Below are 115,343 nucleotides of genomic sequence, written 5' to 3'. Positions count from 1 at the left end.
GAAAGCGGGGCAGGCCCGCATTTTTGTGGGGGAGCGCTCGCACTGGCGGGATCGAGTCTGTATTATCCCGTTATTCAGAATGTTAGCTAGGAAGTGTGTGCCGAATGCGTCTTGAAGTCAGCTGTGAAGACCGTCTGGGCCTGACCCGGGAATTGCTCGACCGACTGGTGGAGCACAACATCGATCTGCGCGGCATCGAAATCGATACCTCAGGCATCATCTATCTCAATTTCCCCGAGCTGGAGTTCCGTGACTTTCAGCATCTGATGCCGGAAATTCGCCGCATTCCCGGCGTCTATGACGTCAAGACGATCCCCTACATGCCCTCCGAGCGGGAACACCACGAGATAGAGGCCCTGCTCAAGGCCCTGCCGGACCTGGTCTTCTCCCTCGACAGCAAGGGGCGGGTGACCCAGGCCAACCAGGCCGCCCTCACCACCCTGGCGTTGCCACCGGACGAGGTGCGCGGCGTGGCGATCGCCTCCCTGGTCAAAGGCTTCTCGTTTGGCCGCTGGCTGGAGTCGGGGGAGATCAAGCCCCAGACCTGCAAGCTGAGCCTCGGTGGCGAAGAGTACCTGGGCGATCTGATGCCGCTGTTCGTGGCCGAAGAGAAGGGCAAGCAGGCTCTGGCCGGCGCCGTGGTGGTGCTCAAATCCGCCCGCCGGGTCGGCATGCACTTCAGTGCCCTGCACGCGGTGGAAGTGGGGGGCTTTGAGCACCTCCAGGCCGAGAGCCAGAAGATGAAAGAGGTGCTGGCCCAGGCAGCCAAGCTCGCGATGCAGGACGCCCCCTTGCTCATCGTGGGGGAGACCGGCACTGGCAAGGAGTTGCTGGCCCGGGCCTGCCACGGCGCCAGCCTGCGCTCCAGCCACCCCTTCATGGCGCTCAACTGTGCGGCCATGCCGGACAACGTGGCCGAGAGCGAGCTGTTCGGCTATGCCCCCGGCGCCTTTGGCAACAACACCGAGGGCAAGCGCGGGGTGCTGGAGCTGGCCAGCGGCGGCACCCTGATGCTGGACGAGATCGGCGACATGTCCCCCCATCTGCAGACCAAGTTCCTGCGGGTGCTGCAAGACGGCGTGTTTCGCCGGGTCGGTGACGAGCAGGAGGTGAGGGTCAACGTGCGCTTCATCTGCACCACCCAGAAGCAGTTGCTGGATCTGGTCCATGAAGGGAAGTTTCGTGAAGATCTCTACTACCGCCTCAATGTGCTTAGCCTCAATCTGCCGCCGCTGCGCGAGCGCAAGGCGGACATCATGGCCCTGGCCCAGCAGTTCGTGTCGCGCTTTGCCAGCGAACTGCAGCGTCCGCGCCCGCGCTTTACCCGCAACATGGCCGAGTACCTCACCGCCTACCGCTGGCCCGGCAACGTGCGCCAGCTGCGCAACTGCCTCTATAGGGCCATGACCCTGCTGGAAGGGGACGAGATTGGACCCGAGCACGTGGACTTGCCGGTGGCGGCCGATGCCATGCCGCTCATCGACGAGTGGTTCGAAGGGGGGCTCGACGAGGCGGTGAAGCGTTTCGAGAGCCGCCTGCTGGAGCGGCTCTACCCGGCGTTCCCCTCCACCCGCCAACTGGCCAAGCGGCTCGGTGTCTCCCATACCGCCATCGCCAACAAGCTGCGCGAATATGGGATTGGCAAGAAGTAGTGTCGATGGACGGTGTCTGCCAGGGGCATTGAGCGCCTTGCAGGCACGGCTGCGACATCCGGTGACGCAACCGTGCCACTTGCCTCTGGGGGCTGGCCACCCGGCTGGTAAGCTCGGTGCGGTGTCATGCAGGCACTCTCATCATGGGCGTCGGGTGACCCCGGCGCCGACCTGGACACTCTCGCGGGCACCATGCAGATGTTTTGTTACCTCCGGTTACTGATGTGGCTGGCGCCACTGTGCTGCATGCTGATGCTGGCAAACCAGACCATGGCGGCAACCTCCGCCGAGGCGCGCAGCGAAATGGTGCGCCAGACCGTGCTCGATATCCTCAGTTACACCCGCTGGCCCAGCGAGCCCGCCAGACTTCGGCTCTGCATCACGGCGCCGACGGAATATGCGTCATCCCTTCTGACCATCGAACGGCAGGCCAATGGCCGACCGGTGGAGGTCCATCACTACGACATGGACGACGAGTCGCTGATCCAGCGCTGCGATGTCATCTATCTGGGGGTGCTGGCACCGGCGCAGCGCCTCTCCCTGTTCGAGCGCCTGCGCGGTCACGCCATCCTCAGCATCAGCGAGCAGAGCCGCGAGTGCATCGCCGATGCGGTCTTCTGTCTACAGGCCGGGGAGGAGAGGGTGCGTTTTCGGGTCAATCTGGATGCGCTGGCCCGCAGCGGCGTGCGAGCACACCCGGCCGTGCTCAAGCTGGCGCGAGCCGATGAGGAGGTGCGATGACGGTCCATCACGCCACTCCCAGGCTTACCCTGCGACAGAGTCTGGGGCGCACCCACATGATGATCTCCCTGACTGCCGTCTGCATGGCCGGGCTGTTTCTGACCGTCACGGCGCTGCTGGCGCTGCGCCTTTATGCGGATCACAACCTCAAGCTGGTGGCGCGGGCCATCAGCTACACCACTGAGGCGGCCGTGGTCTTCCATGACAAGGAGGCGGCACTGGATGCCCTGGAGACCATCACCTCCCGGGAAGACATAGCCAGCGCCAGCATAGTGCTGCCGGACGGCCAGGTACTGGCGAGCTGGCGCCGGGACATCACTACCCCCTGGACCACCCTGGAGCAGCACCTGGCCCGCCTGATCCTGCCGGGGCCCGTGGCGCTCCCCATGGTGCGCGAGCACAAGGAGATAGCCAGGGTGCATCTGGTCGGTCACGGCCAGTACCTGCTGCGATTTCTGTTGCAGACCCTGCTGGCTACCCTGGTGTGCCTGCTCATCAGTATTCTCGGGGCACTCCATGTGGCGCGCCGGATGCAGCGCTCCATCACGGCCCCCCTCAAGGCCCTGACCGAGGTGGCTTACAACGTCAGCCGCCAGCGGGCCCTCAAGGAGCGGGTGCCGGCGGCCAATATAGCCGAGCTGCACGAGCTGGGGGAGGATTTCAATTCGCTGCTCGACGAGCTGGAAGCCTGGCAGGCCCACCAGAAGCGGGAGAACGCCAGCCTGCTGCATCAGGCAACCCATGATCCCCTGACCGGTCTGCCCAACCGCGCTCTGTTCGAGGCTCGCATGGGGCAGGCCATTCTGGCAGGCAACAAAGGGCATGAAGGTTTTGCCCTGCTCTATCTGGATTGCGATCGTTTCAAGCAGATCAATGACAACCTGGGCCACGGCATCGGCGACGAAGTGCTGATCGCAGTGGCGCGGCGGGTGCAGCATCAGCTCAGACCCCTGGATCTGGTCTGCCGGCTGGGGGGAGATGAGTTCGTCATCCTCCTGACCCCGATCCAGGGGGAGGACGAGGTACGCGAGGTAATAGGGCGAGTGCAGCAGGCCATGAACACCCCCGTGGTATTGAGTGACGGTCGCCATCTCGGGGTGGGGATCAGCATCGGCTCTGCTCGCTATCCCGAGCAGGGGAGGACGGCGGATGCCCTGCTGCAATGGGCAGACGACGCCATGTATCAAGCCAAACGACAACGCAGGGAGGAGAGAGAAACACGAAAAACGAGCACGTGAAGTTGAACCGGAAATAGTGAAAGGATGATAAGAATGCGCATGTTGAACCCGATCAAAGCGGGCCTGGTGGCACTGTTGCTGAGTGTGCTGGCGGCGTGCCAGAGCCCTCCCCAGGGGCTCACGGCGGAGCAGATCGCCGCCTTGAAGGAGCAGGGCTTTCACCTGACCGACGAGGGATGGACCCTGGATATCTCCAACAAGGTGCTGTTCGCCAACAATGTGGGGGCCCTCAACCCCGAGACCCGCCAGGTGGTGGAGAAACTCGGCAAGGCCCTGATTGAGGTAGGACTGAACCGGGCCCGGGTGGACGGTCATACCGACTCCAACGGTGATGAGGCCTACAACCAGCAACTCTCCCTCAAGCGGGCACGGTCGGTGGCCGATGTCCTGGTGTCGGTGGGTATGCCCCAGGGGAACCTGGATATCCGCGGCCGCGGAGAAGAGGCGCCCATCGCCGACAACGCGACCGCTGCCGGACGAGCGGAAAATCGCCGGGTTGCCATCATCATCGGCAATGGCTGACCCCCGTCAGCCGGTATCCGCGCGGCGCTCCCGTCGGGAGCCTTGAATCAACCGCCTGATCCCGTGTGTGCCACCACTCTCCAGTGGGAGAGTGGCTCTCTTCCCTTGTTGTTTCACGCCTTCCTTGCCTGACGCGCTGCTGCCCTGATGGGGACAGAGTGTAGGCTCAATCCTTCCCGACTTGATCCAGCACAAATACCTGCAACTGATATTCGTTATCATTTGTGTTATTTACGCAGGGTAACCCCAGTGACGACTCTCCAGCTTTCTTCGACCATGACGGGGCTTTGTACCCCGGATCCCCTCAAATTCGCCTTCACCGCCAAGACGTCGGCCCATGCCAGCCGGGGAGGGGCCGCCCCCCTGATGCTGGACGATGCCGGCTGGCAAGCCTGGTGGCAGCAGGAGAGCGAGGCCAAGGCCCGAGCGCTCTATATCCATATCCCGTTTTGCCGCAAGCGCTGCAGTTTTTGCAACTTCTTCGAAAACGGCGCCAATCCGGCGCGCATGAGCCGCTACATGGAGGCACTCTGCGGGTCGCTGCACCAGGCAGCCGAGACGCCGCTCGTCCAGAGCCGGCCTTTCTCGGCGGTCTATGTGGGGGGAGGCACGCCGACCGACATGGAGGCGGGCGATCTCGCCCGCCTGGCCAGCGCCATCCGCCGTTTTCCCCTGACCGTGGATGCGGAGCTGACCCTGGAGGGGCGGCTCAACGGCTTTGATGACGAGAAGTGGCAGACGGCCCTGGCGGGTGGCTTCAATCGTTTCTCGTTCGGCGTACAGAGTTTTGATACCCGCGTGCGCCAGCAGGCGGCCCGCTTCGATGACAGGGAGACCTTGCTGGCCCGGCTGGCGGCGCTGACCCGCCACAACGAGGCGGTGATCGTGGCGGATCTCATCTTCGGTCTGCCGGGTCAGGATGAGGCCGTGTGGCGCCAGGATATTGCGGATGTGATGGCGAGCGGGGTGCACGGGGTGGATCTCTATCAACTCATCTCCATGGCGGGCACCAATCTGGCGCGCGCCGACGAGAAAGGCACCCTGGGCTGGGCCGCCGATGGCCAGCAGCGGGCAGTCATGTATGCCGACGGGGCCCGGACACTGGAGGCGGGGGGTTGGGAGCGGCTCTCCTGCAGCCACTGGCGGCGCATCGATGCCGAGCAGAGCCGCTACAACCAGATGGCCAAGTGGGGCGCCGAGATCCTGCCCTTCGGCGCAGGGGCGGGGGGCAACATTCACGGCCACGGCCTCATGTATGGCCGGGAGCTGGCGCCCTGGCATGAGGCGCAGGCGAAGGGCGTGCGTGCTCCCGGCATGGTGATGAGGCCCAATCCTGATGCCCGTCTCGACGGGTTGCTGAGAGGGGGGCTCGACACCGGATGGCTGGCGTTGTCGCAATTGCCACAGGGGCTGGTCTCCCACCTGATGCCGCTCTTTGAGGCCTGGCAGCGACACGGGTTGGCACGGCTCTCGGCCGAGCGTCTCGCCCTCACCCTGGCGGGGCGTTTCTGGAACGTGAATTTGCAGGCCGGGTTGTTCGAGTATCTGAGGTGCAATCCACCGGGGGGGATCAAGGGGGGCGAGAAACCATCCGGCCACCCGGGCAAGATGGCCGGTCATGCCCTGGTATAACGGGCTATCGGAGCACAGAAAGGTGGCGGGGGCCTGGTGCAAGCCCCCACTTTTTGTCAGCAGTTGTCGACCTCGTCCACCCGTACCCGCAGCGCTCCCTCTGCGAGGGTGGTGATCAGGGTCTGGCCTGCATTGACCTGGGATGCGCGGCGGATCACCTCCCCGGAGGGGGTGCGCACGATGGCGTAACCGCGCCCCAGGGTGGCCAGCGGGCTGATGCCGTCGAGGCGGGCTCCCAGCATGGCGAGGCGGTGGCGGGCGAGATCCTGGCGTTTTGCGATGAGGGCATGGAGGCGCTCCTCGGCCAGCTGGTGACGACGTTTGCCGATGGCCAGCAGCTTTTCGGGGCTTCTGGCCTGCAGGCGCATGGCGAGGCCCGCGAGGCGCCGCTCCCCCTGGTGCAGGCGATCACGCAGGTGCTGCTGCAAGCGGCGGTCGAGCTCGTCGAGGCGCTGGGACTGCTGCTCCAGCCGTCGCTTGGGATCCTGATGATCGAGCCGCTTCTGCAGCAGGACGAAGCCATGGCGGGCGGCGACCTGGTGACGGCTCATGGCCTGGGTGAGCCGCTGGCGCAGGTGCACGAGGCGCTGGGCGCGGGTGCGCCTGTCCGGCGCCACCAGCTCGGCGGCGGCAGAGGGGGTGGGGGCACGAAGGTCGGCGGCAAAGTCGCTGATGGTGACGTCCACCTCGTGTCCTACGGCGCTCACCACGGGGATGGCGGAGCCTGCGATGGCCCGTGCCACCGCCTCTTCGTTGAAGCACCAGAGATCTTCAAGGGAGCCGCCGCCGCGTCCGACGATGAGCACATCCACCTCGGCGCGGCGGTTGGCAAGCATGATGGCCGAGACGATCTGGGCGGTGGCGGCGCTCCCCTGCACCTGGGTCGGGTAGATGAAAACGGGCAAGTCCGGGGCGCGGCGGCGCAAGACGGTCAGCATGTCGTGCAGGGCGGCGCCGGTGGCGGAGGTGACCAGCCCCACGGCGCGGGGTTCCCGGGGCAAGGGGCGCTTGCGCCCTTCGTCAAAGAGCCCTTCGGCCCCGAGGCGGCGCTTGAGCTCCTCGAAGCGCAGGGCCAGCATGCCATCCCCGGCGGGCTGCATGGACTCGATGATGAGCTGGTAGTCGCCCCGGGGTTCATAGAGGGAGACTCGCGCCTGCACCAGTACCTGCATGCCATCCTGGGGACGGAACGGCACCCGGCGGTTGTTGCCCTTGAACATGGCGCAGCGCACCTGGGCCGACATGTCCTTCAAGGAGAAGTACCAGTGGCCGGAACTTGGCATCGCCAGGTTGGAAAGCTCGCCGGTGAGCCACACCAGCCCCAGATCCTGCTCCAGGATCATGCGCACGGCGCTGTTGAGGCGGGTGACGGTGAAGATCTGCTGTTGTCTGCTTTGACTGGCGGGTTCGAGGTGATTCAAGGCTGGCCCTGCTGTGGTGTCCGCCGGGGCGGGAGAAACGATGGGGGTCATCTTACCCCAGTTGCGCCCATCTGCCGAGCCATGGGTCCGGCAGATGACGCGGAGCCTAGGCTTGTGCCTTGGCCGGCTTGACGGCTCTGGCGGGGCTGGTGACCAGCCAGACCGCGAGGCAGACCACGGCGCCGCCGAACACGAAGCCGCCGGTGAGGGTTTCCCCCAGCACCAGATAGCCCCACAGGATGCCGAAGGGCGGAATGAGGAAGGTGACAGTGAGGCTTCGCAGGGGGCCGATGTCGGCGATCAGCCTGAAATAGAGCAGATAGGCGAAGGCGGTGCAGAGGAAGCCGACCGCCAGCACGCTGGCCCAGACCCCAGGCTGGGCCCAGTCGACGGCGGGGCCGGTCGCCAGGGTGTAGCCGAAGAACGGAAGCAGGAAGAGGACGGCCCCTATCTGGCTGCCAAAGGCCACCAGTTTGGCGTCCAGGCCTCCCCGCTCGGTGACCCAGCGCCTCGTCAGAAAGCCGGCGCAGCCATAGCAGGCGGTGGCGATGAGGCAGGCCAGCACCCCGATGGCCAGTTGGCCGCTCAGGTCGACCTCCCCGGTGGTGGTGATGAGCCCGATGCCCACCAGCCCCAGCATCACCCCGGCCCACTTGCGCAAGGTCAGCGCCTCGTGAAAGAAGGAGAAGCCGATGAGGGCTCCCATCAGGGGCGTGGTGGCGTTGAGGATGGCGGAATACCCCGCGGGCAGCCAGAGGGCCGCCACGGCATACATCAGGAAGGGGACGCCGGAGTTGATGATGCCAAGCACCATGATGGATTTGAGCTTGCCCTGAAACTGCATGGGGGTGCGCAGCAGCAGGAGCATGGCGGCGAGCCCGACGAGGGCGAAGAAGACCCGCAAGAAGGTGGTGTTGACCGAGCCGAACGCCGGCGCCGCGATGCGCATGAACAAGAAGCTGGCACCCCAGATGGCGGCCAGCGCCAGCAGTCTCACGTAATCCGATGTTCTCATCTTCTCTCCTTGAAATGGCGGGGCGGCCTTGCATCATGCAGGGCAGTCCCGCCGCTGGCAACCGGGTATAGGGGCGGCCAATAAACAAGGCACCACCTGGCTGATGCCTTGTTACACGAGTTGCTCTCTTCCTGGCCATCACTCGCTTTCAGGCTGGCTGACGAACGCTATCTTGTGTAACCCGTGCTGGGAGGCCTGTGCCATCACCTTGGCGATGGCGCTGTACTCCACGCGCTTGTCGATGCGCAGCTGGATCTCGGGGATCTCCGGCTTGGCCTCGCTGGCCTTGACCATCTCGGCGAGCAGCGCCGTCTCATCGACCTGCTTGTCGTTCCAGTAGATCTTGCCGGCACCGTCGATGGAGAGGATCACATCCTCCTGCTTGGGCTGATTGACCTGGCTGCTGGCCTCGGGCAACTCGAGCTTGACCGCGTTGGTGAGCAGGGGGGCGGTGATCATGAAGACGATGAGCAGCACCAGCATGACGTCGATCATCGGGATCATGTTGATCTCACAGAGGGGCTGCTCGTCCGATTCCCCGGGAAGTTTGCCGAAAGCCATTACATCTGCCCCTGCTTGGCGCTGTCGACGGCGGCCAGTGGCGTCACCCTGGAGGCGCTCTGCTCCACGCCGGTCACCAGCAGGGTGAACAGGTCGTAGGCAAACTCGTCCAGCGCCGCGAGTTTGAGGCGGTTGCGGCGCACGAAGAAGTTGTAGATCAGCACAGCAGGCAGGGCGACGGCGAGACCGAAGCCGGTCATGATGAGGGCCTCACCGACCGGGCCTGCGACCTTGTCCAGGCTGCTCTGGCCCGCGGCCCCTATGGCCAGCAGGGCGTGATAGATGCCCCAGACGGTGCCAAAGAGCCCGATGAAGGGGGCCGCGGAGCCGACGGAGGCGAGGAAGGCCAAGCCGTGCTCGAGGCGGATCCGCTCCGCGCTGATGGTCTGGCGCAGGGCGCGCAGCAAGAAGTCGTCGGGGGAACCCAGCTTGAGGGAGGCGGCCCGTCCCTGGGATCGCTCAATCTGGGCAACCGCCGTCAGTGCCGCACTCGTTATCCTGCCGCAGGCTTCTTCAGGGGGCGTCTGGGCGAGCTGGTTCGCCATCGCCTGCACGCTCTCATGGTGCCAGAAGGCCCCCAGGAAACGGGCGTTCAGGCGCTGCTCGCGATGGTCAAGCCAGAGCTTGAGCAACCCGTAGTAGCAGGTGCCGAGCGACATCAGTACCAGCAGGATCAGCGGGATCAGGCCCACCCCGGTGTTTTGGCTGAGCAGATGCGTTATGCCCATCCCGCTTGTTTCGATTTCCGGATTCATGGTTAGTTTCCTAGCTTGAAAATAATGGTAACCCCTGTCCAGGCTGGGACGGCGGTATTGTTCTGTTTGGCTGGAATGAAGCGCCAACGGCTGACGGTCTTGCGGGCGACCATGTCCAGGCGTCGATGACCACTGCTCTGCTCCACGTCGACCGACTCGGCGGTGCCCTCCTTGCTGACTCGGACCTTCAATACCACGCGCCCCTCTTCTCCCCGTCGGCGTGACTCCGGAGGGTAGGGAGGCTCGGGGTTGTTCAGCCTGGCATCCCGAGCGATGGGCGCACTGCTGCCGGCCCCGGCCCCAGTCTGGCGGGACTTGGTCGGCGGCGCACTGGCGCCACTCGCGCTCTGGGTATTGACCGCCGCCTGCGGGGTAGCAGGCGCAGAGGGCGCGACCACCGGCTCGGCCTTGGCCACTGGCGCTGGTTTGGTCATCGGTACTGGCTTGGGCTTTGGCGGAGTGGGCGCCGGTTTGGGAGCCGGTTTCTTGACGACCGGCTTGACCACTTTCGGCGGCACAGGTGCCGGTTTCTTCACCTCCCGAGGGGGAGCCGGAGTGGCCGCTGGCGCCGCCGGCTTGGCCGGTGCGTCATCTTTGTCCGACTCGCCGGCCCAGCGGGCAGACAAGGTGATGGGCTCGGGGGGCGTGACGGGGGCGGGGCGGCTGCCTTGCATCAGCCAGAGGAGGGCGAGATGCAGGGCAAGGGCGACGGCCAGGCAGGCAAGGTGAACCGGGCCAAATGCCGGCTTGTCGCGGCCAAAGGTCGGCCTCATTGCGCAGGCGTCCATCAGCCTGCCTTCTCGCTGGTCGTCATATTCGTACTCGAATGTCGATGGGATTGGCCCCGAAATCGGGCCTCGGCGCCCAGCATGCGCCATCGGATAGCCTGCAAACAAGAAACATTATCAATCGCGTTTTAATCAGGTGCGTCAGCGCCAGGGCCGCCCCGAGCCATGATTGGAGGCGAGAAAGGGAGCGCCTTCGGGGCAGACACGCCCAAGGACTGTCCATGTCAGGGGGGCGCCACAGCGGGTCGCGCCGCTCTCTCCCTCGCTCAAGCAGAAATGAAAGCGCTATCAATCACATCTGCATTATCCACGGGGCGATTTCGGTCACATTTCATACGCATTGGCCATGAATCGACCAGTGCACGCCCTAGACTGGCGTGACTCATTCGAAGGCGGGACATCGCGGATGAGGAATGCCGGGACACACCGGCATCACACACAAACAATGAAAATAAAGGACTATCAATGGCTAGATGGATACTCGCGGCCGGATTGTTGGGAACCCTGATCACGGCGCCGAGCACGGCGGCGGAGTGGTTCTTCCGGGGCACCGCGAATGGATGGGCGGCGACCGCCATGACGTCGACGGACGGCGTCAATTTTGATACTTGCCAGCGCTTCGTGAGCGGGGATGCCAGCGGCGGCCCGCGCTTCAAGATAGACAGATACGGCAACTGGCAGCAGAGCTACCCGGCGGCCGACTACGGGGTCAATGCCAACACGGCGTACCAGATCCGCATCAACGCGAGCACCCAGGCGGTGAGCGCGACGGCGGTGGCCAGTTGCGAGGCCTCGGGGTTTGCCAGCACCTTGCCGCAGCTCAACGTGCGCGGCACCTTCAACGGCTGGGCCAGCCTCCCCATGACCCTGGTAGGGGATCACCTGTGGCAGGTGGAAGCCTACCTGGATGGCAAGGCGAGCCAGCGCCTCAAGTTTGATCAGGCTGGCGACTGGGCCGTCAACTTTGGCGACAGCAACGGCGACGGCGTGCTGGAGAAAAGTGGCGGCGACATCTTCTGGAGCGCCGTGGGCACGGTGCGCATCCAGGTCAACGATCAGACCCTGGCCTACAGCATCACCCCCATTGGGGATGACAACCAGCCGCCGCTCGCGGTCATCACCCCGGGGGGGACGGTGAACGTGACCCAGGGGGCGTCGCTCACCTTGAGCGGCAGCGACTCCACGGATCCCGACGGCCAGATCGCGAGCTATCTGTGGAGCAGCGGCGAGACCACGGAGAGCATCGTCGTCAACACCACCCAGACCGGCACCTTCACCTATGGCCTCACGGTCACCGACGATCAGGGCGCCAAGGGCAGCAGCAGCGTGAGCGTGGTGGTCGGGGCAGGACAGAGCAGCGACAGCTGGTACTTCCGGGGCACGGCCAACAACTGGGGGCTCACCCCCATGACCAGCGAGGATGGCACCATCTTCTGCACCGAGCAGGCCTTTGGCAGCAACAACCCCCGCTTCAAGATTGACCACAAGGGGGACTGGACCGAGGCGTATCCGGCCCAGGATTACCTGGTCAGCGCCAACACCAGTTATCGCATCTGCTTTGACAGCCTGCGCAAGGCCATCGAGGTGGAGACGCTGGCCGGGGCCGATCTGCAGGCCCCCACGGTGACGGCTACCCCGTCTCCGGGGAGTTATGTGGACAGTCAATCCATCACCCTGGGAGTGAGCGACGATCAGGACAGCGCCCCCGCCGTGCATTTCACCACGGACGGCAGCCAGCCCACCACGGCATCGGCCCGCTATGCAGGCCAGCCCCTGCTGGCGAGTGACAAGGGGAGTGGCACCGATCTGGTGATCCGCACCCTTGCCATCGACGCCAGCGGCAATCAGCGCGAGCAGCGCTTCGAGTACCGTATCGGCGAGCAGGGGGTGGCGAGCGGCGATTTTCGTGCCGAGAGCATCTACTTCCTGCTGACTGCCCGCTTCTATGATGGCGATGCCAGCAACAACTACTACAACCGGGATCGCTACAAGGCGGGGGATCCCCAGTGGCGTGGCGACTTCAAGGGGTTGATCGCCAAGCTCGACTACATCAAGGATCTCGGCTTCACCGCCATCTGGGTGACGCCGCCGGTGGAGAACCGCTCCGGCCTCGACTACCACGGCTACCATGCCTACGACTTCTACAGGGTCGATCCCCGTCTGGAGTCGCCGGGGGCGGGTTACCGGGAGTTCATCCAGGCGGCCCACGCCAAGGGGCTCAAGGTGATCCAGGATGTGGTGCTCAACCACTCGAGCCAGTACGGTCTGCGCGGCAAGACCTGGATCGATCGCCTGCCCGTCAAATACTACGTACCGGCGGGGTCGAGCCAGGGGCTCATCAACAATGGTCCCTATCAGGGCAATCTCGGGGACTACGCCAGTGCCAACCGCTGTGACGACGACAACCCGGCGGCTCCCGACTGGTACAAGGCTCGCTGCCAGTCCGATCCGGCGGGCACCCAGCCCCTGGTAGACCCCAAGACCGGCGCCACCGTGCCGAGCGCAGGCTACAACCCCAACCGCTTCTTCGGCATCGACGCCCAGACCCTGGATCCCGCCTGGTATCACCTGGACGGTTTCATGTCCGGCGGTGACTGGGAGAGCCCGCTCGCCCTGCAGCGCAAGCACATGGCGGGGGACTGCATCGATCTCGCCACCGGCAACCAGAACGTCAAGGACTACCTCAACGGCGCCATTCGTCAGTACCTCGACATGGGGGTGGATGCGATTCGCATCGATACCTTGAAACACATCGAGCGGGACGAACTGCTGACCTATGTCCATGACTGGCAGGCCCACAAGCCGGGGCTGTTCGTCTTTGGCGAAAACCTGGTCAAGGGCACCGGCTGGGGCTCTGAGCTCGCCAACGACAATGCCTCGGCGGTGATCCGCCCCTGGTGGTATACCCGCACCACGCCGAACCCGGCCGATCCCCGTGCAGGGGGCGATTCCGGCCTCTCTGTGCTGGACTTCTCGCTGTTCTCCACCTTCCGTGACAACGTCACCCGGGGGAACTTTGGCGGGGTAGGGGGGATTTTCGCCATGGACTGGGTCTATGGGGATGCCACCAAGCTCATCACCTTCTTCCAGAACCACGACGTGGGGCCGGACAACGACTTCAAGTACCGCTACGGCGGGGAAGAGGGGAATGCGGCCATGACCTACAACCTGCTCTGGACGGCGCGGGGGATCCCGACCCTCTACTACGGGGAGGAGGTGATGTTCCAGGCGGGCAAGCCCCAGGACATCGACGGGGCCACAATGACGGTGGATCAGACCGGTCGTGCCTACTACGGAGATGTGCTGGACAACCCCGCCACCCCGAGCCACCCGCTCTATCAGCACATCAAGCGCCTGAACCAGATCCGCAAGGCGGTGCCCGCCCTGCAAAAAGCGCCCATGAGCCAGGTGAACGAATGGGGGAGCGGCATCAGCTTCGTGCGTGATCTGAGCGCCCAAGGGAGCTACGCCGCCGTGGGCCTTGCGGCCAACTCGGCCCAGCAGATAAACCTGAGTGGCCTGAAGAACGGCACCTACACGGACGCGGTAACCGGTGCGAGCCAGAGCGTCAGCAACGGCAGCCTGAGCTTTGCGGTGCCCGCCTATTCGGCGCGGGTCTGGGTACTGAACGGCCCGGGCAAGGTGGGCGCAGACGGCAAATACCTCAAGTAAGGAAGCCCTGTCACAAGGTGCAGCGAGTCGGCCTTCGGGCCGACTTTTTTATTCTGCCTTCTGCCTCTGCCTGAATGGATGCCCCATCCTGATGGGACTCTGGCTGCGGAGGGGCTGGTGGATGGGCAGACCTGTGGACTCGCGACCAGCACGCTCATGGGAAGGGGGCTAGAGGGAAGGGAAGTAGTGCATCCGCCGCCCGAGTCACTTCATGCTCTGCATATTGCAGTGCTCATTGCAGTGCTCATTGCAGTGCTCATGGCAGTGAGCAAAGCGGTGCCCATGTCGCCTCTGCGCCGCGGTGCAAGGCAAACCGTGCCACTCGGTTGCTCCATATTGGTGCGACTGCACTTGATTGGTGCGCAATGTCCACATCCGCCCCTGGAGCCCGCCCCGAAGAAACACGCCGTATCGCCCTCGGGCTTACCCCATGACAGGCATCATCCATGCTGAAAAGCGGCATCGTATCGACATGATCTGCCGAAAAACCGGGCTGTGAAGGGGATACCACGAGGCCTTTCTCGGTGACTCGGGTAAACATGCTGCGCCACTGTGATGGCCGATCACTGAATTGGTGCATTCGACCTGCATATTGCGCATTTGTCGGAATTTAAATCCGATTATTTATGGTATCGCGGACTCTTGTTTTGATTGGCGCTCTTTTTGCTGTGCCTTGTCATCCCCATGATGGCGACATTAGGGGGCGGGGGAGCGCAAGATTGGGGGGGTGAGGACGGCAAGGTGATCGGGTCGCCGCCATCAGCCCCAATGCGGCCTGGTTGTCGGGCAACGGATGCCACCATCACATCGGATATAAGGAGTCATATGGAAGGTGAAATGACCATGCAGCCAGCGGCTGCGGGCAGGGGGCTGGCCCATACCCTCAAGGACGATGTCTACGGCATGGTGCTCGGGGTCATGTTTATCGCCGTGGGGCTCAATCTGCTCAAGTGTTCCGGCATGATCACCGGTGGCATCGCGGGCATCGCCCTGCTGATCGCCCATGTCAGTACCCTGCCCATCGGCGTGCTCTTCTTTCTGGTGAACCTGCCCTTCATGGTGTTCTGCTACGTCACCATGGGGCGCGCCTTCACCCTCAAGACGCTGATCGTCAACGTCGCCCTCTCGGCGGCCACCCAGGCGGTGCCGCTGCTGCTGACGGTGAGCTATGTCCACCCCCTGTTTGCCGCCCTGGTGGGGGGAACCTTCCTCGGCATGGGGGTCTTGTCTCTGGCGCGCCACAATGCCTCCGTGGGGGGCACCGGCGTGGTGACGCTCTGGCTGCAACGGCGCACCGGCATCAATGCGGGAAAGAGCCAGATGGTGCTGGATGTGCTGGTGTTTGCGCTCTCTCTGCTCACCCTGCCGCTTCCCCTGCTGCTCTGGTCAACCCTGAGTGCGCTGGCCATGAACGCCATGCTGATGAACTGGCACAAGCCGGGCCGCTATCAGGGGAACTGAACCCCGGTCTGGCTGACGGCTGTGAGTGGAAAAAAGGCCGTTCCGGGAGACTGGCGGCAGAAAGGGGCTCAACGGCAAAAAAGATCATCTTGTCGGGAAAAACGGCATGGTTACGGCTGAATTTATTGGTTTTTTGCCCTGTTGGTGGCGTTAAATCGGGCTACGCCATAAAAAATTCAAAAAACTTCTTTACCACTGCCCAATGCATGAGTAAAATTTGTCGGCAATATTTTACACCCCCACTCCTCAACGGTGAGATATTGCCATGCTCAGGATTGCCAAAGAAGCGCTGACCTTCGACGATGTACTGTTGGTTCCAGCCCACTCCACTGTTCTCCCCAATACCGCCGACCTGCGTACCAAGCTCACGTCTGCGATCACGCTGAATATCCCGATGATCTCCGCTGCCATGGACACAGTGACCGAAGCCCGTCTGGCTATCGCACTGGCCCAGGAAGGCGGTATCGGCTTCATTCACAAGAACATGTCCATCGAGCAGCAGGCTGCCGAAGTGCGCAAGGTCAAGAAGTACGAGAGCGGCGTGGTCAGCGACCCCGTTACCGTGCGCCCTGACATGACCATCGCCCAAATCAAGGAGCTGAGCCACAAGAACGGTTTCGCCGGTTACCCCGTGGTGACTGACGGCAACCAGCTGGTGGGCATCATCACCGGCCGTGACGTGCGCTTCGTCATCGATCTCTCCCAGACCGTCGAACAGATCATGACCCAGAAAGATCGTCTGGTGACCGTGCGTGAAGGGGCCCCTCGTGAAGAGGTGGTGGCCCTGATGCAAAAACACCGCATCGAGAAGGTGCTGGTGGTCAACGGCGACTTCAAGCTCAAGGGCATGATCACCGTGAAGGACTTCCAGAAAGCCGAGCGCAAGCCCAACGCCTGTAAAGACGAGCGTGGCCGTCTGCGGGTCGGTGCCGCCGTCGGTGCCGGTGCAGGCAACGAAGAGCGCGTCGCCGCCCTGGTGGAAGCCGGTGTGGACGTGCTGCTGATTGACTCCTCCCACGGCCACTCCCAGGGCGTGCTGGATCGCATCAAGGCGACCCGTGAAGCCTATCCTGACCTGCAAATCATCGGCGGCAACGTCGCCACTGCCGCTGGCGCCAAGGCGCTGGTGGAAGCGGGTGTCAACGCCGTCAAGGTCGGTATCGGCCCGGGCTCCATCTGTACTACCCGTATCGTGACCGGCGTGGGCGTGCCCCAGATCACCGCCATCTCCGACGCCGTTGACGCCCTGGAAGGCACCGGCGTGCCGGTGATTGCCGATGGTGGCATCCGCTTCTCCGGCGACGTGGCCAAGGCCATCGCCGCGGGCGCAAGCTGCGTCATGGTGGGCTCCATGTTTGCCGGTACCGAAGAGGCGCCGGGCGAGATCGAGCTCTATCAGGGCCGCTCCTTCAAGTCCTACCGCGGCATGGGCTCTCTGGGTGCCATGTCCAAGGGCTCCAGCGACCGTTACTTCCAGACCGACAACGCCGCCGACAAGCTGGTGCCGGAAGGGATCGAAGGGCGCGTGCCGTACAAGGGCCGCCTCAAAGAGATCATCCACCAGCAGATGGGCGGCCTGCGCTCCTCCATGGGTCTGACCGGCAGCGCGACCATCGACGACATGCGCACCAAGGCCGAGTTCGTGCGCATCTCGGGCGCCGGGATGAAAGAGTCCCACGTTCACGACGTGACCATTACCAAAGAAGCCCCCAACTACCGGATGGGCTGATGAAACGGGGCTCTGCGCCCCGTTTTTCCACCCTTTTTTTATCCCGTGCTTTTTGTGACAACATCAGCCTGATGCAGGAATAAAATGACTAAAGACATTCACGCCCACCGTATCCTTATCCTGGATTTCGGTTCCCAGTACACCCAGCTCATCGCCCGTCGCGTCCGTGAAATCGGCGTCTACTGCGAGCTGTGGGCCTGGGACGTAACCGAAGAGCAGATCCGCGAGTTCAACCCGAGCGGCATCATCCTCTCCGGCGGCCCGGAATCCGTGACCGAGGCGGGCAGCCCGCGCGCCCCCGAGTACGTGTTCAACGCCGGTGTGCCGGTGTTCGGCATCTGCTACGGCATGCAGACCATGTCCGAGCAGCTCGGCGGCAAGGTGCAGTCCTCCAACCTGCGTGAATTCGGCTATGCCCAGGTCGAAGTGCTGGGCCAGTCCGGCAAGACCAGCGCTCTCTTGCGCAACATCGAAGACGCCATTGCCGACAACGGCAATGCCCTGCTGGATGTCTGGATGAGCCACGGCGACAAGGTCACCGAGATCCCCGCCGGCTTCACCACCATCGCCCAGACCGCGACCTGCCCCCATGCCGCCATGGCCGACGAAGCCAAGCGCTTCTACGGCGTGCAGTTCCACCCGGAAGTGACCCACACCCGTCAGGGTGCCCGCATGCTGGAGCACTTCGTCAAGGACATCTGCGGCTGCGAGTGCCTCTGGACCCCGGCCACCATCATCGACGACGCCGTTGCCCGCATCCGCGAGCAGGTGGGTGACGACGAGGTGATCCTGGGCCTCTCCGGCGGCGTGGACTCCTCCGTGGTCGCCATGCTGGTGCACCGCGCCATCGGCGATCGCCTCACCTGCGTCTTCGTTGACAACGGCTTGCTGCGCCTGAACGAAGGCCAGCAGGTGATGGACATGTTCGGCGATCACTTCGGCCTGAACATCATCAAGGTCGACGCCGAAGAGCGCTTCCTCTCCGCTCTCGCGGGGATCGACGAGCCGGAAGCCAAGCGCAAGACCATCGGCCGCGTCTTCGTCGACGTGTTCGACGACGAGTCCAAGAAGCTCAAGAACGCCAAGTGGCTGGCCCAGGGCACCATCTACCCGGACGTCATCGAATCCGCTGCCAGCAAGACCGGCAAGGCCCACGTCATCAAGTCCCACCACAACGTCGGCGGCCTGCCGGAAGAGATGAAGATGGGTCTGGTGGAGCCGCTGCGCGAGCTGTTCAAAGACGAAGTGCGCCGTGTCGGCCTCGAACTCGGCCTGCCCTACGACATGCTCTACCGTCACCCCTTCCCGGGTCCGGGTCTGGGCGTGCGCGTGCTTGGCGAAGTGAAGAAAGAGTACTGCGACCTGCTGCGCAAGGCTGACGCCATCTTCATCGAAGAGCTGCGCAAGGCCGACCTCTACAACCAGGTCAGCCAGGCGTTCGCCGTCTTCCTGCCGGTGCGCTCCGTCGGCGTCATGGGCGATGGCCGCAAGTACGACTGGGTTATTGCGCTGCGTGCCGTCGAGACCATCGACTTCATGACCGCCCACTGGGCTCACCTGCCGTACGACTTCCTCGGCCACGTGTCGAATCGCATCATCAACGAGATCAACGGCATCTCCCGCGTGGTGTACGACGTCTCCGGCAAGCCGCCCGCAACCATCGAATGGGAATAAGGGTTAATCCCTCTCCCTGCGATCACGCAAAACTGTCAAAAAGGCGCCCTTGAGGCGCCTTTTCTTTTTCCAATCGTTTGCGAGAAAATTTTGCTCCTGGCGAAGGGGGTGAGACTCTGTTGCCAACGTTGTCGTGGTGAGTGCCCGAGTCGATCGGAAGAGCATCATCCATCGCGTCCACACAAGGCGGCAGGCTGTGGTTTCTCCGGGCAGGGGAGGGGGAGTAATCCTTGTCCGCCAGGTGCCATGCGGACAATAGAGCCGGATCTCCGCTGCTTGGATGCCCCATCTTGATGCGCGGTGGTGATGCGACCTGCTGATGCGCCCCCAAGATGGGGTAATTTCTTGATCTGGCTTGAGAAACGCCCATCTTCCGCTTTTTCTTGTCGCTCTCGCTCGCTAGGATAGTCGTCTGGGTATGGCCTCTTTGGAGTCGCCGATGAGTCAGGCCAGAGACACCGTGTGGGTCAAAGGTTGCAAACGGAAGACTGCCGGGCGGCAGCTTTGGTGTAATTCGGAAATGGGGCGAGCCCCCCGAACGGCAGTGGGTGCGGCAGTTGATGGAAGCGTATGTTGTCAAATACCAGCGATAACTTGGTAATGTGATAATTTAAAATGAGTTTTTAGGTGATTATGAAGATGAAACGGAATTATACGGAAGGCTCTGATATTGGATTAGTACCGCCTTCCATTTAATCACTCTTATGCCTGAAAGGAGTCAAAATTGAATTTCTTAAAATATGATCTCGGCAATCTCAAGAGAGGTGAAGTGGTTGAGGTTACGTTGTCTAGTGGCGCGAATGTTCGTCTGATGGATAGCTCTAATTTCAACAGCTATAAGAATGGTATGAAACATAGGTTCTATGGTGGGTTAGCGAAGAGATCACCAGCACGAATAGCAGTTCCGAACTCGGGGCATTGGTATGTTGCCATTGATATGCAAGGACTTCGAGGCAGCACAAATGCTTCTGCGGGAATTCAGATAATAAGTGCGACACTCATGGATGAATGGCGAGAGGTGGCCAACTGCTGATTGGTGGTACCCTTCTGCTCGCCAAAGTAAAAGCAGTATCACCATGAGCTATCAGCAGTTGACCGAGGGGCAACGATACCAGTTATCGGTGCTTCGCGCACAGGGGATGTCCATCCTTGCCACCGCACGCGCCATTGGCGTTCATCGCTCCACCCTCTACCGGGAGCTGCGTCGTAACGCCGGGCCGCAGGGCTACCAGCCAGACAATGCGCATCAGCACGCCACCCACCGACGGGCCAGTGCGGCCAAATCTCGGCTATCTGCCGATGTCATCCAGTTTGTCGAGCTGACACTCGCCTGGTGGTGGAGCCCGGAGCAGATAAGCGCGGTGGGCAAGCAGATAGGCCTCATGGTGAGTCACGAGTGGATATACCGCCATGTGGCCGCCGACAAAGCCCGGGGTGGCCAGTTGTACCGCCATCTGCGCCAGGGCCACAAGCGCTACCGCAAGGGGGCGAGCAGCCTGCGTTCTCCCATCAAGGAAGCCCGCTCTATTGATGAACGGCCGGCTATCGTCGATAGCCGGGAGCGGCTCGGTGATTGGGAGGCGGACACGGTGCTGGGCAAGCAAGGCACAGGTGCACTGGTCACCCTGGTGGAGCGCAAGAGCCGGCTCTATCTGGTCAAGCGGGTCGCGAGCAAACAGGCTGGGGTGGTGCGGGATGCGATAATCGAGATGTTAACGCCCTACATCGAGCAGGTGCATACCATCACCTTTGACAACGGCGGCGAGTTTGCCGAACACAAGGCGATAGAGGAAGCGCTGGGTGCCGAGACTTACTTTGCGCACCCTTACTCTTCGTGGGAGCGCGGTCTGAACGAGAACAGCAATGGGCTGTTGAGGCAGTTTATCCCAAAGGGAACAGACCTGAGAGAGGTCACGGACGAGGATGTCAGGAGAGCGGAGCAGTGGCTCAACCTACGACCTCGGAAATGTCTCGGATTCAGGCAGCCTGTCAAGGTATTCGAAGAGTACCGTCAGGCGGCATAGGCGAGTGTCGCACTTCGAAGTTGAATTCGCGGATCACCAGGGCAGCGAATCCCTCGACCTGCCGCTCACCGTCACCCTGACCGACAAGGATGGTGACAGGGTCTCCACCGATTTGCCGCTCACCATCAAGGATGGCCATGCGCCGCACTTCGTGGCGGGCAGCGGGGTGAGCCTGGATGAGCGCGGGTTCGACGGCAGCAATACTCTGACCGGCACCGGCTACTTCCAGGTCAATGCGGGCTCGGATCGGGTGAGCGAGGTGTCGTTTGCCGACATCAGCGAGCAACCGGCCCTGACCGCCCTGGGCCAGAGCGTCAAATACGAGCTGGTCGACGGCGATGCCAGCATCCCGGGCAATCAGGTGCTGAAAGGCTATGTGGAAGTCAATGGCCAGCGCGTCGAGGTGCTTCAGGTCGAACTGGTGGGCAAGCTGGACAACGCCGCCAGCAACGGTTTTGACTACAAGGTGACCCTGTTTGAGGGGGTTCACCAGAGCGGCAACACCGCGACCGACCTGCCGTTCAAGCTCAACATCGTCGACAGCGACAAGGGCAGCGGCAACAACGACAGCACCACGGGTACCCTCAACATCCGCATTTCGGAAGGGGACAAACCGACCCTCAGCCTGACCGGCGTGACGGTGAGTGAAGGGCGCTTCGATGGCGCCGGCAACAACCAGACCGGCGATGACCAGCAGGCCGGCGGCACCCTCACCATCACCGCGGATTCCGATCCCGTGGTGGATGTGCGGCTGACCCTCTCGGGCCAAGTCGTGGATGGGAGTGGCAAGGCCATCACCCACAACGGTGAGACCCTCACCTGGCAAGAGGTGGCGGGCAGCAACGGCCACAGCTTCCAGGCAGTGACTGCGAGCGGCACCCTGGTGCTGACGGTGACCCTGCCCAATGTGCCGGGGCGCATCGAAGCCCACACCCAGGCAACCCTCGATTACCAGGTGACGGTACACACCAACCTGGATCACGGTGCCGACGACAAGCTCAACCTGAGCCTGCCGGTGAAGGTGACTGACAGCGACGGCAGTGTGATCACCGGCAGCACCACGGCGGTGATCACCGATGCGGCGGATCCCGTGATCACAGCCATCGAGGGGGTGACCGTCAAGGAGTCGGACCTCAACGGGGGCAGTGGCCAGCATGGGGGCACCAGCCCGTCAGGCACGGGAGAGGTTGCCATCGGCCAGGTGACGATCGCCGCCGGGAGTGACCGGGTGGTTTCCCTGCAACTGGATGTGGCCCGCTTCAACGCCCTCAATACCCTGACGTCGGGGGGCAAGGCGGTCACCATTGGGGCAGACAGCCAGCCGGGTGTCTACCTTGGCAAGGACAGCGCAGGCAAGCTCATCTTCAAGCTGACCCTGGATGTGTCCGGCCGCTACACCTTCGAGCTGACCGGCAACCTGGATCACAGCGTCCAGGGTAAGGATCTGCTGGATATCCAGCTGCCATTGCAGGCACGGGACAGTGACGGGGATCTGAGCGCCGAAGTGATCGGTCATGTGAGCGTGCAGGACGACGTGCCGGTGGCCGTGGACGCGAGCAAGACCCTGAATGAAGGGGCGAAAGTGACCGGCGATCTGCTGGCCACTGCCAGCGAGGGGGCGGATGATGCGGTGGTGAGAGCGGTGACCATCAATGGTACCGAGCACCCCATCGCCGCCACGGGCAACACCACCATCTCGGTGACAGACGGCACGGGGCAGATCATCGGCACCCTGGTGATCAATGCCGAGGGTGACTACAGCTTCACCGCCAAATCGGGCATCGATCACAGCAATAGCACCCTGGTACAGCAGATAGGCTTCCACCTGGTGGATGGCGACGGAGATACCGACGACGGTCTTCTGACCCTGACCATCCGGGACGAGGCGGGCAAGCTCACCGTGAGCGCAGTCACTGGCCAGGAGGATGCGGGGGCGAGCGATCCGGGCCAGGGGATCCCCATCACCATGAACCTGGATGTGGGGGATTTCGATCGGGGCGAGCATGTGGAGCAGTTGCTTATCCAGGCGCCAGCCAACGCCCAGGGCACCTTCTATTTCAACGGCGTCGCACTGACCACCATCACCCAGGGGGGCAAGACCTGGTATGAGGTGCCGCCCGCGGCCATGGTGGCGGTGGCCAACACCGATGACAAGTTCCAGCTCACCGGTGTCACTTTTGTGCCGAACCACGACTACTCGAGCTACAACAACGGAGGTGCTGCGCTGCGCTTCCCGGTGCAGTTGCAGGTGGGGGTCACCGAGGGGAGCAAGCCCCCGGTGCTGACCGGCAATCTGGACATCACGGTGCAGGGCATTGCCGACAAACCCCTGTGGGATGCGGGCAGCACGCACCAGCACTACACCACGGACGAGGACAGCAGCGGCATCGCCCTCAACGTCAAGGCGGGCCTCACCGATACGGACGGCTCCGAGACCCTGAGCTACCAGATAGAGTGGGCCTCCGGCCAGGGCACGCTGACCCTGAATGGCAAGGTGCTCACCCCGGGGGCGAACGGCCTCTATACGGTGGCCGGTGGCGACATCAACAAGGTGACCGTGGTGCCCGGCAAGGACTACAGCGGTGACATCAAGCTCATTGTGACCCCGGTGAGCACGGAGAAGACCCCGGTGGTGACCGGCAAGGAGACGGCCCTCGGCGATCCGCTGGAGGTGATTGTCAACGTAAACCCGCTGGCGGACGACGCCAAGCTGACGGTGCGCGAGATCCAGGGCAAGGAAGATACCCTGATCGATCTGGGCAGCAAGATTGGGCTCGCCCATCTGGGAGACACCACGGATGGCTCCGAGCAGCTGTTCGTGCGCATCAGCGGCCTGCCCGCCGGTGCCACCCTGCTGCTTGGCGGGGTGGCGGTCACTCTGGATGCCAACGGCTACTACGAGGTGCCCTATGACCGCATCAATGACCTCAAGCTGCTGCCGCCCAAAAACAGCAACGTCGATTTCGATCTCACCATCAAGGGGGTGGTGAAGGACACCGCCATCCTGACCGATGCCAGCGGCCAGACCCACACTGTGGTGAACGAGAAGGAGACCGGCAGCCAGAGCCTGCACGTGGATCTGGTGGGGGTAGTGGATGAACCTCATTTCGATCTCAATACCACCGACTGGACCCAGGATGGCAACGGCTACAGCATCACCATCCAGGAGGATGGCCGGGCACCGCTGGACTTCAAGCTCACCTCGGGGGAGTGGACGGATACCCCGCTCGATCACTCGGAAACCCTCAACCTGGTGCTGGAAGGGCTGCCGGAAGGGGCCAGGGTATTCGACGGCAGTGGCAAGGAGCTGACCCTGACCTTCGCCGGGCTCGATGGCAAGGGCAATCCTCTCTATCAGGTGGATGTGACCAGCCTTGGCAACCTGCAGATCCAGCCGCCCCCCAACAGCACTGCCGATCTGCACCTGGTCGGCCACGTGGTGGTGACCGAGAACGACGGCGATCACAAGAGCTTCGACGTGCCCCTCACCATCAAGGTGGAGCCGGCCATCGACGCCACCGACTATGCCAAGACCAGCCATGGCCTGGAGGATCAGTTCACCGTCCTCGACTGGCAACCTGATCTGACCGATGGCGCCGAGAAGGTGACCCACCTCAGCCTCTCCGGTATCGAACCTGGGTATGAAGTCTGGATCCGCGTGGGTGGGGTCGAGACCCAGCTGACCGTGAGCGGCGGCGCCGTGGAGTTGAGCGACGCCGAGCTGCAAAGCCTGCTCGGCGGTGGCCAGCTGCTGGTGAAAGGGCCCGAAGACAGCGACAGGGACACCACCCTCCAGAGCCATGTCACGGTGACACAAGTGGATGTGGACTCCAGTGCCACTGCCCAGAAGGTGATCGACGGCACCCTGCATGTGGATATCCAGGCGGTGGTGGAGCCCGATGGCAACCTGGTGCAGACCGGTCAGCTGGAGAGCCCGGACGGGCACGACATCCCGCTGGACGGCGTCTTCGTGTTCGAGGATCTGGACCCCAGCAGCGATGAGGTCATCGACTACCTGGTGATCAGCGCTCTGCCCCCCGGCTTCGTGGTGGTGGGCGGCATCAACGATGGCAAGGGCAACTGGACGGTGCCCCACGACGCCCTCGGCAGTTATACCTTGCGCTCGCCGGATGGCTTCACCGGCACCGTCACCTTCAAGGTGAGCGCCAGGGTGGTCGACCTTGGTGACAACAACGAGGGGGATGTGAGCGCCCCGGCCTATCGGGAGATCACCGCCAGCGCCGACTTCCATGGCGCGACCCACTCGGGTCAGGTGGCCGCCGATGTCGATTTTGACAACAGTACCCCCATCACCGGGGTGGAGGATCACGGCGTCAACTTCGGCAGCCAGCTCAAGCAGATGGTGACCCTGGGCACGGCGGACATCGGGGATGACGAGCTCAGCATCGTCATCACAGGTCTCCCCCCGGGCGTCAACGTACAGGGGCTCACCTATGACTTCGTCAACGGCGAGTACCTCATCAAGTTGCCGGGCGGCCTCGATGATCTCGACCGCCTGACCCTGACCCTGCCGCAAGACTATGCCGGTGACGGCCTGCACTTCAATGTGCGCCTGGTCAACACCGACACCGTGAGCGGTGACACCAAGATGGTGGAGAAGGACGTCACCCTCTCCATCACCCCGGAGGTGGACATCAACGGCGGGGCGGACGGCCTGCCGGAGCTGCAACTGAACGTGAAGGACGTAAACGGCGACGGCCAGCCTGACAACCTGGAAGACACCGACATTCATCTCGATCTCTCGGTCAAGCTCGCCGACATCAGCCCCTCGGTGGCCGATGGCGGTCTCGAGACCGTGGAGCAGGTGGTCGTGACCGTGGATCCCCAATATGGTCACTTCCTCGACAAGAACGGCCAGCCGGTCTCCACCCTCACGGTGAACAACCCGGCGGATCTCAAGGATCTGGTGTTCGTGCCCAAAGAACACTTCAGCGGCAAGGTGCCGCTGGCGGTGACGGTGGATATTCTCGATACCGCCACCACGGGCACGGATCGGGGGAGCTGGAGCGGCAACGTGAGCTTCGAGGTGCTGCCGGTGAACGATCCGGCCAACCTCACGGTCCAGAACGTCACGGGCCTGGAAGATGGCAGCGTGAGCCTGGGGGGGCTGGGGGCCAGCCTCATCGACAACGATGGCTCCGAGCAGATCGTCGGGCTGCAGATCAAGGGGGTACCGGATGGCTTCACCCTGTCCGCCCCGGCGGTCAACAACGGCGGCGGGGTGTGGCAGGTGCCTGTGGGCACCGACTTCTCCAAGCTGACCCTGATCCCGCCTGCGGACTTCAGCGGCACCGTGGATCTGACCCTGAGCGCCTTCACCCTGGACAAGGGGCTGACCCTGCCCCTTGAAACCAGTGCGGGCTTCACCGTCACCGTCAATCCGGTGGGGGATGCGGTCATCACCGACATGCAGGAGCAGGCGAGCGGCACCGAAGGGGATGTGATCACCCTGAACCTGGGGGTGGAGACCCGGGATACCCAGGCCACCGGCGGCAATGCCGGCAATGTGCACGAGAACGGGCCCGAGCAGGTGCGGGTCACCCTGGAAGGGGTGCCGGACGGGGCAGAAATCCGCCTGCCGAGCGGGGTGAGCGGCACCGTAGTGGATCTCGGCGGTGGCCGCTGGCAGGTCACCACGGATGGGGGCAAGCTCGACGCGGTGGAGCTCGTGACCCATGACGCCAACGGCGCCATGGCGATCAAGGTGACGGCCCAGAGCCTGGACAACGGCGCCCTCGGCCCCGAAGTGAACGGCACCATCCATCTCGATGTGAGCCCGGTCAACGACGCCCCCGTCAACGTGCTGCCCGATGATCCCCAGGTGGCACAGGAGGACGAGCCGTTCGTCATCCAGGGTCTGCAGGTCAAGGACGTGGATGCGGGCAACGGCATCATGGAAGTGCGCCTCTCGGTGGAGCACGGCACCCTGACCCTGACGGCCGGGAGCGGTGTGACCCTGACCGGCAATGGCACCGGCGATGTGGTGCTGACCGGCACTCTGGCGGATCTCAATGCCCTGCTCTCGGGCGGCGTCACCTATCAGGGCGACCCGGACTTCCATGGCAATGACGCCTTGACCATGGTGACGGACGATCGGGGCAATACCGGCAGCGGTGGCGCCCTGAGTGACACCGATGTGCTGCCCATCCTGGTACAACCGGTCAACGATGCTCCCGTCAACCAGCTGCCGACGACGCCCCAGGTGGCGCAGGAAGATCAGCCCTTCACCATTCACGGGCTGCAGGTGAGCGATGTGGATGCGGGCAACAGCCCCCTCTCTGTCACCCTCTCCGTGCCGCACGGTACCCTGGAACTGGCGGCGGGCAGTGGCGTGACGGTGAGCGGCAGCGGCAGCAACACCCTGGTGCTGAGCGGTTCCCAGGATGCCATCAATGCCTTGCTCGCAGGGGGCGTGGCCTATCAGGGCGAGCAGGACTTCAATGGCCAGGATGCCCTGACCATGGTGACCAATGATCTTGGCAACACCGGCAGCGGTGGCCCCCTGAGCGACACCGATGTGCTGCCCATCGAGGTCGAGCCGGTCAATGATGCCCCTGTCACCCAGGTGCCGGGCTCATTGCAGGTGAAAGAGGATGGCTCCCTGTCGCTCACCGGGATCAGCGTGAAGGATGTGGATGCGGGCAGTGCGCCCATCTCCATGGTGCTGCGGGTGGAGCACGGTGTGCTGACCCTGCTGGGGGCGGCAGGCGCCGTCTCGGTGCAGGGGGCGGGTACCAGCGTGGTGACCCTGGTCGGGTCGCTCGATGATCTCAACGGCCTGCTGGCAGGCAACCTGCACTACGAGCCGGCCAGGGACTTCTGGGGTCAGGACAACCTGAGCATCACCACCTCGGATGAGGGCAACACCGGCGCCGGTGGTGTCCTGACCGACAGCGCCCAGATTGCCATCCAGGTGACGGCCGAGCCGGACGATCCCCAACTGGGGGTCGGCACCCACGATATCCTTGCGCTGCAAGGGGCCTGGGTGCCGCTCAACCTGAGCGCCAGCGTGGTCAATCCGGCCCCGGGTGAGCTGTCGGTGCGGATCCAGAACCTCGGCAGCGCCCAGGTGGTGGACGAGCACGGCCAGAGCGTCGGCCACGCGGATGGCAACGACTGGTTGCTGCCGATGGACCAGTCCGTGCCCATCTACCTCAAGGATCTGCCGGCGGGGGATCATGCCCTCACCCTGACTGCCGAATCCAGCCTGGGTGGCGGCACCCTGAGCTCGGCCACGGAGACCATCACCATCCACAGCCAGAGCGGCCACGATCTGCTGGGCTCGGATCAGGGGGACTGGCTGTTTGGCTCCTCCGGCAATGATCGCCTCCTGGGCGGCATGGGAGATGATGTGCTGCGGGGCGGTCAGGGCAACGACATCCTGACCGGTGGCGCCGGCAGCGATCTCTTCGTGTGGGGCAGTGGTGACGAGGGGACGACGGCCTCTCCGGCGATAGACACCATCACCGACTTCCGTCCCCAGGAGGGGGACAGGATCGATCTGGCGGACCTGCTCAAGGGGGTGACCGACAACAGCGTGGATGGCCTGCTGGGTCATCTCCAGGCATCGGTGACCAGCACTGGCAACGGCTTGAGTGACGTGAGCCTGTCGGTCTCCCCGGCGGGGGATGGCAATGTCACCCAGCAGATCACCCTGAAGGATGTGGATCTGAGTGGCTGGAACCTGAGCGGCTCCTCCTCTCACGACATCCTGCAATCCATGCTGGATCAGCACAGCCTGATCATCCAGCACCCCTGATGGGGTGAGATGATACAAAGAGCCGGCGAATGCCGGCTCTTTTTTTGGCTGAATATGCTGGCTTGATGTTTCCTGGTGGTGGTAATGGGAGATGGATTTTAACGGGGTGGGTGTTGTTGCTGCTTTTCACTGTGTGGGTGGTTCAAACAACCAAAGGAATTCGCCGCCCGGACCTCCCATCGGGCTGCCCGGGCGGCGTCAGGGCCTTGCCGCGCCGATCCCGGTCAATGCCGGCCAGAGGGGGCGCTGACATTGACCGGGGCGTGTCTCTTCCAAGCCGGTGCCCGTGATGATGGGCGGACCGGGGGGATGGCGGTCAGGCCAGCGCCCGTGCCAGCAGGTGCACCGGGTGTTCGCAGCGAAACGCCGTGCTCATCTCGATCTGCCACTTGCAGGTCTCGCAGTCGGTGATGACCAGATCGGGTTTGAGCCGGTTTATCTGATCGAACAGCCCCTGGCCGATGGCCTGGCTGGTGTCGTAGTTCTCCGACTTGAAACCGTAGGTGCCGGCGATGCCGCAGCACTGGGAGTCCAGCACCGTCACCTTGACCCCGGGGATGGCCCGCAGCAGTTCGAGGGTGTAGATGACGCCCCCCATCTTCTCCAGGTGGCAGGGGGTGTGGTAGGCGATGTGCAGATTGAGGGGCTTCATGGCCGGTTTGTTGCCCCGATCGAACTCGTTCCACAGGAAGCGGGTCACCAGGGAGATGCGATCGCGCACCTTGTGGTTGTCCTGCTCCAGCAGGTGGGGATATTCGTCCCGCAGGGTGAAGCCGCAGGTGGAAGAGGTGGCCAAGAGCGGCATCTCGTTGCCGAGCAGGGTGTTCTCCAGCTGCTGGATATTGAAGGCCGCCTGCTGCCTGGCCTTGTCCATGAAGCCGTTGGCAATCAGCGGCACGCCGCAGCACTTCTCCCGCGCAAGCAGCTGGACACCGATGTTCATGGCGTTGAGCACCTGCACCAGCTCCTTGCCGAGCTGAGGGTGGTTGTAGTTCACATAACAGCCGTGGAAGTAGGCGATCTGGCGCGCAAAGCGGGCCTGAGTCGTTTTCTGCTTCTTGTACCAGCCGCGGAAGGTGCCCTGGGAGTATTTGGGCAGGTCCCGGTGGGAGGAGACCCCCAGCGCCTTGTCCAGCACCTGCTTCATCGGCTTGAGGCCGGTGGTGAAGTTGACCACCGGGGCCATCAGGGTGGACATGCTGCCCATGAGATCCGTGTGGGAGAGCACGAACTCGCGGATCCCCGGTTTGAAGCCGCTGTACTGGTGCTTGGCCTTGGCGATGATGTCGCCGATGCGCACCCCGCTCGGGCAAGCCACTTCGCAGCGCTTGCAGTTGGTGCAGTACTTGAGGGCGCTGTCAAAGAGCTCCGGGCTCTTGATGCGCAGCCGCTCCCCATCCGGGCCCGCCTGCTTGGGGCCGGGGTAGGCCGGGTTGGCCTTGGCCACCGGGCAGTAGGCGGTACAGACGGTGCATTTGATGCACTGATCGAAAGTCTGGTTGGCATGATCCAGTAGCATGTCAGTTCTCCTCCCGTTGGGTGTGAAGGCACGGGATATGGGGCGAAATCATCATTGGGCTGAACTCAAAATGTGACCGGCGGCCTGCCAGCCGGTGGCGACCGCGACACCTGAGCCAGAGCCCTCCTTGGATTGGGCATCGTCGTGGGCCAGCACGCCGTGTCGTTGGAGTGGGAATATGTGATTCATCTCAGCCCTCCGCCAGAATATGGCCAGCGGCTTGCCAGCCGGTGGCAACGGCCACGCCGGAGCCGGAACCTTCTTTAATGGGGTCATAGTGCGCGAGCACGCTGCCGGCGCCGTAGAGGTTGGTGAGGGGTCTGCCGCCGCGCAGCACCCGCAGCCGCTCGTCGGTCTTGACCCCGAAGCCCATGAAGGGGTGGTGGTCGAACAGGCGGCGACCGGCCCAGGCGTCGCGCTCGGCAAGGCTCAGTACGTCGGCATCGAAGATGGGTTCACGAATGCCCCCGAGGCGCGACTCCAGCCCGCGGCTGAAGAAGCTGCCGGAGGCGAGCACGAAGTGGTCCGCCTCGAACAGCTGATCCTCCCCGTGCTGGCTGTGCACCCCGATCACCTTGTCGCCGTCATAGCGAGCGCCCAGCACCCGCTCGCTGGTGAGGAAGGTGCCGCCAAGGGCCATGAAGCGGCGCTTGAGGGCCTCCTGCATCCGCATGCCGATGAGGGACGGCGGCATGGTAGCCACCTCCTTGATGGTGCAGCCGGTGCGCCGTTCCAGCTCGCTCAGACGCGGGCCGACCAGCCCCAGCGACAGGCAGGCGGGCAGCACGATATGGCGACAGCCGGGCACGCCGCATCCCTGCACCATGCGGCTGATCTCGCGGGCCAGATCCGCCAGCAGGTCCTGCTGGCCAGGCCCCTGCTTGTCGAACAGGCGGGCGATGTCGGCGGAGCGAAACTCGTGGGGATTGCGGCTGAACTGGGCGAGCTGGGGCAGGCGAATTTCCCCGGTCAGGATGCGGCTGTGGGCAAAGCGGGCGTGGGTCGCGAGATTCGCCGCCGCGAGCGCCGGGTGAAAATCGCGAAACCCTTCCAGGGTGGCGAGCAGGATAGCGTCGGGAGCGGGGGCATCAGTCACGCAGGCACAAGTGTCGGGGGAGAGCCAGGTGGATTTCAGGGTGCCGATGGGGGTCAGGCGATGGTGGTTGTGCTCCTGGCGCATCAGGGGCAGCCCCTCTTCTGCGCAGTGGCGTTGCAGGTCGGCCAGACTCCCCTCGATATTCTGCATCCCCACCTTGCTGTAAGGGTGATCCGGATGGGCCGCCATGAAGGCGGGCAGGGCGGCGCGGGGATCCCCCTCGCTCTCCAGCAGATCCACCGAGCCGGAGGAGAAGTGCAGGGCGCTTTGGCCGGAAGCCATCAGCAGGGTCTTCTGGCCCGCCTCGGCGAGGCGTAGGGCTGCGGAGAGGCCCGCCATGCCGCCGCCGATCACGATGCTGTCAAATTTCATGGCTGCGCTCCTTGGTGGAATTGGCGGTGCTGGCATCGAGCGGGAAGGGGGGCTCGCTCACCAGGTGGGGGGCCGTCCACTCGCCAAGGCCGAACAGCCCCTCGTAGATCCAGTAGGTAAATTCCGCTTCCCGCAGGGCATCGCCCCAGAGCACGGGCCGGGTGCCCTTGTAGCGCTCCTCCAGGAACTGGCGCAGCATGACGCATGCCTGACGACCGTCCGCCTTGCCGTACTCTTGCATCAGGCCGGCGGCGCGATAGGCGCACAGCTCCCCCTGACAGGGGCCCATACCCAGGCGGGTGCGGCGGCGCAAGTCCACCAGGTTGTCCACGTCGAGCTCCCGCAGGGCGTATTCAATCTCGCCCGCGGTCACCATCTCGCACTCGCAGATGAGGGCGTTGGCCTTGGGGTTGTCGCGGAAAAAGGCGATGACCCGCTCGCCGTGGCGGTACTGGGCCGAGCCTTCGGCGGGTACCGAGAGGCCGGGGGCGGAGACCTTCTCCGGATCCCGCGAGCCGGGCAGGCTCAGCTCGGCGGTGCGGCAGGGCTTGCTGTTGCCAAGCTTTTTGGCCAGCAGATCGGTGGCCCATTCGGCCATCAGCCGGTAGGTCATCAGTTTGCCGCCTGTGATGGTGTTGAACCCCTTGAGGCCATCGCGCTCGGCGTGATCCAGCAGCACGATGCCGCGGCTGATGTTGCGGCCGGACTCGTCGCCATCCACCGCCACCAGGGGGCGCACGCCGGCGTAGGCCCGCAGAAGACGGGTGCGGGCCATGATGGGTGCGAGCTTGATCCCCTCGCGCAGCAGCACCTCCACCTCCTCGGGCTCGACGGTGAGCTGGTCAATCTTGTGGTAATCGATGCGACTCGACGTGGTGCCGATGAGAGAGATGGTATCGCCCGGCACCAGAATGTCCGCGTCCGCCGGTTTGCGGCAGCGGTTGAGCACCAGCTGGTTGAGGCGGTAATCCATGATGAGCAGGGAACCCTTGGCGGGGAACATGCGGATGCCGAGGTCGGCATACTCGCAGATCTGCTGGCCCCAGATGCCGGCGGCGTTGATCACCTCCTGGCACTCCACCTCGAACGCTTCGCCGGTGCGGGTGTTGATGGCCTTGACCCCGTGCACCCTATCCTGGGTGCGCAGAAGCCCCAGCACCTTGCTGTGGGTGAAGATGCGGGCGCCGTGCTCTTTCGCGTCCAGCACGTTGGCAGCGGCCAGGCGGAAGGGGTCGACCGTGCCGTCCGGCACCTGGATGGCACCGATCAGCGCCGGGTTGACGTTGGGTTCGAGGCGCAGCGCCTCGGCGGGATCCAGCTGGCGGGCGTCGATGCCTGCCAGGGCGCAGGCGTCCATGAAGGTATTTTGAAAATGGATGTCATCTTCCGGCAGGGTGATGAAGAGGCCGCCGGTGTCCTCGACGCAGTGGCTGGCGATCCGCTTGAGGATGCGGTTCTCCTGAATGCATTCGCGGGCGGACTCCTGATCCGTCACCGCGTAGCGGGCGCCGGAGTGGAGCAGGCCATGGTTGCGGCCCGTGGTGCCGGCGGCGATGTCGTCCCGCTCAAGTAGGATGCAGTCGATGCCGCGCAGCGCGCAATCGCGCATGATGCCGGCGCCGGTGGCGCCCCCCCCTATGATGACGACTTGTGTGGTGATTCTTTTCATTCTTGCCCGTCTCATCTCTTCCAGATGAGGCCAGTGTGGCGCCTTCACGACGTAAAATGTTTGATATGGGCCAAATTAATGTTCGTAAACGCTCATTAAATGTGGGGCGATGAGCGAAATGTGATGAACCTCACGTCACCGTCGAGGCGGGCAGGGGGAAGCATGGCGGGGAAAAGAAGGCCAGCCCGGGGGCTGGCCAGAGGGCGGCGTAGGGGAAACTTCAGCCGCAGCACTTCTTGAACTTCTTGCCGCTGCCACAGGGGCAGGGGTCGTTTCGCCCGACCCGCAGCGGCGCCGGATCCTGCTCGCCGTCGGTGTAGACCCAGCGCCCCTGATGGCGCACGAAGCGGGAGCGCTCATGGAGGCAGTGACGTTCGTCCCCCTCCAGGAACCAGGCCTTGAATTCCACCATGCCGTGGGTGTCATCGGGGCCGCCCTGGCTGGCGAGGATTTCGAGGCCATCCCAGCGGGTGTCGGTCGATGAGAGGTCGGCCGCAGTCAGCCCGTTCAGATAGTCCGGGTGCCAGCTGTGTACCAGATATTCTCCCAATCCCAGTACGAAGGCGCTGTAGCGGGATCGCATCAGCTGCTCCGGGGTGGCGGCGGGCTGACCTGCGTGGAGTACACCGCAGCACTTGGCAAGAAAAAGAGAGGAACCGCAAGGACATAGGTTCATGAGTCAGCTCATCTGGTCGATAATGAAAGGTGGCGGGATTGTAGCGAACGCACTTCCCTTTCGGCCAGCTTCCCATGCCGTTTAGGCAGACATCATGCAGCAATGAACACAGCACAAAGGGTGACACAATGACACTTAAGCAGAAGATCCTGTTACTGGGGGCCATCCCCGTGCTGCTGATGGCCCTGGTGGTCAATCTCAGCAACTACCTGGTGGCCAGGAGCGATCTGGAGTCGGATCTGGTGGTGGCGCGGGAGAGGGCAATCAAGGAGCGCAAGGCGCTGCTCAGCAGTTATCTGATGCTGGCCAAGACGGCCATCGAGGGCAGCTACGGCAAGCCTGACAGTCCCGAAGTGCGCCAGCAGGTGAAGGAGATATTGCGGCCGCTGCGCTATGGCAGCGACGGCTACTTCTTCGTCTATGACTATCAGGGCAATACCGTGCTGCTGCCGACCCGGCCCGAGATGGAGGGGAAGAACCGCTGGCAGGACAAGGATACCAAGGGTGCCTTCCTCATTCAGGGGATCATCAAGTCGGCGCGGGAAGGAGATGGCTTCTCGGAGTACTGGACCAACAAGCCCTCTATCGGGCGGGATGCCCCCAAGCTCTCTTTCAACCTGGTGCTCGACAAATATCAGTGGGTCGTGGGCACGGGCTTCTACATCGACGACATCGACAATGAGCTGGCCACCCTGCGCAGCGAGCGGGAGGAGACCATGTATGGCTCCCTGAAAACCGGGGTGCTGTTCATCCTGGTGATCCTGGGGGTGACCCTGGCGGCCACCGTGGTGATCGGCAACCGGGTCACCCGCCCGCTGGCGGATGCGGTTGCCGCACTCAACGACATCGCCGACGGGGACGGGGATCTGACCCAGCGCCTCAAGGTGCAGAGCAAGGATGAGGTGGGGCAGCTGGCCGCCGCCTTCAACCGCTTCGTCGAGCGGATCCAGTCGGTGGTGAGCCAGGTGGGGGAGACCAGTCACCAGTTGCTGGGGGCCGTGGATCGGCTGCATAGCCTGAGCGAGCATGCGGACAGGCAGATGCAGGGCCACGGCAAGGAGACGGATCAGGTGGTGACCGCGGTGACCGAGATGAGCTCCACCGCCCAGGAGGTGGCGGCTAGCGCCTCCAACGCAGCCAGCGCCACCAGCGATGCGGCCCGCGAGTCCGATGCGGCCCGGGGGGTGGTGAACAGCGCCATCGGCAGCATCAACCGGCTGGTGGACGAAGTGCATGTGGCGGCCGGGGTCATCGAACAGCTCGCCCACGAGACCGGCAAGATAGGCTCCGTGGTGGAGGTCATTCGCGGCATCGCCGATCAGACCAACCTGCTGGCCCTCAACGCCGCCATCGAGGCGGCCCGGGCGGGCGAGCAGGGGCGCGGCTTTGCGGTGGTGGCGGACGAGGTGCGATCCCTCGCGGGCCGTACCCAGCAGAGCACCAAGGAGATCAACGAGATGCTCCAGCGCCTGCAGGGCGGAGTTAAACAGGCGGTGGAGGTGATGCAGGCCAGCGAGGCACGCAGCCAGGAGACGGTGCAGGAGGCGAGCCACATCGCCAGCTCCCTGGACAGCATGGTGGCGGCGGTCGGCACCATCAACGACATGAACATCCAGATCGCCACGGCCGCCGAGGAGCAGCACGCGGTCTCCGAGGAGATCAACAAGAACCTGGTGGCCATCCAGCAGATCGTCAGCGAGCTGACCGAGGCGTCCGGGGAGTCCAGCACCACCACCCGCGCCCTGGCAGGCACGGGTGACAAATTGCGCCAACTCGTCTCCCGCTTCCGTTACTAATCACATTTTTGCCGTCTGGACAGGATTTCCAGACGGCAAATTTGGGGATCGGCGCAGAATGTGTGAAAATCGCGCCATTCGTTCCTTTCGTTAGCCCCAACCCTATGAATGAGATCGTGAAAGGCAGTATCGATTTGATCCGTCAGCTCAACTACGGCCTGGTCTATGCCAGCCTGGAGGAGCACAAGGAGCTGTCCCGTACCGATCTGTCCCGTCTGACCGGCCTGTCGCCTGCCAGCATCACCAAGATCACCCGCGAGCTGCTGGACGGCGGCCTGGTGGTCACCTGCGGCGAGAGCTCGGTGGGGCGTGGCCGTCGCCAGACCCTGCTGCGCATCAACGAGCGCCGCTTCCAGTTTCTCTCCATGCGCCTGGGGCGCGGCTATGTGGACATGGCCCTGTTCGATCTCGCGGGTCACTCCCTGGCGCGCCATCGCCATGTCTTCAACGAGACTGAGCGTGCCGAGCTGCTGGCCAGCCTGGTGCGGGCCATCGAGGGCTTTTTGCCCAAGAAGGCGCTGCGTCTGGCCTGCATCGCCCTCTGCCTGCCCGGCCAGGTGGAGCGCCACTCCGGCATGGTCAAGCATTTTCCCTATTACGATCTGCGCAACTGGCCCCTCGGTCCCACCCTGCAGGAGGCCTTCTCGGTACCCGTGCTGGTGAGCGGCGACGTGCGCACCTGGATCCAGGCCGAGCGGGAGTGGGGCGCCGCCAGGAACTGCTCGGATGCGGTGCTGGTGTTTGTGCACAACGACATCGGGGTCGGCATGGTGGTCAATGGCCAGCTCATCGAGAGCGAGTCGGCTCTGCTCGGGGATCTCAGCCACCTGCAGCTCGAACCTTATGGCCAGCGCTGCTACTGCGGTGGCTTCGGTTGCGCCTGCACCCTGGTGACCAATCAGGCGCTGGAGGCGCAATATCGGGAGCTGCGCGAACGGATGCAGGAGTTCGATCTGCCCGAAAGCGTCACCATCCGCGAGCTGTGCGAGCTGGCGTTGGCGGGCAACAGCCTGTGTCAGGACATCCTGCACCAGGCGGCGGGCCGCCTCTCCCGGGTACTGGCGAACCTCATCTGCTTGCTCAACCCGGGCAAGCTGCTGCTCGGGGGGGAGATCACCCGGGCCGATCGACTGCTCTTCCCCATGCTGCACCAGTCCCTGGCAAGCCAGTTGCCCGCCGAGTACCTGGTACGCCTGCAGATCGAATCCACCCACTTTTACGAAGATCCCACCAAACCCACCTCGGTGCAGGTGCACAAGGCCTTGCGCGATGGCAGTCTGCTGCTCGACTTGTTGCGAGGCGACAAGGAGGCATGAGGCTCGGGTTGCAAGGACGCTTCCTGCTCATTCTCTGTCTGGTCAGTCTGTTGCAACTGGTGTTGCTGAGCGGGGCCAGCTACTACTACGTCGCCGAGCAGCGCTACCGGGAGGTGGGGGATCAGGCCCTGGACGTGGCGCGGCTGGTGGCCCGTGAGCCCGGCGTCATCGCCGGGGTGAAGCGAGCCGATAGCACCCGCCTCAACGTGCTTGTGGAGCGGATGCGGGCCGAGGTCGGTGCCAGCTACATCGTCATCGGGGACAGGCAGGCCACCCGCCTGGTGCACCCCAATGCGGACAGGATAGGCAAACCCATGATGGGGGACGATCCCGGACGCGCCCTACGGGGGGAGTTCTACATCTCCCGCGCTCAAGGGTCCCTCGGGGTCTCGGTGCGTGGCAAGGGGCCCATCCGGGATGAGATGGGCAGGGTCATCGGCGTGGTCTCTGTCGGTTATCTGGTGCGGGACATAGAGGCGGACCTGCAGGGCTTCCTGCGCTTTGGCCTCGCAATGACACTGCTCATAGTGCTGCTCAACAGCGTCGCCGCGGCCTGGCTGGCCAAACGCTACAAGCGGGCCCTGCTGGGGTTTGAGCCCGAGCAGATCGGCCGCCTCTATGCGGAGCTCGACTGCACCCTGCGCACGGTGCGCGAGGGGATACTCACCATCGACGAGCAAGGCAGGCTCACCTCCCTCAACCCCAACGGCATCCGGCTGCTGCGCCTCGATGAGCGGGCCGCGCAGGCCGCCATAGGCCAGCCCGTCACCCGCTTGCTGCCCGGCAGCCGCATGCTCTCCCTCATTCAGGATCCCCGGCCCCAGTATGACGAGGAGATAGTGCTCAACGGTCAGTCCCTCATCGTCAACCGGCTGCCTCTGGTGCAGGAGGGTCGGCTGATCGGCGCCGTGTCGAGCTTTCGGCGCAAGGACGAGTTGGCCGAGCTCAGTGCCCAGCTCTCCCAGGTGCAGGCCTACAGCGATCTGCTGCGGGTGCAGACCCACGAACACAACAACCAGCTCGGCACCATCGCTGGTCTCATCGAGCTGGGGGCCACCCGGGAGGCGCTCGCCTTCATCGGCCGGGAGGCGGCCACCGAGCAGACCCTCCTGAGCTTTTTGATGGGGGCCATCGCCAAGCCCAAGGTGGCGGGCCTGCTGCTTGGCAAGTACCACAGAGCCCATGAGCTGGGACTGGTGCTGGAGGTGGATCCGGATTCCCGCCTGCACGACATCCCCGCCCGGGTCAGCGGCTCCCAGCTGGTGACCCTGCTTGGCAACCTCATCGACAACGCCTTCGAGGCGACCCGCGGCCATGGCGCCCCCTACCAGCCGATCCGGGTCTCTTTGAGCGATCTCGGCCAGGATCTCATTCTGGAGGTGGAGGACGGGGCCGGCGGCGTCGATCCCGCTTTGGCGGACACCTTGTTCGAGCGCGGGGTCAGCAGCAAGGCCGAACCCGACCACGGCATAGGTCTGGCCCTGGTGCGCAAGACACTGGATGCCCTGCAGGGGACCATCACCATCGAAGCCACGGCGCAGGGAAGTTGTGTCGTCTGTTACATACCCAAGGAGGTATGAGTGATCAAGATCCTGATCGTCGAGGATGATCCGGCCATTGCCGAGATCCACCGTCGCTTCGTGCAGCGCCTCGCCGGTTTCGAGGTGCTGGGGGTGGCGCTCACCCTGTTCGATGCCAGAGAGCAGATAGAGATCCTCAAACCCGATCTGGTGTTGCTGGATGTCTGGCTGCCGGACGGGGAGGGCTTCTCCCTGCTGCGGGAGTTGCGCCAGCGCGGGGCCCACCTCGACGTCATCCTGCTCACCGCCGCCCGTGAGGCCGCGGCACTGCAGGAGGCGATGCGCCTCGGGGTGGTGGATTTCATCTTGAAACCCGTGGTGTTCGAGCGGCTGCGCGACACCCTGGAGAAGTACCGTCAGAGCATCGCCGCCCTGGCGGCGTTGGCCGACATCGACCAGCAGGCGGTGGACACCCTGTTCGGTACGCCGTTGCAGCAGGTGGCGGCAGAGGGACTGCCCAAGGGCATCGATGCTCTCACCCTGCAGCGGGTGCTGGCGGCACTGACTCCGGAGGCCGCCAGTGCCGAGGAGATAGGCAGCCGGATAGGGGTGAGCCGGACCACGGCGCGCCGCTATCTGGAATTTCTGGTGGGGCAGCAACTGGCGAGCCCAGAGCTCGAATATGGCACCGTCGGGCGGCCGGAGCGGCGTTACCGCAAGCCGTGATCCGGTCGCCCGGAACCTGCTGTCCAGACAAGAAAAGAGCGCCTTTCGGCGCTCTTTTTATCAGGGTTTGCTTCCCGTGGGCATCAAGGTCTCTGCGCGTTATGGGCAGGGTTCAGAGGTGGCAGAGGCTCATCGATTCAGTGGCTGGTGGCAGGCTCCCCCTTGGGGGCCCGGCGAGCCTGCCACCACTGCCAGACGGGCAGCAGCAACATGGTCAGGGTGATCACCGTGAAGGCGAGGGTGATGGGGCGCTCCCACAGGAAGCTCAGGCTGCCGTCGTTGATCACCAGGGCCCGGCGCAGGTTGTCCTCCAGCATGCCCCCCAGGATGAAGCCGAGCAGCATGGGGGCCATGGGGAAGGTGAGCAGGCGCAGGCCGATGGCGATCAGTGCAACGATGGCCATCACATGGATGTCCATGGTGTTGAAGGAGACCAGATAGACCCCGGTCAGGGAGAACAGCAGCACCATGGGGATGAGCACGGGGCGCGGCACCGCCAGTACCCGGGCCAGGTAGGGGATGAGGGGAAGGTTCAGGATCAACAGCACCACGTTGCCCAGATACATGGAGATGATCACCGACCAGAAGACATCCGGATGCTCCATGAACAGACGCGGGCCCGGCTGGATGCCGTAGGCCACCAGGGCGCCCAGGATGAGGGCCGTGGTGCCGGAGCCCGGGATCCCCAGGGTCAGCAGGGGCACGAAGGAGCCGGTGGAGGCGGCGTTGTTGGCCGCTTCCGGGGCGGCCAGGCCGCGCAGGCTGCCCTTGCCGAACTGCTCCTGGCGCTGCTTGCCGGCGATGTTGCGCTCGGCCCCATAGGCCATGAAGGCGGCGATGGTGGCACCGGCTCCCGGCAACACGCCGATGAGAAAGCCCAGCACCGAGGAGCGGGCGATGGGAGGCGCGATTTCCCTGACCTCTTCCTTGCTGAGCTTGAGGCTGCCGAGCTGCTGCATCTGCCTTGCCTCTTCCTCGCTGTTGTCCTTGCCGGGGCGCAGCACCGCCATCAGGATCTCCGCGAGGGCAAAGGTGGCCATGGCCAGCAGCAGGAAGGAGAAGCCGTCACGCAGGTCCGGCAGCCCGAAGGTGAACCTGTCCACCCCGACGCTGCGGTCGATGCCGATGGTGGAGATCATGATGCCGAACAGCGCCATGATCAGCGCCTTGAGCACCTGCCCCTTGCCGGCAAAGGCTGCCACGGCGGAGAGGCCCAGCACCATGAGGGCGAAGTAGTCCGCCGACTGGAAGGAGAGGGAGACCTTGGCGAGCAGGGGCGCCGCCACCATCAGCATGATGGCGGAGAGGGTGCCGCCGGTGAAGGAGGCGTAGGCGGCGATGGCCAGCGCCTTGCCCGCCTGTCCCTTGCAGGCCAGGGGATAGCCGTCGAAGGCGGTGACCACGGTGGCGGAGCAGCCGGGGGCGTTGATCAGGATGGAGGAGGTGGAGCCCCCGAAGATGGCGCCGTAATAGACCCCCGCCATCAAGATGATGCCGGAGGCCGGATCCAGGCCATAGGTGATGGGGATCATCAGGGCGATGGCAGTGACCGGGCCAAGGCCCGGCAACATGCCGATAAAGGTGCCGATGAAGCAGCCAAGCACCACCATCATCAGGTTGACCGGCAGCAGTGCGGTGCCGAGTCCTTGCAAGATTCCGTCTAACATGGTGACTCCTTAGAAACCGAGCAGGGTGAACAGGCGACCCGGCTCCAGATAGACGTTGAGCCCCTTGGTGAGCAGGGCCCAGAAGCCGATGGAGAAGGGGACGCTGATCATCAGGCCGTAGCGCAGGCTGGGCTCACCGAGCACCCGGATGCCCACGCTCAGGAAGGCGATGGTCGAGAGCACGAAGCCAAACCAGGTGAGCCCCAGTCCGTAGATGACCATGAGCCCGAGCAGGATGAAGACCCGGCGCCAGTCCCCCTCTTCCCGGCGCAGGGGCTCGCCCCCGGGGAAGAGCACCAGCAGCAGGGAGAGCAGCGCCCCGATCCCGGCCAGGGCATAGGGCAGGGTGCTGGCGGTGAAGGGTTCGTATTCGTCGCCGGGGTAGCCCGGTATCTCGGTGGCGTAGTAGCCATAGGCGAGGGAGAGCAGCAGAAACAGCAGACCCCCCAGTCGCTCCTTGGTAATGTTCATCTTTTGACTCCAACATGAGCGGCGGGCCTGCGCCCGCCTGCGATGGGACAGCGAGGGTTATTTGATGAAGCCGAGCTCGCGCATCAGGCCGCCGATCTGCTGCTCCTGGCCGTCAAGGAAGGCGGTGAACTCGGGACCGGACTGGTAGAGGTTGGTCCAGCTGTTGCGGCTGCGGACCACTTCCCATTCCGGCTTGTCGTACATCTGCTTGAGCAGGGCGGCAAACTCGGCGGATTTCTCCGGGCTGATGGTGGGGGAGGCGAAGTAACCGCGCCAGTTGGCGAAGACGGTGGGGTTGTTCTGCTCGCTGAAGGTGGGGATCTGCTCCGCCCCCGGCAGGCGTTTGTCGGAAGTGACCCCGAGGATCCGCATCTGGCCTGACTTGACCGCTTCCATTGCCTCGCCAAAGCCGGTGGAGATGGCCTGGGTCTCTCCGGCCAGCACGGCGGCCATGGCGCTGCCACCGGCATCGTAGGCGACGTAGCGCAGCTTGCTGGCGTCAGCCCCGGCGTTCTTGAAGGTCAGGGCGGCGACCAGGTGATCCAGGCTGCCACGGGCGGAGCCCCCGGCGATCTTCACCTTGGCCGGGTTCTCCTCGTAGGCTGCCAGCAGCTGGGCCCAGTTCTGATAGGGGGAGTCCGCTTTCACCGCCAGTGCCTGGTAGTCGGCGATGATGGCGGCCACTGGCGTCAGGTCACGGAAGGACTGGGGCAGCTCCTTGGAGAGGGATTTGACGATGATGGGGGTGGAGTTGACCATCAGGGTCTTGTCGGACTGGGCCGAGGTCTCGATGAGGTGGGCGATGGCCTTGGCGCCGCCACCGGCGGACATGTTCTGGTAGGAGACGGTCTTGACCAGACCGGACTTGGCCAGCACTTCACCGGTGCCGCGGGCCGTGGTATCCCAGCCGCCGCCAGCGCCGCCCGGGATCAGGAAGTGGACTTCGTTGATCTGGGCGTGGGCGCCGACGCTCAGTGCGAGCAGGCTACCGATCAGGGTGCGTTTGAGGGTTCCTTGCAACATGGTGCTCTCCTTGTGATTGTTGCAAGAAGGTTAATTAATCATGTCTGGCTGGAAAACAATCTGACCGTAATGGCTATTAAGGCTGTTGTGACCATTGTGTTCATTCTGGTCATGGGCCGAAGAGGGGCGCGCGCATAGAAACGAGGCGCTCGTGAGCGCCTCGTCCGGCAAGGCTCACTGGGTCGGTTTCGCCGCCGATGTGCTGACGTCCTCCTTCGCCTCCTGTTTCAGGGCATCGCTCGCCTGCTGGCGCAGGGCCACCTGCTCCATCACCAGCTTGTAGGCGATGTAGTACTTGTAGATGTTGCCCACATAGGTGACCGTCTCGGGGCCAATCTTCTCCGCCGCTACGTACTCGACATTGTGGAACCAGACGTTGGGATCCAGCCCCCGTTTTCTGGCCTCGGCGCGGAGCCGCGCCACCCGGGCGGGGCCGGCATTGTAGGAGGCGAACGAGAAGAGGGCCTTGTCGAGGGCGGTCATGGGCTCGTCCGCATAGTAGTGATCGATCATCCAGCGCATGTATTTGACGCCGCCGTGAATATTGGGCTCGAGCTTGCGGATGTCGCCGACCTTCAGCCCCTTGCCGGTGGCGGGCATGATCTGCATGATGCCGATGGCGCCCACATGGCTGCGGGCCTGGTGGTTGAGGGCGGACTCCTGGTAGCCCTGGGCCGCCATCAGCAGCCAGTCCATGTCATAGCGTTCGCCATATTCACGGAACAGCTCGACCACCTGCAGGAATTTCTTGCGCTCCGCCTCGGCGGCGGCGCTTTTGACGAACTTGTTCTGCTTGAGATAACGGGCCAGGATCTCGTCCCCCGTCGCCTTGCCGCGCAGCGCCTTTATCTGCTCGTTGAGCATGGCGAGCAATTGGGGGCTCTCCTTGCGCACCGCCCAGGCGATGACGCCCCCCTCCCGGAACACGGGGGTGTCGTGAATGGTGATCCCGGGGAAAATCTTTTTCCAGAAGCGGGCCTTGTGCTCGTCCATGACGATGAAGGGGAGCAGGCCTGCGTTCACCATCTCCACCAGATCTTCATCTTCGAGCACCTCCGAGGCGGGTTGGAGGTCGATGAGGGGCTCTCCCGCCGACTTGCGGGCCTGGTTGTAGGCGAGCAGGCTCTCGTAGTAGCTGGAGGAGGGGCGTACGAAGACGCGCTGGCCCCCGAGATCGGCGGCGCTTTCCACCTTGGGGGAGAGGGGTCCGGAGACGAGCAGCTCCCGCACGTTTTCAAGCAGGGGATCGGTGAAGGCGATACCCTGTTGCCTGCGTTTGTCCGTGATGGTGAGGTTGGCGGCGGCGATGTCGCCTTTGCCTTCGATGAGGGAGGCCAGCAGGGCTTCCCGGGCCACGGGAATGAAGACGAAGTGCACCTTGAGGTGGCGTTTGATCGCCTTTTGCTTGCGCAACTGTTCGTTGAGGCGCTTTTCCACCTGCATGAAGGCATCGTAGGTGGCCCCCCGTTGCACGCCCTTGGTGATGAAAAATCCTGTCTTGTTGTAGGTGGTGAGCACCCGGATGGTGCGCTGCTCCAGCATGACGTCGAGATCTCCCAGCCTGGGTTTGGCAAGCTCGTCGTTTGCAAAGCTCAGGGCGCTTTTCTCCGTCTCTGCCTCGGGGGCCACCTGCTTGCCGGATTCGGCCCCCCAGGCTGGCGTCAGGGAGCAGAACCACCAGATCACAATCATCCATGCGCGTTTCATCACTTACACCTCGCTCGTTTTATTGAGTGTAAGTGGCACCTTGTAGAGGATTTAGCTTATTGGGTTTGATAGACCCGTCCCCATAGCACGATTTTCACTATTCCATCCAGGAGTGCCCGCCCATGAAAAAAGGAGCCTCGAGGCTCCCTTTTTTCATGGGCGGGCAGGTACTCGGCGGCTAGAACCAGAAGCCGATGATGAAGGAGCCCGCCAGGGTCAGCATGACGTTGGCCACCGCATAGGTGCCGGCGTAGCCGAGCGCCGGGATGGAGCTGTTGGCCGCCTCGTTCACCACGTCCATGGCCGGGGCGCAGGTACGGGCCCCGGTGATGGCACCAAGCAGCAGGGCCGGGTTCATTTTCAGCACCCAGACACCGAACAGGTAGCCTACCAGCACTGGCAAGGTGGTCACCAGCATGCCGGAGAAGAGTACCACCATCCCCACTTCGCTCAGGTGATCAAGGATGCCGCCCCCCGCCTTGAGGCCGGTACTCACCATGAAGACGGCGAGTCCGAGATCCTTGGCAAGGCGCAGGGCGCCTGGTGGCACATAGCCCACCGTGGGGTGGTTGGCACGCAGGTAGCCCATCAGGATCCCCGCCAGCAGCAGGCCGACGGCATTGCCGAGGCCGAACTCTATCTGGCCGAACACCAGGGAGACGGAGCCGATGAGCAGGCCCAGCACGAAGAAGGTGGCGAAGGCCACCAGATCCGTGGTCTGGCTGTGGATGCTGATGAAGCCTATCTTGTTGGCCAGCAGCTTGACCCGCTGCTTCTCGCCGCTGATCTGCAGCACGTCGCCCTTTTGCAGCATGATGTTGCGATCAAAGGGCATCTCTATCTGGGAGCGCACCACCCGGTTGAGGAAGCATCCCTTCTCGGTGAGGTTGAGCTCCACCAGATGGCGACCCACCACGGCGTCATTCTTCACCACGATCTCTTCGGTGACGATCTGCAGGTCAAGCAGGTTGCGATCGAACACCTCCTTGCCGTTGCGGTAGTTGACGTCGAGCTTCTCGTGGCTCTCGGGGTAGCCCACCAGGGCGATCTCGTCCCCTTCCTGAATGACGGCGTCACCATCGGGGCTGGCCAGAATGCCGTTGCGGCGAATGCGCTCCACATAGCAGCCTGTGTGGGGATAAATGCCGGTTTCGCGCAGGGTGCGACCGCCGATCCAGGCGGCGAGCTCCGGGCCGACCCGATAGGCGCGGATGATGGGCAGATAGGTCTTGCGGCTCTCGCTGTCGGAGAGCCCCCGCTCGCGGGCGATCTTCTGGGCCTCGGTGTTGAGATCCAGCCTGGCCAGGGAAGGAAGGTAGCGTACCACCAGCATCAGGCCCACCAGTCCCACCAGGTAGGTCAGGGCATAGCCTATCCCCATGTTGTCGAGCACCGACTGCATGTCGGTCTGGTGGGGCAGGTTGAGCAATCCGCTTCGCAGGGCGTCCTGGGCCCCCACCAGGGCCGGCGTGGAGGTGAGGGAACCTGCCAGAATGCCGGCGGCCATGCCGGGCCCCAGATTGAAGAACTTGGCGAGCCCCACGGTCAGCAGCAGGGCCGACAACAGGATCACCAGGGTCAGGGTGATGTAGTGGATGCCGTCGCGAAGGAAGACGCTGAAAAAGTGCGGCCCCGCTTCAATCCCCACGCAGAAGATGAACAGCATGAAGCCGACGTTTTCAGTGGAGGTGGAAAACTGGAATCCCATCTGGCCAAACAGCAGGGCGGTGAAGAGCACGCCTATGGTGTTGCCTATCTGGAAGTTGCCGATGCGTACCTTGCCCAGCAGCAGCCCGAAGGCCAGTACCACGAACAGCAGCAGGGAGTCGCTTTGATGTAGCAGTGTCACGAAATCTATGGTCATGCCCGGAAAAACCGAGGAAAAAAGTGGGGCCGATATTGTGCCGGATCCTGTATCAAGAAAGAAGCGCCAAAGCGGATTAACAGCCAGTTAAGTGCTGGTCTCTTCGGTGAAGATAGGGATGCGAGGGGGGGCTGGGGAAAACACCTCTATTTTACGCTGCAAGGCCCGCTGTCAATGAGTGAAATATGCTGTCGAGCAGGGAGGGGATGACACTCCTGTGGACAATTTATTACCTGCTGCATGGGGAGCAAACGGGCACGTTTTTCAGCATTTTCCACTGAGGAAATTGAAGGGTAACAAAAGAGACTCATGACTCATCCGGCGAGGGCTGACCCGCAGGACGCGGCATAGCGAAAAAAAATCACCCACAGGCAGCACCGCGAGTCGATTCATCCCATTTAGGGGGGAAGGGAAAAACAGCAGAAAATGGGGAAGAGCGGGGGCAGCCATCGCAAACCGGGGACAATGGCTGCCAGCCCAGATGAACCGTGGCTTTGGTCAAGTTACCCACAGAAACTGTGGATAACCCTGTTCATGAAACTTGGCGAACAGGCTGAAAGCCGCGCCAATACTGGGCTGCAAGGACTGTTCAAAAAATACCTGCAATAAATTGTTTCTATAAAAATCAAATAGTTATGCGCAGCAGAACAAAACGCTGCTGGTCAGTATCGGGAGATCAAAAGGGAGTCAGGCCGCAGGGAAGGGCTTGTGCATTAAAATTGGAAGAGGAAAGCACTAAAGTGGATAACTTGCACCGAGATGGTGAGGAATTGGCTCCCCCGACTGGACTTGAACCAGTGACATACGGATTAACAGTCCGCCGTTCTACCGACTGAACTACGGGGGAACATCAGGCAAGGAGGTGCATCATACAGAGGTCGTATTTCGGGGTCAATAGCCATCAGGGAGGGTGAGCGGATACCCAGCTCCTTCAACTCGGGGTACACTGCTCCCTTGCCGTTTTTTGCCGGGAGTCGTCATGAGCAAGTTATTCCAGTTGGCCAGCCAGTTTCAACCCGCCGGGGATCAGCCGAGGGCCATCGCCCAGCTGCTCGATGGCATCGAGTCAGGACTGGCCCATCAGACCCTGCTCGGGGTGACCGGTTCGGGCAAGACCTTTACCATGGCCAACGTCATCGCGACCCTCAATCGTCCCACCATGATCCTGGCCCCCAACAAGACCCTGGCGGCCCAGCTTTACGGGGAGATGAAGGAGTTCTTCCCCGACAACGCGGTGGAGTATTTCGTCTCTTATTACGACTACTACCAGCCCGAAGCCTATGTGCCGACCACGGACACCTTCATCGAGAAGGATGCTTCCATCAACGATCACATCGAGCAGATGCGGCTGTCAGCCACCAAGGCGCTGCTGGAGCGGCGCGACGTGGTGATCGTCGCCTCGGTATCGGCCATCTATGGTCTGGGGGATCCCCAGGCCTACCTCAGCATGATGCTGCACCTCAAAGTGGGGGACGTGATCAATCAGCGGGATATCCTGCGCCGCCTCGCCGAACTGCAGTACACCCGCAACGACATGGCCTTCCAGCGCGGCACCTTCCGGGTGCGGGGGGAGGTGATCGACATCTACCCCGCCGAATCGGACAAGCTGGCCCTGCGGGTGGAGCTGTTTGATGAAGAGGTAGAAAGCCTCTCCCTGTTCGATCCCCTGACCGGCGCCATCGAGCAGACGGTGGTGCGCTACACCATCTACCCCAAGACCCACTACGCCACCCCGCGGGAGACCATCCTGGGTGCCATCGAGCACATCAAGGAGGAGCTCAAGGGGCGGCGCGAGCAGTTGATGAGCCTCAACAAGCTGGTGGAGGAGCAGCGCATCAGCCAGCGCACCCAGTTCGACATGGAGATGATGCAGGAGCTGGGTTACTGCTCCGGTATCGAGAACTACAGCCGCTACCTCTCCGGTCGCGCGCCGGGTGAGCCGCCACCCACCCTGTTTGACTACCTGCCGGGGGACGGCCTGCTCATCATCGACGAATCCCACGTCACGGTGCCGCAGATCGGCGCCATGTTCAAAGGGGACAGATCCCGCAAGGAGACCCTGGTGGAGTACGGCTTCCGCCTTCCCTCGGCGCTGGACAACCGGCCCCTCAAGTTCGACGAGTTCGAGGCGCTGATGCCGCAGACGGTGTTCGTCTCGGCGACCCCGGGCCCCTACGAGCTGGAGAAGTCCGGCGGTGACGTGGTGCAGCAGGTGGTGCGTCCCACCGGCCTGCTCGATCCCGAGGTGGAAGTGCGACTGGTCACCACCCAGGTGGACGATCTGCTCTCCGAGATCCGCAAGCGGGTCGCCGTGGAGGAGCGGGTGCTGGTCACGACACTGACCAAGCGGATGGCGGAGGACTTGACCGAATACCTGGCGGATCACGAGGTACGGGTGCGCTATCTGCACTCGGACATCGATACCGTGGAGCGGGTGGAGATCATCCGCGACCTGCGCCTTGGCAAGTTCGATGTGCTGGTGGGCATCAACCTGCTGCGCGAAGGCCTCGACATGCCGGAAGTCTCCCTGGTGGCCATTCTGGATGCGGATAAAGAGGGCTTCCTGCGCTCCACCCGCTCCCTCATTCAGACCATCGGCCGGGCGGCACGCAACCTCAACGGCAAGGTGATCCTCTACGGGGATACCATCACCAACTCCATGAAGGTCGCGATTGAAGAGACCGAGCGGCGCCGCGCCCTGCAACACGCCCACAACCTGGAACACGGCATCGTGCCGAAGGGGCTCAACAAGGCCATCGGCGATGTGATGGACATGGGGGGCAGCCGCACGGCGGGCAAGGCCGGCAAGGGGAGTCGCAAGGCTGCCGAACCGCAAGGGGAGTACCATGCCCGCTCTGCCAGCGAGATCAGCAAGGAGATCAAGCGGATGGAAGAGCAGATGTTCCAGCATGCGCGGGATCTGGAGTTCGAACAGGCGGCGGCGCTGCGGGATCAGATCCAGCGGCTGCGCGGCGAGCTGATCGCGTCATGAGCACCAGACGCTGGCTCATCTGGCGGCGTTTGCGCCGCCTCTATCAGGGCTTTCGCCACCCAGGCACGCCCTGGTGGGTGAAGGGGCTGGTGATCCTTATCCTGCTCTATGGCATCAGCCCGGTGGACGTTGTCCCCGATGTGGTGCCTCTCCTTGGCTGGCTCGACGACGCGACCCTGTTGCTGCTCCTCTTGTGGGGCTGGGAGAAATGCCTGCCCGGCGAGGTGCTGGCCGCTCTGGACAAGGCCGAGTGAGCAGAACCCTACGTTCAGGGAAAGGGAAAAAGAAGGGGGATTGAATGACTCCCTTCATGGAGTTCGAAAAAGGGGACCATGGGGAGATTGTGAGCCAGGTCTCATTGGCGTAGACTCCACGCCGTTCACTTCATGGGTACCAAAAAATGGATCTGATCCTCTTTGCCATCGACTTTATTCTGCACGTTGACGTACATCTGAAAGAGCTGTTTGAAAACTATGGGATCTGGGTTTACGCCATCCTGTTTCTCATCATCTTCTGCGAGACCGGGCTGGTGGTGACTCCCTTCCTGCCGGGGGACTCCCTGCTGTTTGCGGCAGGAGCCCTCACCGTGGGCAGCGTGCTGGACGTGCACACCCTGGCCGCCGTGCTGATCATCGCCGCGGTGCTCGGCAACGTGGTGAACTACACCATAGGCCACTTCTTCGGTGAGCAGCTGTTTCGCAACCCCGATTCCAAAATCTTTCGTCGGGACTATCTGGTCAAGACCCATGCCTTCTATGCCAAGCATGGCGGCAAGACCATCATCATCACCCGTTTCCTGCCCATAGTGCGGACCTTCGCCCCCTTCGTGGCGGGCATGGGGGCCATGACCTATCCCCGCTTCCTGGCGTTCAACCTGGTGGGGGGGCTCTTGTGGGTGCTCTCCTTCGTCTATGCCGGCCACTTCTTTGGCAATCTGCCGGTAGTGCGCCACAACTTTACCCTGCTCATCTTCGGCATCATCGCGGTTTCCTTGTTGCCCATGGTGATCGGCATGGTGAAGGCCAGGAGAAGTGCCAGCAAGGCCACCTCCGAAGGCGCGTGACATCGCCGTGCACGACATGAAACAAGGGAGCCTATGGCTCCCTTGTTGTTGGTAGGCTGAGTGGCAGGTCGCCGCTGCGCCCTTTGACCCGCTTGTGGCCTGTTACGATGATGCACACCCGCAGGCAGCCACTTCATTGGCAGAACAGGGAGAAGGAGATCCGGCCCTCTGGGCATGGGGCCGTGAGGTGATAAAAGAGGAGATGAAAAGGGAGCCATGGGCTCCCTTTTATGGTCGAGTGAACGACTAGTTGCAGCAGCGCCCTTTTATCAGGTTGCCAGCAGCCACGATGACGAACACCAGCAGGTAGGCGGCAAAGATGACCACGAGCCACTGCGGCATGGAGAAACCGAGGAACTGCCAGCTGATCTCGCTGCAGTCGCCGTCCGGGTAGAACATCCAGGGAACCCACTTATCCAGTGGTGCCCAGGCAGGGAAGTCAACAAACCCTTCGCATACGTTGAAGGGGGAGGGGTTCATCTGGTAATCCACGTGCTTGAGCGCCAGTTTCAGGCCCCAGAAGGCGCTGTAACCCCACAGGAGCATGGCACTCCAGCGCAGGTACCAGCGCTCTGGCGCGACCATGCCGAGGAGGCCGGCCGTGAGCACGCCGAGGAGGGCGATACGTTCATAGATGCACATCACGCAAGGGTGCAAACCCAGCACGTGCTGGAAGAAGAGGGCGCAGAGTTCCAGCGCGAAAGCGGAGGCTGCCAGCAATCCCCAGGCCAGACGATGACTGGCAATGCGGCGAAGATACTCGATCATCTGATTGATCTCTCAGAGAAAAATAGTGGCTGAATTAGAGCAGAGCCCCATCTGAAAAGAAAGGGGCCGAACAGCCCCTTTCATGATCAGTGTGTGGCCGGGGTGGGCAGTGGCACTGCCCCATGATCCAGCAACCACCCTGCCTGATAGAACCATTCGGTTGCAGGACCGAGGAGCAGTTCCACGGAGAAAAAGCCGACAAGCCCCAGCACCAGGGTATAGGGCAGCGCCATCCAGACCATGCGGCCATAAGAGAGGCGCAGCAGGGGAGCGAGGGCCGAGGTGAGCATGAACAGGAATGCGGCCTGGCCATTGGGGGTGGCGACCGACGGCAGGTTGGTGCCGGTGTTGATGGCCACGGCCAGCAGATCAAAATGCTCGCGGCTGATGGCGCCGTTGATCAGGGCGGTCTTCACCTCGTTGATGTAGACGGTGCCGACGAAGACGTTGTCACTGACCATGGAGAGCAGACCGTTTGCCAGGTAGAAGAGGGCAAGCTGATCCTCCGGCTTGGCCGCCAGTACCCACTGGATCACCGGCTTGAACAGCTGTTGATCGATGATGACAGCCACCACGCTGAAAAAGACGGTGAGCAGGGCGGTGAACGGCAAAGCCTCCTGGAATGCCTTGCCAAGCGCGTGTTCTTCAGTCACGCCGGTGAACGCCGTCGCGAGCACGATGACCGTCAGGCCGATCAGCCCGACTGCAGCCAGATGGAGGGCAAGACCCGTGATAAGCCAGGTGGCAATCAGCGCCTGGACGATCAGCTTGGCCTTGTCCTGCGGGGTACGTTGTGCGTCCTCGTCGCGCTCGTAGGATTCCATGATGTGACGCACGGGCTCGGGCAAGCGGGCGCCATAACCGAACCAGCGGAATTTTTCGACCAGGATGCAGGTCAGCAGGCCGCAGATGAAGACCGGAATGGTGACTGGCGCCATGCGAATGGCAAATTCACCGAAGTGCCACCCGGCCTGTTCACCGATGATGAGGTTCTGGGGCTCGCCGACCAGGGTGCAGACGCCTCCCAGGGCCGTGCCGATGGCGGCGTGCATCATCAGGCTGCGCAGGAAGGCGCGAAACTCATTGAGGTGCTGGCGACTCAGCTCATCGATCCCCTCGTCATCCTGATGCAGATCCCCGGACTCATCGCTCGAGGCCACCTTGTGGTAGATGGCGTAGAAGCCGGTGGCGACGCTGATCACCACTGCGATCACGGTGAGGGCGTCGAGGAAGGCGGACAAGAAGGCCGACACCAGACAGAAGGCGAGGGAGAGCAGCGTCTTGGAATGGATGCGCACCAGCATCTTGGTGAAGACGTAGAGCAGCAGCTGTTTCATGAAATAGATGCCGGCCACCATGAAGACCAGCAACAACAGCACCTCTATGTTGGCCACCAGCTCATGCTTGATCTGGTCCGCCGAGGTCATGCCGATGAGCACGGCTTCGATGGCCAGCAGGCCACCGGGTTGCAGCGGGTAACACTTGAGCGCCATGGCCAGGGTGAAGATGAACTCGACCACCAGCAACCAGCCAGGAAGGGATCAAGGTGGAAGACGATCGGATTGATCAGCAGGAATAAGACGATGGCAAGTTTGTACCACCGTGGGGCATTGCCCAAAAAATTCTTTGCAAAAGCGCGCCCTAGGCTGATTGGCATAATGATGGTTCTCTGTGCTGTTGTTGGTATCTGCGTCTATGCAGTCGAGCCCGACTCGGCCCGAGCATCCGGATATTCACCTTTATCAAATTGATTGCACATGATTTTAATCAAGGGAGCGCTAACTATAAATAACGCCGCGATACTTGCCCAGCGAGCAAACGCTTATATCCCCATCATTTGGTGTTGGTTGACTCCCCACTTGTTGCTGTATACATATTCTTAACAAAAAGATCGGGGTAATGTGAGCAGAGGACCGACCTTCTGCTTGCCAGCATGACCGGCTTTGCTATTATTCGGGGGCCTTTTTACGCACTACAACAGAGTCATTACATGGTCATTAAAGCGCAAAGCCCTGCCGGGTTTGCCGAGGAATACATCATCGAGTCCATCTGGAACAATCGCTTTCCTCCTGGATCCATTCTGCCGGCGGAGCGCGAGCTGTCCGAATTGATCGGCGTGACTCGCACTACCTTGCGTGAAGTGTTGCAGCGCCTTGCCCGTGATGGCTGGCTCACCATCCAGCATGGCAAACCGACCAAGGTCAACAATTTCTGGGAAACCTCCGGTCTCAACATCCTGGAGACCCTGGCGCGTCTCGATCAGGACAAGGTGCCGGATCTGGTGGCACAGCTGCTCTCTGCCCGGACCAACATCTGCACCATCTTCATCCGTGGCGCCATTCGCAACAACCCGGAACAGGCCGCCGAGATACTGCGTGGTGCCGATGATGTGGAGAACACGGCCGAGGCCTATGCGGACTTCGACTACCGTTTGCATCACCAGCTTTCGTTTGCCTCGGGCAACCCCATCTATGCCTTGATCCTCAATGGTTTCAAGGGCTTGTACAGCCGGGTTGGCCGCTACTACTTCTCGGACAAGCAGGCGCGCGAAACCGCAGATGCCTACTACAAGACGCTGCGCAAGCTGGCCGAAACCAAGGATCACGAAGCCGTGTTCATGACGGTGCGCCAGTACGGCATCGAGTCTGGCAAGCTTTGGACCCGTCTGCGTCAGGACATGCCAAGCAACCTGTGTGACAACTGATTGCCCTGATCCAAGAAAAACGCGCCTGATGGCGCGTTTTTTTATGCCCGGTACTGACGTCAGGTCATGCTCTTGCGGTCCGGACAACGGCCGATGATATCTGCGGATAGCTCGCCATTGTCCTGCTCCAGCACCACATCGAAGCCCCACAGTTGATGCAGATGCTTGAGCACCTCGTGACGTGACTCGCCAAGGGGGATGCGATTGTGGGGAACATAGCGCAGGGTCAGGGAGCGATCGCCTTTCACTGCCACGTTGTAGACCTGAATGTTGGGCTCCAGGTTGCTCAGGTTGTATTGAGCGGACAGGGTGCTACGCACCAGCCGGTAGCCCTCTTCATTGTGAATGGCGGATACCTTGAGGTAGTTCTTCAGATCGTCGTCATCGATGGCAAAGAGCTTCATGTCGCGCATCACCTTGGGACTGAGGAACTGGCTGATGAAGCTTTCGTCCTTGAAGTTCTGCATGGCGAAATGCAATGTCTCGACCCAGTTGGTGCCAGCGTAATCGGGGAACCAGTATTTGTCCTCCTCGGTTGGGTGTTCGCAGATGCGACGCAGGTCGGTGAACATGGCAAAGCCAAGGGCGTAGGGGTTGATCCCCGAGTAATACCGGCTGTTGTAGGGGGGCTGATAGACCACGTTGGTGTGGCTGTGCAGCACCTCCAGCATGAAGCGATCGCTGATTTTTCCCTCGTCATAGAGGTGGTTGAGAATGGTGTAGTGCCAGAAGGTGGCCCAGCCCTCGTTCATCACCTGCGTCTGCTTCTGCGGGTAGAAGTACTGACTGATCTTGCGCACGATACGCACTACCTCGCGCTGCCAGGGCTCGAGCAGGGGGGCATTCTTTTCGATGAAATAGAGGATGTTCTCCTGAGGCTCGGCAGGATAGCGCCTGTCTTCCACCCCGGCAATCTTGTGCTGCTTGGGCAGGGTACGCCACAGCTCATTGACCTGGGTTTGCAGATAATCTTCCCGCGCCTTCTGGCGTCGCTTCTCCTCGGCCAGAGAAATCTTCTGGGGCCGCTTGTAACGATCCACCCCGAAGTTCATCAGGGCATGGCAGGAGTCGAGCAGTTTCTCCACCGCATCGATGCCGTGTTTTTCCTCGCACTCGGTGATGTAGTTCTTGGCAAACAACAGGTAGTCGATGATGGAGGAGGCATCGGTCCAGGCCTTGAACAGATAGTTGTTCTTGAAGAAGGAGTTGTGACCATAGCAGGCGTGGGCCATGACCAGCGCCTGCATCGGCATGGTGTTCTCTTCCATCAGATAGGCGATGCAGGGGTCCGAGTTGATGACGATCTCGTAGGCCAGTCCCATTTGGCCGCGCTTGTAGTTGCGTTCGGTGTGGATGAAGCGCTTGCCGAATGACCAGTGTTGATAACCGATGGGCATGCCCACGCTGGAGTAGGCATCCATCATCTGCTCTGCGGTGATCACCTCGATCTGGTTGGGATAGGTGTCGAGCCGATAGAATTTGGCGACCCGGGCTATCTCCTGGTGATAAAGCTCCAGCAGATCGAAGTTCCAGTCAGGACCATCGTCCAGCGGCGCTATCTTTCTTGCGGTTTCTACCATATGTGATCCCTCAAGCCGCTTGCTTCTTGAACAATTCCCGGAACACCGGATAAATGTCCTCGACCTTGCGAATGTGCTCCATGGCGAAGTGGGCGTATTGCTCTGCCACCGCCTCATATTCGTGCCACAGGGTCTGGTGGGCGCGGGTAGTGATCTCGATGTAGGAGTAGTAACGCACCTGCGGCATGATGTCGCGCATCAGGATCTCCCTGCACTGGGGTGAGTCATCGGCCCAGTTGTCACCGTCCGATGCCTGCGCCGCATAGATGTTCCACTGGTTGGCGGGATAACGTTCGTTGATGATGTCGTTCATCATCTTGAGCGCACTGGAGACGATGGTACCGCCGGTCTCCTGGGAGTAGAAGAACTCGTGCTCGTCCACCTCCTTGGCCTGGGTGTGGTGGCGAATGTAGACCACCTCGACATTCTTGTAAGTCCGGCTCAGGAATAGATAAAGCAGGATATAGAAACGCTTGGCCATCTCTTTGGTAGCCTGATCCATGGAACCGGAGACGTCCATCAGGCAGAACATCACCGCCTGGCTCGAGGGGACGGGCCGTTTGACAAAGTTGTTGAATTTGAGGTCGAAGGTGTCGATAAAGGGGACCGCATCGATCCGCCGTTTCAGCTCCCTGATCTCTTTTTCAAGTTGCGCCATTTCGGCGAAATGGTCGTTGGGCTCGCAAGCCAGCTGGGCCAGGCGCTCCTCCAGTTCACGCAACTGACGTTTCTTGCCTGCCTGCAGCGCCATGCGCCGCGCCAGCGAATTTTGCAGGGAGCGCACCACGTTGATGTTGGCAGGCACCCCGTTGGAGGTGTAGCCGGCCCGGTAGGTCTTCATCTCCATCAGCTGGTTGAGCTGGGTCTTTTGCAGCCGCGGCAGTTCCAGATCCTCGAACAGCAAGTCCAGGTACTCGTCCTTGGAGATCTGGAAGACGAAATCATCGACGCCCTCTCCTTGATCCGAGGCCTGGCCCTCGCCACTCCCCTGGCCGCCGCCACCCCCTTTGGGCCGGTCAATCTTGTCACCAGATACGAACTGGTCGTTGCCCGGATGCACCATCTCCCGTTTGCCGCCATGACCCTGATGAAAATGGGGTTCCCCGATGTCCTTGGTCGGGATGCTGATGCTCTCCCCCTTGTCTACGTCCTGAATGCTGCGCTTGGAGACAGCATCCGAGACCGCTTGTTTTATCTGCTTCTTGTAGCGGCGGATGAAGCGCTGCCGATTGACAGCGCTTTTGTTTTTGCCGTTGAGCCTGCGGTCGATAAAATGCGCCATAACTCCCCCTTGAACACGGCAGGGTCAGGATGACTTGCGTACCCTGAGATACCACTCGGAGAGCAGCCGCACCTGTTTGCGGGTGTAGCCTTTCTCCATCATCCGTTCGACAAAGTTATCGTGCTTCTTCTGCTCCTCAGCCGAGGTTTTGCTGTTGAAGGAGATAACCGGCAGCAGCTCTTCCGTGTTGGAGAACATCTTCTTCTCGATCACGGTGCGCAGCTTCTCGTAACTGGTCCAGTTGGGGTTACGGCCTGCATTGTTGGCCCGGGCACGCAGCACGAAGTTGACGATTTCGTTGCGGAAATCTTTCGGGTTGCTGATCCCGGCAGGTTTTTCAATTTTCTCCAGCTCGCTGTTGAGAGACGCTCTGTCAAACAGCTGGCCGGTTTCGGGGTCACGATACTCCTGATCCTGGATCCAGAAGTCGGCGTAGGTGACGTAGCGATCGAAGATGTTCTGACCGTACTCTGAATACGACTCGAGGTAGGCGGTCTGGATCTCCTTGCCGATGAACTCGACGTAGCGCGGAGTCAGGTAACCCTTGATGAACTCCAGATAGCGATCGTGCAGCTCTTGCGGGAACTGCTCGCGCTCTATCTGCTGCTCCAGCACGTAGAAGAGGTGCACCGGGTTGGCGGCCACTTCCGCGTGGTCGAAGTTGAAGACGCGGGAGAGGATCTTGAACGCGAAGCGGGTGGAGAGGCCGTTCATGCCCTCATCGACACCGGCATAGTCGCGGTACTCCTGATAGCTTTTCGCCTTGGGGTCCGTGTCTTTGAGACTCTCGCCGTCATAGACCCGCATCTTGGAGTAGAGGCTGGAGTTTTCCGGCTCCTTGAGTCGCGACAGCACCGAGAACTGGCCCAGCAATTCCAGAGTACCCGGTGCGCATTTGGCCTCGGTCAGCTCGCTGTTGAACAGCAGTTTTTCATAGATCTTCACCTCTTCCGAGACGCGCAGGCAGTAGGGCACCTTGACGATGTAAACACGGTCGAGGAAGGCTTCGTTGTTCTTGTTGTTGCGGAACTGCTGCCACTCGGATTCGTTGGAGTGGGCCAGCAGGATGCCGTCGAAGGGGAGGGCGGAGAGCCCCTCGGTACCGTTGTAGTTTCCCTCTTGCGTCGCCGTCAGCAGCGGGTGCAGCACCTTGATGGGGGCCTTGAACATCTCGACGAACTCCATCATCCCCTGGTTTGCCTTGCACAGCGCACCGGAGTAGGAGTAAGCATCGGCATCATCCTGGGCGAAGTGTTCCAGCATGCGGATATCGACCTTGCCGACCAAGGAGGAGATGTCCTGGTTGTTGTCGTCCCCCGGTTCGGTCTTGGCGATGGCGATCTGATCGAGGATGGAGGGGTTCACCTTTTCCACCTTGAACTTGGTGATGTCGCCACCAAACTCGTGAAGGCGCTTGGCGACCCAGGGAGACATGATGGGACGCAGATAACGGCGAGGGATGCCGTACTCCTTCTCGAGGATTTCGCCATCTTCGTCGATGTCAAACAGGCAGAAGGGGTGATCGTTCACCGGTGAGCCCTTGATGCGATAGATGGGCACTTTTTGCATCAGGGATTTGAGTTTCTCTGCTAGCGAGGATTTACCGCCGCCAACCGGTCCGAGCAGATAGAGGATCTGTTTCTTCTCTTCCAGGCCCTGAGCGGAATGTTTGAGATAGGAGACAATCTGTTCGATGGCCTCTTCCATGCCATAGAAGTCTTTGAAAGCGGGATAACGCGCGACGACGCGGTTGGAAAAGAGACGGCTGAGACGTGGATTGGTCGAGGTGTCGATCATTTCCGGCTCGCCGATGGCGGTCAGCAGACGTTCGGCGGCAGAGGCGTAGCAGGATTTGTCCTGTTTGCACATATCCAGAAACTCCTGGATGCTGTACTCCTCCTCTCTGGCCTTCTCATACCGCTGTTGATAGTGCTCGAAGATGCCCATAACTTAGCCCTCGTTATAGTCGCTTGCCCTGAAAAAGAGTGGATCACTACTTTTGTTCTGTTTACCTCATAAGCCTAGTCAACAGCCCCCAGTAATCCATCGCCATCATTGGTTTAAGTTTGTGCGGGAGCTTCCCGATCCTCGTGCGGGAAGAAGCAGTAAGTGACATACCTATGTTACTGACTGTTAAATTATTTTTGCCACGACAGTGATGCAAATGTCAAAGACATAAAAAATAAATCTTTGCGTGCCAGAGGGAGAAAATGGTGACGCTCTGTTTTGTCAGGGGGCGGTGCCAGCAAGGGCAAGGGCGGCAGGGAATAGAGGGTGAAAGTGCATGTCGCTTACGTCAACGTAATGTCATTTGTTTGGTGCTTTTGCTCTAATTTTTACATTGACGCTACATTCTGGCTGCTCTAGATTGGCCCTGTGTCGAGCAGTCATCGCTTTAGCAAGAGAGTGGGTGATTGTGCAGATACTAAGCTCTGTTTAAGCACGTTTCCGTTGGCTTGACCCTCGCATCCGCGAGGGTCTTATTTTTTCAGCGCCTGAACGGCGCCAAACCTGCAAGCTCAGGATTCGGCGGGATAGAGGGCTGACACCGCTGCCAGCACCTCGGCGAAGGGATGGTCCGCCAACTGGCCAAAACCGGCCAGATCCCTGGCCTTGAGACGGGTCGTCAGCGGGGTGGCGATGCCACACAGGAAACGGGTCAGGATCCTGGGATGGCGCTGATGGCACAGGGCGATCAGCGGATCGCACCAGGCGCGCAAACCGTGCTCGTTGGGCAAGCCCGGTGATGCAATCGGCGGCAACACGGCGATCTCTCCCCGGCAGATGGAACAGTGCCCGCACCGCTCGGGGGCCGCGTCGTCGGCAAAATAGCGGGCAAGCTCATGGCTGAGGCAGGTGGTCGAGGTGAAAAAGGCCAGCAGCGCCTGAAGGCGGGCCAGCTCGCTCTGCTCTTTCTTTTCAAACAATCCATGCAGCTCTTCAGCCAGGGTCGCGGTATCGATTTGCTGGCTCAGCACCCGATAGACCTCGGTCATCTGCTTGCTTTCAAGCTCGATCCAACCCTGCTGCTGCAGGTAGTCCAGCGCCGTCGCGGCGCGCTGGCGTTCCCCCTGGTATCCCTGCCACAGCGCTTCGAAGTCCATGGTGCACCAGGTGCGCGCCTGGGGGGCGCAGGCAAAGACCTGCTCCAGGAACTGGCGGCGTTCGGGATTGAAACGAGCGAGGATCGCCTGTTTTTCCAGTACGAACCTGAAACGGTACTCGGCAAAGTAGCTGTAGGCCGGTGCAATGACCCCTGCCATCTCCAGATAGACCAGCAGGGTCTTGAGGGGCAGTTGGCGAATGTTGGTCTCGTTGGAGAGGCGCAGCAGGCTGAATTCCCACTCGGTGCCGCTCTGGCGCACGATATCGAGCAAGTGCGCGATGGCGTCCCTGTCCGGCGTATCCCCATAGACGAAGTTTTCCAGTACCGGCAACTGGGCGCGGCTCGCCAGCACGGTGCAGCGGGAGGGAAGCCCGTCACGTCCGGCGCGGCCTATCTCCTGGCTGTAGTTCTCGATGGACTTGGGGAGGTCGTAGTGAATGACCCGGCGAATGTCGGCCTTGTCGATGCCCATGCCAAAGGCGATGGTGGCCACGATGCAGTCGAGTCTGCCAGCCATGAAGTCGTGCTGGATCTGGCTGCGCAGGGCGGGATCGAGCCCCGCATGGTAGGCGCATGCCCGGATGCCGCTGGCCTGTAGCTGCGCGGCGCACTGCTCTGCGCTGTGTTGCAGAGTCACGTAGACGATGGTGGGGGCGGCCGGATCCCGCTGCAGCTCCTCGCGCAGCCAGGTATCGCGGGCAGTGCCGGCCAGCGGGAGGACGGCCAGATCCAGATTGGGTCTGTAGAAACCGGTGACCACCAGATCGTCCCGGTCGATGGCAAATTTTGCCTGCATGTCCGCCATGACGGCCGGGGTGGCGGTGGCGGTCAGCAACAGCACCTGGGGAATGGCCAGTTCACGGCGATGATCCGGCAGCTTGAGGTAGTCGGGGCGAAAGTTGTGGCCCCACTCCGAGATGCAGTGGGCCTCGTCCACTACCAGCAGTGACAGGGGGATGTGGGCGATGAAGCGGCGAAAGCGCTCATTTTTGAGGCGCTCCACCGAGATCATCAGGATTTTGAGCTGGCCATCGCTGGCCTGCTGCATCACGCGCCTGCTCTCTTCCGCTGTCTGACTGGAGTCCAGAGTGGCGGCGGCGATCCCCTTGCTGCGCAGAAAGGCGAGCTGATCGTGCATCAGGGCCAGCAGGGGAGAGATGACCAGGGTCAGGTGGGGCAGTGCGAGGGCGGGCAATTGATAGCAGAGGGATTTCCCCGCGCCAGTCGGGAAGATGGCTGCGGCGCTCTTGCCGGCCAGCAGACGACTGATCACCGCTTCCTGCCCGGGCCGCAAGCGATCAAAGCCGAAGTGTCGGGTCAATAAAGAGGTGATCATGGCAAGGCTCCCTGAAAAAAGGGCGTCATCATATCACTTCTGGCCCAGTGGTGGCCGATGATCGGACTGGTTTGGTGACATTTTGACCGTGGTTGATATTGTGTTATCACATTGTTGTAGATTTTTTGTGAGGTAACCCTGATATTTTTCAGTGATTATGTGGAAAAAAACCATGGCAGATGGGATATTCCTGTCCGCAACCCCACGCGAACGGGACAGATCCACCAGAAGAGCTGCCCACGGCGTCACCGTCAACGGACCGGTGCCAATGCGCGGGGCTGGTTGCCAACAGGACTAATGATTCACGCACCATGAGTGCACAGGGACTACTTGATGACACAACAACACCCCCTCATTCGACTGGTCAACAGCACCAGTCTGGTTAGCCAGATCCTGGTCGGTCTGGTATTCGGTATCCTTCTTGCGATGTTCATGCCCGAGTGGGCCAAGGCGGCGGGTCTGCTCGGCAGTCTGTTCGTCGGCGCCCTGAAGGCCGTGGCGCCGCTGCTGGTCTTCGTGCTGGTGATGTCGGCGATCATCGGCCACAAGCACGGCCAGAAGACCAACATGAAACCGATCCTGCTGCTCTATGTGCTGGGTACCTTCCTGGCGGCTGCCGTGGCAGTGGTGGCGAGCTTCCTCTTCCCCTCCAACCTGCATCTGGTGGCAGGCGCTACCGAGATCACGCCGCCGGGGGGCATCACGGAAGTGCTGCAGACCCTGCTGTTCAACGTGGTGACCAACCCGGTGAAAGCACTGCTGGAAGCCAACTATATCGGCATCCTGGCCTGGGCCATCGGCCTTGGTATCGCCATGCGTCACGCCAATGAGAGCACCAAATCACTGATTTCCGATGTGTCTCACGGGGTTTCCGCCATCGTCAAGGCCGTGATCCGTTGCGCTCCGCTCGGCATCCTGGGTCTGGTTGCCTCCACCCTGGCTGAAACCGGCTTCGATGCGCTGTTTGGCTATGCCCAGCTGCTGGCGGTACTGATCGGCTGCATGCTGTTCATCGCCTTCGTGGTCAATCCGCTCATCGTCTTCTGGAAGATCAAGCGCAACCCCTATCCCCTGGTGCTGACCTGCCTGAAAGAGAGCGGTGTGACCGCCTTCTTCACCCGCAGTTCCGCCGCCAACATTCCGGTCAACATGGCTCTGGCCGAGAGGCTGCGCCTGCCGGAAGACACCTATGCGGTCTCCATCCCGCTGGGGGCCACCATCAACATGGCCGGCGCCGCCATCACCATTACCGTGCTCACCATGGCGGCGGTGCATACCCTGGGGATGGAAGTGGACATGGCGACCGCCATTCTGCTCTCCGTCGTCGCCACCATCAGTGCCTGTGGCGCTTCCGGTGTGGCGGGCGGCTCCCTGCTGCTGATCCCGCTGGCGTGCAGCCTGTTCGGTATCAGCAACGACATCGCCATGCAGGTGGTGGCCGTTGGCTTCATCATCGGGGTGTTGCAGGATTCCGCCGAGACGGCCCTCAACAGCTCCACCGACGTGCTGTTCACTGCGGCCGCCTGTATGGCCGAGGATGAGAGCCTGCTGGATGCCGCCCCGGTGCCCAGCCGCGAAGCCTGATCCCCTAAGACGTTCCGCTCTGCACAGGCGCCCTCTTCGGAGGGCGCTTTAATTATTTGCGTGCGCGTCAGGCGCCCTGCACCTTCTCGCCGTGTCATGGCATTGACAGTGCTCGGATCCCCCTGTGTGATTTCCCGGGAGGGGCCCGTTGGCCGCCTTCGTGTTCTCGCCACCGCCAACACGCCATTCCCTGTACCAACGTGCCCGGCGCTGCATTCGGCCGGGCATATCGGGCTGCTTATGCTGTCAGCATGGCGGCTTGTGGCATCCCCTCTGGTGACCGAAGGGGTCATCTGTTCTTCGGTCGCTGCACGAGAATCCCGGTCAAGGCCCTCTCGGCGGTTTGCCTGCGCCCTGTGGCCGGAATTTTCCTTGAATGCCTTGAAGAAAGGCTCCATTGGGTGGGGATGTCGGCTCTCTGGGCTAAACCCCGAAGAGCGGGCGTTCCTGGTAAGGGCAAGGGCTCTGGTGTTCTGCCTGGCAAGGCCGATGGCGCTCAGCAGATGACGGGATAACACAGTACGTCTTGGTCGTGTGTCATGGGGAAAGGAATATGAGCGGCAAGCTGTCACCAAGGGGAAAGAGAGTGGGTGAAAGGGCTGTCTCTGATTTGAGGGCTGGGGGCTCTGATCATCTGAGCCCAGTACCTGATGATCATAACGAACACAGCCCGGCAGAGGAGATCTGCCGGGCTGTGGGAGGCGCCGGGCCAGATGCTGGCCCGACGGTATCGCAGGAAGGCTTAGCCGACCAGTTGATAAAGGATGGCGGAGATGGCGATAAGGCCCATGGTCGCCACGAAGACGTTGCTGATCTGGCCCTGGTATTTCGCCATGGCCGGAACGCGCTTGATGGCGTACATGGGCATGAGGAACAGGATGGTGGCGATGATGGGGCCACCCAGGGATTCGATCATCCCGAGGATGGAGGGGTTGATCACGGCCACGCCCCACAGGGTCAGGATGAAGAAGGCGATGATGAATAGCTCCACCTTCTTGTGGTTCGGTGCCTTGCCGGAGCTGCGCATGTTCTGGACGATCATCCCTTTCAGACCTTCACGGGCACCCAGATAGTGGCCGAAGAAGGAGGAGACGATGGCCACGAAGGCAACCAGCGGACCGAAGTAGGAGATGATGGGGCTCGCATGCTGGTTGGCCAGGTAGGAGAGCACGGCGATGTTCTGGGACTTGGCTTCTGCCAGCTGGGCCGGTGTCAGGCTCATCACGCAGGAGAAGACGAAGAACATCACGAAGCCCAGCAGAATGATGGCGGTGCGCTTGAGGATGGCGTCGGACTTGGCGACGGCATGCTCACCGTGATCACGGCGCTGGGCCAGGGCGAAGCTGGAGATGGCCGGGCTGTGGTTGAAGGAGAAGACCAGCACCGGGATGGTCAGCCACAGGGTGGTGGCGAAGTCCTTGGTGCTCGGCATTTCATTCAGGGCCGCACCGGTCCAGTCCGGGATCAGGTACAGGGAGATGCCCGCCAGAATGGCGATGAGCGGATAGACCAGGAACTCGGTCACTTTCAGCATCAGCTTCTCGCCAGCCAGCATCACGGACATCATGGCCATGATGAGCACGATGGAGAGGATCCAGCGCGGGGGCGGCGTTATCTGCAACTGGTTGACCAGGAAGCTTTCCACCGTATTGGTGATGCCCACACCGTAGATCAGCACGATGGGGTAGATGGCGAAGAAGTAGAGCAGGGTGATCAATTTACCGGCACCCACGCCGAAGTGCTCTTCCACCACCTGGGTGATGTCGGCATTGGGTTGCTTGGAGGAAAGCACGAAGCGCGCCAGACCACGGTGTGCCAGGTAAGTCATGGGGCCGACCAGCAGCGCCATCACCACCAGCGGCCAGAAGCCATCCATGCCGGCGTTGATGGGCAGGAACAGGATGCCTGCACCGACGGCGGTACCGAACAGGCTGATCACCCAGGTGGTGTCTTGTTTACTCCAACCGCGAGATTGGACCGAGCTGATTCCTTGCTCCTGTGCGGCTGCAACATCCTGTGCGCCAGTGACAGTATTGGACATGTGTCTCACCCCGAATGTGTGGTTTTAATTAGTCGGCGCAAGAATACTTTCTTTTTAATCAAAAATGTTGATCAAATTCACCTTTGTGCGGCTGAAACCCGTACTTTCTTGTAGAAATGTGATCAAAAGAATAAAAAATCAAAATTTATTTATCAAATGCAGTGTTATTTGAATGTTAACTGGATAATTTTCCACCTCATTGTGTTGTCAAAATGTTATGTTGAGATGTGCTGGGCAAGCTGGCGGATCATGCTGGCAGTGGCTCCCCAGATGAAAGATTGCTCCCAAGGGATCCAATAGATGGTGTGACGTCCGTCCGCCCTTGGCAGGCTCAGGGCTATGTGCTGCCCCGGATCCAGCACGTGGGCGAGGGGGACTTCGAAGGCCTGGGCCACCTCGTCCTGGCTCAGGGTCAGCCCGTAGCCTGGGTCGAGCATGGCGAGGACCGGCAGCACATCGTAGCGCGAGACGGTATTGAGAGGGGTGAGGCTGCCGATGATCCGGATCTGGGAGGGGGGAATGCCAAGCTCCTCCTCGGTTTCCCTGAGCGCGGTGTGAATGAGGTCCCGGTCTTCCGGGTCCTGACGCCCGCCGGGAAAGCTGATCTGCCCCGGGTGGTGGCGCAGGGCGGCGCTGCGGCGCGTCAGCAGCAGGTGCAGGCCCTCGGGGCGCTCCACCAGGGGGATCAGCACGGCGGCAGGTTTGAGCCCGGCCAGTGCCAGGCGATGGGCGGGGGCGGGGCGCTGCAGCAAAAAGCGGGTCAGCAGCTCGGCACTCGTCATCTCCATGGGTCTCCTTGTGTCGGCCCCGCAGGGCCGGATGGGATCAAAGGGCATCAAGCAGTGGCAGGATGCGGGCCACCTTGTCGTAGGTCTCCTGATATTCGGCGTCGGGATCGGAGTCTGCGATGATGCCGCCCCCCGCCCAGCAGTGCAGCTGACCGGCTTCGGCGATCAGGGTACGGATGCAGATGCTGGTATCCATCCTTTCGTGCTGACTCAGATAACCGATGCTGCCGCAGTAGGCATTGCGCCGCACCGGCTCCAGCTCCTCGATGATCTCCATCGCCCGGATCTTGGGAGCCCCTGTGATGGAGCCGCCGGGGAAGCAGGCCCGCAGCAGATCCACTTCTTGCCAGCGCGCATCCAGTTCTCCGTGAATGGTGGAGACCAGATGATGCACCGCCGGGAAGGATTCCACGGCAAAGAGATGCGGGACCGTGACCGATCCCGGCCGGCTCACCCGGCCGATGTCGTTGCGCAGCAGATCGACGATCATCAGGTTCTCCGATCTGTCCTTGTCGGCGCTGGCGAGCGACTCGGCCACCCTGGCATCCTGGGCGGGATCCGGGTGGCGAGGCCGGGTGCCCTTGATGGGCTTGGTCTCGATATGGCGCTTGTCGAGCAGCAGGAAACGCTCCGGGGAGAGGCTCAGAATGGCGCTTTGCGGCAGGCGGATAAAGGCGGAGAACGGCGCCTTGTTGGCGGCGCTCAGGGCGAGATAGGCGGACCATTCATCCCCCTGATAAGGGGCGCTGAAGCGCTGGGTCAGGTTGATCTGGTAACAATCCCCCGCCGCCAGATAGGCCTGGATACGGGCAAACTTGTCGCCGTATTCGGCCCGCGTCATGTTGCTCTGCCAGGGGCCGGTCAGGCGAAGGGGGAGGGTGGTTCGTTCGCGTTGCGCCATCAGCCAGTCGAGCCTGCGGGCGAGGCCGGCTTCATCACCCCAGTGGGCCAGCTGCCAGTGTCCCGTTGCGACATTTCGCAGCAGCGCCCAGTCGTAGATCCCGACCGCCATGTCGGGCACCTGGATGTCCTGTTGCGCCACTGCGGGCAGACGCTCGAATCGTCGGCCCAGATCGTAGCCAAAGAGTCCCAGGGCTCCCCCGATAAACGGCAATCCCGAGTCATCCTCAACGCGCTCCCCGAGCAGGGCTTGCTGGGTCTTGGCGAGCAGGGCGAGGGGATCGCCGTCATGATGGTGCTGGTGGTTATCCTGGGTGAGGCAGGTGCTGGTACCCCGGGTTTCCAGGGTGGCAAGCGGATCGGCGCTGATGATGTCAAAACCGTTGTCAGCCCCCAGGGGGCCGGCGGATTCCAGCAGGATGGCCCAGTGTTGGTGTTGCAGGCAGGCGAACCAGGTGTGGAGCGAGACCTGCGGGTCGAAATGGTGGATATGCAGTCTTGGTTTCATTTTTTGTTACATAGGCAACAGTTTGCGCCCGGCTCCCTAGCCGGTTCGGGTGGTCAAGCGTATCATGGCCGCCGGCATTTTTAAGAAAAACACCGTTATAAAAACACGCCGCAGTCTGCCGGCTCCAGGTGCATTTGCCACCTGCCGAAGGCCCGGCTCATATGGAAGCCCTTGCTCGCGCAAGCGATAACAAGGACCAGTGAGGATGATATGAGCATCATTAGAAAACAGGACTTTATCGATTCCATTGCTGACGCCCTGCAGTACATCTCCTTCTACCACCCCCTCGATTTCGTGCAGGCCGCCAAGGCCGCCTATGACCGCGAGATCAACCCGGCCGCCAAGGATGCCCTGGCCCAGATCCTGATCAACTCCCGCATGTCTGCCGAAGGTCATCGTCCGCTCTGTCAGGACACCGGTATCGTCACCTGCTTCGTCAAGATCGGCATGCAGGTACAGTGGGACAGTGACATGACGGTCCAGGAGATGGTGGATGAGGGCACCCGCCGTGCCTACACCAATCCGGACAACCCGCTGCGCGCCTCCGTGCTGGCGGATCCGGCCGGCAGCCGCAAGAACACCAAAGACAATGCCCCCGCTGTCGTGCACATCGACATGATCCCCGGCGACAAGGTGGAAGTGAGTATCGCGGCCAAGGGCGGCGGTTCCGAAAACAAATCGAAGATGGTGATGCTCAACCCCTCCGACGACATCGTGGAGTGGGTACTCAAGACGGTACCGACCATGGGGGCTGGTTGGTGCCCGCCTGGCATGCTCGGCATCGGCATCGGCGGCACCGCCGAGAAGGCGGCGGTGCTCGCCAAGGAAGCCCTGATGGAGCACATCGACATCCAGGAGCTGATTGCCCGTGGTCCCGAGACCACCGAAGAGAAGCTGAGGGTCGAGCTCTATGACAAGGTCAACAAGCTCGGGATCGGTGCCCAGGGGCTGGGCGGCCTGACCACGGTGCTGGATGTGAAGGTGAAATCCGCACCGACCCACGCCGCCTCCAAGCCCGTGGTGATGATCCCCAACTGCGCCGCCACCCGTCACGTGCATTTCGAACTCGATGGCTCCGGCCCGGCGGAGCTGACACCCCCCAGGCTGGAAGACTGGCCGGAGATCACCCGTGAGTCCGGTGGCAATGTGCGCCGGGTCAACGTGGATGGTATCACCAAGGCAGAGCTTGCCAGCTGGAAGAGCGGCGATACCGTGCTGCTCTCCGGCAAGATCCTGACCGGCCGCGACGCCGCCCACAAGCGCATCGCCGACATGCTGAAAAAGGGTGAAGGACTGCCCGAAGGGGTCGATTTCACCAACCGCTTCATCTATTACGTGGGCCCGGTCGATGCGGTGCGTGACGAGGTGGTCGGCCCGGCTGGCCCCACCACGTCCACCCGGATGGACAAATTCACCGACATGATGCTGGGAGAAACCGGCCTCATCGGCATGATCGGCAAGTCCGAGCGCGGCCCCAAGACGGTCGAGAGCATCAAGCAGCACCAGGCTGTCTACCTGATGGCGGTGGGCGGCGCCGCCTATCTGGTGGCGAAAGCCATCAAGAAGGCGCGCGTGGTGGCCTTTGCCGATTTGGGGATGGAGGCCATCTACGAGTTCGAGGTGGAAGACATGCCGGTCACCGTGGCGGTCGACTCCCAGGGCAACAACATCCACGAGACCGGCCCGGCCTACTGGTCCGCCAAGATTGCCGAGCTGGAGACCAAGCTGGCTTGATCAATCGGGCTTCGGTGCAAACGCAGAGCGATTAGCCCCGTACAGCAGCATGTTGAAAGGCGACCCTCGGGTCGCCTTTTTTGCGGGCCTCATTTGACGGTCTGGACCTGAGCAAATTTACTGCTGCTGTGCTGCTGTGCTGCTGTGCTGCTGTGCTGCTGTGCTGCTTTGTCTTTGTCGCCATGACATCCCGGGTCGGAAGCCTGGATAACCCGGTGGGCAATGCCGGCGCATTGGCTGTCACGCCGAAGGGGCGATCAGTGGTTCAGGTAGACATCCTGGCCGCCGTAGCTCAGTGCCCCACCCAGAGGGGTTGAGGGCTCGAAGAAGCGGGTCAGGACACCGGCACGCTGGCCCAGGGTGCTCAATGTGCTCCGGTCCAGGGCGACCTGCTCGGGCAGCCAGGTCAGCACGGCGGCACAGTGACCATTGATCAGGCTCTGCTCCAGCAGGCGCTGCCAATTCTTGATCTTGGGGGCGTGCACGACAAGCACCCTGGCAGGATTGATCCCTCTGGCCTGCAATTGCGCGGCGACGGGCAGGCCTGGCGGGGCGACGAGCAGGATCCAGCCACTGTCGGACTGACTCAGTTGCCCCAGGGCATCCAGCAGCGGCGCTTCCTGATGGAGAGGGCCGCGCCGCTGCTCTTGTCCCATCTTGCTCTGATGGCGAGTGGGCCAGGTGGTGATCAGACCGGCAGAGGAGGAGGGGCAAAGATTCAGGGGCTGGCTCATATGTCGTTCCTGTATGAATAACCATGCTGTATGCGTATACAGTAGTTCTGTTCGCAAGGAGTGACAAGTCATTTGTGGCTAAAAGTGTGAGCCGATTAACAGGGGATGATTTTAACTACATGATTAAAAAGGATATTTATATCTTCCTTATAGAGGGTGTTTTTTAACCTGTAGACAAACTTCGGGTCGGCGCTCATGGTTATACAGTCCTGTATGGGGAGAGGAGGGAGCGAGATGGACGTCAGTACCTTGCAACGACTGGATGCCAACATTCTGCTCGGGATCATCAACGAAAAGCTGCGGCTGGAGTGTGATGGCCTGGAAGAGCTGCTGGCTTACTACGACATGACAGAAGATCAGCTGGCTACCCGTCTGCAACAGATCGGGTATCACTACGACCCCATGAGCAATCAGTTCAAGGCGCATGGTTAATTGAAATCAAAGGGTGCTCCGATGGGAGCATCCTTTTTATTACCTGACGAGAAGATATGAATTGAAAACGCTTTCAATTTCTCCCGTGTTGACGGTTATTTTCACGTATTTTCAGTCACAGGCAATCATTGAAAACCTATTCATGAAACTATCTTTTCTGTTTTCTTTTATCACTATGATTTAAAACGAAATTTATATTTCATTCAGGCGGACTAAAGGAAAGGGTTTTCATGGTGAAACTGTCATTTTTATGCGTTAAAGTGTGACTCACGTTAACTTTTAAACCCTTGGCTTTAGCTAGTATGCCCCCGCCGGAGCATATTCTGAGATAACAACAGCGCCGGTCCCCCCGATGGGATGACATTTTTTATTTGTAACGAAGGAAAATGGTTTATGGCTACCAAGAAGAAGACAGACCAGGATCTCCAACTGGATAAAGATCAGCTCAAGGCGAGTATCGTGCGTCACCTGCGTTCTACCTTGGGTACAAGCGAACAGAAAGCCTCTCCGGATGCCTGGTGGAAAGCGACCGCTGCCGCCGTCAATGAACAGGTGTACGAGCGCCTGACCCGTACTCAGCAGACTCACTTCAAGAAAGATACTCGTGCGATTCACTATCTCTCTGCTGAATTTTTGATGGGGCGTTTGACCTCCAACAACCTGCACAACCTCTCCCTCTACAAAGTCTGTGAAGAGGCGCTGGGTGAACTTGGTCTGGAACTGACCGATCTTTGCGAACAAGAGCCTGACATGGCCCTTGGCAACGGCGGCCTGGGTCGTCTGGCTGCCTGCTTCATCGATTCCCTGGCCACCCTGAACTACCCGGCGGTCGGCTATGGCATCCACTACGAGCACGGTTTGTTCCGTCAGGAAATTCAGGATGGCCGTCAGATCGAACGTCCGGACTCTTGGCGCGAATATGGCAACCCCTGGGAGATCTGCCGCCCGGAATCGGTGCAGGAGATCCCGCTCTACGGCTACGTGGAGACCGTCTTTGGTGACAAGGGTGGCCTGAAGAAGGTGTGGCACGCCGGTCGCAAGATCAAAGGGGTGCCCTGGGACATTCCGGTGGTCGGCTTCGGTGGTCACACCGTCAACATCCTGCGTCTGTGGGAATCCCGCGCCTCCGAGTTCTTCGACTGGGACGTGTTCAACGCCGGTGGTTATATCGACTCCCAGGCCGAAAAGGCCCAGGCCGAGACCATCTCCAAGGTGCTCTACCCGAATGATGAGACCGACGCCGGCAAGGAGCTGCGCCTGATCCAGCAGTACTTCTTCTGCGCCTGCTCCATCAAGGACATCATGCGTCGCTACAAGCGGGTGCATGGCAGTGACTTCAGCAACTTTGCCGCGCAAATCGCCATCCAGCTCAACGATACCCACCCCACCGTGGCCATCCCCGAGCTGATGCGCGTGCTGGTGGACGAAGAGGGGCTGAACTGGGATACCGCCTGGGGCATCTGCTATCAGGTCTTCTCCTACACCAACCACACCCTGCTGCCGGAAGCGCTGGAGAAGTGGTCCGTCAGCCTGTTCGAGAAGGTACTGCCGCGCCATCTCGAGATCATTTACGAAATCAACGCCCGTTTCCTGAACGAGCTGGTGGAGCCCAAGTGGCCGGGCAACGATGCCATCAAGGCCAAGCTCTCCATCATCGAAGAGGGTGACGTGCGCAAGGTGCGCATGGGCAACCTGTGCGTCATCGGCTCCTCCAAGGTGAACGGTGTGGCCGAGATCCACTCCAAGCTGGTGAAGGAAGATCTCTTCCCCGAGTATGCCGAGCTGTGGCCCGAGAAGATGTGCAACGTCACCAACGGCGTGACTCCCCGTCGCTGGCTGCTGGCCTGCAACCCGGAACTGGCCGAACTCTACAACGAGGTAGTGGGCAAGGAGTGGCCGCTGCAACTGGACAAGCTGCGCAGCGTGGTGAAGTTTGCCGACGACAAGGCGTTCCAGCAGCAGTTCATGACCATCAAGCGCCACAACAAGGAGAAGCTGGTCAAGGTCATCAAGGCGGAAACCGGTATCGACGTGAGCGCGGAGGCGATCTTCGATGTCCAGATCAAGCGTCTGCACGAGTACAAGCGCCAGCAACTGAACCTCATCCACATCATGGCGCTCTACCGTCGCCTGCTGGCGAACCCGGACTATGACATGCATCCGCGGGTGTTCATCTTCGGCTCCAAGGCGGCGCCCGGCTACAAACTGGCCAAGGACATCATCTACGCCATCAACAAGCTGGCGGAGCGGGTCAATAACGACGCCCGTATCCAGGGCAAGCTGAAAGTGGTGTTCATGCCGAACTACCGCGTGAGCCTCGCCGAGAAGCTGATCCCGGCGGCGGATGTCTCCGAGCAGATCTCCACCGCAGGTTACGAAGCATCCGGTACCGGCAACATGAAGATGGCGCTGAACGGTGCCATCACCATCGGGACGCTGGATGGAGCCAACATCGAGATCGCCGAAGAGGCGGGTGCCGAGAACTGCGCCATCTTCGGTCTGAATGTGGACGAGGTGAAGTCACTGAAGGCGCGCGGCTACAACCCGTATGACTTCTACTACGCCAACTCCGAACTGAAAGCCGTGCTGGACTGGTTTGATACCGACTACTTCACGCCGGGTCGCCCGGGGGAGCTCGCCTCCATCAAGCGTTCCCTGCTGGAAGGGGGAGACCCTTACCTGACCCTGGCCGATTTCGAGTCCTACTCCGAGGCGCACAAGCTGATCGACGCCTGGTACCGGGATCCGGCCCTGTGGGCGAAGAAAGCCATCATCAACTCGGCCACCATGGGCAAGTTCAACTCCGACCGCTCCATCCAGGATTACGTAGACCGGATCTGGAAATTGACGAGCTGCAACGTCGGTTGATGTCTGCTCCTGTGAAAAACCCCGCGATGCGGGGTTTTTTTTCATCTGTCGGGTTGAGGGAGGCTCAGGGCATGTCGACCACCCGGGTGTCCGCCGGCACCCGTTTCTTGCCGGTGATCATCGCCCTGACGAGATCGCCCCGTACCAGACGATCCAGGGCGATGACGGCCAGTACATGGACGAAGATGGCCACCTGCAGCCCCTTGGCAAAGAACTCGTGGATCTCTTCCATGCGATGGGTGCCGGAGAGCGGCCCGTATTCGGTCATGATCCCGCTGGCGGCGGTGCCGACAAGGCAGGTCAACAGCAGCAGTATCATCAAGGACCCCAAAGGATTGTGACCGGCGTAGTAGGGATGGCGCCCCTTGATCGTCTCCTTGAGATAGGTGATGACGCCGGTCGGTGTCGGCAGCCACTGGGCGAAGCGGGCATGATAGGAGCCGCTGAAACCCCATACGATGCGCAGTACCAGCAGTCCGGCCAGCGCATATCCCGCATAGCGGTGGTTGCGCGCTCCCTCTTCAAGGATGAAGAGATTCAGCACGCACAACAGCACAGTGGCCCAGTGAAATCCCCTGACCACCGGATCCCATACCTTGATTTCACGGTTGTTCTGCATCGTCTTTCCCATGAGGTGATCCCCTTGTCGTGATGTCCATGATCATCGCCATCGTCAGCCATGGCTGCGTGATGGCCGTTGTCAGCATCATGGAGGCGATTTCTTAAGTGCGAGTTAATGTCGCGGTGATGTCGCGGCGAGAAAAAGCCCCGGCGATGCGGGGCTTGTAGGGGCATTAGGGGGCGAACCTCAGTGGAGGATATCCCCCATGAAATAGGCCAGCATGGTCAGGATGACGGTGAACACCAGGTTCAGCACCAGGCCGGCCCGCATCATCTCCCGCTGCTGGATATGGCCGCTGGCGAAGACGATGGCGTTGGGGGGCGTGGCCACCGGCAGCATGAAGGCACAGGAGGCGCCGACGGCGATCAGCACGGAGACCACGATGGGGGAGACTCCCAGAGCCTCGGCCACCCCGGCGAACAGCGGCACCAGCAGCGCGGCGGTGGCGGTGTTGGAGACCAGCTCGGTCAGGAACACCACGAAGGCGGCCAGGCAGAGCAGGATCACGAAGATGGGCATGGAGGAGAGGCCGCTGGAGAGGTGCTCCGCCAGGAAGGCGTTGGCCCCGGTCTGCTTGAGGATGGCGCTCAAGGTGAGACCACCCCCGAACAGCAGCAGCACGCCCCAGTCGGTGTTCTGGTTGATGTCATCCCAGCTGGCGACCCGGCTGACGGCGATGGCCAGGATAGCGCCCATGGCGATCAGGGTATCGAACTGGGGAATGCCGCCCAGCGCCTTGGCAAGAGGCTGGGATCCAATCCACAGCAGCACCGTGGTCAGGAAGATGGCCAGGGTCACTTTGCGCTGACCTGTCCATTCGATGGTGACCTGCTCGGTGCTCACCTGGTGGGAGAGATTGGGACGGGTCACCCAGTAGAGCAGGCCGATGCCCACCGGCATGAAGATGATCACCACGGGGATGCCGAACTCCAGCCAGTCGGTGAAGCCCAAGCCCATCTGGGCGGCGGCGATGGCATTGGGGGGGCTGCCCACCAGGGTGCCGATGCCACCGATGCTGGCGCTATAGGCGACGCCAAGCAGCACGAAGACCAGGGTGCGGCGCTCCTTGTGAACGTCCAGCCCCTTCAGCATGCCGAGGGCCAGCGGCATCATCATGGCCGCGGTGGCGGTGTTGCTGATCCACATGGAGAGGGCGGCCGTGATGGTGAAGAGCACGATGGAAGCCCAGCCCAGGTGTCCCTTGGCGAGCTGCATCACCTTGCCGGCGATCTGGGTGTCGAGTCCCTGCTTGGAGAGGGCTGCCGCGAGGGCAAAGCCGCCAAAAAAGAGGAACAGGACGGGGTTGGCAAAGTCGGTCAGCGACTTGCTCATGTCGAACACCCCGAGCAGGGTGGCGAGCACCGGGATGGAGATGGCGGTGATGGTGATGTTCACCGCCTCGGTCAGCCAGAGGATGGCGATGAAGATCAGGATGGCCAGCCCCTTGTTGACCATGGGGTCAAACGGGAGCCATGCCAGCATGGCGCAGAGCAGGAGCAGATCCAGGATGACGATCCCGGACTTGATGTCCAGCCAGCGTGAGGGGGGAGTCGTAGGTACAGCCGATGTGTGCATAACGTTCTCTCGGTTAATTTATGGTTGTTGTTGTGATGCCGAGGTTACATTTATCCCCCTGTTTGAAACAGGGGGATATGGTCAAATCATGTGGCGACTCACAGAGTCAAGTGAAAATGGATCTTCAATCAAACAGAAATGAAACATTTCATTTTCATTTGACGGGGGAGGTGAAGGAGAGCAGCCACTCCTTGAACAGGCTCTTGGGCAGAGAGCCGCTGCGCTGTGCCAGGATCTCCCCCCGCTGGAAGACCATCAGGGTCGGGATGCTGCGGATGCCATAGCGACCTGCGATGGCGGCCTCCTGCTCGGTATCGAGTTTCACGAAGCGAAGGCGGGGCTCAAGCTCCCGGGCGACCTCCTGAAAGACGGGGGCAAACTGCAGGCAGGGGCCACACCAGCTTGCCCAAAAGTCCACCACCACCGGGATGTCGGACTGGATCAGGGCATCGAAGCTGGCCTGACGCCCCGCCACCGGGGTTTGTTCGAAGAGGGGGTGACGGCAGCGGCCGCACTTCGCGTTTGAGTCTGCTTTTTCGACAGGCAGGCGGTTGCGGGTAAAGCATTGGCTACAATAGGTGGTGACAAGTGACATAATTGCTTCCTTATTTCATGGCCCGGCAACATCTTTATTGCAATCAAAGCGCTGACTAACGGTAATATAGCACTCAGTGGTTTTTCACAGTTGGCCTCCGGCCGTGACCTGATGTCACCGGATGGCCGACCATGACATGAGAATCGAGACGGGATGAAGAGTGTTGCACGGGCCAATCGTGTTGTCTTTGGCCTTATCATCGTATCGCTGGTGGGCTTTTCTGCCTATTGCTGGCAGTTGCTCAGCCAGCAGCAGCGTGCCTTCGATTTGAGCGTGGCGGCTGAGATGGTGCTTAATCGGGTCAATACCGATACCGTCTATCTGCTGGGGCGCGAGAAGGCAAGCGATGGCAGCGTACAGCAGCGCCTGAGCCTGCTTTCCAGTCACCTGGACAGGTTCGTCAGGCTGGTGCACGAGGATCCGGAGTCGGTGGACGACCCCGGCTCCCAGGCGTTGCAGCGGGACATCGACGGTTATCTGCTGGATCTCGCCAGGCTCTACACCATGGAGATGACCATCGAGTATCTGGCTCCCCGCTTCCAGGGTCAGCTCAAGGCGTTGCAAGGCACTCTGCCGGTCGGTGAGGCGCAGTACCGCGACCTGACCGAACTCATGCGCCTGCACCACTACCTCAGACGCAGCTGGGATCAGAACGAGCAGCGGCAACTGCTGCAACTCCAGCAGCACCTGCTCGACCGCTATGGCGAGCAGCCGAGGGTCGCGGCCCTCGTTCGGCTGGGCCAGGAGTTCAATCAGCAGGTGATGGAGTACCATCGCCTGCGCAATCAGGTGGTGGAGATGAAGGGGCTGAGCTCGCTGCCTGCCTGGAAGCAGAGCAAGCTGGAGCGGGCCTCCTCCCTCAAGAGCCGCTTCTACCTGATGGTGCTGGGGGGGGCGCTGCTCTGCTTCTCGCTGGTGGCCGCGACCCTGTGGCGCCGCAACCAGAAGCTGAGCGAGCTCTCACGCCATGCCGCGCTGCTGGCCCAGGCCAAGAGCGACTTCCTGGCCAACATGAGCCACGAGATCCGCACCCCCATGAATGCCATCATCGGCTTCAGCGCCCTGGCACTGCAAACCAGCCTGGATCCCCAGCAGCGGGACTATCTCAACAAGATCAAATCCTCGTCGGATACCTTGCTGCTGCTCATCAACGACATCCTGGATCTCACCAAGGTGGAGTCCGGCAAGCTGACCCTGGAGGAGATCGACTTCGATCTCAGCGAGCAGCTCGACTCCCTCGCCGCCATGTTCGCGGATCTGGCGGAGCGCAAACACATCGAGGTCATCATCAACAAGTCTCCCGCCGTGCCCGACTTTCTGCGAGGGGATCCGCTGCGCCTCGGTCAGGTGCTGGTCAACCTGGTGAACAATGCCATCAAGTTCACCGAGCGGGGCGAGGTGGAGGTGGCCATCACCCTCACCAGCCAGCATCCCATGCGGGTCTGTTTCAGCGTGCGGGATACCGGCATCGGCATCGCCCCGGAGAAGCAGGCCCAGCTGTTCCAGCCCTTTACCCAGCTGGAGGCGGGCAATACCCGCAAATATGGCGGCTCCGGGCTTGGCCTCAACATCTCCCAGCGCCTGGTGGGGCTGATGGGCGGGGAGATCACCGTGCAGAGCAAGCCCGGGGTGGGCTCCACCTTCCTGTTCGAGATCCCCATCTCCCAGGCGGTGTACGGGGTCTCGGGGCGTAGGGTCTTCTTCGATCACCAGCCCCTGATCCTGATGATGGATGACAACGAGCTGGTGCTGGAACTGGCCAAGGACATCCTGGGGCGGGCGGGGGCGTCCGTCATCACGGTCAACAGCCTCTCCCGCGCCCGTCAGGTGCTGCGGGAAGAGGGGCATCACCTCCGCCTCGCCATCCTCGACTGGCGCATGGGTCAGGAGGATGGCCTGGACTTGGCCCTCGAGATGTACCAGCACAGCCAGTGGCGGCGCCTGCCTGTCCTGATGACCAGTGCCTGGTCCAGGGAGGGGCTGCACGGGCGGATGGAGAGCATGGGACTGACCCATTTCCTGGCCAAACCCATGACCGAAAACGCCTTGCTGGCCAAGGTGGACGAACTGCTCAACGGCAGCTCCCATGACAGCAAGGTCCGCCAGGCGGAGGCCCAGGGGGATCAGCAGCAGTTCCGGGAGCTGCTGCGCGGCACCCGGGTGCTGCTGGCCGAGGACAACCGGGTCAACCAGCAGCTCATTCTGGAGTACCTGCGCCGGGTGGAGGCCAAGGTCACCGTGGTGGACAACGGCCGCGAGGCGGTGGAGCAGGTGGCGGAGCAGCCGTTTGACGTCATCCTGATGGATCTGCAGATGCCGGTGCTGGACGGGCTGGATGCCACCCGCCAGATCCGCAAGATGGTGGACAAGCACGATGTGCCCATCATCGCCCTCACCGCCAGCGCCATGCCGGGGGACAGGGAGCGCTGCCTTGGTGTCGGCATGAACGGCTATGTCACCAAGCCGGTGAGCAAGCTCGATCTCTACAACAACCTGCTGCAATGGGTGAAGAGCAGCGGCGGGGAGCCCAAGGTGCCCATCGAGGTCAAGCCGCCGGCCCTCATGGGCGTGCTGGATCTGGAGGATGCCCTGCGCCGGCTGGAGCATGACAGGGAGGCGCTGCAGATCCTCTTCAAGCTGTTCCTCTCCGAGCACAAGGACGATCTGTGGGACATCCGCACCGCCCTGCGTCGCCAGCAGCCCGAAGTGGCGTGCCGGTTGCTGCATACCCTGAAGGGGGTCTCGGCCAACATCTCCGCTTCCCGCCTGCAACTGCTGGCCGGGGAACTGGAGTGGCGGCTGCGGCTGCAGGAGGAGCTGAGCGAGGGGGAGCTCAACCAGTTGCAGCAGGTCTTTACCCAGACCCGGGAGGAGGTCTCCCACTTCCTGCTCACCGGAGAGCAGCAGGAGTCGGTCGCCTTCCCCTTCTCGCCCCCCGACAAGCGGCTCTGAGGGAGGGCAAGATAGCAATCGTTCTCAAGTCACCCGCTTCAGGCTATGATGACCCACTCGTTCGCCCCCGTCAGGGGGCGATTGTATTGAGCTTCTCTTCACGATCACGCGGCAGCGCGCCGCGACCAAGGACTTCTCTGTGAGCGTATTTTTGCGGCTTGGCTGGTTTTTCAAGGATCAGTGGCGGCGTTATCTGGTGGCCATCTCCCTGCTGATGCTGGTGGCCCTGTTGACCGTGATCCCCCCCAAGGTGGTGGGCTGGGTGGTGGATGGCATTGCCAAGGGTGACCTGGACAGCGGCACCCTGACCGGCTATCTGGCGGGGCTTTTTGGCCTGGGACTGCTTATCTACCTGCTGCGCTATGTGTGGCGGGTCATGCTGTTCGGTGCCTCCTACCGGCTCGCCTACGTGCTGCGCAACCGGCTGTTCAGCCACTTCACCCGCATGAGCCCGGATTTCTACCAGCGCCACCGCACCGGTGATCTGATGGCCCACGCCACCAACGACATCCAGGCGGTGGAGATGACCGCAGGGGAAGGGGTGCTGACCCTGGTGGACTCCTTCATCGTCGGCATCCTGGTGCTCTCCATCATGTGCAGCCAGTACTCCTGGCAGCTGACCCTGCTCTCCCTGCTGCCCCTGCCGGTGATGGCCTTCTTCATGAACCGCTTCGGGACCCAGATCTACAAGGAGTTCAAGGCGGCGCAGGGGGCCTTCTCCCGCCTCAACAACAAGACCCAGGAGGCCCTCTCCGGGGTGCGGGTGCTCAAATCCTACGCGGTCGAATCCCTGGAGGACGAGGGCTTTGCCGAGCTGACCCGTCAGGCGGGGGAGCGCAACATGGCGGTGGCCCGCATCGACGCCAAGTTCGACCCCGTGATTTACCTGTGCATCGGCTGCTCCTATTTTCTGGCGGTCGCAGGGGGCAGCTCCCTGGTGCTGCAAGACAAGCTGACTCTGGGGGAGCTCACCAGCTTCACCATGTACCTCGGCCAGCTCATCTGGCCCATGTTCGCCATCGCCTGGCTGTTCAACATCATCGAGCGGGGCAGCGCCGCCTACTCGCGCATCGAAAGCCTGCTGGGGGAGCGCAGCGACATCGAGGAGCCGGCCCATCCCGTGGCGCTGGCCTCGGCCTTTCCCCTGCGGGTGCAGGGGCTGGGCTACCGGCTGGAGCAGCGCACCCTGTTGCAGGGGGTGGATGTCACCCTGCAGGCTGGCGCCATGCTGGGGATAGTGGGACGCACCGGGGCAGGCAAGAGCTCCCTGCTCAAGCTGCTGATGCGCCTGGCCAACCCCACGGCCGGGGAGATCCGCATGGGAGAGGTGCCCATCTCGCAACTGTCGCTGGGTGAGCTGCGCAGCCAGTTTGCCTATGTGCCCCAGGAGCCGTTTCTGTTCTCCACCACCATCGCGGCCAACATCGCCCTGGGCCGCCCCGAGGCGAGTCGGGAGGAGATTGAGCGGGTGGCGCGCATCGCCTGCGTGCACGACGACATCAGTCGCTTCCCCAAAGGGTATGAAACCGAGGTGGGGGAGAAGGGGGTGACCCTCTCCGGCGGTCAGAAGCAGCGTCTGGCCATCGCCCGCGCCCTGCTGCTGGATGCCCCTATCCTGGTGCTGGATGACGCCCTCTCGGCGGTGGATGCCCACACCGAGCAGCAGATCCTGCTGGCCCTCAAGGTCCACAAACGCACCCTGGTGCTGGTGAGCCACCGCATGACGGCGGTGGAGCAGGCGGACGAGATCCTGGTGCTGGAGCAGGGAGCGATCAGCGAGCGGGGCCGTCACGAGGCCCTGATGGCCAGGAACGGCTGGTACGCGGACATGGTCCGCTACCAGCGCCTGGAGCAGGACGTGGAGGAGAGCCTGTGAACAGGATGACAAGACCCCTGGTTTCCTTCACCCCCCGCCCGGCTCCCGCGATCGGAGAGGGGAGCAAAAAGAGTCAATTCCCGTGGAACGCTGCGCTGGAGGCAAGTCTGTGAATCCAACCATCAAACGGCTGCTCGCCTACTGCGCCAGCTACCCCCGCTGGCTGGTGCAGGCGGGCATCTGCCTGCTGCTCGCCACCGGCGCCGAGGTGGCGGGTCCCTTGCTCATCAAGCTCTTCATCGATGACTACCTGGCGCCGCGCCGGCTGGAGTGGGGCATCATCGCCGCCCTTGCCGCCGGTTATCTGGGGTTGCAGGTGTTGTCGGCGGCCGGCTTCTATCTGCAATCCCTGCGCTTCAACCGCATCGCCCAGGCGGTGGTGCAGCGTCTGCGCGAGCAGGTGTTCGCCACCGCCATCCGCCTGCCTGCCCGCTATTTCGACAAGCACCGCTCGGGCTCCCTCATCTCCCGCATCACCAACGACACCGAGGCGATCATGAACCTCTATGTCCAGGTGATCGGGCTCCTGGTGCAAAAAGTGGTGCTCCTGTGCGGCATCCTGCTCTCCATGGCGCTGCTGGACTTGCGCCTGATGCTGGTGTGCGCCACCCTGCTGCCGGCGGTGGGGGCCGTGATGTGGCTCTACCAGAAACTGAGCGTGCCCGTGGTGAGGGCGACCCGATCCTTGCTCTCCGACATCAACAGCCGTCTCAACGAGTCGTTGCAGGGGATGCCGGTGATCCAGGCCATGGTGCAGGAGCGCCACTTCGCCAACGCCTTTGCGGGGGTGAACCAGCAGCACTGGCAGGCGCGGATCAAGAGCCTCAAGATCAACGGCATCCTGCTGCGCCCCCTCATCGATCTCTTCTACATGATGGTGCTCATCGGTCTGCTGGCCCTGTTTGCCCACGAGGGGCTGAGCACGGCGGGGGCCATTCAGGTGGGGGTGCTTTACGCCTTCATCAGCTATCTGGGGCGGATGATCGAGCCCCTCATCGAGATGACCAACCAGCTCAACCAGTTGCAGCAGGCCATGGTGGCGGGGGAGCGGGTATTCGCCCTGCTCGATGAAACCCGCGAGAGCACCGACGGGGAGGTGCGCTCCCTGGAGGGACGGGTACGCTTCGACGGGGTGGGCTTCTCCTACGACGGGGAGCAGCAGGTACTGCAAGATGTGAGCTTTGCCACCCGGCCGGGCCAGATGCTGGCGCTGGTGGGCCACACCGGCAGCGGCAAGTCCACCATCATCAGCCTGCTGATGGGTTTCTACCCCCTGGATCGGGGGAGCATCCACTTCGATGATCACCCCATGAACGACCTGGCCCTCTCGGCGGTGCGTCGCAGCATCGGCCTGGTGCAGCAGGATCCTTTCATCTTCGTCGGCACCCTGGCCGAGAACCTGCGCCTTGGGCGTGACGGCATCGAGGATGGGCGGCTCTGGCAGGCTCTGGAGGAGGTGCAGCTGGCCGATTTCGTGCGCCGCCTGCCCGATGGCCTGGCCACCCTGATGGAGGAGGGGGGCAAGAACCTCTCCGCCGGCCAGCGCCAGCTGCTCTCCTTTGCCCGCGCCCTGGTGGGGGATCCGCGCATCCTCATCCTGGACGAGGCGACCGCGAGCGTGGACTCCCAGACCGAGCTCGCCCTCTCCCAGGCGCTCTCGGCGGCGCGCCGTGGCCGCACCACCATCGCCATCGCCCACCGTCTCTCCACCATTGTGGATGCCGATGAAATCCTGCTGCTCTCCCGCGGGTGGGTGAGCGAGCGCGGCACCCACGGCGAGCTGATGGCGCTGGGGGGGCATTATGCCCAGCTGTTCGAGATGCAGAGCCAGGGGGCCTGGCTTGAAGAGAAACGGGCCTGAGGCCCACCTAAAAAAACAGCCGGCATCTGCCGGCTGTTTTTTTGACTGGCGGGGTTACACCGTGACCTTGCTGCGGCTGACCAGCTTGGGCTCCAGGGGCGGGAAGTCATCGTTGAAGAAGGTATCCGCTTCTTCAATTTGTGCCTTGCGCTGCTTCTGGATGAAGCTGTCGAAGTCGCGCTTGATCTCGGGGTCCTTGAGGGCCTCGTAGTCGAACACGTTGGCGGCATAGAGGTAGTTGAAGTAGATGTCGACGAACTCGGCGCTGGCACAGGCGGAGGTGAACTTGCTGTTCTGGCGGTCGAAGTTGACGCGGTACTGCTTGATCTTCGGCACATAGACCAGTTCGTTGCCCACCTTGAACACTTCCACCGTGACCCCCACCGTGATGGTCTTGTAGAAGTCCTTGTTGTTCTCCACCCCGAAGCGGATGGCATCCCCCTGCTTTTGCAGGAACTTGTTGAAGCTGGCCAGCGCCGTGGTGCCCTGGCTCACCACCACGTCCATGATGAAGTTGATGAAGTCGGTGGCGATGCTGAGCCCCTTGATGTGGCGGCTGTAGCTCTGCTGATCGATCTTGCTCGGCCCCATCAGAGGGATCTTGGAGAGGGCCCTGGCCCAGAGATCCGCGTCCGTCTTGTACTGCTCGCCATAGGCTTCGGCGTAACGGTTGATGTAGGCGGTGACCACGGAGGTGATGGCGATGAGGTAGGCCTTCTGTTCCGCCAGCTTGGCCATGACGGCGGGATCGTCCAGCAGCTCGTTGGCCACGATGAACTCCACCAGGCCGTCCTTGTCGGCATAGGGATCAGTGCCCACCGCCCGGACGGTGTCGGGCAGATTGACGTCGTTGAAGAAGGCCTCGGCCTCGGCGAACTGATCATGGTTGCTCAGGCGGTTGGCCGGTGCCTCGCGCACCAGCTGGCAGAGCACCAGCTCGGCCTCGTAGTCGGACTCGCGCCACAGGGGGGCCTGCAACTGGTTGCCGAAGGTCTTCTTGTAGGCGAGGTTGAAGTCAAACAGCACCGAACTGCAGCCGCAATCCATGGCGAAGTCGACGGTGTAGCTCAGCGGCCCGGTGGGCAGGGGCTTGCTCATCTTCCCCTTGGCGCTGAGGTTGGCATAGCACTTGAGGTACTCCCGGCCAAACAGCTCGTAGGCACGGTTGTTGTTGAAGTTGAGCTGGAAAGTACCGGCGCTCTCGCCCCCGTTGAACAACTGTTGCACGTGACTCATCTCTCTATCCTTATGGTGAGATTGGTAGACGGGTTGACCCGGTGCCGAGTGGCTACTTCCGGGCCAGCAACAGCCTAGCGAGGGAGTGGGGGTTTGGTTACTGCGAATAATCCCAGTGGCGGGGGCGGGATCCTGGGCTAGCCCCCTGACGGGGAGTATTTCTCGTTGTGTTTCATTCGGATATGGCTGTCATGGTCCCGTCATCCGGTGCGGGACCTTGAAAAAAATCGGAAAAGGGAAAGAGAGGGGCGACCCGGGGTCAGGAAAGGCCGGTTTTATCATTTGCCAGACAAATAGAACCTGGCCATTGCATGAATTTTGCAAATACCCTTTGGGGGCCCGCTCACAGGGATGGCACGGGAGGCTTGTCTATCGGGAAGCAGGCTGGCAACATTTGCGTCACATTCACTCATCGGATCAGTTTGCAATGGACCTGCAACGCCTCAAAGCCAACCTCGCCCTGCGTCTGTTCGCCTGGCGCTACATTCCCGTCATTGGTTTCTGTGCCCCCGTCATCGAGCAGATGGACGCCAGGGCGCTGCGCATCCGCATTCCGCTGGGCTGGCGCACCCGCAACCACCTGGGCAGCATGTATTTCGGGGCGCTCGCCACCGGTGCCGACCTGGTGGGAGGGCTCCTGGTCATGGAGAAGGGGCGGGCGCGGCGCAAGAAGGTGCATTTTGCCTTCAAGGATGTGCAGGGGGAGTTTTTGAAGCGTCCGGAGGGGGACGTGCAGTTTGATTGCGCGGCGGGGGAGCTTATCGACGCCATGATCGACGAGTCCCTGGCGAGCGGTCAGCGCATCAACCGCCCCATCCAGGTGGTGGCCACCTGCCCGTCTCGCAACGGCGACGAGGCCATGGCCCGCTTCGTGCTGACCCTCTCCATCAAGGCCAGCTGAAGGCCCGAGGGCGCGCTGGCGCCCTTGTTCAAGCCGGGATCAGAGGATCTCGGGGCTGCTCCCTTCCTTCACGACCACCTTCATGCCGTTGAAGTTGACCACCTGCTCGGCGACTATCTTGCAGCGTTTGCGGGTCTCGACCTGACCGTCCACTTCCACCAGGCCCTCGGCGACCAGCGCCTTGGCGGCACCGCCGCAATCGGCCCAACCCTGATGCTTGATCAGGTCACACAAGGCAACGAAGGGGTGACCTTCGAGCAGAAACGTCTCCATGGGAAATCCTCTAGCTGGATGAATGGCTGAAACAGCGGGGGCTCATTCTAGGCAGTTAGGCGGGGCAGGGAAAGGGCCCGGGCCGAATTGCCCCGAAAAAGGGGCGAGCACAGGCAAAAAAACCAGCCCGACCGGGCTGGTTGTGTCTCTGGGTGCCACTGGCGCTCAAGGGAGCTTCACCACCGCTTCCCCCGTCACGGCGAGGGCGCCGCCCTGGGTGAAGATGCGGGTGGCCAGGGTGGCGATGGGCTTGTCGTCCCGCAGGGCGATGATCTCCACCTCCGCCGTCACCTCGTCCCCCACGAACACCGGCAGTTTGAAGCCGAGGCTCTGGCCCAGGTAGATGCTCCCCTTGCCTGGCAACTGCTGACCGAGCAGCCCGGAGAAGAGGCTCGCCAGCAACATGCCGTGGACGATGGGGCGCTCGAACACCGTCGTGGCGGCGAAGTCCGGGTCCAGGTGCAGGGGATTGAAATCCTCCGAGAGGCCGGCGAAGGCCGCCACCTCGGCCGGGCCGAAGCGCTTGGTCAGGCGAGCCTTCTGGCCCACGGCAAGGGGTTGTGTACTCATGCGGGTTCCTCTTCTTGCTTCCTGACGCCGGCAAACACCGGATTGAGCCGTACCTTGACGTAGCTGCCGGGGGCCGCCTCCAGCCCCTCGACAGGCTGCCGGGCGGGGACGGGCTCTGCCTCGTCACGGTCTTTGATAAAGCGCATCATCTCGGGCCACCAGGAGCCGCTCTGGTGGGTCGCCCCCGCCAGCCACTGCGCCGGGCTGTCCGCCTCGGCCCCGTTTTGCCAGAAGCCGTATTTGTTGGCATCCGGCGGATTGATGATGCCGGCGATGTGCCCGGATTCGGCCAGAATGAAGCGCCGCTCGCCCCCGAACAGCGCCATGCCCTGCCAGGTCCCCTGCCAGAGGGCGATGTGATCGTCCGCGGCGGACACCAGCAGCACCGGGGTCTTCACCTTGGCGAGATCGATGCGGGTGTGGCGGATCTTGAGCTCCCCCTTCACCAGCTGGTTTTCCAGGTAGAGTCGGCGCAGCAGGCTGTTGTGGGTCTTGCCCGCCACGTTGGTGCTGTCGCTGTTCCAGTGCAGCAGATCGAACGCCACCGGGCTCTGGCCCTTGAGGTAGCTGTCGATGTAGTAGTTCCAGTAGAGGCTGTTCTCCCGCAGCAGACTGAAGGAGACCGCCAGCTGGCGCCCGTCCATGATGCCCCTGGCCTCGTTCTGGGCCTCCAGCGCCGCGATGATGGGCTCGTGGATGAAGATGCCAAGCTCCCCGGGCTGGGAGAAGTCCAGCAGGGTGGTGAACAGGGTGGCGCTGCGTACTCGCTGTTTCTGGCGCCGCGCCGCCAGCCAGCCCATGGCGAGTGACAATGCAGTGCCACCGATGCAGTAGCCGATGCCGTGCACCTCCCGCTCGCCGGTGGCCGCCTCCACGGCGTCCAGGGCGGCGATGACCCCGTCCACCACGTAGTCGTCGAGATCGACCTGCCCCTGTGCCACCCCCGGGTTGCGCCAGGAGATCATGAAGACCGTCTGCCCCTGGGCGACCAGCCAGGCCACCAGGGAGTTCTGGGGGCGCATGTCCATGATGTAGTACTTGTTGATGAAGGGGGGCACGACCAGCACCGGGGTCTTGCCCACCGTCGCCGTGGTCGGGCTGTACTGGATGAGCTCAAAGAGCTCGGTGCGCAGCACTACCCGGCCCGGGGTAGTCGCCAGATCCCGGCCGAGCTCGAAGGCGGACTCGTCGGTCAGGCGGATGTTGAGGTGATCGGCGCTGCGCTCCAGATCTTCGGCCAGGAGCGCAAGGCCGCGCACCAGATTCTGGCCGTCGGACTCCAGGGTGAGCTTGAGCAGCTCCGGGTTGGTGGCCAGGAAGTTGCTGGGAGCCATGGCGTTGACGTACTGGCGGGTGAAAAAGCGCAGTCGCTCCCGGCTCTTCTCGGGCACGCCCTCCAGGGCATCCACCGCCGCCAGCAGGTGTCTTGCGGTCAGCAGATAGGATTGCTTGAGGTAGTCATAGAGGGGTTGCTCGCTCCAGGCGTCGGCCTTGAAGCGGCGATCGCTGCGATCCGGGGTGATCACCGGCTCGCTCGGCTGGCCTGCACTCTTGAGCAGGGTGTGCTGCATCAGCTTGAGCTGATCTTGCCACCAGTTCATCTGGGACTGGATCAGCTGCCAGGGCTGCTGGCTGCCCTGCTCCAGCACCTTGCCCAGATCGTCCAGACTGGTCTGCAGCAGGGCCTGGGCGGTGCGCTCTGTCTGGGCTCTGGCCATGGCCAGCAGCTTGTCGTTGTAGTGGGCCAGGGCCTCGAACAGCGGGCCGTAAGATGATTGGCTCATGTGTTCTCCTTCACCCACGCCCGGGGCGGGCACTTGCCCGTTCTGTCGAGTCGTGGGGAGATGTGGCTGCCCGCAAGACGGGCAGCCAGGGGTTATCAGGCCTTGCCCGTGCTCTTCTTGATGCCATCTGCGGTCAGGGCATCCAGCTCTTCCTTGAACTGCTGGCCGAGGGCGCTGAGCTTCTGGATGTCATCCAGCATCTGGCGGGAGAGCTGGCTGGCGCTCTCCAGCTGCACGGTGCCGAGGGCCGCCAGGCTCTGGGCATCCTGCACCTTGCCGACGGCCTGCAACTGGTTGAGCCCCAGTTCGGCGTAGGCATTGGCGGACGCCAGTTGCAACCGGGTCAGCTGTTCGATGTTGCTGGCCAGCAGCTGGTTGTAGCGGGTGAGGGGGGCGGCAAAGCCTTGCATCTGCTCGGTAAAGCTCTTGATCACGTCCATATTCATCATGGGTCTCCGGTTCGGCAGAACACTGTTTTTGCGGGTCAATCGACCCTTCTTGCGGGTACAGCACGTCATCCCTGTGTTACGTGTTGTTTGCTCTGTTCAAACACACGTTTGAGCATTCTGCAACCAATCCACCTTTGGTGTAAATGACATAAATGTTAGTTTCTGTTTGAATTTTCCAATCCACCGAGAGAGCCATCCCCGGATTCAGACGAGAGGTGACGCAGGGAAAGGGTCGGGGTCTCGTCCCCCGGGGCCTGCGCTGGTACCCTTGAGCCACACCCTCTTCACAAGGAATCCCCGATGAAACCGTTCGCCCTGCTGCTCGGCTGTGGTGCCCTGACCCTCGCCGGTGTCGCCCAGGCCAGCACGCCGGTCCAGATCTCCCTGCCCGGTATCAACCTGCCCTCGTCCAATCAGGTGGAAGGGGCACGGGCTTCCTTCCTCTACGGCCGCACCGGCCAGGTGAAGGGGATCGATCTGCCGGTGTTCGCCCTCTCCGACGTGGATCAGTTCACCGGCCTGCAGCTTGGTGTGTTCTTTGGCGCGAGCCGGGTGCGCCACCAGTTTGGCGGGGTCGCCATCAACGCCGTCAACTGGCATGAAGGGCAGGATACCGGCCTCAATCTGGGCTTCGTCAACCTGACCAACAATGTGAAGGGGCTCAACTGGGGGGCGGTCAACATCGCCCAGGGCAATGCCCTGGCCAACGTCGGCTTCGTCAACTATGCCGAACGCACCACCTTCCAGCTGGGGTTCGTCAATGCCACCAAGCACCTGGACGGCTTGCAGATTGGCCTGGCCAACTACGCCGAGAACGGCATCTTCCCCATTCTGCCCCTGATCAACTTCAAGAAATCCTTCTAGGGACCAACTTGCCCTTGCTTTAGGAGGGGCAGCCATTACCCTGTGCTCCATCAAGGCTGCACAGAGGTAACAGGGGCATGACAACGGAACACATGGACGCCATCGGCATCGGTTGGGACGTGAGGGGCTGGCAGGGTAATGCCCAGGCGGTGGCGGTGGTGGGTTGGCAGGCCCGGGAGTCCCGTCTGCACTGGCTCGGGATCTCCCCCTTGTTTCGGCTGAGCTCCCGGGTCGCGCCGGATCTGGATGCCCTGCTGCGCCCGGCCCTGCAAGACGAGGTGGCGCTGATGCAGGTGCTGGCCTGCCCGCGCCTTGCTCTCGGCATCGATGCGCCCCTGGCCTTTCCCCGCGCCCTCGCCGATCTGCTGGCGGGGCGGGGGAGCGGCTTTCCCGTGCCTCAGCGGGAGATTGACAACCCTTACGCCTACCGGGATTGCGAGCGCTGGCTCCATCAGCACTATGGCAAGAAGCCCCTCTCCGCAACATTCGACAGGCTCGGCAACAACGCCACCCTGGCCCTCTCCATGCTGCCGCGTCTCGGGGATCTGCAACTGGTGCCAAAACAGGCGAGGGCTGCCGGGCGCGCGGTGCTGGAGGTCTATCCCGCCTTGGCCAAAATGGGGGGCAAAGCCTCTGCGGTGCGGCCCGAGCTGCAACCCCACCTGCCGGTGTCCCTCATCCCTGGAACGGATCCCTATGATGCCGCGCTCTGCGCTCTGATGGCCCTGCAATTTGCGGCCGAAGGGGCCGTCACCTCGCTGCCTGCCCTGGTGGACCTGCCGGACGAGATGGCACCGGACGAAGGCTGGGTCTACCACTTCGCCCGGGATTGAGGCGCCCAAGGGCACTACGCTCCCTCTGATGAGACTGCTGGCGACTTGCTGTCGCCACTGTGTATGGCTTGCCGTTGCCACGGTGTCAGGCAAGGGTAGGCCGCGTTCGTCCTGTGATCTTCCGACGCCTCCTTGACCCTTGCCATTGTTGCCATATTTTGCGACTGCCGACTGCCGACTGCCGACTGCCGACTGCCGACTGCCGACTGCCGACTGCCGACTGCCGACTGCCGACTGCCGACTGGCGCCTTGTCATCGGACCTCATCCTTGATCCCGACTGTTCATGGTTGGTTGAAAAACCACCTTGTATGCCATCAGACAAGAGGCGTACAAGTACATTTATCACCCCGCAGCCGCGGGCAGATGGCTCCAGGGTTGTGCAGAAACTGGGTAGCGGCGGTCAAATATGCGGCAGGTTAGGCCTGCAGAAGCATAAATAGGGAGTCAGGGCGTTAATTGCTGGAAGAGCCGTCTCTTCATCCGATATATTGCCTCTTTTCCTCAGGTTTCTTGTGCGGTGGTGTCGATGAAACGCATTCTCTCTATCCAGTCCCACGTGGTGTTTGGCTGTGCCGGCAACAGCGCCGCCGTGTTCCCCATGCGCCGTCTCGGCATGGAGGTGTGGCCCATCAATACGGTGCAGTTCTCCAACCACACCCAGTACGAGGCGGGTTGGCAGGGAATGGCAATGCCGGCGGGCCACATTGCCGCCCTGTGCCAGGGGCTTTGCAATATCGAGGTGCTGGCGCGCTGCGATGCGGTGCTGAGCGGCTATCTGGGCTCGGCGGAGCAGGGGGACGAGATCCTGGCGGTGGTGGCGGCGGTGAAGCGAGCCAATCCGGCGGCCCTCTATTTCTGCGATCCCGTGATGGGGCATCCGGAGAAGGGGTGCATCGTCGCCCCGGGCGTCACCCGCTTTCTCACCGAGCAGGCCCTGCCGGTGGCGGACATCATGGCCCCCAATCTGCTGGAGCTGGAGACCCTGTGCGATGTCCATCTGACAACCCTGGCCCAGACCCGGGTCGCCGCACGCCAGTTGCTGGAGAAGGGGGTGAAGATGGTGCTGGTCAAGCACCTGGGTCGCGCCGCCAGCGTCCCCGGCCGCTTCGAGATGCTGCTTGCCACCCCCGAGGGAGACTATCTGATCGCCCGTCCCCTTTACGATTTCGCGCGCCAACCGGTGGGCGTGGGGGATCTCATCAGTGCCCTGATGCTGGCCAACCTGCAGGCGGGATATGATGGGGTGAGCGCCTTCGAGCGCACCAACGCCGCGGTGGATGCGGTGCTGCGACAGACCTGGGAGGCGAATGCCTACGAGCTGCAGCTCATCGCGGCCCAGAGCGCCTTTGCCGAGCCGCAGATTGCCCACAGGGCCGAGCGACTGGCCTGACGCCATTGATCAGTCCGTGACGGGACTGTCTGATCAAGGTTCAGCTTGCGGCACTGATCGGTGTTGCATCCTGAAAATGTTCGACCCTGGGGAAGGGGTCGTAGAAGTGGTGCAGCAGGGCCTTCCACTCCTGGTACTGGGGGGAGCCCCTGAACCCCCGGGTGTGATCTTCCAGCCGCGCCCACTGCACCAGCAGCAGATAGTGATGGGGATCGTCCAGGGCACGCTGCAACTGGTGGCCCAGGTAGCCGGGCATGGCGCTGATGATGTGCTGGGCCCGGGCGAAGGCCTGCTCGAAGTCAGTGGCATTGCCGGGAATGATCTGCAGATGGGCGACTTCCAATATCATGATGGCTCCTTGCGGATGAGTCTGATTGAACCAAAAACCTATGTACGCCGAGCTTTGGAGGGGGCAAGACCGGCACGCTGTCCGGTCTTGCCAGGCCGTCTGCCTCAGAGCTGCTTGTAGAAGAACTGGGTGGCGGCGAGGGTGCCGTCCCCATTGCGGGCGAAGTCCGGGATCTGGCCGGCCTCCTGATAGCCGAGCTGGCGATAGAGGCTGGAGGCCACGTCGCCGACCCGGGTATCCAGCACCAGCAAGGTACGCCTGGCGTCCCGGGCCCCTTGCTCCATGGCGTTCATCAGGGCGCGACCCACCCCCTTGCCACGGGCCTGGCTGTGGACCATCAGCTTTTCCACTTCGGCCCTGTGGCCCCCGTTGGCCTTGGTGCACAGGGAGAGCTGCAGGGCGCCCACCAGATGGTGCTGATCGAACGCCACCCAGAGCTTGCGCACTCCATCCGCCAGCTCCCCCTCGATGCCTTGCCAGTACGCCAGCCCCTGTTCTTCCTGCAGGGGAGGCAGAAAGCCCACCGAGGCACCGCTGGCCACGCAATCTTGCAGCAGGGCGATCAGCGCCGGTTTGATGCCTCTGGTGCTCTCGACCTCAAGGATCTCCATTGAATGTCCTCATCTTCTCTCTTGGCCCACGTGGGGGATTAACGTCTCGGGCGCGGACTCTCCTGCCGGTGCCATTATCATCCGGTCAGGTGCGCCGTCTCTTAGTGGATCAGTCCCTGCGCTGCCAGCCACTGGAACAGCAGGCGGGAGACGGGGGAGACTTCGGCCAGGTGGCGGCTGTCCAGCCAGCGCAGCTCGGCGATCTCCGCCGAGGCGACGGGCGTGCCGTCGGCGTCCCCCGTGTAGCAACGCAGATTGACATTCACCCCTTGCGGCTTGCCGTCCGCCTGGGCGCTGAACTCACAGGCAAACGCCAGGGTGTCGGGTTTCAGGGTGACCGCGAGCTCTTCCTCGATTTCACGAACGAGGGCCGCCTCGTCGCTCTCGCCCGGCTCGCGCTTGCCCCCCGGAATGTAGTAGATGTCCTTGCCGTGGGAGCGGGCACACAGCAGTTGTCCCTCCTTGAAGGTCAGCCAGGCGAGTTTGTCGATCATGGGCAGATTCCTCTTGTTGCCGCTTGTCAAAGGGGGGCTCGCTGCTCGCACAGGGTGCGATAGGAACGGGTTTCCCGCATCTCGGGCGCCAGTCCCAGCCGGCTAGCCAGCGCCAGCAGTTGTGCGCGGTAGGCGGGCAGGGCGGCCTCGTCGTCAGTCATGATGGCGAGCTCGGCAAAATCACCGACACCTGCCAGGTGATCCACCGTGACGTGGAAGGCCCCCAGAAAATAGATGCTACGCCGCTTGTCGATGGTCGATGGTCAGCACCGGCCGGTAGCCCAGGGTTCGCACCATGCTGGTCGCCTTGTCGGCGTCGGTGATGTTGACCGCCTCGCAGCGATCGGGTCCGGGCCCTTTGACTATCCAGAGCCGGATGCCGCTGGGGGCCATGGTGCGGATGATCAGGCTCTTCTCCTCCCGGGCCAGGGCGCCGTCAGCCGTGTCGAAGTAGCAGTCCTGCTCATGATTGTCCGCCACCATCACCTCGGGGCCGAGGGCCGTGAGGGTATGCAGAAAAGCGGCGCTGTCCGTCAGGCGGTATTTGAACTCCACCTCGAAGTGCCCCTGAAAGTGGGTGGTCATGGCCTTGCGACGGCTCCCTAACGGCAAATGAATAGGGCAGCCTAGCAAAAGTGCCGGGCTCTCCCAAGCATCGGGATCACAGCTTCGCATTGACTGCCGACTTTATGACCAGATGGTGAGGGAAAATCCGCCCTGGTGCACAGCTTGTGGCCCGGTGGCTGGGCGCCGTCCGGGGGCTGTGCTCTAATGAGCTCCCTCTTTGGCGGTATTGCCGCCCTGAACAACGACAACGAGGCGGCGGCCCCGGCCGCGCCAGTGGAGCCACAGATGCAGATCACCTCACAGACCCCCTTTATCGGACTGGGCGTGGCGGGCAACTTCGCCGGTCACCTGGAGCAGGCAGGGGAGGCGGCGGATTTCGTCGCCGTCAAGGTTGACGACAAGGTCGCCCCCAAGGCGCTGTTCCCCTTCTATGTGCCGAACCATCCCGGCCAGCTCGGGGTCTTTCCCCTGAGCGGCGAGGCCATCTTCCTGCCGGAGGCGGCGGTGAGCGGGGACGAAAAGGTGCAGATTGAACCCGAGGTGGCACTGTGGTGCGAGCTGGAGTACGCGGGGGAGCAGGTGGTGGCCATCCATCCCAAGGCGTTTGGCGCCTACAACGACTGCTCCATCCGTCGCCCCAATGCCAACAAGATCAGCGAGAAGAAGAACTGGGGTGAAGAGAGCAAGGGGCTGGCCGCGAACCTGCTGCCCCTGACCCACTTTGCCGCCGGATGCGAGCTCGATGACTACCGCATCGCCTGCTACCTGGAGCGCGGCGGTGAGCTGCACCCCTACGGGATCGACAGCGCGGCGGTGGATTACAGTTACTTCCACGGTCAGTTGCTGGCGTGGGCCATCGACAAGTTCAACCATCAGCAGGACGAAGGCCCGGCGGAGCATATCCAGGGGCTGCTGGCCCAGGCGGGGCGCCCGGCCCATGCGCTCATCAGCATCGGTGCCACCCGCTACACCCCCTTTGGCGAGACCCACTTCCTCGCCCCCGGTGATACCGCCTGCGTGGTGGTCTACCCCGCCAGTCGCTACGACGAGCAGGATATCCAGGAGGCCATCCGAGCCCGCCGCTTCGGGCCGGATGTCTCCGTGCTGCTGCAGGCGGTCAAGACCCGCTAATCCTGTCGTCAGGCCCGCTTCGGCGGGCCTGACTGTTTTTAAGCACAGCGCAGCCCGTTCCCTGTCGGCTTTCTACCCCCTGTTTGCATACCCTCTATACCTACCGCACGCCATGCCAAGCGCATGATGTTCCTCGATCCTGTTCGCGCTCCGCCATCTGCCTCCCGTGCCCTGAACCGTGCACCTCGAAAGCCGATTGCAGTGGCTGGATATAACAGTATGATTTGCCACAAGAAGTCCATTCTGCCTGCAAGGATCCCGAGTATTCATGGTTGAACTCAAGACCCTGGCCCTGTTTCTGGTGACTGCGGTTGCCGAGATCCTGGGCTGTTATCTCCCTTATCTCTGGCTGACCCAGGGCAAGAGCGTCTGGCTGCTGCTGCCCGCGGCCCTGAGCCTGGCCCTGTTCGCCTGGCTGCTCTCATTGCACCCGACCGCCGCTGGCCGCGTCTATGCCGCCTATGGCGGCGTCTACATCTTCGTGGCCATTCTCTGGCTCTGGGCCGTGGATGGCATCAAACCCAGCCTGTGGGATCTGGTGGGGGCCGGGGTGGCCCTGATCGGCATGGCCATCATCATGTTTGCCCCAAGACCCGCCTGATATCGATGCCAAGGGAGGTCAGCATGATGACGACAGTGGTGATAAGAGAGTGTGAGGCGCAGGACTTGGCCGGGCTGCTGGCCCTTTATCAGGAACTCAGGCCTCAGGACCCCGTGCTCGACGAGCAAGGGGCCCGCGAGGGATTGGCGGCGATGCTTGATCTGCCCCATACCCGCATCATGGTGGCCCTGGTGGAGGGCCAGCTGGCCTCCAGCTGCCAGCTCGGGGTGATCCCGACCCTCACCAACGGCGGCCGACCCTTCGGCATCATAGAGCATGTGATCACGGGTGCTGCGTTTCGCCGCCAGGGGCTCAGCCATCAGTTGCTGGAGCATACCCTGGCGCTGGCCTGGGAGCTGGATTGCTACAAGGTGATGCTGCTCTCAGGGGAGGGGCGGGAGGCCGCTCATCGCCTCTATGAGGGACTCGGTTTCAAGGCCGGCATCGAGAAAGGGTTTGTTATCAAGGCGCCGCAATAAGTCCCATGGACTGCTGCATCATCAAAGGCGTGGGCTGTTATCCGCAACATATTGAGGTAGCGATGAAAATTGACGCCGCACAAAAGTGCGATCACCCAACCCTTATCACCATCTGGGAGGCCTCGGTGCGCGCCAGCCACCACTTCCTGCAAGAAGCCGACATAGCGGCCCTGAGGCCCTTGATCCTGGAGCACTATTTCGATGCCGTGACGCTGAACTGTGCCAGAGTAGACAATGGCGAGATCGTCGGTTTTATCGGGGTGGCCGAGGGCAATATCGAGATGCTGTTCATCGCCCCCGCCGGGATGGGGCAGGGGGTGGGTCGCCAACTGGTGGCCCATGCCATCGCCAATCTCGGGGCGCGCCGGGTGGATGTGAACGAGCAAAACGAAGGGGCCTGTGGGTTTTACCGACGGATGGGCTTCGAGGTGACGGGGCGCTCCCCCCTGGATGGCCAGGGCAAGCCCTATCCGCTGCTGCACATGGCCTTGGCCGCCTGTTAAGGGCGCCAGAGCATAAAAAAACCGCCCGAGGGCGGTTTTTTGTTGTTCAGGAGGTTTGGCTCGCGCCCCCTCACTCCTCGTTGGAGTTGTCCTGATAGTCGCCCCGCTGGGCCTTGGGCAGGCGGCGCATGGGGGCGAAACCGATATCCTCGCCCACCACTTCCCGCTTGCGGGACTTGTTTTGCGCAGGCTGGGTCGGCTTCTTGGCGCCATCCCCCTTGCCTTTCCCGGCGGCGGGTTTGCCCTTGGCGTTGGCATGGCCACGGGCGCGGGGCGGGTTTTGCACCGGCTTGCTGCCCGGCAGGGTCTGGCGGCTCGGCTTGCCGCTCGGCTCGTACCCTTCCAGGATCTCCACGGTCAGGGATTGGCCGATCAGCGCCTCGATCTCCTTGAGCTGACCCAGCTCGTCCTGGCTCACCAGGGAGATGGCCTCGCCGCCGCGCCCGGCACGGCCGGTGCGGCCGATGCGGTGGATGTAATCCTCCGCCATCTGGGGCAGCTCGAAGTTGATCACGTGGGGCAGCTGATCGATGTCCAGACCCCGTGCGGCGATATCGGTGGCAACCAGCACCCGCACCTTGCCTTCACGAAAATCCGCCAGCGCCCGGTTGCGGGCCCCCTGGCTCTTGTCACCGTGGATGGCGACCGTATCCAGGCCATCTTTCTGCATTTGCTGGGCGAGCCTGTCGGCAATCTGCTTGGTGCGCACGAACACCAGCACCCGCTGCCAGTTGCCACGGCCAATCATGTGGGAGAGCATCTCCCGGCGGCGCTCCCGATCGACCTGGATGATGCGCTGGCTTACCTGCTCGGCGGCGGTGTTACTGGGATCCACCTCGATGAGGGTGGGATCCTTGAGCAGATCGTCTGCCAGCGCCTTGATGTCATTGGAGAAGGTGGCGGAGAAGAGCAGAGTCTGACGCTCCTCCGGCAGGGCCTTCATGATGCGGCGAATGTCGGTGATGAACCCCATGTCGAGCATTCTGTCCGCTTCATCCAGCACCAGCACCTCGAGGGCGCTCAGGGTCAGGGCGCCCTGGGTCAGCAGATCCAGCAGGCGGCCCGGGGTGGCGACCAGGATGTCGACCCCGAGCTTGATGGCGTCCAGGTTCGGCTTGATGCTGACGCCGCCATAGGCGATCAGAGTACGAAACGGCAGGTGGTGGGCATATTTGATGATGCTCTCGCCCACCTGGGCGGCCAGCTCCCGGGTCGGGGTCAGCACCAGGGCTCGCACCTGGCGGCGACCGCCACGGCCATGGTTGGCCAGCAGCCGATGAAGCATGGGCAGGGTGAAACCGGCCGTCTTGCCCGTGCCTGTCTGGGCGCCGCCCAGCACGTCCTGCCCGGCCAGGATGGCGGGAATGGCTTGCTGCTGGATGGGGGTGGGTTGTTCGTAACCCAGCTCCTTGACGGCCCGCAGGATGTGCGGTGACAGACCCAGTTCATTGAATGACATGTTCGAGGGACACTCCGAGCCTTGGGCTCAACGGGTGACGGCAGCCTTGGTCCGTCACGACATGGAAAATAGGGTGGGCCGCCATCGAGGCTGGGCCTGAGCCCGGCAAAGCGACCGCACAAGAGACAGTGGGCGCGTAATATAGCAGATGCGAGGCGCACGCGCAGCAGCCGTGTCGCGAGCAGGGTTGCCACGGCCATCCCGGCAGGGAAAGGCCAGGGGGGCGCCAAGAGGGGCCCGCTTCGCCTCGGCGCACGCCCGTCAGAGCAGTCCCTCGATGGCCTGCACCAGATCCTCCGGCCTGGTCTGGGGGGCGAAGCGGTCCACCACCCGGCCTTCACGGTCAATCAGGAACTTGGTGAAGTTCCACTTGATGGCCTCGCTGCCAAGGAGTCCGGGCTTTTGCTCCTTGAGCCAGCGATAGAGGGGGTGGGCCCCGGCGCCGTTGACCTCGCACTTGGCCATCAGGGGGAAGCTGACCGGGTAGTCGAGAGAGCAGAAGCGGGCGATCTCCTCGGCATCGCCCGGCTCCTGATGGCCGAACTGATCGCAGGGGAAGCCCAGGATCTCGAAGCCTTGGGGGCCGAACTGGCGATAGAGGGCCTCAAGCCCGGTGTATTGGGGGGTAAAACCGCAGCGGCTTGCCACGTTGACCACCAGCACGACACGGCCCTGCAGATCGGCGGTGGACCAGGCCGTGCCATCGAGTCGTTGCAGGGGGATGAGGGGCAGGGGCATGGTTTCTCCTGATGCAAGAGGGGCGACAAGGCGCCCGGGGACAATCCTTGCACGTTAACGGGCCGAGGGCCGGGGAGCAAGGGGGAGGGCGTCTGTGCCCCCCAGACTCCTATTGATGGCGGGACTTCTCAAGAGAAGCAATCCGGTTTGTGCCGATGGTCCGAAGTCGCTACAAAGCGCACTCTCTCCCCTCGCTGCGAGCCTATCTTGGACTATCAAGCCGTCATGGATGCCATCTACACCCGGGGTTGGGTGATAGTGGATGATTTTTTAACCGCCGCCGAGGTGGATGCCCTCAAGGCCTGCCTGCCGGACGAGTGGCGACCGGCGGGGATCGGGCGCGAGACCCTGCATCAGGACAACCGCGATATCCGTCGGGATCAGATCCACTGGCTCGACGCCTCCCTCGGCGCGCCGGTGGCCGATTATCTGGCCCGGATGGAGTCCCTGCGTCTGGCCGCCAATCGCAGCCTGATGCTGGGGCTGTTCGACTACGAGGCCCACTTTGCCCGCTACCGTCAGGGGGACTTCTACGCCACCCATCGCGACGCCTTCGCCGGGCGATCCAACCGCCGGCTCACCTCGGTGTTCTACCTGAACAACGACTGGCAGCCAGAGGCGGGGGGAATATTGCGGGTCTATGACGACAGCGAGCAGTTTCTGATGGATGTCTCCCCCCGGGGCGGGCGGCTGGTGCTCTTCCTGTCTGAAGAGTTTCCCCACGAGGTGCTGCCCGCAAGCCGGGAGCGCTACAGCATTGCCGGCTGGTTTCGGGTCAACGGCAATGGCGCCGGGCGGGTCGATCCCCCCCGCTGAGCGCATTTCATCCTGTTTCTGACACAGGAAGAGACTTTTATCTGTCCGGGCAGGGGGAGGTGCGCCCCATCGGCTGACAAGGCTTCCCCTCCCTTGCTACACTGCCCGCACTTATGTTCGTTTCTGGCTTCGTCCGGTTTTCATGCGGTTGGGTTTGACATGGTGATGACGAAGCCGCTTCTCCCAAGGGATCACATCTAATGAAGAACATGCATGTCTTGCTGCTGTGCGGCGGTGGCGGCTCCGAGCACGAAGTCTCGCTGCGCAGCGCCAATTTCCTCGAAAAACAGCTCGGGCTCCTGCCCGGTATCGAAGTGACCCGGGTCGAGATGTTTGCCGACCGCTGGCTCTCCGCCGACGGTCGCGAGTGCAAGCTGGGGCTGGACAAGCTGCTCTCGTTCGACAGCGTGGCCCGTCCGGTGGACTACGTGGTGCCCTGCATCCACGGCTATCCCGGTGAGACCGGCGATCTGCAATCCTTCCTCGAGCTGGCCGGCCTGCCTTATCTGGGTTGTGACGCCGAGGCGAGCAAGGTGTGCTTCAACAAGATCACCACCAAGCTGTGGCTCACCGCCATCGGCATCCCCAATACCCCCTACCTGTTCCTGACCGAGCAGGACGAGGCGAGCCTGTCCGAGGCAAAAGCGGCGCTGGCCAAGTGGGGCAAGGTCTTCATCAAGGCGGCCTCCCAGGGCTCTTCCGTGGGTTGCTACTCCGCCAGCAACGAGGCAGATCTGGTGAAGGGCATTGCCGATGCTTTCGGTTACTCCGAGCAGGTATTGATCGAAAAAGCGGTCAAGCCCCGCGAGCTGGAAGTGGCGGTCTACCAGTATGGTGACGAGCTGGTGGCCACCTATCCGGGGGAGATCTGCGTACCCCAGGACAAGTTCTACACCTATGAAGAGAAGTACAGCAGCGCCAGTCACACCGAGACCGCGCTCAAGGCCGAGGGGCTGACTCAGGCCCAGGCCGATGCCATCCACGAGTACGCCTTGAAGGCGTTCCGTCAGCTCAAGCTGACCCACCTGTCGCGCATCGACTTCTTCCTGACCGAAGAGGGGGAGATTTTGCTCAACGAGATCAACACCTTCCCGGGCATGACCTCCATCTCCATGTTCCCGAAACTGCTGGAGCACCACGGCCACAGCTTCGCGCACTATCTGGAGCAGATCCTGCGAAAGGCGGTCTGACGTCGCCAGACCCGGTTGCAACGGATGGTGAGTAGGGGCCTCAGGGCCCCTTTTTTCATGGGGGGAAGCGGGCAGAGCGCGGGGAGGGAAGGGGCAGGGCGCCGCCTGGCAAGCCTTGCCGCCAGGAGGGCGCGCCGTTACAATCAGCCCCCTTTTGTCCCGCCACAGGCACCGTCAGAGCCGCGTTCCATGAAGCCCATCCCCGATCACGCCGTCAACCGCCTGCGCATCTGGCGCAAGAGCGTCTCGACCCGACCCTTTCTTGCCCGTGGCGGCAGCGTGCCACGCTGCGATGCCTGCCAGCTGCGCCACGACTGGTGTGCCTGCGACTGGCGCCCGGCGCTCAAGGCCGAGGCCGGTTTCTGCCTCATGATGTATGACAGCGAGCCCATGAAGCCCTCCAACACCGGGCGCCTCATCGCCGACGTGCTGCCGGACTCCACCTGGGCCTTTCTCTGGTCGCGTACCGAACCCCATCCCGAGCTGCTGGCCCTGCTGGCGGATCCCGCCTGGCAGCCCTACGTGGTCTTTCCCGCCTGCGAGAAAGTGCCCGACCGCCTGACCGGCGAGGTGGTACTGGCCCCCGGCAAGAAGCCGCTGTTCATCCTGCTGGACGGCACCTGGCCCGAGGCGCGCAAGATGTTCAACAAGAGTCCCTATCTGGACGGCTTCCCGGTGCTCGCCATCAAGCCGGACGCGCTCTCTACCTACGGCATGCGCGTCGCCCACAGCGACGAGCACCTGTGCACCGCCGAGGTGGCCGCCTGCGTGCTGGAAGTGGCCGGGGAGCTGCGGGCGGGACAGGCGCTGCAGCTCTGGTTCAATCTCTTTAGCCGCCGCTACATGGCTGGCCGGGTGAGCCGTGCGCCCGGTGCGGATGAAGCGCCCCTGCTGGAGGGACTGGAGACCATCAAGGGCCAGAGCCGCGCTCTGGATTAATCCTCATCAGCAGCCGCTACATGGCTGGCCGGGTAAGCCGTGCGCCCGGTGCGGATGAAGCGCCCCTGCTACAGGGGCTGGCGGTTATCAAAGCACAGACCCTCTTGCACGCTGATTGATGAAAATAAGGAATCAGTTGGCTGCCATTGTTTCGTTGGCTTCATGAGCCCGCCCTCGCTAGGATAGCGACCTGTTGACTCCTTCAGGCTCCAGGCCATGCCGGGCGCCGCCAATCACACGAGGTCTATGGATGGAACTGGAACTGCTCACCCTGGTCGCCCTGTTCGGGGTGGCCCTCATCGCCGGCTTTATCGATGCCATCGCCGGGGGCGGGGGACTCTTGACGGTGCCGGCCCTGCTGGCCACCGGCATGCCGCCAGCCCTGGTGCTTGGCACCAACAAGTTGCAGAGCAGTTTCGGCTCCTTCTCCGCCACTTGGTTCTATGCCCGCAAGGGGCTCCTTGAGTGGGCCATCATCTGGCCGGCGGTCATCTGCACCTTCATCGGGGCGGCCATCGGCACCCTGGCGGTGCAGACCATCGATGCCGCCATCCTGGAGCGACTGCTCCCCTTCCTGCTGATGGCGTTTGCCTGCTACTTCTACTTCTCCCCCAGGGTGAGCGATGCGGAGAGCCAGCGCCGCCTCACTCCCATGGCGTTTGCCCTGCTGGTGGGAGGGGGCGTGGGCTTTTATGACGGCTTCTTCGGGCCGGGCACGGGGTCGTTTTTTGCCATCGGCTTCGTGGCCCTGGCGGGCTTTGGCATGGCGCGGGCCACCGCCCACACCAAGCTGCTCAACTTCACCTCCAACATCGCTTCCCTGCTCTTCTTCACCCTGGGGGGCAAGGTGGTGTGGAGCGTGGGGCTGTGCATGGCGCTGGGGCAGTTCATCGGGGCGCGCATGGGCTCCAAGCTGGTGCTCAAGAAAGGGGTGAAGCTCATCAAGCCGCTGCTGGTGACCGTCTCCCTGGTGATGTCCGCCAAGCTGGTGTGGAGCCAGTACCCCGAGCTCTTTGCCTGGCTGGGCTGAGCCAATATCCCCCATGACGAGGGTCCGATCGCAGATCGGGCCCTCTTGCGTTTCAGCCCAGTGCCGATAGTTGCCGGAAATGGGCTTGCAGCGCCTGCACCAGGCGGGCAATGCGATCGCGCTTGAGGCTGTTTGGCCGATAGACCAGGTGGAGCGGGCGGCCCAGTCCCGGCAGGGGGCGTGCCTGTGTCCCCTGCTCACCCACCAGCGCCAGCAGGCCGGCGGGCAGGAGCACGGGGCCAATGCCTGCCTTGGCCAGCTCGATCAGCGCCAGGTAGGAATCGAGCTCCATGGCGGGGATAAGCCCGAGGGCGGCCAGGGGCTCGCGCAGATAGCGGTTGGAGGGGTTCTCCAGATCCATGGTCAGGATCTTGCGCACCTTGCCCTGCATCCCCTTACTCACGTCGCCTTCAGTCAGTTGCTTGCTGGTCACAGTTTCTTGCAAGGCGCTCTGGTGATCCGGCTGCGCCGCCTCATCCAGAGCGTCCCCCACCAGATAGAAGGGCTCCTCCAGCAGCCGTTCGGCACACAGCCCATGGCCCGGCGGCAGGCGACCGGCGCAGATCCCGAGCAGGGCATCCCCGCCGCGCACCCGGGCCAGAATGACCGGGGTGTGGTGGGTAGAGAGGGCAATGTGGGGATCCCGTTCAAGGTAGGCGTGCATGAAGCGGGCGAGGTAGCCCGCCAGCAGGGTTTCGGAGCAGGCGATGGACAGAGGGGTCTGATCCGTGAGGATCTGGCTGTCCGCCAGCACCCCCTTCATTTCGGCGAGGCTTGGGGCTACCCGGGCGAGCAGCTCACGGGCCTGGGGAGTGAGGCGGATATGACGGCCATCCGGCTCGATGAGCTTCTTGCCAAGGCGCTGCTCCAGCTGGGCGATGCGCTTGCTGACCGCCGACTGACTGATATAGAGGCGGCTTGCAACCTTGGCCATGGTGCCCTCGCTTGCCAGCAGGCAGAGTGTCTCCAGCCCTTCCAGTAACATGCGTCCTCCCTCCTCGTGTGTTGGACGCGGTTACCTTAGGGGCTGGTGGCATCAGGGGCAAGTACCGTTTGCGGCCCTTGATAGCGGCCAGCGCCACGCCTTGACGGGGGGCGCGAAGATCACCAGGTTGCCGATAAGGCTCACCACCACGCCGACGATGGAGACCGTCTGCCAGACAAAGCCTTCATAGAAGGTGGAGAGTGTGAGGGCCACCAGGGGGAAGAGCACGGTGGCGTAGGCCGCCTTGCTGGCACCGATGCGCCCCACCAGAGTGAGGTAGGCGGTGAAGGCGATGACGGAGCCGAAGATGGCCAGATAGACCATGGCGGCGAGGTAGCGCGGGTCGGTGGGCAGGGTGAGTGACTGACCGAGTACCGTGACCCAGCCCAGCAGCAGCGCCACGCCGTAGACCATGCCCCAGGGTACCATCTGTAATACGTGATAGCCCTGGCGCTGTCCCCGGGCGGAGACCAGGTTGCCCAGGGAGAAGCAGAGAGTGCCGGCGCAGGCAAAGAGCAAGCCCTTCCAGCCGTTTGCACCCAGTTGCGCATCCGCCAGCACCGGCCAGAAGAGCAGCAGGGTGCCAAGCAGCCCCAGCAACGATCCTTGCAGCCAACGCAGGCCCGGTCGTTTACCTTCGAACAGCCAGAGATTGAGGCCGTTGAAGATGCTGGCGCTGGCGAAAATCACCGCCGACAGGCCGCTCGGGATATAGAGGGTGGCGTGGTAGAAACAGAGGAAGTTGGTGGAAAAGAGCAACGCACCGAGCAGGGCAGCATAACGCTGGCCCGCCCAGGGCAGGCGCGGAAACTTGCCGCTCACCGTGAGCAGGGCGAACAGGGCCAGGGCCGCCAGGGCGAAACGATAGAGCACCGAGACCTCGATGGGGATGGGGCCGAGCTGCCAGGCGATGGCAATCCAGGTGCTGCCCCAGATGAGGACGGTGGAAACATAGAGCATCAGATTCATGGTGTGATCCCATCAAGAGAAGATGATGTGATCAGCATGAACCGTGAGGCGGGGGGCCGGCTTGCACCATCTTGCGGTTTTTTCAACGGAGGCGCAGCCTTTGACCATGAGGCGCGATAAGATGGCGACAGGAAAGGGGCGGCAAGTGCCAGAGAGGGACGCAAGCGTGCAGCATGCCATGCAGCAGACAAGACAGGCAGGGGTCTTTGATGCCCTGGTGAGCACCGGTGCCAGGCTGGAGGACTCCTGCTGGCTGGAGCCCGGGCTCGGGGTGGCGAGCTGGTGCAACCGCTACGATCAGACCCGCTACCACAAGCCGGGCAACCACACCATCAGCGTCTACCTGCAGGGGGGCGAGCAGACCGAGCGGCTGGACGGCCCCGGTGGCCATGGCGGTGCCGGCAAGGTGTGCATCATGCCGGATCACCACAGGTCCGAATGGCTGGTGCGCGAGGAGTTTCGCTTCTTCCACCTCTACTTCACCCCCGGCCACTTCAGCCGTATCGCCGAGCAGGCGTGCGACAAGGAGGGGCGTCATCTGCAACTGGAAGACAAGACCTTCATCGACGATCCCCAGGCGGCGGCCCTGGTGCAGGGGCAATTGATGAAGCTGGACTGGCAGCACGGCATCGATCGCATGGCGCTCTCCCACGGTGCCTGGATGCTGATGCTGCACGCCTATCGCCATCACACCCGCGAGGCCCCGGCGCTGCCGGAGGTGCGCGGCGGCCTGGCCCCCGCCGTGGTGCGCCGGGTGCAGGAGTATCTGCAGGCTCACCTGGCCGAGCCGGTCACCCTGGGAGAGCTCGCCCGGGAGGCGGGTCTGAGCGAATACCACTTCGCCCGGATGTTCGGGCAGAGCCTGGGGTGTCCGCCTCACCGCTACCTGCTCGGGCTGCGGCTCAAGCGGGCCAAGCAGTTGCTGGCGGGAAGCGAGCCTCTGGCCAGCATCGCCGCCCAGTGCGGCTTCTCCTCCCAGGCCCATTTTGGTAACCGTTTTCGGGAGGCGTTCGGCCTGAGCCCGGGCCAGTGGCGAGCCCAGTTGTCATTCTCCTGTCACAGATAACCCTGAGACTCTGGGCAAAAGAGGTGTACCCTCTGTCTCTTGTCCATTGAAAGGAATGCCCATTGAATCATCGCAAACGTCAGACTCGTACTCGCCATCTCTGGTTCAACCACTGGAATGCCCCCCTCTATCGCGCCACCCAGCCGACGCCGCCCGAACCGCTCGTTCCTCACAGTTCCCGCTGAAAACGCCGTAACCCGATAGGATTTTTCCGGCAACTTTGCCACTATTGCGCCATCAGGATGGACTGGATATGGCCGCATGTTTCTGGAACGCATTGAAGTCAAAGGTTTTCGCGGAATAAATCGCCTCTCCCTCGGGCTGGACAACACCACTGTGCTCATCGGCGAAAACGCCTGGGGCAAATCCAGCCTGCTGCGGGCCCTCTGGTGTCTGCTGGGGGATGCCGAGCCCTATCAATTTGGTCAGGATGATTTTCACCGGCCCGAAGATCCCGAGCTCGAACCCTCGCGCACGCTGCAACTGGTGCTCACCTTCAGCGAGTATCGTCCCCAGATGTGCCAGCACTCCCGCCGTCTGGCCCGCCTCGGGGCGGCCTGGATCCCCCACAAGGACAAGTTCCACCGGGTGCATTATCGTGCCAGCGCCGAGTTGCAGGACGATGGCAGCGTGCTCACCACCCACGACTTTCTCGACGGCATCGGCAAGAGCCTGGCCATCGACAACAATGAGGCGCTGGTGCGTCTGCTCATTACCATGAACCCGGTGTTCAGGCTGCGGGATGCCCGTACCGCCCGGGAGGGCATCGAGCGGCTGCCCTGGGGGGATCTGTGCGAGCAGCGGCTGGACGAGCTGGCCGGCAAGCTCACCGACGAGCCCCAGCGCATCGGCGAGCCAGAACTCAAGGAGGCGCTGCAGGCGGTGCAGCAGTTGATGGAGCACTACTTCAGCGCCCTGGCGCCCATCAAGCACAAGCCTCGCAGCCAGCGGGATATCGTCAATCGCCCCATGACCCTGCGCAATCCCGGCAACCTGCAGGTGCTGCTGCGCAATGCGGATAACCGGGCGCTGCAACTGGCCATGGCGGGCATGGCGGCCATGCTGCTCCACGCCCGGGGCAACCGGGAGCTGGAGGAGGGGGCCAGACCCATATTGATGCTGGAAGACCCAGAGAGCCGCCTGCATCCCACCATGCTGGCCCTGGCCTGGGGTCTGCTGGAGCAGTTGCCCGGCCAGAAGCTGCTCACCACCAACTCGGGGGACCTGCTCTCCTCCTTGCCCCTCAATCAGGTGCGTCGTCTGGTACGCCGCCAGCAGGACATCCTCTGCCATCAGTTGGGAGGGGAGCGCTACAGCAGCGACGATCTGCGCAAGATTGCCTTCCATGTGCGCATCAACAGGCCCATGTCGATGTTTGCTCGCTGCTGGCTGCTGGTGGAAGGGGAGACCGAGATCTGGCTGCTCTCGGAGCTGGCCCAGATCTGCGGCTACAGCCTGCGGGCGGAGGGGGTGCGCATCATCGAGTTCGCCCAGTGCGGCCAGGCTCCCCTCATCAAGGTGGCCCGGGACTTTGGCATAGAGTGGCACCTGCTCACCGACGGTGACGAGGCGGGCGCCAAGTATGCGAGCTCCGCCCGCTCCCTGCTCAAGGGGGAGCGCGAGCGGGATCGGCTGACCCAGTTGCCGGCGGCAGACATAGAGCACTACCTCTACCAGAACGGGTTCGAGGGGGTGTTCCGGCGCGAGGCGGGGGTCGGGGGGCGCTCCACCCTCAACGTCGGGCGCATCATCGCCAAGGCGATCCACCATCGCAGCAAGCCAGGCATGGCCCTGGCGGTGGTGGAGGAGGCGGAGCGCCTCGGCAGCGAGCACATTCCCCCTGTGCTCAAGCAGATGTTTGCCCGGGTGGTTGCCCTTGCCCGGGGACAAAGCTGACCGGCGACGTTGGGAAGACGGAGGGAGTTTGGATATACTCCCTGCCTCTTGTCCTTCCTTACCCTGTGATGGGTGCACCCGCACCCGGACTGCTGCCGGAGACCCTATGTTCGTCCAACTTCCTTTTTGGCTCTTTCCCCTGACCGGTCTGATGGCCCTGGGGGCCCTGATCGCCGTGGGGCTCGTCCTGTGGCGCGGGGATCTCTGCCCGGGCCAGCGCTCGCGGATCACTACCCAGCTCTTCTCGGTCTGGGTGATCACCGGGCTCTCTCTGATGCTGGCGGTGGAGGCCAAGGTTGCGGGCTGGCTCATCTGGAGCGGGGGGGCCGCCCTGGTGCTCGGTATCGTGCTCTCCCTGGTCCAGTCTCGCCTGGAGGGCAAGCGCGCCATCCCCGCCACCCTGCTGTGGTTGCCCGCCATGCCGCTCGCCCTCTACGGGCTGGGTCTGATGCAGATCCAGGGCTGGCTCGGCGGCCTGCTGCAGATGGTGCTGCTGGGGTCGGCCTTTGCCCACCTGATGCTGCTGCGTGCCCGCCACCGCCTGCAAGCCTTCAATCTGCTGCTGCCCCTGGCGGGGCTCGTCTCCGCCATCCTGAGTCTTATCTGGCTGGCGGTGCTGGTGGGTTGGCAGGGGAGCAGCGCCGGGCTCGACCCGCTGATCCCCGGGGTAGTGACCCAGGCCGGCCTGCTGGTCGCAGCCCTGCTGCTCTGGTTCAGCCCCATCTACCGTCAGCAGGAGACGGCCCCCGTGGTGGTCTCCGTGACCCTGTGCGGCCTCATCATCGCCCAGATTGCGGCGACCAGCGTGTTGCACCAGCTGGCCTGATCCCGGCGCATCCTTCCGCCCGCACCTTGTCGTGCGGGCTTTTTTTATGGCAAAGAGGGGCAAGGCGGGGAGGGGCCTGAGGGGCGAGAGATCGCTAGCTGCCTGAAAAAACTGCGATTTGTTGCAAAAGAGCGCAGTATGTGACGGTTTAATCCCCGAATAAACTTTTTTTAGGATATTTACTTGCAATCTCAGCGTTGGCGCCTATTATGGGCGACCTCGGACGCGGGGTGGAGCAGCTCGGTAGCTCGTCGGGCTCATAACCCGAAGGTCGTCGGTTCAAATCCGGCCCCCGCAACCAACTAATTTGTGTCCATGGCAAGCGCATAGCGCAGCGGTGGAGACGAAGACAGCAAGAAGCAACTGCTCTGCTTTTTGTGGTGGCAATACAATTCGGACGCGGGGTGGAGCAGCTCGGTAGCTCGTCGGGCTCATAACCCGAAGGTCGTCGGTTCAAATCCGGCCCCCGCAACCAACTAATTTGTGTCCATGGCAAGCGCATAGCGCAGCGGTGGAGACGAAGACAGCAAGAAGCAACTGCTCTGCTTTTTGTGGTGGCAATACAATTCGGACGCGGGGTGGAGCAGCTCGGTAGCTCGTCGGGCTCATAACCCGAAGGTCGTCGGTTCAAATCCGGCCCCCGCAACCAACCATTTGTATCCATGGCAAGCGCTAGCGCCTGTGGTGGAGACGAAGACAGCAAGAAGCAACTGCTCTGCTTTTTGTGGTGGCAATACAATTCGGACGCGGGGTGGAGCAGCTCGGTAGCTCGTCGGGCTCATAACCCGAAGGTCGTCGGTTCAAATCCGGCCCCCGCAACCAACTATTTGTGTCCATGGCAAGCGCATAGCGCGGCGGTGGAGACGAAGACAGCAAGAAGCAACTGCTCTGCTTTTTGTGGTGGCAATACAATTCGGACGCGGGGTGGAGCAGCTCGGTAGCTCGTCGGGCTCATAACCCGAAGGTCGTCGGTTCAAATCCGGCCCCCGCAACCAACTATTTGTATCCATGGCAAGCGCTAGCGCCTGTGGTGGAGACGAAGACAGCAAGAAGCAACTGCTCTGCTTTTTGTGGTGGCAATACAATTCGGACGCGGGGTGGAGCAGCTCGGTAGCTCGTCGGGCTCATAACCCGAAGGTCGTCGGTTCAAATCCGGCCCCCGCAACCAACTTCTGACTTATTTTCTTCTGCATTACCTCTCTGATCCCCTCCAGCATCTGTTGCTTGCACACAATAATGTGTGTTTTTCCGATCCCTCTCGCCATTTGTTCGGTATCATCCTGCTTTCTGTTCATGGATGAGGCCGCACCCTGTGATGACCCCTTTTAGCTATTCTTCTCCCCAAATCACGATGCAGAGCACCTCCCTCGCCGAAGTAATGGCAGGGCCGGCTGCCGTCAAACTCCTGCTCATTGCCGACTCAGCGCGCGATACCCTGCTGGCGACGCCTCCCTTTGCCGCCGTGGCAACCCAGATAGCCCTGGGTCAGAAGGCCCCCTATTCCCTTGACGACAGTCAGGGGCTGCAACGGGTGATCTTCATGGATGCCCGCCCGGTCCTGGATCATCGGCTCTACAAGCAGGTGCGCAGCTGGGTGGGCTCGCTGGCGGGCCTCAAGGCGACGCACCTGGCGCTCCATCTGGAGGGCTTTGACGATGAGCATCGCGCGCAACTGGCAAGGGTGGTGCTCGCCTGCCTGCTCGCCGCCGATGTGACCCTGCCGACCCAGAAACGGAGTGAGGCGACAGGACCGGGTTATCAGCAGTTGCAACTTTCCCCCCCTTGCGAGCTGGACATGGCCCGCCTGAGCGCAGAAACCGAAGGCAATGGTCTGGCTCGCCACCTGGCAGTGCTGCCAGCGTCCGAGCTCAATGCCCGTCATTACCGGGCCTATGCCCGGGAGCTGGCGCAGCAGGAGGGGTGGCAGTGGCAGGAGTTTGATGAGACGACCCTGGCACGGATGGGGGCTGGCGCCTTCCTGGCGGTGGCCCGTGGTTCGGCGGACGGTCAGGCCGCCATCGTCAGGCTCAGTTACTGTCCGGCCAACCCGGTGCGCCGCGTCGCGCTGGTGGGCAAGGGGATCTGCCACGACTCCGGTGGCTACAACCTGAAAGTCGGTGGCAGCATGTATGGCATGCACCTGGACATGGGGGGCAGCGCGGTGGCCCTTGGCACACTGCTGGCCATCAGCCGGGCGAAACTCCCCGTTGAGGTGCACTGCTGGCTCGCCATCGCTGAGAACCACATCGGCCCGCAGGCCTTCCGGCCCGGTGAGGTGGTGACTGCGCTGAACGGCACCACCATCGAAGTGGTGGACACCGACGCCGAGGGTCGCATGGTGCTGGCGGATGCCCTGACCCTGGCGGCCGGGGACAAACCCGACTTGCTGATCGACTACGCCACCCTGACCGGCGCCTGCAAACGGGCGCTCGGCAGCCGTTACAGCGGCGCCTTCACCAACCGCCCCGAGTGGCTCACCACGCTGATAGCGCTGGGACAGCAGAGCGGGGAGCGAGTCTGGCCCTTCCCTCTGGACGAGGATTACGATGACAACCTCGATAGCGAGTGGGCCGATCTGTTACAGTGCGCGCCGGGCGCCTCCCCGGATCACATCGATGCCGCCCGTTTTCTCACGCGCTTCGTGCCCGCCGAGCTTCCCTGGTTGCACCTCGACCTGAGTGGTTTTCGCAACAAGGGGGGCAATGGCGTGGTGGGCAGCGAGGTAACCGGCTTTGGTGTCAGGCTGACCCTGACCCTGCTCGACAGCCCTCTGGGGATGGGTGCGCCCGACGCATGACAACGTGGCCAAGCACAATCAATAAGGACAAGCGTGAAACAAGCAAGCTATGACTGGGTGCTGTTCGATCTGGACGAAACCCTGCTCGATTTTCCGGTCGCCAGGGCGCTGGAGCGGACCCTGCAGATCTACGGCGTGGCGCCGACTCCCCCCAAGATGGCGGAGTACCATGCCCTCAACCAGCGGCTCTGGCAGCAGTACAACTCAGGGGAGATTGACGCCACCTACCTTCAGCAGACCCGTTTTTCGCTCTTTGCCGAGCAGGTCAACGTGGCGCCCATGGCGATGAACGAGACCTTCCTGCAGCAGATCATCGCCCTGAGCGTGCCGCTGGAGGGGGTGGAGGAGACCCTCCAGACCCTGAAGAGCAAGGTCAGAATGGGGATCATCACCAACGGCTTCAGCCTGCCCCAGCGCGGGCGCCTCGACAAACTGGGCTGGAACAGCTGGTTTGAGCCTCTCGTTATCTCTGACGAGGTGCAGGTGACCAAGCCGGCGGCGGCCATCTTCCAGCATGCCCTGGCGCAGATGGGTCAGCCGAGCCCGGCGCGGGTGTTGATGGTGGGGGACAATCCCAAGACCGACATCGCCGGTGCCGCCGCCCAGGGGCTTGCCACCTGCTGGTACAACCCGGGACGGGAGACAGGCCCGTGCGAGGCGACCCACGAGATCCACCACTTCGCCCATCTCTGCGCGATCGTGCTGGGAGAGTAGGTCCCCATGTCCGCAAGGGTGTAAAAAAACAAGGCAGCCCATGGGCTGCCTTGTTTGCATCCGGCGTCTGCTAGCGGCCGAGGCGGGCGAGCAGCCAGGCTTCCAGCAAGGCCACTCCGGGGGCCAGCACGGCTTCGTCGAAGTCGAACTCGGGATGATGGTGGGGGGCCGCGAGGTTGGCTCCCAGGATGAGATAGGCGGCTTCGCCGCCGTGCTGCTGTACCCGCTCGATGAGGAAACCGGCATCCTCGCTGGCTCCGAAGCGGCGGGTGTGGATGGTATCAAGGGAATTCCCCTGTGCGAGAGGCACGATTTCCTCGATGAGGGCTGGGCTGTTCTCGATGCCGATCGCTTCCCCCTGTTTGCGGATGTGGTAGGTCGCGCCCTGCATCAGGGCCGCCCCTCCACAATCTGCTGCACCTGATTGAACATGTAGTCGTTGAGGGCCGGCGTCGCGCCACGGGTCTCCCCCATCAGGCGGGCATGGCCCGGGATGACGTTGCGTCCACTGCCGCCGTTGAGCTGACCCACGTTGATGCGGGTCATGCCGTCCCGATGGCGGGGAATGCCGAGCATGGCGGTGGTGGCCATGCAGGCCGCCGCCAGGGCATTGTGGCCCGCGTTGGGCTCGAGCCCCGCATGGGCGGCTTGCCCCATGAACTCCACGTCGAATTTGGTTCGGGAATTCAGATAATAAGTGCGACACTCATGGATGAATGGCGAGAGGTGGCCAACTGCTGATTGGTGGTACCCTTCTGCTCGCCAAAGTAAAAGCAGTATCACCATGAGCTATCAGCAGTTGACCGAGGGGCAACGATACCAGTTATCGGTGCTTCGCGCACAGGGGATGTCCATCCTTGCCACCGCACGCGCCATTGGCGTTCATCGCTCCACCCTCTACCGGGAGCTGCGTCGTAACGCCGGGCCGCAGGGCTACCAGCCAGACAATGCGCATCAGCACGCCACCCACCGACGGGCCAGTGCGGCCAAATCTCGGCTATCTGCCGATGTCATCCAGTTTGTCGAGCTGACACTCGCCTGGTGGTGGAGCCCGGAGCAGATAAGCGCGGTGGGCAAGCAGATAGGCCTCATGGTGAGTCACGAGTGGATATACCGCCATGTGGCCGCCGACAAAGCCCGGGGTGGCCAGTTGTACCGCCATCTGCGCCAGGGCCACAAGCGCTACCGCAAGGGGGCGAGCAGCCTGCGTTCTCCCATCAAGGAAGCCCGCTCTATTGATGAACGGCCGGCTATCGTCGATAGCCGGGAGCGGCTCGGTGATTGGGAGGCGGACACGGTGCTGGGCAAGCAAGGCACAGGTGCACTGGTCACCCTGGTGGAGCGCAAGAGCCGGCTCTATCTGGTCAAGCGGGTCGCGAGCAAACAGGCTGGGGTGGTGCGGGATGCGATAATCGAGATGTTAACGCCCTACATCGAGCAGGTGCATACCATCACCTTTGACAACGGCGGCGAGTTTGCCGAACACAAGGCGATAGAGGAAGCGCTGGGTGCCGAGACTTACTTTGCGCACCCTTACTCTTCGTGGGAGCGCGGTCTGAACGAGAACAGCAATGGGCTGTTGAGGCAGTTTATCCCAAAGGGAACAGACCTGAGAGAGGTCACGGACGAGGATGTCAGGAGAGCGGAGCAGTGGCTCAACCTACGACCTCGGAAATGTCTCGGATTCAGGCAGCCTGTCAAGGTATTCGAAGAGTACCGTCAGGCGGCATAGGCGAGTGTCGCACTTCGAAGTTGAATTCGCGGTTGAGCAGAGAAACTCGGTGGGGTTGACCACCAGCTCACCGCTGCTCGCGTGAATGCCGATGTGCAGTGCCAGCAGGGCGTCCACGTCATCGAGCTGCCCCCCTGCCGCCAGCGCCTTGCCGCCTCGGCAGCCCTCTTCAGCCGGCTGGAAGAAGAGCTTGATGCGGCCAGTGAGGCGATCGGAGAGGGCCGCGATCCGCTCGGCCAGCACCAGCCCGATGGCGGTGTGACCATCGTGGGCACAGGCGTGCATCCAGCCCGGGTTGGCGGAGTGCCAGCCTCCCTGGCCGGGCAGGTGTGACGCCTCCTGGCTCTCTTCGACCTCCACCGCATCGATATCGAAGCGAAACGCCAGGGTGGGGCCGGGGCGCCCGCTCTCCCAGAGTCCCATCACGCCGGTGAGTGCGTCGATCCGCGTCAGCCACTCCGGATGCGCCCCCTGGTGCAGGGCACGGGCCTTCTGGGCCTCGACGTCTATTTCCCGTCCCATGATGAGGGTGCTGGCGAGCAGTTGATCCCCCAGCATGATGGAGAAACCGAGTTCACTGAGGTGTTGGGCGATGAGGGTGGTGGTGCGAAATTCACACCAGGCGGCTTCGGGGTGACGATGAAGGTCGCGGCGCCAGTGGCGCAAGGCATCCTGAGTCATGGTGGTTCCTGCGTGGCAAATCCAGCGGCCATTGTGACGGGCAGGGGGGCAAGAGTAAATCCCGCAGGGGGAGATGCGACAAGGGGAGCCCGGGCTCCCCTTGAAAGATGGCATGGATGTCGACGAGGTCGTTTTGTGCGCGCAGATCGCATTCAATGATGGCTTGGCATCATTCTTTGCCAGAGCACGTCAAAAACCCATATCGCAGTCTGTTTTTTGAACCACCCCTCTGGTGCAGAGGTGGCAGATGGCTGATTGACCGACTTAGAGCTGTGCCAGCGACGGCATGGAGACGGCAACCAGAGTGAAAAACACGGTGAAAACGGCGGTAACTACGAACTCTTTCATGATTTTATCTCCCTTGGTTGGCTCATGATGGAACCAAGATACCACAACAGAACGATAAAACAACGAAAAATGTAATTATGAGGCAAAAATGGTTTGGTGGTTAAATATGGCCGCATTTTCCCAAGTTTAAGGGCGTTTTTTGTCCTTGTAAGGGTTTTATGGTGATGCCAGTTAAAGGGAATGCATATAAAGCCTTTAAATACATTGAGTTATGTTATTTTTATGACGCTCTCTTTAGTGGTTCCGATTGGGGTCCGTTAGGTGGTCTCCATTTTTGGTCAGCAAAATGGCCTGCGGGATGCGCCGATTTGTGTCGCCATAGGGAGTTTGGTGGCTGTCAGCCAGGTTTTGTCATCCCATGTCATGTTTTCTCACGACCTGTGTCCTAGCCCCAGTCTGCAAGGCTGTTGCCAGCCAGGGTTATCCGATGAAGGCTCAATTTTCTGCTCATCCCAAACAGGATGGGAGCAAAAAGAGTACGAAAAACGACAAAAAAGCCGTCAAAGGAGCATGGAAGGAAAGGGGGAAGGCGGGAAAATGGGGGGGGGCGATCTTCATGGGGCCTTGGGTGGCCGGAAGCCCCGTTTTTCGCTGTTTTCTTGGGGGGACGAGCCACTGGGCCCGCGCGCAGGGGAAGCGGGCGATATCGTCGGCCCACCCGGTTTGCTATATGGCGCCAGTGTGATGGGATGAAGGGCAGGGGAGCCCTGGCGCAGGGCCCTGGCTCTGCGGCACCAAGGCCTTTATCCAGACCCGTCGCGAACAAGGTGAGCAAGCAGAAAAGCGGGGGAAAGAAGTAAAGGAGAAGGTCGTGGGGTCAGAGGCTCAGGGCCGCCGGGCAAGGGGTAAGACATGGCGACAGTGGCCAGTGGATAGTCGGGCCCCCGCAGGGGGAGGAGGGGGTGAGGAGCCCGCATAAAAAAACCCTCCAGAGGAGGGTTTTTTGTCAGACCACAGCCCTTAGAACAGGGTGGTGGAGAGATCGTACAGCTCCTGGTTGAACGGGCGCTTCAGGTTCTCGATGCAGTCGATGATGTCGTGGTGCACCATCTCGTTGCCCTGAATGCCGACGCAGCGGCCACCCTGGCCCGCCAGCAGTTGCTCGACGGCGAAGGCACCCATGCGGCTGGACATGATACGGTCACGGGCAGTGGGAGAACCGCCACGCTGGATGTGACCCAGGATGGTGGCGCGGGTTTCGCGGCCGGTCATGGCCTCGATGTCTTTTGCCAGGGCGTTGACGTCGGTGACGTGCTCGCAGATGGTGATGATGGCGTGCTTCTTGCCCTTGGCTTCCCCTTCCTTGATCTGTTGCAGCAGCTTCTCCTTGTCGAAGGCCACTTCCGGCACGATCACGTACTCGGCACCACCGGCAACGGCGGCAGACATGGCCAGATCGCCGCAGTGGCGGCCCATGATCTCGACCACGGAGATGCGGTGGTGGGAGCTGCAGGTGTCGCGCAGGCGGTCGATGGCGTCCACGACCACGTTCAGGGCGGTGTCAAAGCCGATGGTGAAGTCGGTACCGGCGATGTCGTTGTCGATGGTGCCCGGCAGACCGATGCAGGGGAAGCCCTCTTCGGTCAGCTTCTTGGCACCCATGTAGGAGCCGTCACCGCCGATGACCACCAGGGCATCGATGCCGTGTTTCTTCAGGTTTTCGACCGCTTCGGCACGGACTTTCGGATCCTTGAAGGCGGGGAAACGGGCGGAGCCGAGGAATGTACCGCCACGGTTCACGACGTCGGAGACGCTGTGACGCTCGAGCTTGACGATACGGTCCTGGTGCAGACCGAGGTAGCCATCATAGATGCCGTAAACTTCCAGGCCATGATGCAGACCGGCGCGCACCACGGCGCGGATGGCTGCGTTCATACCCGGTGCGTCACCACCACTGGTCAAAACACCAATACGTTTGATTTGTTTGGTCATGAGTGCCTCTGGATCTGAGTTGTCGAAAATCAAGATTCTGAATAATACGGCTGGCCGCTTTTACTATATCGGCTTTCCTATGGCGAGAGGGTCCATAGGAAAGCGATATGCAAAGAGGGGCGGGGCCCCTCTTTGCTTGGCGCTTACTTGGCGGCGCCAGCGATGATCTGGGAGAAGTCGTCCACTTTCAGGGACGCGCCA

General features: G+C 62.3%; 86 protein-coding genes, 7 tRNA genes and 5 pseudogenes (1 of these 98 running past the window's edge). 52 read left to right on the top strand and 46 right to left on the bottom strand.

Going from position 1 to position 115,343, the window contains the following annotated elements; all coding sequences use genetic code 11:
• Positions 1-104: 104 nt before the first annotated feature.
• From tyrR to hutW, 5 genes are all read left to right on the top strand, one after another.
• Entirely contained in the window at positions 105-1,652 is a 1,548-nt protein-coding gene (gene tyrR / locus H7R73_RS13230) for a transcriptional regulator TyrR (RefSeq protein ID WP_010674540.1), read from the top strand.
• A gap of 192 nt (positions 1,653-1,844) precedes the next feature.
• On the top strand, positions 1,845-2,393 hold the full coding sequence (locus tag H7R73_RS13225; protein ID WP_182951743.1) for a YfiR family protein: 549 nt from the start codon (positions 1,845-1,847) through the stop codon (positions 2,391-2,393).
• Positions 2,390-3,631 carry a diguanylate cyclase domain-containing protein gene (locus H7R73_RS13220; protein ID WP_042863783.1) on the top strand — a complete coding sequence of 414 codons (1,242 nt, stop codon included), beginning with the start codon at positions 2,390-2,392 and terminating at the stop codon, positions 3,629-3,631. Before H7R73_RS13225 ends, H7R73_RS13220 begins: the two co-directional genes overlap by 4 nt.
• Positions 3,632-3,664: 33 nt before the next feature.
• On the top strand, positions 3,665-4,153 hold the full coding sequence (locus tag H7R73_RS13215; RefSeq protein ID WP_010674543.1) for an OmpA family protein: 489 nt from the start codon (positions 3,665-3,667) through the stop codon (positions 4,151-4,153).
• Between the two features lie 276 nt (positions 4,154-4,429).
• The gene (hutW, locus tag H7R73_RS13210) at positions 4,430-5,785 is read left to right on the top strand and encodes a heme anaerobic degradation radical SAM methyltransferase ChuW/HutW (RefSeq protein ID WP_103260019.1); all 1,356 of its coding nucleotides are present in this window, start codon (positions 4,430-4,432) and stop codon (positions 5,783-5,785) included.
• Between the two features lie 56 nt (positions 5,786-5,841).
• Here hutW and xseA read toward each other — a convergent pair whose 3' ends face one another.
• The 5 genes from xseA to H7R73_RS13185 all read right to left on the bottom strand — a co-directional run bounded on the left by xseA (position 5,842) and on the right by H7R73_RS13185 (position 10,325).
• Positions 5,842-7,206 (bottom strand): exodeoxyribonuclease VII large subunit, encoded by a 1,365-nt coding sequence (xseA, locus tag H7R73_RS13205; protein WP_103260020.1) that lies wholly within the window; start codon positions 7,204-7,206, stop codon positions 5,842-5,844.
• A gap of 106 nt (positions 7,207-7,312) precedes the next feature.
• Complete coding sequence (locus H7R73_RS13200; RefSeq protein ID WP_103260021.1) at positions 7,313-8,221, bottom strand: DMT family transporter; 909 nt, start codon at positions 8,219-8,221, stop codon at positions 7,313-7,315.
• Positions 8,222-8,359: 138 nt separating this feature from the next.
• The gene (locus tag H7R73_RS13195; RefSeq protein ID WP_103260022.1) at positions 8,360-8,782 is read right to left on the bottom strand and encodes an ExbD/TolR family protein; all 423 of its coding nucleotides are present in this window, start codon (positions 8,780-8,782) and stop codon (positions 8,360-8,362) included.
• Positions 8,782-9,537 (bottom strand): MotA/TolQ/ExbB proton channel family protein, encoded by a 756-nt coding sequence (locus H7R73_RS13190; RefSeq protein ID WP_103260023.1) that lies wholly within the window; start codon positions 9,535-9,537, stop codon positions 8,782-8,784. The genes H7R73_RS13195 and H7R73_RS13190 overlap by 1 nt, the downstream gene beginning before the upstream one ends.
• A 2-nt stretch (positions 9,538-9,539) precedes the next feature.
• A complete protein-coding gene (locus H7R73_RS13185) occupies positions 9,540-10,325 on the bottom strand; it encodes an energy transducer TonB (RefSeq protein ID WP_103261122.1) in 786 nt (261 codons plus the stop codon).
• A gap of 465 nt (positions 10,326-10,790) precedes the next feature.
• Between H7R73_RS13185 and H7R73_RS13180 the strand changes: the two genes are divergently transcribed.
• The 7 genes and pseudogenes from H7R73_RS13180 to H7R73_RS13150 form a co-directional block, all read left to right on the top strand.
• Complete coding sequence (locus tag H7R73_RS13180) at positions 10,791-13,997, top strand: alpha-amylase family glycosyl hydrolase (RefSeq protein ID WP_232092685.1); 3,207 nt, start codon at positions 10,791-10,793, stop codon at positions 13,995-13,997.
• 825 nt (positions 13,998-14,822) lie between these two features.
• Positions 14,823-15,458, top strand: a complete 636-nt coding sequence (locus tag H7R73_RS13175; RefSeq protein WP_010674548.1) for a YitT family protein — start codon at positions 14,823-14,825, stop codon at positions 15,456-15,458.
• A gap of 265 nt (positions 15,459-15,723) precedes the next feature.
• Positions 15,724-17,187, top strand: coding sequence for an IMP dehydrogenase (gene guaB, locus H7R73_RS13170; protein ID WP_010674549.1), 1,464 nt, complete (start codon positions 15,724-15,726; stop codon positions 17,185-17,187).
• A gap of 84 nt (positions 17,188-17,271) precedes the next feature.
• Positions 17,272-18,861 carry a glutamine-hydrolyzing GMP synthase gene (gene guaA / locus H7R73_RS13165; RefSeq protein ID WP_042863789.1) on the top strand — a complete coding sequence of 530 codons (1,590 nt, stop codon included), beginning with the start codon at positions 17,272-17,274 and terminating at the stop codon, positions 18,859-18,861.
• A 724-nt stretch (positions 18,862-19,585) separates the two neighbouring features.
• Positions 19,586-19,894 carry a DUF1883 domain-containing protein gene (locus tag H7R73_RS13160; protein WP_197971157.1) on the top strand — a complete coding sequence of 103 codons (309 nt, stop codon included), beginning with the start codon at positions 19,586-19,588 and terminating at the stop codon, positions 19,892-19,894.
• A gap of 43 nt (positions 19,895-19,937) precedes the next feature.
• A complete protein-coding gene (locus H7R73_RS13155) occupies positions 19,938-20,885 on the top strand; it encodes an IS30-like element ISAs2 family transposase (RefSeq protein ID WP_019706001.1) in 948 nt (315 codons plus the stop codon).
• A gap of 31 nt (positions 20,886-20,916) precedes the next feature.
• A pseudogene (locus H7R73_RS13150) lies at positions 20,917-28,665 on the top strand (T1SS-143 repeat domain-containing protein); the annotation flags it as partial.
• A 316-nt stretch (positions 28,666-28,981) separates the two neighbouring features.
• Here H7R73_RS13150 and glpC read toward each other — a convergent pair.
• The 5 genes from glpC to H7R73_RS13125 all read right to left on the bottom strand — a co-directional run bounded on the left by glpC (position 28,982) and on the right by H7R73_RS13125 (position 33,997).
• A complete protein-coding gene (gene glpC / locus H7R73_RS13145; protein ID WP_010674925.1) occupies positions 28,982-30,184 on the bottom strand; it encodes an anaerobic glycerol-3-phosphate dehydrogenase subunit GlpC in 1,203 nt (400 codons plus the stop codon).
• A gap of 51 nt (positions 30,185-30,235) precedes the next feature.
• Positions 30,236-30,373 (bottom strand): hypothetical protein, encoded by a 138-nt coding sequence (locus H7R73_RS13140; protein ID WP_158657322.1) that lies wholly within the window; start codon positions 30,371-30,373, stop codon positions 30,236-30,238.
• Position 30,374: 1 nt separating this feature from the next.
• On the bottom strand, positions 30,375-31,652 hold the full coding sequence (gene glpB / locus H7R73_RS13135) for a glycerol-3-phosphate dehydrogenase subunit GlpB (protein ID WP_103260242.1): 1,278 nt from the start codon (positions 31,650-31,652) through the stop codon (positions 30,375-30,377).
• Positions 31,642-33,321, bottom strand: coding sequence for an anaerobic glycerol-3-phosphate dehydrogenase subunit A (glpA, locus tag H7R73_RS13130; protein WP_103260241.1), 1,680 nt, complete (start codon positions 33,319-33,321; stop codon positions 31,642-31,644). The genes glpB and glpA overlap by 11 nt, the downstream gene beginning before the upstream one ends.
• 220 nt (positions 33,322-33,541) lie before the next feature.
• Positions 33,542-33,997, bottom strand: coding sequence for a YchJ family protein (locus H7R73_RS13125; RefSeq protein WP_080770089.1), 456 nt, complete (start codon positions 33,995-33,997; stop codon positions 33,542-33,544).
• A 128-nt stretch (positions 33,998-34,125) separates the two neighbouring features.
• On the opposite strand from H7R73_RS13125, the gene H7R73_RS13120 reads away from it, so the two are divergent.
• From H7R73_RS13120 to H7R73_RS13105, 4 genes are all read left to right on the top strand, one after another.
• Positions 34,126-35,793, top strand: coding sequence for a methyl-accepting chemotaxis protein (locus tag H7R73_RS13120; protein ID WP_010674921.1), 1,668 nt, complete (start codon positions 34,126-34,128; stop codon positions 35,791-35,793).
• A 104-nt stretch (positions 35,794-35,897) separates the two neighbouring features.
• Positions 35,898-37,109, top strand: coding sequence for an ROK family transcriptional regulator (locus H7R73_RS13115; protein WP_103260240.1), 1,212 nt, complete (start codon positions 35,898-35,900; stop codon positions 37,107-37,109).
• On the top strand, positions 37,106-38,689 hold the full coding sequence (locus H7R73_RS13110; protein WP_103260239.1) for an ATP-binding protein: 1,584 nt from the start codon (positions 37,106-37,108) through the stop codon (positions 38,687-38,689). The genes H7R73_RS13115 and H7R73_RS13110 overlap by 4 nt, the downstream gene beginning before the upstream one ends.
• A complete protein-coding gene (locus H7R73_RS13105) occupies positions 38,690-39,355 on the top strand; it encodes a response regulator (protein WP_103260238.1) in 666 nt (221 codons plus the stop codon).
• 137 nt (positions 39,356-39,492) lie between these two features.
• Here the strand turns inward: H7R73_RS13105 and H7R73_RS13100 are convergent, their stop codons facing one another.
• The 6 genes from H7R73_RS13100 to H7R73_RS13075 all read right to left on the bottom strand — a co-directional run bounded on the left by H7R73_RS13100 (position 39,493) and on the right by H7R73_RS13075 (position 46,934).
• A complete protein-coding gene (locus H7R73_RS13100; protein ID WP_045524545.1) occupies positions 39,493-41,022 on the bottom strand; it encodes a tripartite tricarboxylate transporter permease in 1,530 nt (509 codons plus the stop codon).
• Positions 41,023-41,031: 9 nt separating this feature from the next.
• Positions 41,032-41,493, bottom strand: a complete 462-nt coding sequence (locus H7R73_RS13095) for a tripartite tricarboxylate transporter TctB family protein (RefSeq protein WP_005300329.1) — start codon at positions 41,491-41,493, stop codon at positions 41,032-41,034.
• 57 nt (positions 41,494-41,550) lie between these two features.
• A complete protein-coding gene (locus tag H7R73_RS13090; protein ID WP_010674916.1) occupies positions 41,551-42,516 on the bottom strand; it encodes a tripartite tricarboxylate transporter substrate binding protein in 966 nt (321 codons plus the stop codon).
• A 174-nt stretch (positions 42,517-42,690) separates the two neighbouring features.
• Positions 42,691-44,223 (bottom strand): lytic transglycosylase F, encoded by a 1,533-nt coding sequence (locus tag H7R73_RS13085; RefSeq protein WP_103260237.1) that lies wholly within the window; start codon positions 44,221-44,223, stop codon positions 42,691-42,693.
• A 178-nt stretch (positions 44,224-44,401) separates the two neighbouring features.
• Positions 44,402-46,087 carry an aspartate:alanine antiporter gene (locus H7R73_RS13080; RefSeq protein ID WP_029314601.1) on the bottom strand — a complete coding sequence of 562 codons (1,686 nt, stop codon included), beginning with the start codon at positions 46,085-46,087 and terminating at the stop codon, positions 44,402-44,404.
• Positions 46,088-46,858: 771 nt separating this feature from the next.
• Positions 46,859-46,934, bottom strand: a tRNA-Asn gene (locus H7R73_RS13075).
• Between the two features lie 132 nt (positions 46,935-47,066).
• Here H7R73_RS13075 and uvrB point away from each other — a divergent pair.
• From uvrB to H7R73_RS13060, 3 genes are all read left to right on the top strand, one after another.
• Complete coding sequence (gene uvrB / locus H7R73_RS13070; RefSeq protein WP_103260235.1) at positions 47,067-49,079, top strand: excinuclease ABC subunit UvrB; 2,013 nt, start codon at positions 47,067-47,069, stop codon at positions 49,077-49,079.
• Positions 49,076-49,333, top strand: a complete 258-nt coding sequence (locus H7R73_RS13065; RefSeq protein ID WP_103260234.1) for a DUF1232 domain-containing protein — start codon at positions 49,076-49,078, stop codon at positions 49,331-49,333. The genes uvrB and H7R73_RS13065 overlap by 4 nt, the downstream gene beginning before the upstream one ends.
• Before the next feature lie 146 nt (positions 49,334-49,479).
• Positions 49,480-50,142, top strand: coding sequence for a DedA family protein (locus H7R73_RS13060; RefSeq protein ID WP_042863945.1), 663 nt, complete (start codon positions 49,480-49,482; stop codon positions 50,140-50,142).
• 246 nt (positions 50,143-50,388) lie between these two features.
• On the opposite strand, the gene dsbB is transcribed toward H7R73_RS13060, so the two are convergent.
• Together dsbB and nhaB are read right to left on the bottom strand one after the other, a co-directional pair.
• The gene (gene dsbB / locus H7R73_RS13055; RefSeq protein ID WP_010674908.1) at positions 50,389-50,910 is read right to left on the bottom strand and encodes a disulfide bond formation protein DsbB; all 522 of its coding nucleotides are present in this window, start codon (positions 50,908-50,910) and stop codon (positions 50,389-50,391) included.
• An 86-nt stretch (positions 50,911-50,996) separates the two neighbouring features.
• Positions 50,997-52,567 (bottom strand): annotated as a pseudogene (nhaB, locus tag H7R73_RS13050) (Na(+)/H(+) antiporter NhaB).
• A 333-nt stretch (positions 52,568-52,900) separates the two neighbouring features.
• On the opposite strand from nhaB, the gene fadR reads away from it, so the two are divergent.
• Positions 52,901-53,614: a fatty acid metabolism transcriptional regulator FadR gene (gene fadR, locus H7R73_RS13045; protein ID WP_010674906.1), complete on the top strand. Its 714-nt coding sequence runs from the start codon at positions 52,901-52,903 to the stop codon at positions 53,612-53,614.
• Positions 53,615-53,673: 59 nt separating this feature from the next.
• Here the strand turns inward: fadR and H7R73_RS13040 are convergent, their stop codons facing one another.
• From H7R73_RS13040 to H7R73_RS13025, 4 genes are all read right to left on the bottom strand, one after another.
• Entirely contained in the window at positions 53,674-55,194 is a 1,521-nt protein-coding gene (locus H7R73_RS13040; RefSeq protein ID WP_103260232.1) for a SpoVR family protein, read from the bottom strand.
• Positions 55,195-55,204: 10 nt separating this feature from the next.
• On the bottom strand, positions 55,205-56,476 hold the full coding sequence (locus tag H7R73_RS13035; protein WP_182951159.1) for a YeaH/YhbH family protein: 1,272 nt from the start codon (positions 56,474-56,476) through the stop codon (positions 55,205-55,207).
• 24 nt (positions 56,477-56,500) lie between these two features.
• On the bottom strand, positions 56,501-58,423 hold the full coding sequence (locus tag H7R73_RS13030; RefSeq protein WP_010674903.1) for a PrkA family serine protein kinase: 1,923 nt from the start codon (positions 58,421-58,423) through the stop codon (positions 56,501-56,503).
• Positions 58,424-58,995: 572 nt separating this feature from the next.
• Positions 58,996-60,918, bottom strand: coding sequence for a RecQ family ATP-dependent DNA helicase (locus H7R73_RS13025; RefSeq protein WP_103260230.1), 1,923 nt, complete (start codon positions 60,916-60,918; stop codon positions 58,996-58,998).
• Between the two features lie 333 nt (positions 60,919-61,251).
• On the opposite strand from H7R73_RS13025, the gene sstT reads away from it, so the two are divergent.
• The gene (sstT, locus tag H7R73_RS13020) at positions 61,252-62,502 is read left to right on the top strand and encodes a serine/threonine transporter SstT (RefSeq protein WP_041215073.1); all 1,251 of its coding nucleotides are present in this window, start codon (positions 61,252-61,254) and stop codon (positions 62,500-62,502) included.
• 742 nt (positions 62,503-63,244) lie between these two features.
• Here the strand turns inward: sstT and H7R73_RS13015 are convergent.
• From H7R73_RS13015 to pabB, 3 genes are all read right to left on the bottom strand, one after another.
• Positions 63,245-64,543, bottom strand: coding sequence for a serine/threonine transporter (locus H7R73_RS13015; RefSeq protein ID WP_103260229.1), 1,299 nt, complete (start codon positions 64,541-64,543; stop codon positions 63,245-63,247).
• Positions 64,544-64,758: 215 nt separating this feature from the next.
• Entirely contained in the window at positions 64,759-65,325 is a 567-nt protein-coding gene (locus tag H7R73_RS13010) for a CoA pyrophosphatase (protein WP_029314598.1), read from the bottom strand.
• A gap of 43 nt (positions 65,326-65,368) precedes the next feature.
• Entirely contained in the window at positions 65,369-66,739 is a 1,371-nt protein-coding gene (pabB, locus tag H7R73_RS13005; RefSeq protein WP_103260228.1) for an aminodeoxychorismate synthase component I, read from the bottom strand.
• A 210-nt stretch (positions 66,740-66,949) separates the two neighbouring features.
• On the opposite strand from pabB, the gene H7R73_RS13000 reads away from it, so the two are divergent.
• Entirely contained in the window at positions 66,950-68,473 is a 1,524-nt protein-coding gene (locus H7R73_RS13000) for a fumarate hydratase (protein ID WP_039040872.1), read from the top strand.
• A 257-nt stretch (positions 68,474-68,730) separates the two neighbouring features.
• Here the strand turns inward: H7R73_RS13000 and H7R73_RS12995 are convergent, their stop codons facing one another.
• The gene (locus tag H7R73_RS12995; protein WP_103260227.1) at positions 68,731-69,207 is read right to left on the bottom strand and encodes a cell division inhibitor; all 477 of its coding nucleotides are present in this window, start codon (positions 69,205-69,207) and stop codon (positions 68,731-68,733) included.
• A 234-nt stretch (positions 69,208-69,441) separates the two neighbouring features.
• Here H7R73_RS12995 and H7R73_RS12990 point away from each other — a divergent pair, with 234 nt between their 5' ends.
• A complete protein-coding gene (locus H7R73_RS12990) occupies positions 69,442-69,639 on the top strand; it encodes a DUF4250 domain-containing protein (protein WP_005323525.1) in 198 nt (65 codons plus the stop codon).
• A gap of 393 nt (positions 69,640-70,032) precedes the next feature.
• The gene (locus H7R73_RS12985) at positions 70,033-72,507 is read left to right on the top strand and encodes a glycogen/starch/alpha-glucan phosphorylase (RefSeq protein ID WP_103260226.1); all 2,475 of its coding nucleotides are present in this window, start codon (positions 70,033-70,035) and stop codon (positions 72,505-72,507) included.
• 64 nt (positions 72,508-72,571) lie between these two features.
• Here H7R73_RS12985 and H7R73_RS12980 read toward each other — a convergent pair whose 3' ends face one another.
• The 3 genes from H7R73_RS12980 to trxC all read right to left on the bottom strand — a co-directional run bounded on the left by H7R73_RS12980 (position 72,572) and on the right by trxC (position 75,299).
• The gene (locus tag H7R73_RS12980; protein ID WP_103260225.1) at positions 72,572-73,138 is read right to left on the bottom strand and encodes a cytochrome b/b6 domain-containing protein; all 567 of its coding nucleotides are present in this window, start codon (positions 73,136-73,138) and stop codon (positions 72,572-72,574) included.
• A gap of 177 nt (positions 73,139-73,315) precedes the next feature.
• A complete protein-coding gene (locus H7R73_RS12975; RefSeq protein ID WP_041215077.1) occupies positions 73,316-74,704 on the bottom strand; it encodes an SLC13 family permease in 1,389 nt (462 codons plus the stop codon).
• A gap of 154 nt (positions 74,705-74,858) precedes the next feature.
• Positions 74,859-75,299 carry a thioredoxin TrxC gene (gene trxC / locus H7R73_RS12970; protein ID WP_041215078.1) on the bottom strand — a complete coding sequence of 147 codons (441 nt, stop codon included), beginning with the start codon at positions 75,297-75,299 and terminating at the stop codon, positions 74,859-74,861.
• 153 nt (positions 75,300-75,452) lie between these two features.
• On the opposite strand from trxC, the gene H7R73_RS12965 reads away from it, so the two are divergent.
• From H7R73_RS12965 to H7R73_RS12955, 3 genes are all read left to right on the top strand, one after another.
• On the top strand, positions 75,453-78,251 hold the full coding sequence (locus H7R73_RS12965; protein ID WP_042879779.1) for a hybrid sensor histidine kinase/response regulator: 2,799 nt from the start codon (positions 75,453-75,455) through the stop codon (positions 78,249-78,251).
• A gap of 139 nt (positions 78,252-78,390) precedes the next feature.
• Entirely contained in the window at positions 78,391-80,127 is a 1,737-nt protein-coding gene (locus tag H7R73_RS12960; protein ID WP_103260224.1) for an ABC transporter transmembrane domain-containing protein, read from the top strand.
• 109 nt (positions 80,128-80,236) lie between these two features.
• Entirely contained in the window at positions 80,237-81,988 is a 1,752-nt protein-coding gene (locus tag H7R73_RS12955; RefSeq protein ID WP_103260223.1) for an ABC transporter transmembrane domain-containing protein, read from the top strand.
• Positions 81,989-82,042: 54 nt separating this feature from the next.
• Here the strand turns inward: H7R73_RS12955 and H7R73_RS12950 are convergent, their stop codons facing one another.
• Positions 82,043-83,224 (bottom strand): hypothetical protein, encoded by a 1,182-nt coding sequence (locus H7R73_RS12950; RefSeq protein WP_103260222.1) that lies wholly within the window; start codon positions 83,222-83,224, stop codon positions 82,043-82,045.
• 427 nt (positions 83,225-83,651) lie between these two features.
• On the opposite strand from H7R73_RS12950, the gene H7R73_RS12945 reads away from it, so the two are divergent.
• Positions 83,652-84,125, top strand: a complete 474-nt coding sequence (locus tag H7R73_RS12945; protein ID WP_010674883.1) for a DUF4442 domain-containing protein — start codon at positions 83,652-83,654, stop codon at positions 84,123-84,125.
• 39 nt (positions 84,126-84,164) lie between these two features.
• On the opposite strand, the gene ybcJ is transcribed toward H7R73_RS12945, so the two are convergent.
• From ybcJ to H7R73_RS12925, 4 genes are all read right to left on the bottom strand, one after another.
• On the bottom strand, positions 84,165-84,398 hold the full coding sequence (gene ybcJ, locus H7R73_RS12940) for a ribosome-associated protein YbcJ (protein ID WP_103260221.1): 234 nt from the start codon (positions 84,396-84,398) through the stop codon (positions 84,165-84,167).
• Positions 84,399-84,563: 165 nt separating this feature from the next.
• On the bottom strand, positions 84,564-84,968 hold the full coding sequence (locus tag H7R73_RS12935) for a MaoC family dehydratase (RefSeq protein ID WP_103260220.1): 405 nt from the start codon (positions 84,966-84,968) through the stop codon (positions 84,564-84,566).
• On the bottom strand, positions 84,965-86,752 hold the full coding sequence (locus H7R73_RS12930; RefSeq protein ID WP_103260219.1) for a class I poly(R)-hydroxyalkanoic acid synthase: 1,788 nt from the start codon (positions 86,750-86,752) through the stop codon (positions 84,965-84,967). Before H7R73_RS12930 ends, H7R73_RS12935 begins: the two co-directional genes overlap by 4 nt.
• Before the next feature lie 95 nt (positions 86,753-86,847).
• Complete coding sequence (locus H7R73_RS12925) at positions 86,848-87,198, bottom strand: phasin family protein (protein ID WP_039040883.1); 351 nt, start codon at positions 87,196-87,198, stop codon at positions 86,848-86,850.
• A gap of 303 nt (positions 87,199-87,501) precedes the next feature.
• Here H7R73_RS12925 and H7R73_RS12920 point away from each other — a divergent pair, with 303 nt between their 5' ends.
• The 3 genes from H7R73_RS12920 to pdxY all read left to right on the top strand — a co-directional run bounded on the left by H7R73_RS12920 (position 87,502) and on the right by pdxY (position 90,289).
• On the top strand, positions 87,502-88,065 hold the full coding sequence (locus tag H7R73_RS12920; protein ID WP_039040884.1) for a VC2662 family protein: 564 nt from the start codon (positions 87,502-87,504) through the stop codon (positions 88,063-88,065).
• Positions 88,066-88,142: 77 nt separating this feature from the next.
• Positions 88,143-88,898: a DUF429 domain-containing protein gene (locus H7R73_RS12915; protein WP_103260218.1), complete on the top strand. Its 756-nt coding sequence runs from the start codon at positions 88,143-88,145 to the stop codon at positions 88,896-88,898.
• 527 nt (positions 88,899-89,425) lie between these two features.
• The gene (gene pdxY / locus H7R73_RS12910; protein WP_010674877.1) at positions 89,426-90,289 is read left to right on the top strand and encodes a pyridoxal kinase PdxY; all 864 of its coding nucleotides are present in this window, start codon (positions 89,426-89,428) and stop codon (positions 90,287-90,289) included.
• Positions 90,290-90,329: 40 nt separating this feature from the next.
• On the opposite strand, the gene H7R73_RS12905 is transcribed toward pdxY, so the two are convergent.
• From H7R73_RS12905 to H7R73_RS24490, 4 genes and pseudogenes are all read right to left on the bottom strand, one after another.
• Positions 90,330-90,638: an antibiotic biosynthesis monooxygenase family protein gene (locus tag H7R73_RS12905; RefSeq protein ID WP_103260217.1), complete on the bottom strand. Its 309-nt coding sequence runs from the start codon at positions 90,636-90,638 to the stop codon at positions 90,330-90,332.
• Between the two features lie 104 nt (positions 90,639-90,742).
• On the bottom strand, positions 90,743-91,249 hold the full coding sequence (locus tag H7R73_RS12900; protein ID WP_010674875.1) for a GNAT family N-acetyltransferase: 507 nt from the start codon (positions 91,247-91,249) through the stop codon (positions 90,743-90,745).
• Between the two features lie 101 nt (positions 91,250-91,350).
• On the bottom strand, positions 91,351-91,743 hold the full coding sequence (locus H7R73_RS12895; RefSeq protein WP_039038593.1) for an NUDIX hydrolase: 393 nt from the start codon (positions 91,741-91,743) through the stop codon (positions 91,351-91,353).
• A 26-nt stretch (positions 91,744-91,769) separates the two neighbouring features.
• Positions 91,770-92,328, bottom strand: a pseudogene (locus tag H7R73_RS24490) (class IV adenylate cyclase).
• Positions 92,329-92,595: 267 nt separating this feature from the next.
• Between H7R73_RS24490 and H7R73_RS12885 the strand changes: the two are divergent.
• From H7R73_RS12885 to H7R73_RS12870, 4 genes are all read left to right on the top strand, one after another.
• Positions 92,596-93,441: a DUF5718 family protein gene (locus tag H7R73_RS12885; RefSeq protein ID WP_041215896.1), complete on the top strand. Its 846-nt coding sequence runs from the start codon at positions 92,596-92,598 to the stop codon at positions 93,439-93,441.
• 268 nt (positions 93,442-93,709) lie between these two features.
• On the top strand, positions 93,710-94,042 hold the full coding sequence (locus H7R73_RS12880; protein WP_039038590.1) for a YnfA family protein: 333 nt from the start codon (positions 93,710-93,712) through the stop codon (positions 94,040-94,042).
• A 23-nt stretch (positions 94,043-94,065) separates the two neighbouring features.
• On the top strand, positions 94,066-94,521 hold the full coding sequence (locus H7R73_RS12875; RefSeq protein ID WP_223956621.1) for a GNAT family N-acetyltransferase: 456 nt from the start codon (positions 94,066-94,068) through the stop codon (positions 94,519-94,521).
• 62 nt (positions 94,522-94,583) lie between these two features.
• A complete protein-coding gene (locus H7R73_RS12870; RefSeq protein WP_103260216.1) occupies positions 94,584-95,024 on the top strand; it encodes an acetyltransferase in 441 nt (146 codons plus the stop codon).
• Positions 95,025-95,094: 70 nt separating this feature from the next.
• On the opposite strand, the gene H7R73_RS12865 is transcribed toward H7R73_RS12870, so the two are convergent.
• Positions 95,095-96,483: a DEAD/DEAH box helicase gene (locus H7R73_RS12865; protein WP_103260215.1), complete on the bottom strand. Its 1,389-nt coding sequence runs from the start codon at positions 96,481-96,483 to the stop codon at positions 95,095-95,097.
• A 261-nt stretch (positions 96,484-96,744) separates the two neighbouring features.
• Complete coding sequence (locus tag H7R73_RS12860; RefSeq protein ID WP_039038588.1) at positions 96,745-97,221, bottom strand: glutathione peroxidase; 477 nt, start codon at positions 97,219-97,221, stop codon at positions 96,745-96,747.
• A gap of 207 nt (positions 97,222-97,428) precedes the next feature.
• On the opposite strand from H7R73_RS12860, the gene H7R73_RS12855 reads away from it, so the two are divergent.
• The 4 genes from H7R73_RS12855 to H7R73_RS12840 all read left to right on the top strand — a co-directional run bounded on the left by H7R73_RS12855 (position 97,429) and on the right by H7R73_RS12840 (position 101,196).
• Positions 97,429-98,037, top strand: a complete 609-nt coding sequence (locus H7R73_RS12855; protein ID WP_041211488.1) for a 2OG-Fe(II) oxygenase — start codon at positions 97,429-97,431, stop codon at positions 98,035-98,037.
• 200 nt (positions 98,038-98,237) lie between these two features.
• Positions 98,238-99,227, top strand: coding sequence for a D-alanine--D-alanine ligase (locus H7R73_RS12850; protein ID WP_048207792.1), 990 nt, complete (start codon positions 98,238-98,240; stop codon positions 99,225-99,227).
• Positions 99,228-99,416: 189 nt separating this feature from the next.
• Positions 99,417-100,166 carry a tRNA-uridine aminocarboxypropyltransferase gene (locus H7R73_RS12845; protein ID WP_103260214.1) on the top strand — a complete coding sequence of 250 codons (750 nt, stop codon included), beginning with the start codon at positions 99,417-99,419 and terminating at the stop codon, positions 100,164-100,166.
• A gap of 250 nt (positions 100,167-100,416) precedes the next feature.
• Positions 100,417-101,196: a TSUP family transporter gene (locus H7R73_RS12840; RefSeq protein WP_010674863.1), complete on the top strand. Its 780-nt coding sequence runs from the start codon at positions 100,417-100,419 to the stop codon at positions 101,194-101,196.
• A gap of 52 nt (positions 101,197-101,248) precedes the next feature.
• Here the strand turns inward: H7R73_RS12840 and H7R73_RS12835 are convergent, their stop codons facing one another.
• Positions 101,249-102,181: a LysR family transcriptional regulator gene (locus H7R73_RS12835; RefSeq protein WP_103260213.1), complete on the bottom strand. Its 933-nt coding sequence runs from the start codon at positions 102,179-102,181 to the stop codon at positions 101,249-101,251.
• 51 nt (positions 102,182-102,232) lie between these two features.
• Positions 102,233-103,150, bottom strand: a complete 918-nt coding sequence (locus tag H7R73_RS12830; protein WP_041215090.1) for a DMT family transporter — start codon at positions 103,148-103,150, stop codon at positions 102,233-102,235.
• Positions 103,151-103,328: 178 nt separating this feature from the next.
• Between H7R73_RS12830 and H7R73_RS12825 the strand changes: the two genes are divergently transcribed.
• The 12 genes from H7R73_RS12825 (at position 103,329) to yjjG (ending at position 110,449) form a co-directional block, all read left to right on the top strand.
• Positions 103,329-104,216, top strand: coding sequence for a helix-turn-helix domain-containing protein (locus H7R73_RS12825; protein ID WP_182951158.1), 888 nt, complete (start codon positions 103,329-103,331; stop codon positions 104,214-104,216).
• Positions 104,217-104,278: 62 nt separating this feature from the next.
• Positions 104,279-104,401, top strand: coding sequence for a hypothetical protein (locus tag H7R73_RS24395; RefSeq protein WP_256094327.1), 123 nt, complete (start codon positions 104,279-104,281; stop codon positions 104,399-104,401).
• 76 nt (positions 104,402-104,477) lie between these two features.
• Entirely contained in the window at positions 104,478-106,112 is a 1,635-nt protein-coding gene (locus tag H7R73_RS12820) for an ATP-dependent endonuclease (RefSeq protein WP_103260212.1), read from the top strand.
• A gap of 106 nt (positions 106,113-106,218) precedes the next feature.
• On the top strand, positions 106,219-106,938 hold the full coding sequence (locus tag H7R73_RS12815; protein WP_010674858.1) for a hypothetical protein: 720 nt from the start codon (positions 106,219-106,221) through the stop codon (positions 106,936-106,938).
• A gap of 224 nt (positions 106,939-107,162) precedes the next feature.
• A tRNA-Met gene (locus H7R73_RS12810) sits at positions 107,163-107,239 on the top strand.
• Between the two features lie 97 nt (positions 107,240-107,336).
• Positions 107,337-107,413: transfer RNA gene (locus H7R73_RS12805), tRNA-Met, on the top strand.
• Between the two features lie 97 nt (positions 107,414-107,510).
• A tRNA-Met gene (locus tag H7R73_RS12800) sits at positions 107,511-107,587 on the top strand.
• Between the two features lie 96 nt (positions 107,588-107,683).
• Positions 107,684-107,760: transfer RNA gene (locus H7R73_RS12795), tRNA-Met, on the top strand.
• 96 nt (positions 107,761-107,856) lie between these two features.
• Positions 107,857-107,933: transfer RNA gene (locus H7R73_RS12790), tRNA-Met, on the top strand.
• A gap of 96 nt (positions 107,934-108,029) precedes the next feature.
• Positions 108,030-108,106: transfer RNA gene (locus H7R73_RS12785), tRNA-Met, on the top strand.
• A 144-nt stretch (positions 108,107-108,250) separates the two neighbouring features.
• Complete coding sequence (locus H7R73_RS12780) at positions 108,251-109,735, top strand: M17 family metallopeptidase (protein WP_103260211.1); 1,485 nt, start codon at positions 108,251-108,253, stop codon at positions 109,733-109,735.
• A 33-nt stretch (positions 109,736-109,768) separates the two neighbouring features.
• A complete protein-coding gene (gene yjjG, locus H7R73_RS12775) occupies positions 109,769-110,449 on the top strand; it encodes a pyrimidine 5'-nucleotidase (RefSeq protein ID WP_103260210.1) in 681 nt (226 codons plus the stop codon).
• Between the two features lie 70 nt (positions 110,450-110,519).
• On the opposite strand, the pseudogene H7R73_RS12770 reads toward yjjG, so the two are convergent.
• Positions 110,520-111,127: pseudogene (locus H7R73_RS12770) on the bottom strand (peptidase dimerization domain-containing protein); the annotation flags it as partial.
• A 106-nt stretch (positions 111,128-111,233) separates the two neighbouring features.
• On the opposite strand from H7R73_RS12770, the gene H7R73_RS12765 reads away from it, so the two are divergent.
• Positions 111,234-112,181 (top strand): IS30-like element ISAs2 family transposase, encoded by a 948-nt coding sequence (locus H7R73_RS12765; RefSeq protein ID WP_019706001.1) that lies wholly within the window; start codon positions 111,234-111,236, stop codon positions 112,179-112,181.
• 30 nt (positions 112,182-112,211) lie between these two features.
• On the opposite strand, the pseudogene H7R73_RS12760 reads toward H7R73_RS12765, so the two are convergent.
• The 3 genes and pseudogenes from H7R73_RS12760 to tpiA all read right to left on the bottom strand — a co-directional run.
• Positions 112,212-112,862, bottom strand: a pseudogene (locus H7R73_RS12760) (amidohydrolase); the annotation flags it as partial.
• Positions 112,863-114,170: 1,308 nt separating this feature from the next.
• Positions 114,171-115,142: a 6-phosphofructokinase gene (gene pfkA, locus H7R73_RS12755; RefSeq protein WP_010674852.1), complete on the bottom strand. Its 972-nt coding sequence runs from the start codon at positions 115,140-115,142 to the stop codon at positions 114,171-114,173.
• 143 nt (positions 115,143-115,285) lie between these two features.
• Positions 115,286-115,343: the end of a triose-phosphate isomerase gene (gene tpiA, locus H7R73_RS12750; protein ID WP_029314576.1), read on the bottom strand. Its footprint extends 698 nt past the window's final position; the window shows 58 of its 756 coding nt (coding positions 699-756); its start codon lies beyond the right edge, outside the window; the stop codon is at positions 115,286-115,288.

The organism is Aeromonas sp. WP2-W18-CRE-05 (genome assembly GCF_014168615.1).
Lineage (GTDB): Bacteria > Pseudomonadota > Gammaproteobacteria > Enterobacterales > Aeromonadaceae > Aeromonas > Aeromonas caviae.
This window is presented reverse-complemented; position numbering and strand designations above follow the sequence as displayed.

Coding starts and splice junctions, on each gene's coding strand:
- tyrR (WP_010674540.1), top strand. CDS start 105: ATGCGTCTTGAAGTCAGCTGTGAAGACCGTCTGGGCCTGACCCGGGAA.
- H7R73_RS13225 (WP_182951743.1), top strand. CDS start 1,845: ATGCAGATGTTTTGTTACCTCCGGTTACTGATGTGGCTGGCGCCACTG.
- H7R73_RS13220 (WP_042863783.1), top strand. CDS start 2,390: ATGACGGTCCATCACGCCACTCCCAGGCTTACCCTGCGACAGAGTCTG.
- H7R73_RS13215 (WP_010674543.1), top strand. CDS start 3,665: ATGCGCATGTTGAACCCGATCAAAGCGGGCCTGGTGGCACTGTTGCTG.
- hutW (WP_103260019.1), top strand. CDS start 4,430: ATGACGGGGCTTTGTACCCCGGATCCCCTCAAATTCGCCTTCACCGCC.
- H7R73_RS13200 (WP_103260021.1), bottom strand. CDS start 8,221: ATGAGAACATCGGATTACGTGAGACTGCTGGCGCTGGCCGCCATCTGG.
- H7R73_RS13195 (WP_103260022.1), bottom strand. CDS start 8,782: ATGGCTTTCGGCAAACTTCCCGGGGAATCGGACGAGCAGCCCCTCTGT.
- H7R73_RS13190 (WP_103260023.1), bottom strand. CDS start 9,537: ATGAATCCGGAAATCGAAACAAGCGGGATGGGCATAACGCATCTGCTC.
- H7R73_RS13185 (WP_103261122.1), bottom strand. CDS start 10,325: ATGGACGCCTGCGCAATGAGGCCGACCTTTGGCCGCGACAAGCCGGCA.
- H7R73_RS13180 (WP_232092685.1), top strand. CDS start 10,791: ATGGCTAGATGGATACTCGCGGCCGGATTGTTGGGAACCCTGATCACG.
- H7R73_RS13175 (WP_010674548.1), top strand. CDS start 14,823: ATGGAAGGTGAAATGACCATGCAGCCAGCGGCTGCGGGCAGGGGGCTG.
- guaB (WP_010674549.1), top strand. CDS start 15,724: ATGCTCAGGATTGCCAAAGAAGCGCTGACCTTCGACGATGTACTGTTG.
- guaA (WP_042863789.1), top strand. CDS start 17,272: ATGACTAAAGACATTCACGCCCACCGTATCCTTATCCTGGATTTCGGT.
- H7R73_RS13155 (WP_019706001.1), top strand. CDS start 19,938: ATGAGCTATCAGCAGTTGACCGAGGGGCAACGATACCAGTTATCGGTG.
- glpC (WP_010674925.1), bottom strand. CDS start 30,184: ATGCTACTGGATCATGCCAACCAGACTTTCGATCAGTGCATCAAATGC.
- H7R73_RS13140 (WP_158657322.1), bottom strand. CDS start 30,373: ATGAATCACATATTCCCACTCCAACGACACGGCGTGCTGGCCCACGAC.
- glpB (WP_103260242.1), bottom strand. CDS start 31,652: ATGAAATTTGACAGCATCGTGATCGGCGGCGGCATGGCGGGCCTCTCC.
- glpA (WP_103260241.1), bottom strand. CDS start 33,321: ATGAAAAGAATCACCACACAAGTCGTCATCATAGGGGGGGGCGCCACC.
- H7R73_RS13125 (WP_080770089.1), bottom strand. CDS start 33,997: ATGAACCTATGTCCTTGCGGTTCCTCTCTTTTTCTTGCCAAGTGCTGC.
- H7R73_RS13120 (WP_010674921.1), top strand. CDS start 34,126: ATGACACTTAAGCAGAAGATCCTGTTACTGGGGGCCATCCCCGTGCTG.
- H7R73_RS13115 (WP_103260240.1), top strand. CDS start 35,898: ATGAATGAGATCGTGAAAGGCAGTATCGATTTGATCCGTCAGCTCAAC.
- H7R73_RS13110 (WP_103260239.1), top strand. CDS start 37,106: ATGAGGCTCGGGTTGCAAGGACGCTTCCTGCTCATTCTCTGTCTGGTC.
- H7R73_RS13100 (WP_045524545.1), bottom strand. CDS start 41,022: ATGTTAGACGGAATCTTGCAAGGACTCGGCACCGCACTGCTGCCGGTC.
- H7R73_RS13095 (WP_005300329.1), bottom strand. CDS start 41,493: ATGAACATTACCAAGGAGCGACTGGGGGGTCTGCTGTTTCTGCTGCTC.
- H7R73_RS13090 (WP_010674916.1), bottom strand. CDS start 42,516: ATGTTGCAAGGAACCCTCAAACGCACCCTGATCGGTAGCCTGCTCGCA.
- H7R73_RS13085 (WP_103260237.1), bottom strand. CDS start 44,223: ATGAAACGCGCATGGATGATTGTGATCTGGTGGTTCTGCTCCCTGACG.
- H7R73_RS13080 (WP_029314601.1), bottom strand. CDS start 46,087: ATGACCATAGATTTCGTGACACTGCTACATCAAAGCGACTCCCTGCTG.
- uvrB (WP_103260235.1), top strand. CDS start 47,067: ATGAGCAAGTTATTCCAGTTGGCCAGCCAGTTTCAACCCGCCGGGGAT.
- H7R73_RS13065 (WP_103260234.1), top strand. CDS start 49,076: ATGAGCACCAGACGCTGGCTCATCTGGCGGCGTTTGCGCCGCCTCTAT.
- H7R73_RS13060 (WP_042863945.1), top strand. CDS start 49,480: ATGGATCTGATCCTCTTTGCCATCGACTTTATTCTGCACGTTGACGTA.
- dsbB (WP_010674908.1), bottom strand. CDS start 50,910: ATGATCGAGTATCTTCGCCGCATTGCCAGTCATCGTCTGGCCTGGGGA.
- fadR (WP_010674906.1), top strand. CDS start 52,901: ATGGTCATTAAAGCGCAAAGCCCTGCCGGGTTTGCCGAGGAATACATC.
- H7R73_RS13040 (WP_103260232.1), bottom strand. CDS start 55,194: ATGGTAGAAACCGCAAGAAAGATAGCGCCGCTGGACGATGGTCCTGAC.
- H7R73_RS13035 (WP_182951159.1), bottom strand. CDS start 56,476: ATGGCGCATTTTATCGACCGCAGGCTCAACGGCAAAAACAAAAGCGCT.
- H7R73_RS13030 (WP_010674903.1), bottom strand. CDS start 58,423: ATGGGCATCTTCGAGCACTATCAACAGCGGTATGAGAAGGCCAGAGAG.
- H7R73_RS13025 (WP_103260230.1), bottom strand. CDS start 60,918: ATGATCACCTCTTTATTGACCCGACACTTCGGCTTTGATCGCTTGCGG.
- sstT (WP_041215073.1), top strand. CDS start 61,252: ATGACACAACAACACCCCCTCATTCGACTGGTCAACAGCACCAGTCTG.
- H7R73_RS13015 (WP_103260229.1), bottom strand. CDS start 64,543: ATGTCCAATACTGTCACTGGCGCACAGGATGTTGCAGCCGCACAGGAG.
- H7R73_RS13010 (WP_029314598.1), bottom strand. CDS start 65,325: ATGACGAGTGCCGAGCTGCTGACCCGCTTTTTGCTGCAGCGCCCCGCC.
- pabB (WP_103260228.1), bottom strand. CDS start 66,739: ATGAAACCAAGACTGCATATCCACCATTTCGACCCGCAGGTCTCGCTC.
- H7R73_RS13000 (WP_039040872.1), top strand. CDS start 66,950: ATGAGCATCATTAGAAAACAGGACTTTATCGATTCCATTGCTGACGCC.
- H7R73_RS12995 (WP_103260227.1), bottom strand. CDS start 69,207: ATGAGCCAGCCCCTGAATCTTTGCCCCTCCTCCTCTGCCGGTCTGATC.
- H7R73_RS12990 (WP_005323525.1), top strand. CDS start 69,442: ATGGACGTCAGTACCTTGCAACGACTGGATGCCAACATTCTGCTCGGG.
- H7R73_RS12985 (WP_103260226.1), top strand. CDS start 70,033: ATGGCTACCAAGAAGAAGACAGACCAGGATCTCCAACTGGATAAAGAT.
- H7R73_RS12980 (WP_103260225.1), bottom strand. CDS start 73,138: ATGGGAAAGACGATGCAGAACAACCGTGAAATCAAGGTATGGGATCCG.
- H7R73_RS12975 (WP_041215077.1), bottom strand. CDS start 74,704: ATGCACACATCGGCTGTACCTACGACTCCCCCCTCACGCTGGCTGGAC.
- trxC (WP_041215078.1), bottom strand. CDS start 75,299: ATGTCACTTGTCACCACCTATTGTAGCCAATGCTTTACCCGCAACCGC.
- H7R73_RS12965 (WP_042879779.1), top strand. CDS start 75,453: ATGAAGAGTGTTGCACGGGCCAATCGTGTTGTCTTTGGCCTTATCATC.
- H7R73_RS12950 (WP_103260222.1), bottom strand. CDS start 83,224: ATGAGTCACGTGCAACAGTTGTTCAACGGGGGCGAGAGCGCCGGTACT.
- H7R73_RS12945 (WP_010674883.1), top strand. CDS start 83,652: ATGGACCTGCAACGCCTCAAAGCCAACCTCGCCCTGCGTCTGTTCGCC.
- ybcJ (WP_103260221.1), bottom strand. CDS start 84,398: ATGGAGACGTTTCTGCTCGAAGGTCACCCCTTCGTTGCCTTGTGTGAC.
- H7R73_RS12935 (WP_103260220.1), bottom strand. CDS start 84,968: ATGAGTACACAACCCCTTGCCGTGGGCCAGAAGGCTCGCCTGACCAAG.
- H7R73_RS12930 (WP_103260219.1), bottom strand. CDS start 86,752: ATGAGCCAATCATCTTACGGCCCGCTGTTCGAGGCCCTGGCCCACTAC.
- H7R73_RS12925 (WP_039040883.1), bottom strand. CDS start 87,198: ATGAATATGGACGTGATCAAGAGCTTTACCGAGCAGATGCAAGGCTTT.
- H7R73_RS12920 (WP_039040884.1), top strand. CDS start 87,502: ATGAAACCGTTCGCCCTGCTGCTCGGCTGTGGTGCCCTGACCCTCGCC.
- H7R73_RS12915 (WP_103260218.1), top strand. CDS start 88,143: ATGACAACGGAACACATGGACGCCATCGGCATCGGTTGGGACGTGAGG.
- pdxY (WP_010674877.1), top strand. CDS start 89,426: ATGAAACGCATTCTCTCTATCCAGTCCCACGTGGTGTTTGGCTGTGCC.
- H7R73_RS12905 (WP_103260217.1), bottom strand. CDS start 90,638: ATGATATTGGAAGTCGCCCATCTGCAGATCATTCCCGGCAATGCCACT.
- H7R73_RS12900 (WP_010674875.1), bottom strand. CDS start 91,249: ATGGAGATCCTTGAGGTCGAGAGCACCAGAGGCATCAAACCGGCGCTG.
- H7R73_RS12895 (WP_039038593.1), bottom strand. CDS start 91,743: ATGATCGACAAACTCGCCTGGCTGACCTTCAAGGAGGGACAACTGCTG.
- H7R73_RS12885 (WP_041215896.1), top strand. CDS start 92,596: ATGCAGATCACCTCACAGACCCCCTTTATCGGACTGGGCGTGGCGGGC.
- H7R73_RS12880 (WP_039038590.1), top strand. CDS start 93,710: ATGGTTGAACTCAAGACCCTGGCCCTGTTTCTGGTGACTGCGGTTGCC.
- H7R73_RS12875 (WP_223956621.1), top strand. CDS start 94,066: ATGATGACGACAGTGGTGATAAGAGAGTGTGAGGCGCAGGACTTGGCC.
- H7R73_RS12870 (WP_103260216.1), top strand. CDS start 94,584: ATGAAAATTGACGCCGCACAAAAGTGCGATCACCCAACCCTTATCACC.
- H7R73_RS12865 (WP_103260215.1), bottom strand. CDS start 96,483: ATGTCATTCAATGAACTGGGTCTGTCACCGCACATCCTGCGGGCCGTC.
- H7R73_RS12860 (WP_039038588.1), bottom strand. CDS start 97,221: ATGCCCCTGCCCCTCATCCCCCTGCAACGACTCGATGGCACGGCCTGG.
- H7R73_RS12850 (WP_048207792.1), top strand. CDS start 98,238: ATGAAGAACATGCATGTCTTGCTGCTGTGCGGCGGTGGCGGCTCCGAG.
- H7R73_RS12845 (WP_103260214.1), top strand. CDS start 99,417: ATGAAGCCCATCCCCGATCACGCCGTCAACCGCCTGCGCATCTGGCGC.
- H7R73_RS12840 (WP_010674863.1), top strand. CDS start 100,417: ATGGAACTGGAACTGCTCACCCTGGTCGCCCTGTTCGGGGTGGCCCTC.
- H7R73_RS12835 (WP_103260213.1), bottom strand. CDS start 102,181: ATGTTACTGGAAGGGCTGGAGACACTCTGCCTGCTGGCAAGCGAGGGC.
- H7R73_RS12830 (WP_041215090.1), bottom strand. CDS start 103,150: ATGAATCTGATGCTCTATGTTTCCACCGTCCTCATCTGGGGCAGCACC.
- H7R73_RS12825 (WP_182951158.1), top strand. CDS start 103,329: ATGCAGCAGACAAGACAGGCAGGGGTCTTTGATGCCCTGGTGAGCACC.
- H7R73_RS12820 (WP_103260212.1), top strand. CDS start 104,478: ATGTTTCTGGAACGCATTGAAGTCAAAGGTTTTCGCGGAATAAATCGC.
- H7R73_RS12815 (WP_010674858.1), top strand. CDS start 106,219: ATGTTCGTCCAACTTCCTTTTTGGCTCTTTCCCCTGACCGGTCTGATG.
- H7R73_RS12765 (WP_019706001.1), top strand. CDS start 111,234: ATGAGCTATCAGCAGTTGACCGAGGGGCAACGATACCAGTTATCGGTG.
- pfkA (WP_010674852.1), bottom strand. CDS start 115,142: ATGACCAAACAAATCAAACGTATTGGTGTTTTGACCAGTGGTGGTGAC.